Origin of the sequence: Lentzea sp. NPDC020367 (genome assembly GCF_044387305.1) — a bacterium.
In the GTDB taxonomy this organism is placed as follows: Bacteria; Actinomycetota; Actinomycetes; order Mycobacteriales; family Pseudonocardiaceae; genus Lentzea.
In genome coordinates this window covers 1-112,645 of the sequence record NZ_JBIRVV010000013.1, presented here as the reverse complement: position 1 = coordinate 112,645, position 112,645 = coordinate 1, and the positions used below count along the sequence as shown (strand labels likewise).

At 68.6% G+C, this 112,645-nt stretch carries 113 protein-coding genes (1 of these 113 cut by a window edge); 67 read left to right on the top strand and 46 right to left on the bottom strand.

Translation table 11 applies throughout. The features are described 5' to 3' along the window. A protein-coding gene (locus ACH413_RS38025; RefSeq protein WP_360044020.1) for a helix-turn-helix transcriptional regulator crosses the window boundary here: on the bottom strand, positions 1-346 show its 5' portion. 197 nt of this gene lie to the left of the window's left edge; 346 of the gene's 543 nt are visible here — the first part of the coding sequence; its start codon is at positions 344-346; its stop codon lies off the left edge, out of view. Positions 347-494: 148 nt separating this feature from the next. On the opposite strand from ACH413_RS38025, the gene ACH413_RS38020 reads away from it, so the two are divergent. The 3 genes from ACH413_RS38020 to ACH413_RS38010 are packed head-to-tail and all read left to right on the top strand — an operon-like array spanning position 495 to position 3,473. Next, the gene (locus tag ACH413_RS38020; RefSeq protein WP_360044023.1) at positions 495-671 is read left to right on the top strand and encodes a hypothetical protein; all 177 of its coding nucleotides are present in this window, start codon (positions 495-497) and stop codon (positions 669-671) included. 2 nt (positions 672-673) lie between these two features. Then, a complete protein-coding gene (locus ACH413_RS38015; RefSeq protein WP_360044026.1) occupies positions 674-2,017 on the top strand; it encodes a hypothetical protein in 1,344 nt (447 codons plus the stop codon). A 28-nt stretch (positions 2,018-2,045) separates the two neighbouring features. Continuing rightward, complete coding sequence (locus tag ACH413_RS38010) at positions 2,046-3,473, top strand: glycoside hydrolase family 19 protein (protein ID WP_360044029.1); 1,428 nt, start codon at positions 2,046-2,048, stop codon at positions 3,471-3,473. A gap of 58 nt (positions 3,474-3,531) precedes the next feature. Here the strand turns inward: ACH413_RS38010 and ACH413_RS38005 are convergent, their stop codons facing one another. Beyond that, positions 3,532-4,752 (bottom strand): hypothetical protein, encoded by a 1,221-nt coding sequence (locus tag ACH413_RS38005; RefSeq protein ID WP_360044032.1) that lies wholly within the window; start codon positions 4,750-4,752, stop codon positions 3,532-3,534. Between the two features lie 95 nt (positions 4,753-4,847). Between ACH413_RS38005 and ACH413_RS38000 the strand changes: the two genes are divergently transcribed. Continuing rightward, positions 4,848-7,709 (top strand): BTAD domain-containing putative transcriptional regulator, encoded by a 2,862-nt coding sequence (locus tag ACH413_RS38000; RefSeq protein WP_360044035.1) that lies wholly within the window; start codon positions 4,848-4,850, stop codon positions 7,707-7,709. A 61-nt stretch (positions 7,710-7,770) separates the two neighbouring features. On the opposite strand, the gene ACH413_RS37995 is transcribed toward ACH413_RS38000, so the two are convergent. Both ACH413_RS37995 and ACH413_RS37990 read right to left on the bottom strand, forming a co-directional pair. Then, positions 7,771-8,475, bottom strand: coding sequence for a DUF305 domain-containing protein (locus ACH413_RS37995; RefSeq protein WP_360044038.1), 705 nt, complete (start codon positions 8,473-8,475; stop codon positions 7,771-7,773). After that, a complete protein-coding gene (locus ACH413_RS37990; protein ID WP_360044058.1) occupies positions 8,475-9,299 on the bottom strand; it encodes a DUF3105 domain-containing protein in 825 nt (274 codons plus the stop codon). The genes ACH413_RS37995 and ACH413_RS37990 overlap by 1 nt, the downstream gene beginning before the upstream one ends. 169 nt (positions 9,300-9,468) lie before the next feature. Between ACH413_RS37990 and argS the strand changes: the two genes are divergently transcribed. From argS to rho, 6 genes are all read left to right on the top strand, one after another. Further along, positions 9,469-11,106, top strand: coding sequence for an arginine--tRNA ligase (gene argS / locus ACH413_RS37985; protein WP_360044040.1), 1,638 nt, complete (start codon positions 9,469-9,471; stop codon positions 11,104-11,106). After that, positions 11,107-12,525 carry a diaminopimelate decarboxylase gene (gene lysA / locus ACH413_RS37980; RefSeq protein ID WP_360044043.1) on the top strand — a complete coding sequence of 473 codons (1,419 nt, stop codon included), beginning with the start codon at positions 11,107-11,109 and terminating at the stop codon, positions 12,523-12,525. Between the two features lie 3 nt (positions 12,526-12,528). Then, positions 12,529-13,845, top strand: a complete 1,317-nt coding sequence (locus ACH413_RS37975; protein WP_360044046.1) for a homoserine dehydrogenase — start codon at positions 12,529-12,531, stop codon at positions 13,843-13,845. Positions 13,846-13,862: 17 nt separating this feature from the next. Continuing rightward, entirely contained in the window at positions 13,863-14,909 is a 1,047-nt protein-coding gene (thrC, locus tag ACH413_RS37970; RefSeq protein ID WP_396425512.1) for a threonine synthase, read from the top strand. Then, positions 14,906-15,760, top strand: coding sequence for a homoserine kinase (gene thrB, locus ACH413_RS37965; RefSeq protein ID WP_360044049.1), 855 nt, complete (start codon positions 14,906-14,908; stop codon positions 15,758-15,760). Before thrC ends, thrB begins: the two co-directional genes overlap by 4 nt. 321 nt (positions 15,761-16,081) lie before the next feature. Continuing rightward, a complete protein-coding gene (rho, locus tag ACH413_RS37960) occupies positions 16,082-18,124 on the top strand; it encodes a transcription termination factor Rho (RefSeq protein WP_360044052.1) in 2,043 nt (680 codons plus the stop codon). 669 nt (positions 18,125-18,793) lie between these two features. Here rho and ACH413_RS37955 read toward each other — a convergent pair. Next, complete coding sequence (locus ACH413_RS37955; RefSeq protein WP_360047880.1) at positions 18,794-19,180, bottom strand: hypothetical protein; 387 nt, start codon at positions 19,178-19,180, stop codon at positions 18,794-18,796. 243 nt (positions 19,181-19,423) lie between these two features. Here ACH413_RS37955 and rpmE point away from each other — a divergent pair, with 243 nt between their 5' ends. From rpmE to prmC, 5 genes are all read left to right on the top strand, one after another. Beyond that, a complete protein-coding gene (rpmE, locus tag ACH413_RS37950; RefSeq protein ID WP_191301393.1) occupies positions 19,424-19,636 on the top strand; it encodes a 50S ribosomal protein L31 in 213 nt (70 codons plus the stop codon). A gap of 85 nt (positions 19,637-19,721) precedes the next feature. Continuing rightward, a complete protein-coding gene (gene prfA, locus ACH413_RS37945; protein WP_360047878.1) occupies positions 19,722-20,786 on the top strand; it encodes a peptide chain release factor 1 in 1,065 nt (354 codons plus the stop codon). A gap of 22 nt (positions 20,787-20,808) precedes the next feature. Further along, entirely contained in the window at positions 20,809-22,017 is a 1,209-nt protein-coding gene (locus ACH413_RS37940; RefSeq protein ID WP_360047876.1) for an acyl-CoA thioesterase/bile acid-CoA:amino acid N-acyltransferase family protein, read from the top strand. A gap of 11 nt (positions 22,018-22,028) precedes the next feature. Beyond that, positions 22,029-23,414: a dihydrolipoyl dehydrogenase gene (gene lpdA / locus ACH413_RS37935; protein WP_319977829.1), complete on the top strand. Its 1,386-nt coding sequence runs from the start codon at positions 22,029-22,031 to the stop codon at positions 23,412-23,414. Positions 23,415-23,434: 20 nt separating this feature from the next. Next, positions 23,435-24,301, top strand: coding sequence for a peptide chain release factor N(5)-glutamine methyltransferase (gene prmC / locus ACH413_RS37930; RefSeq protein ID WP_360047874.1), 867 nt, complete (start codon positions 23,435-23,437; stop codon positions 24,299-24,301). Positions 24,302-24,306: 5 nt separating this feature from the next. Here prmC and ACH413_RS37925 read toward each other — a convergent pair whose 3' ends face one another. Beyond that, positions 24,307-24,630, bottom strand: coding sequence for a hypothetical protein (locus ACH413_RS37925; protein WP_319977827.1), 324 nt, complete (start codon positions 24,628-24,630; stop codon positions 24,307-24,309). Beyond that, the gene (locus tag ACH413_RS37920) at positions 24,627-26,180 is read right to left on the bottom strand and encodes a hypothetical protein (protein ID WP_360047872.1); all 1,554 of its coding nucleotides are present in this window, start codon (positions 26,178-26,180) and stop codon (positions 24,627-24,629) included. Before ACH413_RS37920 ends, ACH413_RS37925 begins: the two co-directional genes overlap by 4 nt. A gap of 338 nt (positions 26,181-26,518) precedes the next feature. On the opposite strand from ACH413_RS37920, the gene ACH413_RS37915 reads away from it, so the two are divergent. Continuing rightward, entirely contained in the window at positions 26,519-27,472 is a 954-nt protein-coding gene (locus tag ACH413_RS37915) for a TIR domain-containing protein (protein ID WP_360047870.1), read from the top strand. Positions 27,473-27,580: 108 nt separating this feature from the next. Here the strand turns inward: ACH413_RS37915 and ACH413_RS37910 are convergent, their stop codons facing one another. From ACH413_RS37910 to ACH413_RS37870, 9 genes are all read right to left on the bottom strand, one after another. Next, positions 27,581-28,174 (bottom strand): hypothetical protein, encoded by a 594-nt coding sequence (locus tag ACH413_RS37910; RefSeq protein WP_360047869.1) that lies wholly within the window; start codon positions 28,172-28,174, stop codon positions 27,581-27,583. Next, positions 28,171-29,391, bottom strand: coding sequence for a hypothetical protein (locus tag ACH413_RS37905; protein ID WP_360047867.1), 1,221 nt, complete (start codon positions 29,389-29,391; stop codon positions 28,171-28,173). Before ACH413_RS37905 ends, ACH413_RS37910 begins: the two co-directional genes overlap by 4 nt. Next, positions 29,388-29,690, bottom strand: coding sequence for a type VII secretion target (locus ACH413_RS37900; protein WP_360047866.1), 303 nt, complete (start codon positions 29,688-29,690; stop codon positions 29,388-29,390). Before ACH413_RS37900 ends, ACH413_RS37905 begins: the two co-directional genes overlap by 4 nt. After that, positions 29,687-30,166: a YbaB/EbfC family nucleoid-associated protein gene (locus ACH413_RS37895; protein WP_360047864.1), complete on the bottom strand. Its 480-nt coding sequence runs from the start codon at positions 30,164-30,166 to the stop codon at positions 29,687-29,689. Before ACH413_RS37895 ends, ACH413_RS37900 begins: the two co-directional genes overlap by 4 nt. Beyond that, positions 30,163-30,915, bottom strand: coding sequence for an ESX secretion-associated protein EspG (locus ACH413_RS37890; protein WP_360047863.1), 753 nt, complete (start codon positions 30,913-30,915; stop codon positions 30,163-30,165). Before ACH413_RS37890 ends, ACH413_RS37895 begins: the two co-directional genes overlap by 4 nt. Then, positions 30,912-32,189, bottom strand: a complete 1,278-nt coding sequence (locus tag ACH413_RS37885; protein ID WP_360047861.1) for a hypothetical protein — start codon at positions 32,187-32,189, stop codon at positions 30,912-30,914. The genes ACH413_RS37890 and ACH413_RS37885 overlap by 4 nt, the downstream gene beginning before the upstream one ends. 22 nt (positions 32,190-32,211) lie before the next feature. Then, positions 32,212-32,745, bottom strand: coding sequence for a DUF3558 family protein (locus tag ACH413_RS37880; protein WP_360047860.1), 534 nt, complete (start codon positions 32,743-32,745; stop codon positions 32,212-32,214). After that, positions 32,745-33,176 (bottom strand): hypothetical protein, encoded by a 432-nt coding sequence (locus ACH413_RS37875; protein ID WP_396425504.1) that lies wholly within the window; start codon positions 33,174-33,176, stop codon positions 32,745-32,747. The genes ACH413_RS37880 and ACH413_RS37875 overlap by 1 nt, the downstream gene beginning before the upstream one ends. A gap of 175 nt (positions 33,177-33,351) precedes the next feature. Then, on the bottom strand, positions 33,352-34,620 hold the full coding sequence (locus tag ACH413_RS37870; RefSeq protein WP_360047856.1) for a hypothetical protein: 1,269 nt from the start codon (positions 34,618-34,620) through the stop codon (positions 33,352-33,354). A 115-nt stretch (positions 34,621-34,735) separates the two neighbouring features. Here ACH413_RS37870 and ACH413_RS37865 point away from each other — a divergent pair, with 115 nt between their 5' ends. Both ACH413_RS37865 and ACH413_RS37860 read left to right on the top strand, forming a co-directional pair. Next, a complete protein-coding gene (locus ACH413_RS37865; RefSeq protein WP_319977819.1) occupies positions 34,736-35,386 on the top strand; it encodes an L-threonylcarbamoyladenylate synthase in 651 nt (216 codons plus the stop codon). A gap of 81 nt (positions 35,387-35,467) precedes the next feature. Beyond that, positions 35,468-36,610, top strand: a complete 1,143-nt coding sequence (locus ACH413_RS37860; protein ID WP_093592693.1) for a glycosyltransferase family 4 protein — start codon at positions 35,468-35,470, stop codon at positions 36,608-36,610. A 9-nt stretch (positions 36,611-36,619) separates the two neighbouring features. On the opposite strand, the gene ACH413_RS37855 is transcribed toward ACH413_RS37860, so the two are convergent. Then, positions 36,620-37,006, bottom strand: coding sequence for a hypothetical protein (locus ACH413_RS37855; RefSeq protein ID WP_360047854.1), 387 nt, complete (start codon positions 37,004-37,006; stop codon positions 36,620-36,622). Positions 37,007-37,124: 118 nt separating this feature from the next. Between ACH413_RS37855 and ACH413_RS37850 the strand changes: the two genes are divergently transcribed. From ACH413_RS37850 to ACH413_RS37795, 12 genes are all read left to right on the top strand, one after another. Continuing rightward, positions 37,125-37,892, top strand: coding sequence for an AfsR/SARP family transcriptional regulator (locus ACH413_RS37850; protein ID WP_360047852.1), 768 nt, complete (start codon positions 37,125-37,127; stop codon positions 37,890-37,892). A 49-nt stretch (positions 37,893-37,941) separates the two neighbouring features. Beyond that, complete coding sequence (locus ACH413_RS37845; RefSeq protein WP_093592702.1) at positions 37,942-38,388, top strand: hypothetical protein; 447 nt, start codon at positions 37,942-37,944, stop codon at positions 38,386-38,388. A 149-nt stretch (positions 38,389-38,537) separates the two neighbouring features. Beyond that, a complete protein-coding gene (gene atpB / locus ACH413_RS37840) occupies positions 38,538-39,314 on the top strand; it encodes a F0F1 ATP synthase subunit A (RefSeq protein ID WP_360047850.1) in 777 nt (258 codons plus the stop codon). Positions 39,315-39,373: 59 nt separating this feature from the next. Beyond that, a complete protein-coding gene (locus ACH413_RS37835; protein ID WP_319977816.1) occupies positions 39,374-39,631 on the top strand; it encodes an ATP F0F1 synthase subunit C in 258 nt (85 codons plus the stop codon). A 41-nt stretch (positions 39,632-39,672) separates the two neighbouring features. Continuing rightward, positions 39,673-40,215 (top strand): F0F1 ATP synthase subunit B, encoded by a 543-nt coding sequence (locus ACH413_RS37830; protein ID WP_396425559.1) that lies wholly within the window; start codon positions 39,673-39,675, stop codon positions 40,213-40,215. Between the two features lie 9 nt (positions 40,216-40,224). Then, positions 40,225-41,052 (top strand): F0F1 ATP synthase subunit delta, encoded by an 828-nt coding sequence (locus ACH413_RS37825; protein ID WP_360047847.1) that lies wholly within the window; start codon positions 40,225-40,227, stop codon positions 41,050-41,052. 46 nt (positions 41,053-41,098) lie between these two features. Further along, positions 41,099-42,745: a F0F1 ATP synthase subunit alpha gene (gene atpA / locus ACH413_RS37820; RefSeq protein ID WP_360047846.1), complete on the top strand. Its 1,647-nt coding sequence runs from the start codon at positions 41,099-41,101 to the stop codon at positions 42,743-42,745. Positions 42,746-42,753: 8 nt separating this feature from the next. Then, positions 42,754-43,668 (top strand): F0F1 ATP synthase subunit gamma, encoded by a 915-nt coding sequence (locus ACH413_RS37815; RefSeq protein WP_360047845.1) that lies wholly within the window; start codon positions 42,754-42,756, stop codon positions 43,666-43,668. Beyond that, positions 43,661-45,097, top strand: a complete 1,437-nt coding sequence (gene atpD, locus ACH413_RS37810) for a F0F1 ATP synthase subunit beta (protein WP_360047844.1) — start codon at positions 43,661-43,663, stop codon at positions 45,095-45,097. Before ACH413_RS37815 ends, atpD begins: the two co-directional genes overlap by 8 nt. Positions 45,098-45,262: 165 nt before the next feature. Further along, positions 45,263-46,429: an aromatic acid/H+ symport family MFS transporter gene (locus tag ACH413_RS37805; RefSeq protein ID WP_360047843.1), complete on the top strand. Its 1,167-nt coding sequence runs from the start codon at positions 45,263-45,265 to the stop codon at positions 46,427-46,429. Between the two features lie 16 nt (positions 46,430-46,445). After that, positions 46,446-47,951 carry an ABC transporter ATP-binding protein gene (locus ACH413_RS37800; RefSeq protein ID WP_360047841.1) on the top strand — a complete coding sequence of 502 codons (1,506 nt, stop codon included), beginning with the start codon at positions 46,446-46,448 and terminating at the stop codon, positions 47,949-47,951. Then, the gene (locus tag ACH413_RS37795; RefSeq protein WP_360047840.1) at positions 47,948-49,678 is read left to right on the top strand and encodes an ABC transporter ATP-binding protein; all 1,731 of its coding nucleotides are present in this window, start codon (positions 47,948-47,950) and stop codon (positions 49,676-49,678) included. The genes ACH413_RS37800 and ACH413_RS37795 overlap by 4 nt, the downstream gene beginning before the upstream one ends. On the opposite strand, the gene ACH413_RS37790 is transcribed toward ACH413_RS37795, so the two are convergent. Further along, the gene (locus ACH413_RS37790) at positions 49,675-50,901 is read right to left on the bottom strand and encodes a hypothetical protein (RefSeq protein ID WP_360047838.1); all 1,227 of its coding nucleotides are present in this window, start codon (positions 50,899-50,901) and stop codon (positions 49,675-49,677) included. The two genes, ACH413_RS37795 and ACH413_RS37790, sit on opposite strands and share 4 nt — an antisense overlap. Continuing rightward, positions 50,892-51,380, bottom strand: a complete 489-nt coding sequence (locus tag ACH413_RS37785) for a SigE family RNA polymerase sigma factor (RefSeq protein WP_360047836.1) — start codon at positions 51,378-51,380, stop codon at positions 50,892-50,894. The genes ACH413_RS37790 and ACH413_RS37785 overlap by 10 nt, the downstream gene beginning before the upstream one ends. Before the next feature lie 106 nt (positions 51,381-51,486). On the opposite strand from ACH413_RS37785, the gene ACH413_RS37780 reads away from it, so the two are divergent. Both ACH413_RS37780 and ACH413_RS37775 read left to right on the top strand, forming a co-directional pair. Beyond that, a complete protein-coding gene (locus tag ACH413_RS37780) occupies positions 51,487-51,852 on the top strand; it encodes a F0F1 ATP synthase subunit epsilon (RefSeq protein ID WP_089921576.1) in 366 nt (121 codons plus the stop codon). 22 nt (positions 51,853-51,874) lie between these two features. Further along, on the top strand, positions 51,875-52,306 hold the full coding sequence (locus tag ACH413_RS37775; protein ID WP_360047835.1) for a DUF2550 domain-containing protein: 432 nt from the start codon (positions 51,875-51,877) through the stop codon (positions 52,304-52,306). 478 nt (positions 52,307-52,784) lie between these two features. On the opposite strand, the gene ACH413_RS37770 is transcribed toward ACH413_RS37775, so the two are convergent. After that, positions 52,785-53,357 carry a cob(I)yrinic acid a,c-diamide adenosyltransferase gene (locus ACH413_RS37770; RefSeq protein ID WP_360047834.1) on the bottom strand — a complete coding sequence of 191 codons (573 nt, stop codon included), beginning with the start codon at positions 53,355-53,357 and terminating at the stop codon, positions 52,785-52,787. A 35-nt stretch (positions 53,358-53,392) separates the two neighbouring features. Here ACH413_RS37770 and murA point away from each other — a divergent pair, with 35 nt between their 5' ends. Then, the gene (gene murA, locus ACH413_RS37765) at positions 53,393-54,661 is read left to right on the top strand and encodes a UDP-N-acetylglucosamine 1-carboxyvinyltransferase (RefSeq protein WP_330272875.1); all 1,269 of its coding nucleotides are present in this window, start codon (positions 53,393-53,395) and stop codon (positions 54,659-54,661) included. Here the strand turns inward: murA and ACH413_RS37760 are convergent. Then, positions 54,651-54,938 (bottom strand): hypothetical protein, encoded by a 288-nt coding sequence (locus tag ACH413_RS37760; RefSeq protein WP_360047833.1) that lies wholly within the window; start codon positions 54,936-54,938, stop codon positions 54,651-54,653. The two genes, murA and ACH413_RS37760, sit on opposite strands and share 11 nt — an antisense overlap. A 103-nt stretch (positions 54,939-55,041) precedes the next feature. On the opposite strand from ACH413_RS37760, the gene ACH413_RS37755 reads away from it, so the two are divergent. Further along, positions 55,042-57,036 carry a protein meaA gene (locus ACH413_RS37755; protein ID WP_360047832.1) on the top strand — a complete coding sequence of 665 codons (1,995 nt, stop codon included), beginning with the start codon at positions 55,042-55,044 and terminating at the stop codon, positions 57,034-57,036. A 17-nt stretch (positions 57,037-57,053) separates the two neighbouring features. After that, positions 57,054-57,812, top strand: coding sequence for an enoyl-CoA hydratase-related protein (locus tag ACH413_RS37750; RefSeq protein WP_360047830.1), 759 nt, complete (start codon positions 57,054-57,056; stop codon positions 57,810-57,812). On the opposite strand, the gene ACH413_RS37745 is transcribed toward ACH413_RS37750, so the two are convergent. Next, positions 57,727-58,581, bottom strand: coding sequence for a helix-turn-helix transcriptional regulator (locus tag ACH413_RS37745; RefSeq protein WP_360047828.1), 855 nt, complete (start codon positions 58,579-58,581; stop codon positions 57,727-57,729). The two genes, ACH413_RS37750 and ACH413_RS37745, sit on opposite strands and share 86 nt — an antisense overlap. A gap of 102 nt (positions 58,582-58,683) precedes the next feature. Between ACH413_RS37745 and ACH413_RS37740 the strand changes: the two genes are divergently transcribed. Next, complete coding sequence (locus ACH413_RS37740; protein WP_360047826.1) at positions 58,684-59,382, top strand: SDR family oxidoreductase; 699 nt, start codon at positions 58,684-58,686, stop codon at positions 59,380-59,382. Here ACH413_RS37740 and ACH413_RS37735 read toward each other — a convergent pair. Continuing rightward, entirely contained in the window at positions 59,379-59,786 is a 408-nt protein-coding gene (locus ACH413_RS37735) for a hypothetical protein (protein ID WP_360047825.1), read from the bottom strand. The two genes, ACH413_RS37740 and ACH413_RS37735, sit on opposite strands and share 4 nt — an antisense overlap. Further along, the gene (locus ACH413_RS37730) at positions 59,783-60,361 is read right to left on the bottom strand and encodes a DJ-1/PfpI family protein (protein ID WP_360047823.1); all 579 of its coding nucleotides are present in this window, start codon (positions 60,359-60,361) and stop codon (positions 59,783-59,785) included. Before ACH413_RS37730 ends, ACH413_RS37735 begins: the two co-directional genes overlap by 4 nt. 109 nt (positions 60,362-60,470) lie before the next feature. Here ACH413_RS37730 and ACH413_RS37725 point away from each other — a divergent pair, with 109 nt between their 5' ends. Further along, entirely contained in the window at positions 60,471-61,388 is a 918-nt protein-coding gene (locus ACH413_RS37725) for a helix-turn-helix domain-containing protein (protein ID WP_360047822.1), read from the top strand. On the opposite strand, the gene ACH413_RS37720 is transcribed toward ACH413_RS37725, so the two are convergent. Further along, on the bottom strand, positions 61,379-61,915 hold the full coding sequence (locus ACH413_RS37720; RefSeq protein ID WP_360047820.1) for an NUDIX hydrolase: 537 nt from the start codon (positions 61,913-61,915) through the stop codon (positions 61,379-61,381). The genes ACH413_RS37725 and ACH413_RS37720 overlap by 10 nt on opposite strands. Before the next feature lie 54 nt (positions 61,916-61,969). On the opposite strand from ACH413_RS37720, the gene nucS reads away from it, so the two are divergent. After that, the gene (nucS, locus tag ACH413_RS37715; RefSeq protein WP_093592765.1) at positions 61,970-62,629 is read left to right on the top strand and encodes an endonuclease NucS; all 660 of its coding nucleotides are present in this window, start codon (positions 61,970-61,972) and stop codon (positions 62,627-62,629) included. On the opposite strand, the gene ACH413_RS37710 is transcribed toward nucS, so the two are convergent. Next, positions 62,626-62,835, bottom strand: a complete 210-nt coding sequence (locus ACH413_RS37710; RefSeq protein WP_360047818.1) for a hypothetical protein — start codon at positions 62,833-62,835, stop codon at positions 62,626-62,628. The genes nucS and ACH413_RS37710 overlap by 4 nt on opposite strands. Positions 62,836-63,026: 191 nt before the next feature. Here ACH413_RS37710 and ACH413_RS37705 point away from each other — a divergent pair, with 191 nt between their 5' ends. The 4 genes from ACH413_RS37705 to ACH413_RS37690 all read left to right on the top strand — a co-directional run bounded on the left by ACH413_RS37705 (position 63,027) and on the right by ACH413_RS37690 (position 67,798). After that, positions 63,027-64,718 carry a sodium:solute symporter family protein gene (locus ACH413_RS37705; protein WP_360047890.1) on the top strand — a complete coding sequence of 564 codons (1,692 nt, stop codon included), beginning with the start codon at positions 63,027-63,029 and terminating at the stop codon, positions 64,716-64,718. A gap of 11 nt (positions 64,719-64,729) precedes the next feature. Further along, on the top strand, positions 64,730-64,966 hold the full coding sequence (locus ACH413_RS37700) for a hypothetical protein (protein ID WP_360047816.1): 237 nt from the start codon (positions 64,730-64,732) through the stop codon (positions 64,964-64,966). Positions 64,967-65,193: 227 nt separating this feature from the next. Then, positions 65,194-66,204: a hypothetical protein gene (locus ACH413_RS37695; protein WP_360047814.1), complete on the top strand. Its 1,011-nt coding sequence runs from the start codon at positions 65,194-65,196 to the stop codon at positions 66,202-66,204. Between the two features lie 88 nt (positions 66,205-66,292). Next, positions 66,293-67,798 (top strand): aldehyde dehydrogenase family protein, encoded by a 1,506-nt coding sequence (locus ACH413_RS37690; RefSeq protein WP_360047813.1) that lies wholly within the window; start codon positions 66,293-66,295, stop codon positions 67,796-67,798. Between the two features lie 22 nt (positions 67,799-67,820). Here ACH413_RS37690 and ACH413_RS37685 read toward each other — a convergent pair whose 3' ends face one another. Then, positions 67,821-68,813 carry an iron-siderophore ABC transporter substrate-binding protein gene (locus ACH413_RS37685; protein ID WP_360047811.1) on the bottom strand — a complete coding sequence of 331 codons (993 nt, stop codon included), beginning with the start codon at positions 68,811-68,813 and terminating at the stop codon, positions 67,821-67,823. Positions 68,814-68,958: 145 nt separating this feature from the next. Between ACH413_RS37685 and dhaK the strand changes: the two genes are divergently transcribed. The 5 genes from dhaK to ACH413_RS37660 all read left to right on the top strand — a co-directional run bounded on the left by dhaK (position 68,959) and on the right by ACH413_RS37660 (position 74,668). Continuing rightward, positions 68,959-69,951: a dihydroxyacetone kinase subunit DhaK gene (gene dhaK / locus ACH413_RS37680; protein ID WP_360047810.1), complete on the top strand. Its 993-nt coding sequence runs from the start codon at positions 68,959-68,961 to the stop codon at positions 69,949-69,951. A gap of 1 nt (position 69,952) precedes the next feature. Beyond that, a complete protein-coding gene (gene dhaL, locus ACH413_RS37675) occupies positions 69,953-70,579 on the top strand; it encodes a dihydroxyacetone kinase subunit DhaL (RefSeq protein ID WP_360047808.1) in 627 nt (208 codons plus the stop codon). Then, on the top strand, positions 70,576-71,283 hold the full coding sequence (gene dhaM / locus ACH413_RS37670) for a dihydroxyacetone kinase phosphoryl donor subunit DhaM (protein WP_360047806.1): 708 nt from the start codon (positions 70,576-70,578) through the stop codon (positions 71,281-71,283). The genes dhaL and dhaM overlap by 4 nt, the downstream gene beginning before the upstream one ends. Before the next feature lie 972 nt (positions 71,284-72,255). Continuing rightward, entirely contained in the window at positions 72,256-74,031 is a 1,776-nt protein-coding gene (locus ACH413_RS37665) for a 3-hydroxybutyryl-CoA dehydrogenase (protein WP_360047805.1), read from the top strand. Between the two features lie 43 nt (positions 74,032-74,074). Beyond that, positions 74,075-74,668: a DUF3558 family protein gene (locus tag ACH413_RS37660; RefSeq protein WP_360047803.1), complete on the top strand. Its 594-nt coding sequence runs from the start codon at positions 74,075-74,077 to the stop codon at positions 74,666-74,668. On the opposite strand, the gene sigJ is transcribed toward ACH413_RS37660, so the two are convergent. Then, positions 74,665-75,561, bottom strand: coding sequence for an RNA polymerase sigma factor SigJ (gene sigJ, locus ACH413_RS37655; RefSeq protein WP_396425489.1), 897 nt, complete (start codon positions 75,559-75,561; stop codon positions 74,665-74,667). The genes ACH413_RS37660 and sigJ overlap by 4 nt on opposite strands. Positions 75,562-75,605: 44 nt before the next feature. Between sigJ and ACH413_RS37650 the strand changes: the two genes are divergently transcribed. Next, positions 75,606-75,977, top strand: coding sequence for a hypothetical protein (locus ACH413_RS37650; protein ID WP_360047802.1), 372 nt, complete (start codon positions 75,606-75,608; stop codon positions 75,975-75,977). Here the strand turns inward: ACH413_RS37650 and ACH413_RS37645 are convergent. Further along, positions 75,974-76,180, bottom strand: coding sequence for a zinc ribbon domain-containing protein (locus ACH413_RS37645; protein ID WP_360047801.1), 207 nt, complete (start codon positions 76,178-76,180; stop codon positions 75,974-75,976). The two genes, ACH413_RS37650 and ACH413_RS37645, sit on opposite strands and share 4 nt — an antisense overlap. Positions 76,181-76,212: 32 nt before the next feature. On the opposite strand from ACH413_RS37645, the gene ACH413_RS37640 reads away from it, so the two are divergent. After that, entirely contained in the window at positions 76,213-76,506 is a 294-nt protein-coding gene (locus tag ACH413_RS37640; RefSeq protein ID WP_319977781.1) for a hypothetical protein, read from the top strand. Between the two features lie 3 nt (positions 76,507-76,509). On the opposite strand, the gene ACH413_RS37635 is transcribed toward ACH413_RS37640, so the two are convergent. Beyond that, the gene (locus ACH413_RS37635; RefSeq protein WP_360047799.1) at positions 76,510-77,202 is read right to left on the bottom strand and encodes an alpha/beta fold hydrolase; all 693 of its coding nucleotides are present in this window, start codon (positions 77,200-77,202) and stop codon (positions 76,510-76,512) included. After that, positions 77,202-77,747 (bottom strand): GNAT family protein, encoded by a 546-nt coding sequence (locus ACH413_RS37630; RefSeq protein ID WP_360047798.1) that lies wholly within the window; start codon positions 77,745-77,747, stop codon positions 77,202-77,204. The genes ACH413_RS37635 and ACH413_RS37630 overlap by 1 nt, the downstream gene beginning before the upstream one ends. 24 nt (positions 77,748-77,771) lie before the next feature. Here ACH413_RS37630 and ACH413_RS37625 point away from each other — a divergent pair, with 24 nt between their 5' ends. Next, complete coding sequence (locus ACH413_RS37625) at positions 77,772-78,299, top strand: histidine phosphatase family protein (RefSeq protein WP_360047797.1); 528 nt, start codon at positions 77,772-77,774, stop codon at positions 78,297-78,299. 103 nt (positions 78,300-78,402) lie between these two features. Here ACH413_RS37625 and ACH413_RS37620 read toward each other — a convergent pair whose 3' ends face one another. Together ACH413_RS37620 and ccrA are read right to left on the bottom strand one after the other, a co-directional pair. After that, positions 78,403-79,791 (bottom strand): chromosome segregation protein, encoded by a 1,389-nt coding sequence (locus ACH413_RS37620; protein WP_360047795.1) that lies wholly within the window; start codon positions 79,789-79,791, stop codon positions 78,403-78,405. Positions 79,792-79,827: 36 nt separating this feature from the next. Continuing rightward, positions 79,828-81,141 carry a crotonyl-CoA carboxylase/reductase gene (gene ccrA / locus ACH413_RS37615; RefSeq protein WP_360047793.1) on the bottom strand — a complete coding sequence of 438 codons (1,314 nt, stop codon included), beginning with the start codon at positions 81,139-81,141 and terminating at the stop codon, positions 79,828-79,830. A gap of 161 nt (positions 81,142-81,302) precedes the next feature. Between ccrA and ACH413_RS37610 the strand changes: the two genes are divergently transcribed. Both ACH413_RS37610 and ACH413_RS37605 read left to right on the top strand, forming a co-directional pair. Then, positions 81,303-81,662, top strand: coding sequence for an SPW repeat protein (locus tag ACH413_RS37610; RefSeq protein ID WP_319977776.1), 360 nt, complete (start codon positions 81,303-81,305; stop codon positions 81,660-81,662). A gap of 61 nt (positions 81,663-81,723) precedes the next feature. Further along, the gene (locus ACH413_RS37605; protein ID WP_360047791.1) at positions 81,724-82,281 is read left to right on the top strand and encodes a helix-turn-helix domain-containing protein; all 558 of its coding nucleotides are present in this window, start codon (positions 81,724-81,726) and stop codon (positions 82,279-82,281) included. On the opposite strand, the gene mce is transcribed toward ACH413_RS37605, so the two are convergent. After that, positions 82,253-82,690 carry a methylmalonyl-CoA epimerase gene (mce, locus tag ACH413_RS37600; protein WP_360047789.1) on the bottom strand — a complete coding sequence of 146 codons (438 nt, stop codon included), beginning with the start codon at positions 82,688-82,690 and terminating at the stop codon, positions 82,253-82,255. The two genes, ACH413_RS37605 and mce, sit on opposite strands and share 29 nt — an antisense overlap. 125 nt (positions 82,691-82,815) lie before the next feature. Between mce and ACH413_RS37595 the strand changes: the two genes are divergently transcribed. From ACH413_RS37595 to ACH413_RS37575, 5 genes are all read left to right on the top strand, one after another. Beyond that, positions 82,816-84,006: an acetyl-CoA C-acetyltransferase gene (locus ACH413_RS37595; RefSeq protein WP_360047886.1), complete on the top strand. Its 1,191-nt coding sequence runs from the start codon at positions 82,816-82,818 to the stop codon at positions 84,004-84,006. An 11-nt stretch (positions 84,007-84,017) separates the two neighbouring features. Further along, a complete protein-coding gene (gene meaB / locus ACH413_RS37590; RefSeq protein ID WP_360047787.1) occupies positions 84,018-84,968 on the top strand; it encodes a methylmalonyl Co-A mutase-associated GTPase MeaB in 951 nt (316 codons plus the stop codon). After that, a complete protein-coding gene (locus tag ACH413_RS37585; RefSeq protein WP_360047786.1) occupies positions 84,965-85,573 on the top strand; it encodes a hypothetical protein in 609 nt (202 codons plus the stop codon). Before meaB ends, ACH413_RS37585 begins: the two co-directional genes overlap by 4 nt. A 151-nt stretch (positions 85,574-85,724) precedes the next feature. Further along, on the top strand, positions 85,725-87,233 hold the full coding sequence (locus ACH413_RS37580; protein WP_360047784.1) for a GAF domain-containing protein: 1,509 nt from the start codon (positions 85,725-85,727) through the stop codon (positions 87,231-87,233). After that, on the top strand, positions 87,224-87,877 hold the full coding sequence (locus ACH413_RS37575) for a response regulator transcription factor (RefSeq protein ID WP_360047783.1): 654 nt from the start codon (positions 87,224-87,226) through the stop codon (positions 87,875-87,877). Before ACH413_RS37580 ends, ACH413_RS37575 begins: the two co-directional genes overlap by 10 nt. A 4-nt stretch (positions 87,878-87,881) precedes the next feature. On the opposite strand, the gene ACH413_RS37570 is transcribed toward ACH413_RS37575, so the two are convergent. The 9 genes from ACH413_RS37570 to ACH413_RS37530 all read right to left on the bottom strand — a co-directional run bounded on the left by ACH413_RS37570 (position 87,882) and on the right by ACH413_RS37530 (position 98,316). Next, positions 87,882-89,399, bottom strand: coding sequence for an alpha/beta hydrolase (locus ACH413_RS37570; protein ID WP_360047781.1), 1,518 nt, complete (start codon positions 89,397-89,399; stop codon positions 87,882-87,884). A gap of 10 nt (positions 89,400-89,409) precedes the next feature. Continuing rightward, positions 89,410-90,927, bottom strand: a complete 1,518-nt coding sequence (locus ACH413_RS37565) for an alpha/beta hydrolase (RefSeq protein ID WP_360047779.1) — start codon at positions 90,925-90,927, stop codon at positions 89,410-89,412. 13 nt (positions 90,928-90,940) lie between these two features. Continuing rightward, positions 90,941-92,470 carry an alpha/beta hydrolase gene (locus tag ACH413_RS37560; protein ID WP_360047777.1) on the bottom strand — a complete coding sequence of 510 codons (1,530 nt, stop codon included), beginning with the start codon at positions 92,468-92,470 and terminating at the stop codon, positions 90,941-90,943. Between the two features lie 189 nt (positions 92,471-92,659). Continuing rightward, on the bottom strand, positions 92,660-93,634 hold the full coding sequence (locus ACH413_RS37555) for an ABC transporter substrate-binding protein (protein ID WP_360047775.1): 975 nt from the start codon (positions 93,632-93,634) through the stop codon (positions 92,660-92,662). A gap of 16 nt (positions 93,635-93,650) precedes the next feature. Continuing rightward, a complete protein-coding gene (locus tag ACH413_RS37550; protein ID WP_360047773.1) occupies positions 93,651-94,688 on the bottom strand; it encodes an ABC transporter permease in 1,038 nt (345 codons plus the stop codon). Continuing rightward, positions 94,688-95,452, bottom strand: coding sequence for an ATP-binding cassette domain-containing protein (locus tag ACH413_RS37545; RefSeq protein ID WP_360047772.1), 765 nt, complete (start codon positions 95,450-95,452; stop codon positions 94,688-94,690). Before ACH413_RS37545 ends, ACH413_RS37550 begins: the two co-directional genes overlap by 1 nt. Then, a complete protein-coding gene (locus tag ACH413_RS37540) occupies positions 95,449-96,447 on the bottom strand; it encodes a mannose-6-phosphate isomerase (RefSeq protein ID WP_360047770.1) in 999 nt (332 codons plus the stop codon). The genes ACH413_RS37545 and ACH413_RS37540 overlap by 4 nt, the downstream gene beginning before the upstream one ends. A gap of 29 nt (positions 96,448-96,476) precedes the next feature. After that, a complete protein-coding gene (locus tag ACH413_RS37535; RefSeq protein ID WP_330272916.1) occupies positions 96,477-97,460 on the bottom strand; it encodes a LacI family DNA-binding transcriptional regulator in 984 nt (327 codons plus the stop codon). Between the two features lie 145 nt (positions 97,461-97,605). Then, positions 97,606-98,316 (bottom strand): BTAD domain-containing putative transcriptional regulator, encoded by a 711-nt coding sequence (locus tag ACH413_RS37530; RefSeq protein WP_360047769.1) that lies wholly within the window; start codon positions 98,314-98,316, stop codon positions 97,606-97,608. A gap of 364 nt (positions 98,317-98,680) precedes the next feature. Here ACH413_RS37530 and ACH413_RS37525 point away from each other — a divergent pair, with 364 nt between their 5' ends. The 7 genes from ACH413_RS37525 to ACH413_RS37495 all read left to right on the top strand — a co-directional run bounded on the left by ACH413_RS37525 (position 98,681) and on the right by ACH413_RS37495 (position 107,636). Next, positions 98,681-99,619, top strand: coding sequence for a hypothetical protein (locus ACH413_RS37525; protein WP_360047768.1), 939 nt, complete (start codon positions 98,681-98,683; stop codon positions 99,617-99,619). A 240-nt stretch (positions 99,620-99,859) separates the two neighbouring features. Further along, entirely contained in the window at positions 99,860-102,067 is a 2,208-nt protein-coding gene (locus ACH413_RS37520; protein WP_360047767.1) for a GH92 family glycosyl hydrolase, read from the top strand. A 28-nt stretch (positions 102,068-102,095) separates the two neighbouring features. Then, a complete protein-coding gene (locus tag ACH413_RS37515) occupies positions 102,096-104,342 on the top strand; it encodes a LuxR C-terminal-related transcriptional regulator (protein WP_360047766.1) in 2,247 nt (748 codons plus the stop codon). Positions 104,343-104,437: 95 nt separating this feature from the next. Then, positions 104,438-105,232 carry a hypothetical protein gene (locus ACH413_RS37510; RefSeq protein WP_360047764.1) on the top strand — a complete coding sequence of 265 codons (795 nt, stop codon included), beginning with the start codon at positions 104,438-104,440 and terminating at the stop codon, positions 105,230-105,232. A gap of 78 nt (positions 105,233-105,310) precedes the next feature. Then, complete coding sequence (locus ACH413_RS37505) at positions 105,311-106,222, top strand: ABC transporter ATP-binding protein (protein ID WP_360047762.1); 912 nt, start codon at positions 105,311-105,313, stop codon at positions 106,220-106,222. After that, the gene (locus tag ACH413_RS37500; protein WP_360047760.1) at positions 106,219-107,262 is read left to right on the top strand and encodes an ABC transporter permease; all 1,044 of its coding nucleotides are present in this window, start codon (positions 106,219-106,221) and stop codon (positions 107,260-107,262) included. Before ACH413_RS37505 ends, ACH413_RS37500 begins: the two co-directional genes overlap by 4 nt. 50 nt (positions 107,263-107,312) lie before the next feature. Next, positions 107,313-107,636, top strand: a complete 324-nt coding sequence (locus tag ACH413_RS37495; RefSeq protein WP_093592884.1) for a DUF3817 domain-containing protein — start codon at positions 107,313-107,315, stop codon at positions 107,634-107,636. Here ACH413_RS37495 and ACH413_RS37490 read toward each other — a convergent pair. The 3 genes from ACH413_RS37490 to ACH413_RS37480 are packed head-to-tail and all read right to left on the bottom strand — an operon-like array spanning position 107,608 to position 110,243. Continuing rightward, complete coding sequence (locus tag ACH413_RS37490) at positions 107,608-108,648, bottom strand: phosphotransferase (RefSeq protein ID WP_360047758.1); 1,041 nt, start codon at positions 108,646-108,648, stop codon at positions 107,608-107,610. The genes ACH413_RS37495 and ACH413_RS37490 overlap by 29 nt on opposite strands. Beyond that, positions 108,645-109,700 (bottom strand): phosphotransferase, encoded by a 1,056-nt coding sequence (locus tag ACH413_RS37485; protein ID WP_360047756.1) that lies wholly within the window; start codon positions 109,698-109,700, stop codon positions 108,645-108,647. Before ACH413_RS37485 ends, ACH413_RS37490 begins: the two co-directional genes overlap by 4 nt. Before the next feature lie 45 nt (positions 109,701-109,745). Next, positions 109,746-110,243, bottom strand: coding sequence for a MarR family winged helix-turn-helix transcriptional regulator (locus ACH413_RS37480; RefSeq protein WP_093592887.1), 498 nt, complete (start codon positions 110,241-110,243; stop codon positions 109,746-109,748). Between the two features lie 51 nt (positions 110,244-110,294). Between ACH413_RS37480 and ACH413_RS37475 the strand changes: the two genes are divergently transcribed. The 3 genes from ACH413_RS37475 (at position 110,295) to ACH413_RS37465 (ending at position 112,494) form a co-directional block, all read left to right on the top strand. Next, entirely contained in the window at positions 110,295-110,600 is a 306-nt protein-coding gene (locus ACH413_RS37475; protein WP_360047884.1) for an MTH1187 family thiamine-binding protein, read from the top strand. Between the two features lie 101 nt (positions 110,601-110,701). Beyond that, positions 110,702-111,526, top strand: a complete 825-nt coding sequence (locus ACH413_RS37470; RefSeq protein ID WP_360047754.1) for a hypothetical protein — start codon at positions 110,702-110,704, stop codon at positions 111,524-111,526. Further along, complete coding sequence (locus tag ACH413_RS37465; protein WP_360047882.1) at positions 111,523-112,494, top strand: tetratricopeptide repeat protein; 972 nt, start codon at positions 111,523-111,525, stop codon at positions 112,492-112,494. The genes ACH413_RS37470 and ACH413_RS37465 overlap by 4 nt, the downstream gene beginning before the upstream one ends. Positions 112,495-112,645: the final 151 nt, after the last annotated feature.

The following is a 112,645-nucleotide window of genomic DNA, read 5'->3' as shown; positions in this document are numbered from 1 at the left end:
CCGGAACGTCGGCGGCCATCGCGCTCGCCCACAGGTGGTCGAACCACGCGGCCAGCAACGCGACCGTCTCCGGCGACGTGATGGTCACCGGAGACGCGCCCGGCACCACCGCGACGGCCGCGTCGCACAACACCAGTCCGGACGGCAGCCCCGCGTAGGTGCGCACCTGGTCGTGCCCCCGCAGGAAGGCGGGCACCGAGGTGCGGTCCACGTCGTCCGGGTACAGGACGCGCACCGGCGTCCCGCGGGGCAGCAATCGGACGTCCACCAGTTCGTCCGCGTCACCCGACATGCACAGGTCGATCCGGGCCTGTGCTCGCATCAGCACTTCCTGCACGTTGTCCATGTGGAAAGGCTATAAAGCCGCCCGGGACAAAACCTGCAGACGACCTGCACGGCACCTGCACGCGTTTGTCCTGATCCGGCCACGGCGTTTCCGGACGTGCGGAAACCCTTGTCCCGCAGCGGATTCGCCCGGCAAAGTTCACCCCACGATGTTCCTGATCGAACGAAATCTGAAGTGCGAAATCAATGCGGACGCGATCGAGCGGTCACAGCTTCTGAATCCTCGGATTCGCGTCGACGAAAAAGGTTCCCAGGTCGTGGCGATGGTGTCTGCCGCGACGAGGGAACAAGCCGAATCGATCGCCACGGAAATCTTGGGAGATTAGTCATGCGCGGAATCAAGCCGGTGCTCGCCGCCGTCGTCGCCAGCATCTCGCTCGCCCTCATGCCGATCGGGGCCGCCCAGGCCGCCCCGGCGACGCCGAGCTTCGGAGCCCAGATCGACCCGTACTCGCCGTACGACGGCCAGTCGACGTGCGAGGCCAGCGCCAAGGCCGGCCCGATCGGGGTGCGCGACCTGCTCAACGCCACCTACGGCACGCACACCGCGGGCATCAGCCGCAACTGCGACGGCAGCGTCAGCGAGCACCACGAGGGACGGGCCCTCGACTACCACTTCAACTACTTCGACGCCGCCGACCGCGCCAAGGCCGACGACTTCCTGAACTGGGTGCTCGCCTCCGACCAGCACGGCAACACGCACGCCATGGCCCGCCGCCTCGGCGTCATGTACATCATCTGGGACAACAAGATCTGGGAGGCCTACCGGCCGAACGCGGGCTGGCAGCCCTACTCCGGTGACAGCCCCCACCGCGACCACATCCACATCAGCTTCAGCTGGTCGGGCGCGCACAAGCAGACGTCGTGGTGGACGCAGGCCGCACCTCAGGTCGGCCGGATCGGCGCCGTCGTCAACGGCACGCTGAACGTCAAGGAGGGCAACCTCTTCTCCGCGTGGGTGCCGCAGATCGGCAACGTCGCGAAGTTCGAGATCGACGGCGACCGGATCGGCGTGCTCACCACCGGCGGCGAGGTGCTGGTCAAGGACGGCGACCTCTACTCGCCGTGGGTCTCGCAGGTGGGCGGTGCCAAGGACTTCCACCTCGCCGGTGACCGGATCGGTGTGCTGCGCAACGACAACACGCTCGCGGTGAAGGACGGCACGCTCTACGCCTCCTGGACCGAGCAGACCGGCAACGTCAAGGACTTCGACCTCACCCCGAACCGCCTCGGCGTCGTGTTCACCGACGGACTCGCGAGCGTCAAGGAGGGCGACCTGTACGCGGGCTGGGTCAACCAGCTCCCCGGCGCCAAGGACATCGAGCTGGCCGGCGGCCGCATCGGCGTGCTGCGCAACGACAACTCGCTGGCCGTGAAGGACGGCACGCTCTACGCCGCCTGGACCGAGCAGACCGGTGACGTCGCGAACTTCGAACTGACGGGCAACCGCATCGCCGTCGTCTTCGGCAACGGCATCGCGAGCGTCAAGGAAGGCGACCTGTACGCGGGCTGGGTCAACCAGCTCGGTGGCGCCAAGGACGTCGAACTGTCCGGTGACCGCATTGGCGTGTTGCGCAACGACAACACGTTCGCGGTCAAGGAAGGAACCCTCTACTCCTCCTGGACCGAGCAGGCGAGCCCCGTCACGCAGGCCGACCTCACCCACCGCTGACCACCACCTCGCAGAAAAGGACCAGGACATGAGCAAGAAGATCGCGGCCGCGCTCGTCGGAACGGCCATCGCCACCACCCTGCTGGCAGGCGCCGGCGCCACCGCGGCCCAGGCCGCCGAGGCCGGACCCAGGATCGGCGTCCTGATCAACGGCACGCTGAACGTCAAGGAGGGCAACCTCTTCACCTCCTGGGTGCCGCAGATCGGCAACGTCGCCAAGTTCGAGATCGACGGCAGCAGAGTCGGCGTCCTCACCACGGGAGGGGAGGTGCTCGTCAAGGACGGTGATCTCTACGCCCCGTGGACCACCCAGCTCGGCGGCGCCAAGGACTTCCACCTGGCGGGCAACCGGATCGGCGTGCTGCGCAACGACAACTCGCTGGCCGTGAAGGACGGCGACCTGTACGCGGGCTGGACCGAGCAGACCGGTGACGTCAAGGACTTCGACCTCACCCCGAACCGCATCGGCGTCGTCTTCACCGGTGGCCTCGCGAGCGTCAAGGAGGGCGACCTCTACTCGGGCTGGGTGAACCAGCTCGGTGGCGCCAAGGACATCGAGCTCGCCGGCAGCCGGATCGGTGTGCTCCGCAACGACAACACCCTCGCCGTGAAGGACGGCACGCTGTACGAGAGCTGGACCGAGCAGACCGGTGACGTCACGGACTTCGAGCTGACGCCGAACCGCATCGGCGTGGTGTCCGGCAACGGCACCGCGACCGTCAAGGAGGGCAACCTCTACGCGGGCTGGGTCAACCAGCTGGGCGGCGCCAAGGCGATCGAACTGGCGGGCGACCGGCTGGGCGTGCTGCGGGCCGACAACTCGTTCGCGGTGAAGGAGGGCTCGCTCTACGCCTCCTGGACCGAGCAGGCGAGCCCGGTCAGCCAGGCCGACCTGACGGCGCCGTCGAGCGCTCCCGGCCAGGTCGTCACGCTGCAGGACCTGCGCACCATCTACGGCGCGATCCCGAACGAGGCCACCGTGCAGCAGGGCCTGGAGTCGCTGAACGCCGAGATGATCCGGGGCGGCATCACCACTCCGGCACGCAAGGCGGCGTTCCTCGCGACGCTGCGCAACGAGAGCGGCTTCCGCTACAACGCGGTGGAGGGCGGCGTCTCGGCCACGTACAAGGGCCGCGGCTACATGCAGCTCACCTCCGAGGCGAACTACCGCGGCGCCGGCGCGCACCTCGGCGTCGACCTGCTCGGCAACCCGGAGGCCGCCGCCAGCCTGCAGTACAGCGCCTCGATCGCCCGCTGGTACTGGACGGTCGCCCGCTCCGACTCGAACAACGCCGCCGACCACTACGACATGGGCCTGATCTCCCGCTACGTCGGCTACGCGGCGAGCTCCGCCGAGGACGCCGAGCGGTGCGCCGACTTCAAGTCCGCGCTGCGCTACTTCAACGGCGGCTCGCTGCCGGTCGGGGAGGGCGCGATCACCTGCTACCGCCACTGACCCGAAACGACACGAGGCCACCTCACCGCGGTGAGGTGGCCTCGGCCTTCGTCCGGAACTACCTGCGGTGCGTCACATCTCCCCGCGAGACGGAGGGCGCCTGGGTCGTCCAGGACGCCCAGAGCGTGCCCTCCTTGACCTGGAACGCCCCGTGCGCCTGCCGCACCCCGACGCGGTTGCCGGACAGCTCCACCTCGGCGGCGTCGCGCAGCTGGTCGACCCAGTCCGCGAACAGGTCGCCGTCCTTGACCCGCAGCAGGCCGTCGGCGAGCACCACGCCGACGCGGGTGGGCGTGAGGTCGAAGTCCACGACGTCACCGGTCTGCTCGGTCCAGCCCGCGTAGAGCGTGCCGTCCTTCACCACGAGCGAGCCGTTCGTCCGCAGCACGCCGATGCGGTTGCCCGCCAGTTCGATGTCGCGGGTCCCGCCGAGCTGGTCGACCCAGCCCGCCGACAGGCCGCCGTCCTTGACCGTCGCGACGCCGTTGCCGAACACCACACCGATGCGGGACGGCGTGAGGTCGAAGTCGACGACGCCGTTGGTCTGCTCGGTCCAGCCGGCGTAGAGGTCGCCCTCCTTGACGGCGAGCGTGCCGTCCGTGCGCAGGACACCGATCCGGTTGCCAGCCAGGTGGAAGTCGCGGGCACCGCCCAGCTGCGGCACCCAGGCCGCGTAGAGCGTGCCCTCCTTGACGATCACGTCGCCCGAGGTGGTGAGCACGCCGATGCGGTTGCCGTCGATCTCGAACTTCACGACGTCGCCGCGCTGGGGCACCCACTGCTCCTGCAGCGTGCCCTCCTTCACGTGCAGCGTGGTCCCGGCCAGCACGCCGACGCGGCCGACGCGCGGCTCCAGGTAGGGCTCGGCGGCGGCCCGTGCCACAGGCAGCCAGTCCTGGTAGCGGGTGGTGCCGTAGGAGGCCTTCCACTTCGGCAGCCACGAGTCGCCCTGGGCCTTGTAGGCCTTCTGCGCCTCCTGGGCGTTGCAGGACGGCGTCAGGTAGCAGGAGTTGATCGTGCCGCCGGCCACGCCGAACTGGAAGAGACCCTGGTCGAGCTGGCCGTTCTCGTTCCTGTGCGTGGCGTCCGGGCGGCAGTGCGACTCGGTCATGCCGACGGCGATCGCCTGGACCAGCGCGTCGCCGGTGAAACCGGCCTGGTCGGCGTGGTAGGCGCACACTTCGGGGCCGCTGTCGGCGGCCAGCGCGGCGGTGGGCACGGCCGTGAGCGCGAGCGGCACAGCGGCTGCGGCGAGCAGGGCGCCCAGTCGTCGGGACATGGTGTTCCCCCAGTTGAGATGTGCTCCGGACGGTGTGGCGAGAACGCTAAACACCCACCCTGCACGAAACCTGTACGGCTATCGTCGTGACCGTCATGGAGATCGGAATCCTGGGGTCGGTCGAGATCTGGCACGGCGGCGAGCGCCTCGCCGCCGGGGCGCCGCAGCAGCGGTGCGTGCTCGCCGTGCTGGCGCTCAACGCGGGGCAGGGCGTGTCCGTCGACCGGCTGGCCGAGGCCGTCTGGGGCGAGGAACCGCCGGGGGACTGGCGCGGCGTCGTCCACGGTTACGTTTCGCGCCTGCGCAAGGTGCTCAAGCCCGCCGGACTGGAGATCGTCCGCCGCTCACCGGGCTACGCGCTCGACGCCGAGGTCGACCTCCACCTGTTCCGCAAGCTCGTCGCGGACGCCCGTGGATCGGCCGATCCCGCGTCCGGCCTGTTCAAGGCGCTGGCGTTGTGGCGCGGCACCCCGTTCGACGGTGCCGCGGGCTCGTTCGTGCTGGACCGGCTGCGGGACGGGCTCACGCAGGAACGGCTCGGCGTCGTCGAGGAGTGGGTCGAGCACGAGCTGCGGTTGGGCAGGCACCGCGAGGTGATCGGCGACCTGACCGTGCTCTGCGCCGAACACCCGTACCAGGAGAAGCTGGTCGGCCTGCTGATGCTCGCGCTGCACCGCAGCGGGCGGCAGGCCGAGGCGCTGCGCCGCTACGACGAGTGCCGGCGCCTGCTCGCCGACGACCTCGGCGTGGATCCCGGTGACGACCTGCGCGCGCTCTACGAACGCGTCCTGCGCGCGGACCCGGGGCTGAACCCGGCCCCCGCGGACGTTCCCGCCGCGCCGGTCGAGCCGGTGCGCGCCCCGGACTCACTGCCGTTCGACGTCCCCGACTTCACCGGTCGCGCGCTCGAGCTGGAGCGCCTGGTCGAACTCGTCGCCGGACGCGGTGGCGTGATCTCCGTCGACGGCATGGCGGGCGTCGGCAAGACCGCGTTCGCCGTTCGTGCCGGGCACGCGCTCGCGTCCCGCTTCCCCGACGGCCGGTTGTTCGTCGACCTGCACGGCTACACCCCGGACCGGCAGCCCGTGACCGCAGAGGCCGCGCTGGGCGTGCTGCTGAGGTCGCTGGGCCTGCCCGGCACGGAGATCCCGGCCGGGTTCGACGACCGCGTGGCCACCTGGCGCACCGCGATGGCCGGGCGGCGCGCGCTGGTCGTGCTGGACAACGCCTCGGACGCGGCGCAGATCCGTCCGCTCGTCCCCGGCTCACCGGGCTGCGCGGTGATCGTGACGAGCCGTCGCCGGCTGCCCACTTTGGACGGTGCGGTGCCGTTGTCGCTGGACGTTCTCCCTGCGACAGAAGCGGAAGAGCTTTTCCTGCGCGTGGTCGGCGAGGATCGCGGACCGGGCGCGGCCGAGCTGGTGTCGCTGTGCGGCTACCTGCCGCTGGCGGTCAGGGTGGCCGGTGCCCGGCTGCGGCACCGTCCACGATGGACGGTCGCGGACCTGGTCGAGCGGCTTCGCGTGGAGCAGCAACGATTATCGGAGCTCGCGGTGGACGACCGGGGCGTCGCCGCCGCGTTCACGCTGTCCTACGAGCACCTGGAACCCGCGCTGCGCCGCGTGTTCCGGTTGCTCGGCCTGCACCCCGGCGTGGACTTCGACGCGCACGCCGCCGCCGCGCTGACCGGTCTGCCGCGCCCGCGCGCCGAGGACGCGCTGGAGGACCTGCTCGACCACCACCTCCTCGAACAGCAGGTGCGCGACCGGTTCCGGTTCCACGACCTGTTGCGCGAACACGCCCTGGGGCTCGACGGTCCGAGAGAAGACGCGGACGTCCGCGTCCTCGACTACTACCTGGCCGTGGCGCACCGCGCGACGAACGTGCTGCAGCCCGGCCGCCGTCAGGTGGACCCGGAACTGGCGCACCCGCCGTCGTCCCTGCCCGTCGTGGCCGACCTGCCCGCGGCCTCCGCGTGGTTCGCGGCGGAGCACCCGAACCTGGTGGCGGCCGTCGCCCACGCCGAACGCCGTGGCGTCGAACGGCTGGTGCGCGACCTGCCCCGCAACACAGGGCACTACATGATCATCTCGCACCGCATCGACGACCTGATCGTGACGCAGGAGGCCGGCCTGGCCGCCGTGCGCAGGCTGGGCGACCCGCGCGAGGAGGCGCTGAGCCTGTCGCACCTCGCGCTGTCGTACTACATGGCCTGCCGCTATCGGCTGGGCGTGCGGCACGCGACGGCGAACCTCGAACTGGCGCGCTCGCTCGGGGACGAGGTGAACGAGGGGTACGCCCTGGCGATCCTGGGCCTGCTGCACCAGCGGCTCGGCGAGTTCGCCGCCGCCCGCGACTGCAACGCCCAGGCCGTCGAGCTGCGGTCGAACAGCACCGACTACCGGCTGGTCGCCATCTGCGTCGGGAACCTGGGCCGGATCGCCCTCGCGGCGGGTGACCTCGACGCCGCCTGGGCGTACCTGAGCAAGGCCCTGGTGCGCAGCCGGGAGATCTCCGAACGCAGCGAGGAGGCGTCCGTGCTGTCCGGGCTCGGCGCGACGCTGAGCAGGCAGGGCGACCACGAGTCGGCGTTGCGCCACCTCTACGAGGGCCTGGAGCTCGCACGGGAGGTCGGCAACACCGACTACGTGGTGCGGGGACGGATCAAGCTCGCGGAGGGGCATCGGCTGGCCGGGCACCTCGAACGGGCGCTGGCCGTGGCCACCGAGGTCGTCGACGACCTGCGCAAGGGCGTGCTGGTCGACCACCTCGCGAGCGCGTGGAACGTGCTCGGGCGGGTGCAGAGCGACCTCGGCGTGCCGGCGTCTGCTTCGTTCGAGAACGCGCTGGAGCTGGCCACCCGGATCGAGTACCGGATCGAGCTCGCCCACGCTCTGCGTGGCCTGGGACGCACGGACGAGGCCGCCGCGCACTACCGCGCGATGGGCGTGGCCTGACCAAGCGAAAGGGCCGCCCGGTGAACGGACGGCCCTCTCACAGCGAACGAGTGACACCGGGTTACGGCAGCGGTGCGGCTCCGCGCTTGGCCAGGTAGTCCTTCATCAGCTCGGTCTCGGCGGACTGCGACTTCAGCATGTTGTCGGACAGCGTCCGCACGAACGGCATACCGGCGGCGGTCGAGGCGTACTCGGCCATCGGCGCCCCGCCCATGTGGTGGCGGAGCATGAGCTGCAGCCAGTAGACGTCGAAATCGCGTCCGGCCGGCATGGTGCGCAGCTTGGTCAGTTCCTCGGTCGTGGCCATGCCGGGCATCAGCGGCTTGCCCGCTTCCGGCGTGCTGGCGCCGTGACCGTGGACTCCCGCGGCGTCCATCCACTTCATGTAGACGCCGGAGACGTTCTGCTCGTGCTCGTTCCACATCATCAGCCAGCCCTTCATCCGCCCCACCTGTTCGAGCTGGGTGGAGGCGATGTCGAACGCGAGCTGGCGGATGTCCGGTTCGGTCGAGCGGTCCCTGGCCACGTTCGCCATCTGGATGCCCTGCAGGTGGTGCATGGACATGTCCTGGCAGAAACCGACGTCCACGGAACCGGAGGCCGGGGCCGCGGCGGAGCTGGACGAGCCGGGGAGTTTCACGAGCAGGCCCACCGCCGCGCCCAGCAGGAGCACGGCGAGGACCGCGGCGCCGATCACGAGGGTCCGCGCCACCCCTGACGGGCGGTCGGACACCTCGGTCTCGTCGGTGTCGGTGGGGTCGGACATCAGCTCGACGGGGGCGTCGAGACGGTGCCCGACGCGGGCGGCGTGCTGGCGTTCGGCTGGCCCTCGGTCTTGGACTCGTCCTTGCCGCCGTCCATCGGCACGGCGTCGGCGCCCGGCTTCTCGGCCACGAACGGGGCCGGGTTCGACAGGAACTGCGGGTTCTCGCAGGACGCGCCGACCTCGGGGTAGGTGTTCGGGTTGCGCAGCAGCGACGAGATGAACTGGTCGACGCGCTCGTCCTCGACGTTGTCCAGCTTCAGCTGGTGGCCCCAGGACTGCAGCGAGACCGGCTTGTCGAGGCCGGGGAACGGCGAGAGCGCCATGTACGGGATGCCCTCGACCTTGACCTTGAGCTTGTTGAGGGCGTCGTCCTTGACCTGGTCCGGGTTGTACGCGATCCAGACCGCGCCGTGCTCCAGGCCGTGGACGATGTTCTCCGTGCGGATGGCCTTGTCGTAGACGACACCGGTGCAGTCGGCCCACGTGGCGTCGTGCGGTCCGCCGAAGGCAGGAGTCTGGTCGTAGGCGACGCGCTGGGTCGCCTCGACGTGGCGGGAGCCCTTGTACTCCTTGACCACGATGCCCGCGAGCTGCGTCGACGGGTCCTTGTTCGTGTCCGAGGGCTTCCACTTGGCCAGGGCGGCCTCTTTGACGTTGTTCGCGTGGATCTGCGAGTACGCATATCCGAAAACACCGCCCGCGAGGCCCAGCACTGCGATCACTGCGATGATCGTGCCCCACGGCTTAGGCTTGCTCGCCACCACCGAGGAACGGGCTGCGGCCACGCTGTTGCGTGTGGCCTTCGTCTTCTTGCCGCTGGTCATGTCCGCCTCAGATGTCGTCCTGGTCAACCGGCGCCAGTGTAGGGACATCGTGTCTGATCACTGTCAGCGCAGGGCGATACCACGTCCGCGTTAACACTTGCCGTCTCACCCTCCGAGACCCGGTAACCCGGTCGAGACCTGCGACAACGCTTCTCTAAACTGTTCCAGCGTGACCCCTGAAGCGCTCGCCGATCTGGTCCGGACCACGGTTGCCCAGTTGCTGGCCGACCGGCGTCTGGACGCCTCCGCTCTCCCGGAGCAGGTGACGGTCGAGCGACCCAGGAACCCCGAGCACGGCGACTACGCCACGAACATCGCGCTGCAACTCGCCAAGAAGGTCGGCGTCCCGCCGCGCGAGTTCGCGACGTGGCTCGCCGAGGCCCTGCTGGCCCAGCCCGCCATCGCGAAGGCCGACGTCGCCGGTCCCGGCTTCCTGAACCTCACGATCGCCACCGAGGCCCAGGGAGCGATCGTTCGTGCGGCGCTGGAGTCCTGGTACGGCACCGGCACCGAGCTCGCCGGCAAGCGGATCAACCTGGAGTTCGTCTCCGCGAACCCCACCGGCCCCATCCACCTCGGTGGCGCGCGCTGGGCGGCCGTCGGCAGCGCGCTCGGCGAGGTCCTGCGGGCCCGTGGCGCCGAGGTCGTCCGCGAGTACTACTTCAACGACGCCGGCGCGCAGATCGACAGGTTCGTCCGGTCGCTGATCGCCGCCGCGAAGGGCGAGCCGGCCCCCGAGGACGGCTACGCGGGCACGTACGTCAGCGACATCGCCGCCGAGGTCCTGCGCCGCGAACCGGGTGCGCTGAGCGACCCCGAGACGGTGCGCGCGGTCGGCGTCGGGCTCATGTTCGAGGAGATCAAGAGCAGCCTGCACGACTTCCGCACCGACTTCGACGTCTACTTCCACGAGGACTCGCTGCACCAGAGCGGCCGCGTGGACCAGGCGATCGCGAAGCTGAAGGCGAACGGCTCGCTGTACGAGAAGGACGGCGCCTGGTGGCTGCGGTCCACGGACTTCGGTGACGACAAGGACCGAGTCGTCATCAAGAGCGACGGCGACCCGGCGTACATCGCGGGCGACATCGCGTACCTCGTCGACAAGCGCGGCCGCGGCTTCGACCTGTGCATCTACATGCTCGGCGCGGACCACCACGGCTACATCGCGCGCCTCAAGGCCGCGGCGGCCGCCCTGGGCGACGACCCGGACAGCGTCGAGGTGCTGATCGGCCAGATGGTGAACCTCGTCAGCGACGGCCAGCCCGTCCGGATGAGCAAACGCGCCGGCACCGTCATCACGATGGAGGACCTGGTCGGCGCGGTCGGCGTGGACGCGGCCCGCTACGCCATGATCCGGTCGAGCGTCGACTCCAGCCTCGACATCGACCTCGACCTGTTGCAGAAGCACGACAGCGAGAACCCGGTCTACTACGTGCAGTACGCGCACGCCCGCATCTCGGGGGTGCTGCGCCACGCCGCCGATCTCGGCGTCACGCAGGGGGACGATCTCTCGCTGCTGGTGCACGAGCGCGAGGGCGACCTGATCCGCACCATCGGTGAGTTCCCCAGGGTGGTGGCGACCGCGGCCGAGCTGCGCGAACCCCACCGGGTGGCGAGGTACCTCGAAGAACTCGCCGGGTCCTTCCACCGCTTCTACGACCGTAGGAACGGCGTGCGCGTGCTTCCCCAGGGCGACGAGGAGACCACTCCGTTGCACCAGGCGAGGCTCACGCTCTGCGCCGCCACCAGGCATGTTTTCGGAGCGGGCCTCGGCCTGCTCGGCGTCACCGCACCGGAGCGAATGTAAATGCGAGCACATCCCGCTGGACCTCGGCACGCCGACGTCATGGCACCCGGCAACACCGCCGGAGACCGCCCCTCGACCGCCGACCAGCTCGACTACCTGCACCCGACCGTGTGGCCGCGCAACGCCTCCCGCAACGCTTCCGGCGTCGTGGAGCTGGCGGGCGTGGACGTGCGCGGGCTCGCGGAGCAGTACGGCACCCCGTTGTTCGTCATGGACGAACAGGACTTCCGCGCGCGTTGCCGCGAGCACGCCGAGGCGTTCGGCGACCCGACGCTCGTGCACTACGCCTCGAAGGCGTTCCTGAGCGTGCAGATCGCGAAGTGGGTGGCGGAAGAGGGCCTCTCGATCGACGTCTGCAGCGGCGGCGAGCTCGCCATCGCTCTGCGCGCGAACTTCCCGGCCGAGCGCATCGCGTTGCACGGCAACAACAAGAGCGTTCCCGAGCTCGTCGCGGCGGTGGAGGCCGGCGTCGGCGGGATCGTGCTCGACTCGTACCACGAGATCGCGCGCCTCGACCAGATCGCGCGCGACCGCGGTGTGGTGCAGCCGGTGCTGATCCGCGTGACGGTCGGCGTCGAGGCGCACACGCACGAGTTCATCGCGACCGCGCACGAGGACCAGAAGTTCGGCTTCTCGCTGTCCTCCGGCGACGCGGCCGAGGCGGTGCGCCGCGTGCTCAAGGCGAGCGGCCTCAAGCTCGTCGGCCTGCACAGCCACATCGGCTCGCAGATCTTCGACGCGTCCGGCTTCGAGGTCGCCGCGCGCCGCGTGATCGGCCTGTTCGCGGAGATCCGCAAGGAGCACGGCGACGTCCCGTCGTTGAACGTCGTCGACCTCGGCGGCGGTCTCGGCATCGCCTACACGCCGGACGACGACCCGCCCCCGCCCGCGGAGCTCGCGCGGCAGCTGCACAACATCGTGCAGAAGGAGTGCGAGCACAACGGCTTGGAGATGCCTCGAATCGCGGTCGAGCCCGGCCGCGCGATCGTCGGCCCCGGCACGGTCACCGTGTACGAGGTCGGGACGATCAAGGACATCGAGCTGGACGGTGGCGCGCGCCGCCGGTACGTCAGCGTCGACGGCGGCATGAGCGACAACATCCGCACTGCTCTGTACGACGCGGTCTACGACTGCAAGCTCGTTTCGCGTGCCGCCGAGCCCGAGTCGAGGGCCGTGCTGTGCCGTGTCGTCGGCAAGCACTGCGAGTCCGGTGACATCGTGGTGCGCGACTGCTGGCTGCCCGATGACCTCGCGCCGGGAGACTTGGTTGCGATCGCGGCCACAGGGGCCTACTGCTACTCGATGGCGAGCGGGTACAACCGACTTCCACGGCCCGCGCTCGCCGCGGTGACCGACGGAGAGGCGCGGCTGCTGCTGCGTCGCGAGACCGAGGACGACCTGTTCCGGCTGGAGGTGTAGGCAGTGTCAGTCAAAGAGGCGGGCCCCGTGAAACCTATTCGTGTCGCGTTGCTCGGGTGCGGCACGGTGGGCACGGAGGTAGTCCGGCTGCTGACGGACCAGGCCGAGGACCTCACCCAGCGCATCGGCGCGCCGGTTGAGCTCGCGGGCATCGCCGTGCGCAGGCCGAACAAGCACCGCGAGGTGCCGGAGCACCTGCTCACCACGGACGCCGCGGCGCTGGTGAAGTCGGACGACGTGGACGTCATCGTCGAGGTCATCGGCGGCATCGACCCGACGCGCGGCCTTCTGCTGGAGGCGCTGCGCAACGGCAAGTCCGTCGTCACGGCGAACAAGGCGCTGCTGGCCGAGCACGGCCCGGACCTGTTCGAGGCGGCCGATGCGTCCGGCGCGGACCTCTACTTCGAGGCCGCCGTCGCCGGCGCGATCCCGTTGCTGCGCCCGTTGCGGGAATCCCTTGCGGGAGACCGGATCACGCGCGTCATGGGCATCGTGAACGGCACGACGAACTTCATCCTGTCCGCGATGGACGCCACCGGCGCGGGCTACCACGAGACGCTCGAGGAGGCCTCGCGGCTCGGTTACGCCGAGGCCGACCCGACCGCCGACGTCGACGGGTTCGACGCCGCGTCGAAGGCCGCGATCCTTGCGTCCCTTGCGTTCCACACGCGCGTGACGGCGTCGGACGTCTACCGCGAGGGCATCCGCGCGGTGTCGGCGGCGGACATCGCGGCCGCCAAGGGCCTCGGCCGCACGGTGAAGCTGCTCGCGATCTGCGAGCGCGTCACCAGTCCGTCCGGTCAGGAATCAGTCGCCGTTCGAGTGCACCCGGCCATGATCCCCAGGACGCATCCGCTGGCCTCGGTCAACGGCGCGTTCAACGCGGTGTTCGTCGAGGCAGACGCGGCGGGGGAGATGATGTTCTACGGGCAGGGTGCCGGTGGCGCCCCCACGGCGAGCGCGGTCGTCGGCGACCTGGTCGCCGTGGCGCGCAACATGGTCGCGAGCGGACACGGTCCGCGCGAGTCGGCCTACGCCGCGCTTTCCGCGCAGCCCATGGGGAACACGCCGACCCGCTACCACATCAGCCTCGACGTGGCCGACAAGCCCGGTGTCCTCTCCCAGGTCGCCGCGGTGTTCGCCGAGCACGACGTGAGCATCGCCGCGGTGCGCCAGGAAGGCCGCATCGAGGACGCCAGTCTCGTGATCGTCACGCACGCGGCGACCGACGCCGCGCTGCGGTCCACTGTGGACAAAATCGGTGGCCTCCCCGTGGTGCGGGACGTCGTCAGCGTCATGAGGGTGGAGGGCGAAGAGTGAGCCCAGAAGGAATGCGCATGGCGAGAGCCGGCTGGCCCGGTCTCATCAACGCCTACCGGGACCGCATCGAGATCCCCGAGGGCGCCGAGGTCGTGACGCTGCACGAGGGCGGCACGCCGCTGGTGCAGGCGCGGCGCCTTTCCTCGCTCACCGGTTCGGACGTCTGGGTCAAGGTCGAGGGTGCGAACCCGACCGGCTCGTTCAAGGACCGCGGCATGACCGTGGCGATGACGTACGCGCTCGCCTCCGGCCTGAAGGCGGTCATCTGCGCCTCCACCGGCAACACGTCCGCCTCCGCCGCCGCCTACGCGGCCAAGGCGGGCCTGACGGCGGCCGTGCTCGTGCCCAGCGGCAAGATCGCGATGGGCAAGCTCGCTCAGGCCGTCATGCACGGCGCGAAGATCCTGCAGATCGACGGCAACTTCGACGACTGCCTGGAGCTCGCGTCCAAGACCGCCGCCGAGTACCCGGTGACGCTGGTGAACTCGGTCAACCCGGTGCGGCTCGTCGGCCAGCAGACCGCCGCGTGGGAGGTCTGCGACGTGCTCGGGCAGGCGCCGGACGTGCACTGCCTGCCGGTCGGCAACGCGGGCAACATCACCGCGTACTGGAAGGGCTACACGTCCTACGACCAGGGCCTCCCGAAGATGTTCGGGTTCCAGGCGGCCGGTGCGGCTCCGCTCGTGTCCGGTGAGCCGGTGCCGAACCCGGAGACCATCGCGACCGCGATCCGGATCGGTTCGCCGGCGTCGTGGACGGGTGCGATCAACGCCCGCGACTCCTCCGGTGGCCTGATCGACGCCGTCACCGACGAGCAGATCCTGGCCGCGTACCGCCTGCTGGCGTCGTCCGAGGGCATCTTCGTCGAGCCCGCGTCGGCGGCGTCCATCGCCGGTCTGCTGATGACCGCCGAGGACGGCAGGCTGCCGCGCGGGTCCACGGTGGTGTGCACGGTCACCGGCCACGGTCTGAAGGACCCCGACACGGCGTTGCTCGGCACCACCGAGGTCGAGCCGGTCCCGGTCGACCCCGGCGCCGTCGCGCACGCGCTGGAGCTGGCGTGAAGTTCCTCGTCTCCGTCCCCGCGTCGACCGCGAACCTCGGTTCGGGGTTCGACGCGCTGGGCATGGCGCTCGGCATGTACGACGACGTGGAGGTGGCCGGCGGCGAGGGCGTCGACGGCCTCTCGATCACGGTCGACGGTGCCGGTTCAGGCGACGTCCCGCTCGACGAGACCCATCTCGTCGTGCGGGCCGTCCGCGCCACCGGCTACACCGGTGGACTGGCGCTGAGGTGCCGCAACACCATTCCGCACGCACGGGGACTGGGCTCGTCGGCGGCCGCGATCGTGGCGGGTGTCGTAGCCGGATTCACCCTGCTGGGTCGCGAGTTGGACACGGACGCGTTGCAAATCGCCGCCGAGTTCGAGGGGCACGCGGACAACGCGGCTGCTTCTCTTTTCGGCGGCATTGTCGTTGCGTGGTCTGAGGGAGAGCGCTACCGCGCCGTGAGGATGGATGCCGACGCACGCGTGCGCCCGTTCGTCCTCATCCCGTCGCAGGAGTCGTCCACCAAGACCACTCGCGGCCTGCTTCCGGCCGAAGTGCCGCACGCGGACGCCGCGCACGCCGCCGGGCGCGCTGCCCTGGCAGTGCACGCGCTGACGTCGGATCCGACGGTTCTCCTTGCGGCTACTGAGGATCGACTCCACCAGAACTACCGCGAGCCCGCATGGCCGGACACCGTTCGGGTGATCAACGATCTTCGCAAGCTCGGAGTTCCCGCCTGCGTGAGCGGAGCGGGACCCACCGTGATCGCCTTCGGTGATCTTCCTCCCGAGGTCGACGTGCACGGCTTCGACGTGCGGAGACTCGACGTCGACGCCGCCGGCGTGCGCGTTCGTCCATTGGACTGACACGCCCGACCCCGGTTGTTGCATGGTGGGGGACCGGCGTCTACTCTCGGGGGCGATCAGTCACCGCGCGCACGGGCGCCGGTGTCGCGCTCGGACACTCGTTCCGAGTCGCAATCCTTTTGCGTTCCGGCTCTGTGCCGTGCGGGCGGGGCGAACGCAAAAGAGGCACCCGATCGCCGTGTGATCTGAGAAAAGTCCCGTGCTTGAGGGAAGCCGTCGTGCTTCCGTCTTCATCGGACTTGACCGCCGTTCCCCGCTGAGAGTGGGAAGGCGGGTCCGCTGGGCCGCGTAGGAGGCGGGGCCTGGTCAGGAAGGACATGTGTGACCAACACCGATTTGCTGAGCAGCGAAGTCGCAGCTGCCGCTGGTTCTGGAGCCGAGGAGAACGCTCTGTCCACCCCATCGAACGGCACGACGCCGCGCCGCCGCGCGGGTCTGTCCGGCATGGTGCTCGCTGAACTGCGCGAGCTCGCCGGCCAAATGGGCATCACCGGAACCGCAGGCCTGCGCAAGGGCGACCTGATCGCGGCCATCAAGGAGAAGCAAGGCTCCGGTGCGCCCGCCAAGGCTGAGAAGCCCGCGAAGGCCGAGAAGGTCGCCGCGAAGGCCGAGGCTCCTGCCGAGAAGCCCGTGAAGGCGGCCGAAAAGGTCGTCGAAAAGCCTGTTCAGCAGCAGCTCGAGGTAGCCGAGAAGCCGGCCGTCGCCGACTCCGGTGCCTCCGACGACGCTCGCTCGTCCGAGGACGGGGGGCGCCGTGGAAACCGTCGCCGCCGTTCCGGCCGTGGCGGTGGCAACGCCGAGGGCGAGAGCCAGCCGCAGCAGGAGCAGCGTTCCGAGCGTCCTGAGCGGGGCGACCGTCCCGAGCGTGCGGAGCGCCCCGAGCGTCAGGACCGCGCTGAGCGTTCCGACCGCGGCGACCGCGCTGAGCGTGGCGAGCGTCAGGACCGTGGCGAGCGTTCCGAGCGTTCCGACCGTGGCGAGCGCTCTGAGCGTTCCGACCGCGGTGACCGCAACGAGCGCGGCGGCCGTGACCGCAACCGCGACCGTGGCGAGCGCAACGACCGTGGTGACCGCGGAGGTGACCGCCAGGGTGGCGGCCAGCCCGACGGTGACGACGACGGTGGCCGCCGTGGCCGCTTCCGCGACCGCCGCCGTCGTGGTGGCCGTGGCGAGGAGCAGGGTGGCGGCGGTCGTGTCGACCGCGAGACCGAGGTGCGCGACGACGACGTCCTGCTCCCGGTCGCGGGCATCCTGGACGTGCTGGAGAACTACGCGTTCGTCCGCACGTCGGGCTACCTCGCCGGCTCGAACGACGTCTACGTCTCGCTCTCGCTCGTCCGCAAGTACGGCCTGCGCCGCGGCGACGCCCTCACCGGCGCCGTCCGCCAGCCGCGCGACGGCGAGCAGCAGCGCCAGAAGTTCAACCCGCTGGTCCGCGTCGACAAGATCAACGGCCTGGACCCGGAAGAGGCGCGCAACCGCCCGGACTTCACCAAGCTGACGCCGCTCTACCCGAACGAGCGTCTGCGCCTGGAGACCGAGCCGCACATCCTCACCACCCGCGTCATCGACCTGGTGATGCCGATCGGCAAGGGCCAGCGCGCCCTCGTCGTGTCGCCTCCGAAGGCCGGCAAGACCTCGGTGCTGCAGTCGATCGCGAACGCGATCACGACGAACAACCCCGAGTGCCACCTCATGGTCGTCCTGGTGGACGAGCGTCCCGAAGAGGTCACCGACATGCAGCGCTCGGTGAAGGGCGAGGTCATCGCCTCGACCTTCGACCGCCCGCCGTCGGACCACACGACCATCTCCGAGCTCGCGATCGAGCGGGCGAAGCGCCTGGTCGAGATGGGCCACGACGTGGTCGTGCTTTTGGACTCGATCACGCGTCTCGGGCGTGCGTACAACCTGGCGGCGCCGGCTTCCGGCCGCATCCTGTCCGGTGGTGTCGACTCGACTGCCCTATACCCGCCCAAGCGCTTCCTCGGTGCTGCTCGCAACATCGAGGGTGGCGGGTCGTTGACCGTCATCGCCACGGCGCTGGTCGAGACCGGTTCTGCCGGTGACTCGGTGATCTTCGAAGAGTTCAAGGGCACGGGTAACGCCGAGCTCAAGCTCGACCGGAAGATCGCGGACAAGCGGACGTTCCCGGCTGTCGACGTCGACTCTTCCGGTACTCGTAAGGAAGAGCTGCTGCTGTCGCCTGACGAGATGGCTGTCACGCACAAGCTGCGTCGGGTGCTGCATGCGTTGGACGGGCAGCAGGCGATCGATCTGCTGTTGGATCGGCTGCGGAAGTCTCGTACCAACATCGAGTTCTTGATGCAGGTTGCGAAGACGACGCCTGGGTCTGAGCAGGACTGAGTGTTGTTGGTTGGCGTGTGAGTTTCACGTGAAAAGGCCCCCGGTGCTGGTCACCGGGGGTCTTTTTGTTGGGGTTCACTCGAATGCCGAGGGGTGGGGTGCGCGCGGGTTGGGGTGGGGCGTCCCCCGGTTGCGTTGGCGGGCGGTGGTTTGTTGTCCGTAGGTGGGTCACCTTGCGGGCGTTCTGTGGCGGCTGATTCCTGGGGCTCCGCCCCAGACCCCGCCAATCTGATCAAAAGCCGGGGTCCACGCCATGCGCAGGTTGATGGCACGCCTGTTGCTTTGGGCGGAGTTGCGTTGCGTAGATGGGCGCGTTGGTGGGGTGGCTTCGTCACGAGCCGTACCAAGAGCGGGCCACACCAGGTCAGGGGTGTCAACTCGACGAAAAGCGTGTCGAGTTGACACCCCTGACCTGGTGCAGCAAGAGCTATGGCACGACTCGTGACGAAGCCACCCCACCCTTCCCGCACGGTAAAGACGGCTCGCCTTCGGCATCGCGGACGGTCAGACGCTGCCGTGACCGCGTGCTCTGACTGCTCGCCTTCGGCATCGCTGGAGTGTCAGACCCCGTCTGTAGGTTGGGTCGCGGGGGATCCAACTTTCAAGGGGACCCCTGCGTCAGCCTGTGTTTGTGCTGGTCAGCGCCCCTCGGTGGCAGCCTCAGCGGCCTCAGCGGCACTTTGTGGTCTGGCGGCTCTCGTCGTTCTGCACCAGCGCCTGGAACGCCAGGCCCAGCAGTACCGGCAGGCCCACCACCGTCGCGGCCATCGCGGGTACCTCCACCGCGCCCTCCACGACGCCCAGCACCAGTACTGCTGCCAGGTACGGCCACCGCAGCCACGTGCGTTGCCAGGTTCGCTTCCAGCGCACCCCGCCGGACACCGCCGCGGCCACTGCCACGCCGGCTCCTGACACGACCGGTGACAGCGGCACCGTGGTCCAGGATGCCGTGACCAGCCCTGCCGACCCCATCAGGCCGAACACGGCGGCGGAGAACAGGAACGGCACTGCCAGCCACATGTGCTGGTTCATCGGCCGCTCTGAGGTGCAGAACACGGCACACAGTCTGATGGAGACCCGCCAACAACACGGAGTTGTATTTGGCCGAACGGCCACACCTTGCGCCGAACGGCGTATCACGGAGGTTAAGCGGCTGTGACTTAAGCCACGGGGGAGCTTCGGGAACAACCGCGTTTTTGCACGTGTTGAACGGTCTGGCAAACTAAATGGTCGAGTCCGGCTCCGGTTCACCCGTTCACCAACAGGGACCCGGCGGCCATCCTTGAAAGGGACAAGATCTTGAAGACTGGCATCCACCCCGAGTACACGGTCACCGAAGTGACCTGCAGCTGCGGCAACGCGTTCACCACGCGCAGCACGACCTCGGCGTCCGAGGTTCGCGTCGAGATGTGCTCCAACTGCCACCCGTTCTACACGGGCAAGCAGCGCATCCTGGACACCGGCGGTCGCGTGGCGCGCTTCGAGGCGCGTTACGGCAAGCGCAGCAAGTAGCTGCTTTCACGGCGCCTGACCTCGGCCTTCTGGCCGGGGCGGGCGCCGTCGCCGTTTCCACGGAAACCCAACGAAAGCAGGAGACGTGTCGCAGTCGCTGGACAGCTTGCTCGCCGAGTACGACGAGTTGGAGAAGAAGCTCGCCGATCCCTCCGTGCACGCTGACCAGGCGGGAGCGCGCAAGCTCGGCAAGCGGTACGCCGCGCTCGGGCCGATCGTGCAGACGGCGCGGCAGATCGAGCAGGTCAAGAACGACCTGGAGGCGGCCAAGGAGCTCGCCGCCGAGGACCGGTCGTTCCAGGAGGAGGTCGAGCAGATCGAGGGGCAGCTTCCCAAGCTGGAGGAGAAGCTCAACGAACTGCTGCTGCCGCGTGACCCGCACGACGGCGACGACGTGTTGCTGGAGATCAAGTCCGGTGAAGGGGGCGAGGAGTCCGCGCTGTTCGCTGGGGACCTACTGCGTATGTATACGCGGTATGCGGAGCGGCACGGGTGGAAGGTCGAGATGCTCGACGGCACCGACTCCGACCTCGGCGGGTTCAAGGACGTCACCGTCTCCATCAAGACCAAGACCGCGGTGCCGGACGGCGTGTGGAGCCGGCTGAAGTGGGAGGGCGGCGTGCACCGCGTGCAGCGCGTGCCCGTCACCGAGTCGCAGGGGCGCATCCACACCTCCGCGGCCGGCGTTCTCGTGTTCCCGGAGACCGAGGAGACCGCCGCGGTCGAGATCGACGAGAAGGACCTGCGGATCGACGTCTACCGGTCGTCCGGCAAGGGTGGTCAGTCGGTCAACACCACCGACTCCGCCGTGCGCATCACGCACCTGCCCACCGGCATCGTCACGTCGTGCCAGAACGAGCGCAGCCAGTTGCAGAACAAGGCTCGCGCCATGCAGGTGCTGCAGAGCCGGCTAGTGGCCCTCGCCGAGGAGCAGAAGGCGCAGGAGCAGTCGGACGCGCGGCGCACCCAGATCCGCACCGTTGACCGCAGTGAACGGGTGAGGACCTACAACTTCCCCGAATCACGCATCTCCGATCACCGGGTTGGGTACAAAGCGCATAACCTGGACCAGGTGCTCGACGGAGACCTGGACGCGGTGGTGGACGCACTCGCCGCCGCTGACCGGGCAGAACGGCTCGCAGGCGGGTAATCCGACGTGGGAGGGGCGCGTTGTGGCCGAGATCCTGGTAGATCCACAGACAGCGCCTCTCGACCAACCGGTCGACGTGCTCGTGGTGGGGCTGAAGGCCGGTCAGACGGCCACCGTGCAGCTCTCCACGGGTGATCGCGCCTCTCATGCCGTGTTCGAGGCCGATGACCGTGGTGTCGTCGATCTGACGCGGCACGCACCGCTCGATGGCAGCTATCGCGGCGTTGACCCGATGGGGTTGTTCTGGTCGTTGGAACGCACCGGCGGCAAGGCCGGCCCCACCGTGCTGTCCGTCGAAGGCGTGGGAGACCGCGTTCTCGAACGGCTCGCGGTGCCCGAGGGCGTCGAACGGCTGGAGGTCCGGGAGAACGGGCTGGTCGGCACGCTGTTCGCCCCTGAGGACGACGGAGGCGAGCTGCCGGGCGTCATCGTGCTCAGCGGGTCAGAAGGCGGCATCCACGAGACTGACGCGGCGCTGCTGGCCGCGCACGGGTTCGTCACGTTCGCCCTCGGCTACTTCGGCATGAAGGGCCTGCCCGAGAACCTCGTCGACATCCCGCTCGAGTACTTCGGCAAGGCCATCGACTACCTCTCCGAACGCGCGGGCGAGATCGGTGTCGTCGGCGGCTCGCGCGGCGGCGAGCTGGCGTTGCTCATCGGGTCGACGTTCTCGCAGGTCAGCGCGGTTGTGAGCATCGTCGGCAGCGGCGTGGTGACGCAGTGCATCGGGCCGGGCGCCAACCTGCTGCAGAAGCTCTCGTACGAGGCGGCGTCGTGGACGTGGAAGGGCGAGCCGCTGCCGTACCTGCCCTACGACATCGGCGACGAGCTGCGGGCGCGGATCGTCAACGACGAACCGGTGCCGTTGCGGCTCGCGTTCAGCACCGAGGACGGCATCCCCGAGGACACCGAGATCCCCGTCGAACGGATCGTCGGGGGTGTGTTGCTCATCTCGTCCGGACAGGACGACGGGTGGCCGTCGGCCGACCTGAGCGAGGTCGCGATGCGGCGGCTCAAGGACCACGAGCACCCGTTCCCGTACGAGCACGTCGTGTATCCCGAGGCAGGACACCTGATCGCGGGCCCGCCGCACCGGCCGGCCACCGACGTGACCTATCCGGGGCCCGGTGTCACCTTCTCGGGTGGTGGTGTTCCGCGCGCCACCGCACATGCTCAGGCGAACGCCTGGAAACGGACGGTTGAGTTCTTGCGGGAGCAGCTCGGGAGCTAGGTTGTGTGCTTATGAGCGCACACTTTGATGTCGTGGTCGTGGGTGCGGGTCCCGGCGGGTACGTCGCCGCGATCCGTGCGGCTCAGCTCGGGCTGAAGACCGCGATCGTCGAGGAGAAGTACTGGGGCGGCGTCTGCCTGAACGTCGGCTGCATCCCTTCGAAGGCCCTGCTGCGCAACGCTGAGCTCGCGCACATCTTCACGCACGAGCAGAAGACGTTCGGCATCAAGGTCGACGGCACCGTGAGCTTCGACTACGGCCAGGCGTGGCAGCGCAGCCGCAAGGTCGCGGACGGGCGCGTCAAGGGCGTGCACTTCCTCATGAAGAAGAACGGCATCACCGAGTACAACGGGTGGGCCAACTTCACCGACGACCACTCGCTGACCGTCGGGGACGAGACGATCACGTTCGGCCACGCGATCATCGCCGTGGGCGCCACGACCCGGATGCTGCCGAACACGCAGAAGTCCGACCGCGTCGTGACCTACGAAGAGCAGATCATGACCGAGCAGCTGCCCGACTCGATCATCATCGCGGGCGCCGGCGCGATCGGCGTCGAGTTCGCCTACGTCATGCACAACTACGGCGTGAAGGTCACCATCGTCGAGTTCCTCGACCGGATGGTGCCGCTCGAGGACGCCGAGATCTCCGCCGAGCTGCTCAAGCGCTACAAGAAGCTGGGCGTCGACGTGCGCGTCGGCACGCGGGTCGAGTCGATCGACGAGTCGGGCGAGAAGGTGCGCGTCACGGTGTCGAAGGACGGCGCGCAGGAGGTCCTCGAGGCCGACAAGGTCATGCAGGCCATCGGTTTCGTGCCGCGTGTCGAGGGCTACGGCCTGGAGAACACCGGCGTGAAGCTGACCGAGCGCGGCGCGATCGACATCGACGGCCGCGGCCGCACGTCCGTGCCGCACATCTTCGCGATCGGCGACGTCACCGCGAAGCTGATGCTCGCGCACGCCGCCGAGTCCATGGGCATCATCGCCGCGGAGACCATCGCGGGCGCCGAGACCATGGAGCTCGACTTCGTGATGATCCCGCGGGCGACGTTCTGCCAGCCGCAGATCGCCTCCTTCGGCTACACCGAGGCGCAGGCCCGCGAGAAGGGCTTCGACGTCCAGGTCGCGAAGTTCCCGTTCACCGCGAACGGCAAGGCGCACGGCCTCGGCGACTTCGCCGGGTTCGTGAAGCTGATCAGCGACGGCAAGCACGGCGAGCTGCTCGGCGGCCACATCATCGGCCCCGAGGCGACCGAGCTGCTGCCCGAGCTCACGCTGGCGCAGCAGTGGGACCTCACCGTCAACGAGGTCGCGCGCAACGTCCACGCGCACCCGACGCTGTCGGAGGCCGTCAAGGAAGCGGTGCACGGCCTGGCCGGGCACATGATCAACTTCTGAGGTAGTTTTCGCATCTGATGATGAACCGGCAACCGCTCCGCCTCGCCGTCTCCGAGGCGGCCAAGATCCTCGCCGAGGCGGGTGTGGACAGTCCGCGCGTCGACGCGGAGTACCTGGCCGCGCACGTGCTCGGGGTCGAGCGCGGGCGGTTGCCGCTCATCCCGCTGGTCGATCCGTCGGTGATCGACCAGCTGCACAAGCTCGTTCTCGTTCGTGCCTCGCGCATTCCGCTGCAGCACATCCTCGGCTGGTCGCCGATGGGCACCATCACCGTCGAGGTCGGGCCGGGGGTGTTCGTGCCGCGGCCCGAGACCGAGCTGCTGATGGAGTGGGGCCTGAAGGCGCTGGCCGGCGTTTCGTCGCCGGTCGTCGTGGACCTGTGCACGGGAACGGGCGCGCTGGCGTTGTCCATCGCGGCCGCACGCCCGGACGCCGTGGTGCACGCGGTGGAGATCGATCCGCAGGCGATCTCATGGACGCGGCGGAACGCGAACGCGCGGGTGGCCGCCGGGGACACGCCGATCCGGCTGCATTCGGGGGACGCCACCGACCCGTCGCTGCTGTCCGATCTGGACGGTCTGGTGGATCTCGTGGTGTGCAATCCGCCTTACGTGCCAGAGGGAACGCCCGTGCAGCCCGAGGTCGGTGAGCACGACCCGCACCACGCGGTGTTCTCCGGTGCGGACGGGCTGGACGTGATCCGGCACGTCGTGCGGGCCGCGGCGCGCTGGCTCAAGCCCGGCGGGTCCGTCGGCATCGAGCACGACGACACGCAGGGGGAGTCCGTGCCGGCGCTGCTGGCCGCGCGCCGGGTGCTCGCGGACGTGACCGAGCACGCCGACCTGGCGGGGCGGCCCCGGTTCGCGACCGCCCGCAAAGTCGGTTAGATCTTCTAGAAGAGCGCGTCGAACGCTTTCGACAGGTCCTTCATCTGCTCGCCGAGGCCGCGGTCCGCCAGCTTGTCCATCAGGTGGTCCGCGACGTCCTTGCTGGGCTTGGGTTTGCGGGCTTCGGCGCGAAGATCGTCCACCGTCTCGATCGTGGACGTGGGGGCCTGCGTCTCGGTCAGGTCCTCGCGCAGTTCGTCGAGCAGCCGCAGCACGGCGCTGACGTCCTTGATGTGTCCGATGTGGACGTCCCCGGTTCTGGCGCGTCCACTGGTGCCGATGTTGCTGCCGATCACCGGCCCCTGGATCTCGAAGTTCCGCTCGTTCATGACTTACCCCTGGTCGTGCTCGCGTTGCCCGTGCGTGCCTTGCCGGCCGTGGCGATGTTGCTGGAGATCACCGGGCCCGTGATGTGCACGTTGTTGCTCGTCACCTGCATGGCCTGTTCCATGAACTCGGTGACCGAGATCCCCTTGCTCTCCAGGAACTCGCCCAGCGTGCGCAGCAGCCGTGACTCCAGCACCTTGATGTAGCGCTCGACGTCGGTGAGCTGGAAGTAGTTGTCGACCTGGCTCCTGCTCGCGAGCTCGCGCAGGCTGTTGCTGGCGCCGTAGCGTTCCGCGACGAACGTGCCTTCCGCCTGGTGGATCGGGTTCATCCAGCCGACGGCCGTGGCGAACCGCTTCGGCAGCGACGCCGGGAACTTCAGCAGGTCCACGACCGCTTCGAGGAACGGGCGCATCGACTGCTCCGGCAGCACGTCGATCTGCCGGTGGTGGGCGTGGATCGGGTGCAGGATGCAGGGAGTCCACTCGACGTAGAGCATTTCCTCGTCGAGTCCGAACGTCAGGTACGCGGAGACGACGACGTCGCGGTCCCACGTCTCGACCTGGAACGAGCGGAAGTAGCGCATCCACTCCATCGGCCTGGCGATCAGATCGTCCACAACGGACCTGCCGACCGCCGACTCCGGCGAATGATCCTTGTTGGGCAACACTATTCGCGCTTCGGCGTCGTCGATGTGGTCGATCAGCTCGACCGAGGAGATGACGACGCGGTCACCGGTCTTCAAGCCGCGCAACCGATGTCCCGGTGAGAGCGACGGCGAACGTCCCGTCTTGACCAGTTCGCTCGTGATGCGGTCGTACAGCTCCACGAGGGCGAATCCGGGCAATGGCGCGTCGGTCTTCTCCTTGGCGAGCCGGAGAGGCAGCGCCATGGACCAGGGTTCGAACATCGTGCCGGAGCCGACGAACGGGCGGTAGCCGTGGTAGACGATCACCTGCGCGTGGTCCGCGTCGTCAGGTTCGGCGTCGTCCTCGGTCGGATGGAGCGCGAGCGCTTCGGCGTAGTTCGAGTGCCCAAGCTCCCGGAACTTCCACTCGTTTCGCCACAGGTCCTCCTCGCCCCGGCTGGTGCGGAAACCGGCGCGCCGGAAGCTCTTCGTGACCAGCAGCCAGGTCACCACCCGATCGCTCAGCAGCAGCGCGAAGATCAGCACGATCGCGATGATCAAGGTCGCGAGCACGCCGTCGCTGCTCTCCTGCTCGCACACCTCGTACCTGGGCCTGCAGTACTCGCTGTCGGCGGCGAGCTCTGCCATGAACTTGTACAGCACGAAGAAGAGCGCGATCGCGCAGGCGATCGAGCCGAGCACGGCCGGCCCGCGCGTGTGCGGCGCGGGCTTCTTCGGACGTGTGAGCGTCAAACGCGCCCCGGTCCCGACTGCGATGATCGAGGCGACCACCAGCCACCCCACGAGCAGCGTCCCGTCCGCGGCGAACAGCACCACGACCGCCAGAGCCAGCAGCAGACCGTCGCGCACCTTGCGCCGCGTGCGCGCCGCCACCGCCTCCCGCAACACCGCGCCGGAGTTCACTCCTGGCGACCGCGGAATCGACCGAGTGGCCTCGACGAGGTACTCGCGAATGGCCGAGTCCGCGAACTCCTCGTCGCGGTGAGCGGCTCCGCAGAGGAAGCGGGTTGTGTCGTCGCGTAACTTCGGAGAATCGTTTCCCGTCGTTGCCGCGGGAGTTGACATTGTCCTGTCCACTTTCTGTCATTGAAATCGAGCACTCTGTGTTTGTGCTGGTCAGGGACATGGTGAGACAACGAACAACACGCAATTCGTACCGTTGCTGGCACAATAGTCGTTCCTGATCGGAATGGGATAGAGGTGGCCGAATTGCACATTGTCAATGCGCCGAACGAGGGCAAATGACGCGCTTCTCGGACGCGCCGCCGATCCGTTGCTTCCTGAGCTACGCGCGCCAGGACGACGTGGTGATGGACTTCGTCGGTCCATTCGCCACAGCGCTGCGCCACTACGCCTACGCGGACCGAGGCCGCTCGCTGGAGATCTTCCTCGACCGCGAGGCCATCGGCTGGGGAGACCTCGTCCAGCCGACCCTGCGTTCCGCCGTGCGCGGCACCACCGTGCTGATCCCGGTGCTGACCCGCCGCTACTTCGACCGCCCGTACTGCCGCGAGGAGCTGTTCCTCTTCTACAACCAGGCTTTCGTGGACGGCGTGCGCGGCCTCCTGCTCCCCGTGGTCCTGCTCGGCGCCGACCACCTGACCGAACACAACCCGGACCTGGCCGTGCAACTGGTGGTCGAACGCCAGCACCGCAGCGTCCGCGAGGCCTGGATCGAAGGCCCGTCGTCCCCCGCGTGGCGCCGCACGATGCTCGCGCTGGCGTCAGAACTCGTGGACAACGTGGAGGCCGCCGAACGCACGCTGCTCACCGGGTTCGCTCCGCCGGAGGTCGACGTTCCCGCGGTGCTGGCCCAGTTCTCCGGCGACGTCCAGACCGTGATCCACGCCTGCGGCAAGGTGATGGCGGACTTCCAGGCCCTGCTGGGCGTCGACTGGCCAGCACTGGCATCCGCCGCCGTGCGCCTGCGAGACGCCGGCCGCACGTTCGAACGCCAGGCCTTCGAAACGGACCGAGCCCTGCGCTCGGCCGACGTTCCTTCGTCCGCGCGCTTCGCGGTACTGGACGACCTGGTGCCGGGCGTGGAAGCCCTCCTGGCGTCAACACACCGCCTGGAGGCGTCCGACGTACCGATTCGCCGCACGATGGTGGTGTTCCGCGAGGGCCTCACCGCCCTGCGCAGCGGCCTGCGAGTCGTGGAGTCCTGGACGGAGTGGCCAAATCCTGGCCAATAACCCGTCGTTTGGGCCCGTTGGTGGCAAACGGTCGTATGTTCTCCGCGGGGAGGGCACGCGGTCACGCGCTATGAGGATCCGCCGCCTCGCGCGTGACCGCGTGTACGCCTACCGGTCTGTGGGCGCGGGTTCGCGCACCGGGAGCCAGGCGACGAGGAAGACGAACACGCCGTTCATGAGCACGGCCAGCAGGAGCATGAGGCTGTGCCCCAGGCCCACCTTGTCAGGCTCGAGGTTGGGCACGAACCCCGTCCTGTCGACGACGATGTCCATCTCGGCGCCGGGGTCCTTAGCCGAGTGTGACGACGTCGGGGTGTAGTGCACCTGCCGATCACCGCACCGCAGTTCGTTGCTGTAGGTCGTGGGGCCGCGCCGGCCCAGGTGCTCCTGGACGCTGATGACCTCGCAGTGCAAGGTCTCTCCGAACGCGGTGAGCCACAACGAATGGCTGCCGATGTTCGAGGGGAAGAGGGTGACGATGCCGATCACCATCGCGGGAAGACCGGCCCACCTCGACGGCTTGGGCCGGTAGCCCCCGACCGCGAGGACGTAGAAGATCAAGCAGGCGAGCGTCGCGAGCGCCACGACGATGAAGGCCTTGCCGACCGCCATGAACAGGAAGGCGCCCGCGATGATCCCCGAGGCGAGCAGGCTGATGCGGACGAGCTCCTTCGGCCGGAGCTCGGGTCTGGTGCCGCTCACTCGTCCAACGACCCTTGCTGCCTCGGGAACGTGCGGCCCTGATTCTCCAATTCGTCGTACTTCGCCCACTCGCGGAGATGGTCGGCCGTCGCTTTCGCGACCCAGCCTCCGTCCTCGATGTTGGGCATCGAGTGCGGCGTGACCGTGCCGTCCGGACGCGTGCGCGGTTTGTAGGGCGTGTAGGCCCCGACCGCGTCTTGGGCGTGTTCGGACACCCTCTTGACGTTCTCCCTGTTGCTCCAGGGTTCTTCGTACTTGTTCTTCCAGACGTTGCCCGCGTCCGTGTAGCCGTCCTTGAACTCGCGACCAGCCTGCTTGAGCTTGTCGCCGGCGTCGCTGAGCGACGGACGGGTGTTGCCCCAGTCCTCCAGGTGCTTGCCCGCGTCCGCGAGACCGTCACCCCGAGTCGAGGGGGTCCGTGGTGCGCTCGTGCCGCCACCCTTGCCGAACCTGCCGAGGCGCTTCAGAGCGTTGCCCAGTTGTCCGAAGAGCCCCTTCACCCGGCTCATGATCCGCATGACGATCTTCACCAGTTTGGCCAGCTGCTGCGTGATCTTGCCGAGCACCACCGCCCCGCGCCCGACGGCCCACGCCGAGAACGCCGCGATCGAGCTGCCCAGCGACACCACCGAGGACGCGAGCGCGATGACCGCGTTGCGGATCACTTCCCAGATGAACAGCGCGATGAGATCGCGGATCATGCCGCGGATCGCCGCCGTGATGGTGCCCGCGGTGGCAACCTCGGACGCGACGTAGGTGCTCATCTTCGACACCATCGCGATCTCGGCGGCCAGTTCGCCCTGGCTCTGCCGGAACCTCTCGGCCGAAGTGCCCTGCTCCCAGCACGCAAGCTCGCTCTTGACGGCCTTGTCCTGCTGCTCGCCGATGTCGTGGAGATCGGCAGCGACCTGGTTCCACGTGATGACAGCGGCCTTGATCTTGTCGCCGTTGCCGGCCAGCCAGTCGAGCGGTTCGCGCAGGAAGCTGAGGTGTTCGATCAGCCAGCCGATGCCGGCGGTGGCGAGCGCGCCCACCGGATCCATGACGGCGCCCAGCACGTCGAGGCCTAGCGCGGCCGCGTTCATGCCGAACTCGGCAACGTCTCCTTCTCCGAGGCGCATCGCCGAGTCGATGGTCTGAGCCAACGACTCGACAGGACCCGCGCCCGCGTAGTTGTCGGGATGCAGGGCTCCATCGCCGAAGCCGGTCCAGCTCATCGTGGGCCTCCGAACCGGTCGCGGTTGGCGTCCTCGTGCGAGGCGTAAGTCTCCGCTGTGGCAACGGTGTCTTCGGAGGCTTTGCCGGCTGCGGTGGCCAGCTCCTTGATCGCCGCGGTCGTGCCCTGCGCCCACTCCTGGGCGTTCGCGGCGAAGAAGGACAGCAACTGGCCGAACGTGTCGCCACCGAGGTCGACGGCAGCCGCTTTGTTGGCGGCGGCGTCCAGCGCGTCCTCTCGCGTCCGCTGGCCCTTCGCGAACTTGAGCAGTTCCGTCGGGTCGACTCCGAAGCCCGTCACCGGAGCACGCTCCCGAAGCCGTCCTCGTCGTCATCCGCCGGACGTTGTGGCCGTGGCGCCGGCTTCTGGGCCGGGTCGTTCCACGAGACCTCGCGCATCACCTGGCCGTCCTCGGGCGGTGGCGGCGCTTCCTCTTCCTCCGGCTGCGGGATGAAGCTGCGCAGGAAGTCCATCGCCTCGGTGCCGCCGAACTCGGGCTCCACAATGGACGCCACCTGTTCGGCGGACTGGATCTGGGCCTTCTGCACGGTCTGCATCACGAGCTGGCTCAGCTGCACGTGCGTCAGGCGCATCGCGGCGGGCGAGAACTCGATGTGCTGCAACGCGCCGTTCGGTGCGACCTGAACGGTCACCGCCTCGTTGGGGGAGGCGACGGTGCTGCTGGCCTGCTGGATCTGGTCCTGCATCTGCTGGGAGCGTTGCTGGAGCTGCTGAGCCCTGGACTCCAGGTCCGCGATCATCTGTTCCGGGTTCATCGTTCGCTCGTCATCGCCAGGACCTGCCCGAGGTGCCGTGCCAGACCCATGTTGTCGGCGGGGCCGATCGTGAACCAGCCGGTGCGGGCGGGCACGTTGGCGTAGCGGCCCGCCTTGGTGTCCACCCACGTGACCGGCGGGAAGTCGCGCTTGGTGCGGCCCTGTCCCATCTGCACGAGGAAGTGACCGTTGCCGATGGCCGGGCCCGTCAGCATCTGCTTGGCGAGGCGGACGTCGTCGTTCTCCGTCGTCCGCACCGCCTGCCGGAAGCCCTCCTGTTGCTGGGGCTGGGCCTCGAACGCCTGGGCCGGCACCGTCACCGGCTTGCCGGGACCGGGGCGCCCCGGCGGCATGGCGTTCGCGAGGCTCGTGGCGATCTCGTTGGGCTGCACCAGGTTCAGCGTGACGGTGGTGTCCTCCTGCGTCACCAGCACCGCGTACCCACCGCGCGCCACCACGCTCGCGCGAACCAGCTTCTGCTGGTTCATGTCAGGGATGCAGAGGGCGATCACGCGGAGTTCGGGGCGCGCCAACAGGTTCAGCGCGTCCTCAAGATCCGGCTCGGGCCGACCGCGCCGCGCCAGCTTGCGGCGTTCGAGGTCGGCGTGCACGGCGGACTTGATGCGCGCGCGTTCGTCGTGCGTCTCGCCGTGCTGACTGACGTCGAAGGGATAGGGAACGCTCCCCGCCCGCAGGTCCTCCCAGAGAACCTCGAACGCGGGCAGGGAGAGCTGCGCGATCTGCCTCATCCGCCGATCACCGGCGGCGCGACCATGCGTTCGTCGTCGAAGAAGTCGTCGGTGGGCACGAGGTAGTTGGACTTGTGCTCCTTGTCCTCCTCGCCACCGCCCTTGCCCGCACCGGCGCCACCCCCGGCACCCATGCCACCGGCAGCGCCACCACGACCGGCCGCACCGGCACCCGCAGCACCGGCACCCACGCCACCGCCGGGACCGCCCGCGACTCCGGCGCTGCCACCGGGCGTCGCGGGACCGAAACTGCCCATGCCCCGGCCGGAGCCGCCGACGCCGGCCATGCCGCCGGGGCCGGTGCCACGACCGCCACCTGCGCCACCGCCAGACCCACCACGTCCGGAGCCTGGACCACCAGCGCCGGGTCCACCGCGTCCCATACCGGGACCGCCGCCCGGAGGCCTGCCCTGCGTGCCTCCGCCGGGCGGTCGCACACCGGGAGGCAGCATGCCGGGCGGGGTGAACGGGGGCCGGTTCTGGCCGCCGGGGTTGTTCTGGTTGTTGTTCCCCGGCTGCAGCGACGGGTCCTTGACCTGAGGCGCGGCCCACGCGGTGTTGGTGGTGCCGTTGCTGGAACCCGGAGGCGTGGAGGGCATGCCCGTGTTGTTGCTGCTGTTGCTGAACTGCTGATTGGCGTTGACGTTGCTCAGGCTGTGCGAGCTGTTGGTGCTGCTCGTCTGCGTGACGCCCTGGTCCTGCGTGACCTGCGGGGTGGATTCCATGGCGGGCATGGACATCGCCGCCGACATCATCGTGTTGTCACGCGTCTGCATGACCCGCACGGCTTCTTCCTTCGCACCCTGCTGCTCGTTGTGCGTCGAGATCATTTCGACGGGTGCGCCCACCATGGCGACCGGATTCATGGGACCGCCTGCCAACGCCCACTTGCCCGCGATCTTCAACGGGTTGAACTCGACGGGAGCGGGCATGCTCTTGTTGGCCTGGACCGCCGCTTCCCGCTGTTGTTCGATGGCGCCGGCCGTGCGGGTGAAGCCTTCACCGGTCTGATCCGCGAACGTACCGATCTTGCCCAGCGCCGCCCGGACCCCTTCGGCGGCACGACCTGTCCACGCGCTCTGCGAGCCGTTGATCAGGATGTTGAAGTCGGTCGCCAGTTCCTTGAACGTCCCGCCGAACGTTCTCCACACATCAGCTGCCGCTGTCGCGGTTTCAGGGGCGTAGTTCTGGGTGACCAGGCCCTTCATGTGTTCGTGCTGCTGGCCTGGATAGTTGTCGTTCGGTGTCGGAACAGCGGCTTTGATGGGCGCCATGAGAATCCCCCCTCGGGCGTCGTTACGGCAGCTTCGGTGCGATCAGGTCGGCGGCCTTCGATGCACGCGCGCACGCAGCCGCGGTGTCGCCAGACGCAACTTTGACGACTGAGATGATTACAACGGACGATGTTTCGCTGGCGCCGACGGCGATGGCGCAGGTGTCCTTGGACCCGTCCTGGGCCTCCGCCTTGGTCGCGGTGAACTTGCCCACCTTGATGTCGTAGACCTTGTCGCCCTGAATGTTCAGGTCCTTCACGCCCTTGTTGGCGTAGATCCCCGCGTTGATGCCACCGTTGCCGGGGATCGTCCAGTCGCAGGTGTCGGCAGAGCCGATCTTTCCAGCCTCGCCAGGTAGCTTGAACCCGAAATCGGCTGCCTCAGAATCGGTGAAAAGTTCGCACGGCTTGAGCGACTGCAGGCCGGATGAGGCGCTGCTGCTCGTCGGAGTGTCAGCACCCGTAGTCGGGGCTGGCGTGGCCTGACCCGTCGTGCCAGTGCAACCGGAAGTGAGTCCGGCGAGCCCGATCAGCGTGGCGATGAGGATGCGCTTCATTACTTCCCGTCGAGTTTCGTTAGAGAGTCGGAACCGGCCTGGTCGACGTTCTGGTAGGAGGCACGGCTCTTCTCGATCTGCGTCTTCAGCGACTCGATGGCGCGAGCGACGTCCTCGATCTGCTTGATCGCCGCCGTGCCGAAGTCTGTGTTGGATGCGGCGATGTGCTCGGCGTATCCGCCGCCGAGTTTCATCTGGACGCTGAGCTGTCCTCGCTTCTGAAGGATCTTTGCGAGTTCGTCCTGCATCTCGGTGAGCTTCTTGATCATCGCGTCGACCAGGTGCGGGTCGACGGACAGCTGCTGGGTCTCCACTGCGACGGCCACAGCCTTGCCCGCGTCCATGATCGCGCTCAGCCCGCTGCCGAAGATGCCGTCCCAAGTGCCCCCAGCGGCCCTGTCGGCGAAACTGCCTGCCTTGCCGCTTGTCACTGCTTCCCCAGACACAGAACCTCGACCCTCCCCCGTTGCGCTCTGTGGTCGACCCATGACCTTACAGTTGTGCGGCCGTTTGGGGGATGAGTTGAACTACTCAACCTGTTTGGGTTAAAACTTCACGCTGGTCAGCAGGGTTTTGAACGCGCTAAGTGAGAACGCAGGCACGGCTTCAGTGGACCAGCCCGGCCTCCGCGATCGCCTGTGCCGCGGGCACGAGCAACTCGCGGCGCTCGTCCTGCGTGGGTTTCTCGGCGAGGGGGCCCCTGATGCTGACGCCGACGTGACCGACCTGGAACTGGAGCGTCCAGTCGGACCCGATCCTCAGCATGCAGCTTCGGCCGGTGCCGACGGACGGGGTCACGGTGACCACCTCGGCGATGTCGGGCCTGGACGTCAGGCCGCACAGCAGGGTGTTGTGCTCGGTCGCGATCTGCTCGTTCTCCCGGACGGACAGCGAGACGTGCAACTCGCGGTACTCGGCCTCGTTGAGGTTCCCGTCCGGCACGATGTTGTGGCGCTCGCAGGAGATCTGGCCCTCCCAGTCAGGGCCTCGGCTCGGCGCGGCCGGGTAGAACATGGCCTCCGTCATCGCCGCCTCACCTGAGTGCGCCGGGAAGGACTTCCGGAACGCCGTCCTGCTCATGGCCTCGCACGGGTTCTTCACCTTGCCGAGCAGTCCTGAGTAGACGTGGCGCATCGGGGCGGTGGGGCCTTTGGAGATCGCGGACTTCACCAGTGGTTCGAGTGCGGTCGCGAGCGTCTGGGCGTCCATCGTGCCGTACGGCCCGGGGTGGTACGTGTCGATGTAAATGTTGATCAGCAGATCGGGCTTCCACACGTCGATGTGGTGCGTCGTGGATTCGGCGTCGTTCCACTGGATCAGCGACAGGCCGTCCTCGGAGCGCGGGGTGCCAGGTCGTCGTGTTCCGCCGGCCTGCCGGAAGGCGAGGTCTGCCGCGGTGTTGAACGGCGTCTGGCGCACGCTCACGCTGAGCGTGTTCCCGTTCGACAGCACGTAGGCGCAGTAGCTGGCGGAGTCCGCGGAGTTCTGGGCGACCGCGGCATCGGGTGGTACGTCGCCGTCGAGGTGTTCGTGGGTGATGCTGTTCTTCGGGTCGAGCGAGACTCCGAGTCCTGCCAGCTGGTCGATCGTGATCACGGAGCAGGCGTCGTACAGGGCGGTGCCGCCGAACTTCAGCGGCTGGCCTTCGCCGGGCGCCTGTTTCAGCGTGATCTCCTCCACCTGTTGCGCCTGTGCCGGTTGCGGGTGCCGGCTGGTGAGGTACTTGATGCCGAACACGCCGGCCGTCGCGACGAGCAGTGCCGCCAGGCCGATCGAGATTCCGACGATCAGGATCGTGCGCGGCTTTGGCGGCGTAGGTGGTGGTGCGCCCACGGGCGCCCACGGGTTCGGTGGCTCTGCGTGCTGCTGGTCCATGATCTCCCCCAGATCTGAGCAAACCGCTCAAAACTAGCTCCTCCGGGCGCTGCCCCGCAGGCAGTTAGCTGGGCCTTGCGTCACGCCGTCGGGGCGGCTGACTAGGCTCACCGAGGTGAGCACGGTCTACGACTGCAGCGAACCGGGCAATCGCGCGGCGGGTCTTGCCGCTGCCGCCGGCGCGGTGCGGAGCGGGCGCCTTGTCGTCCTGCCCACCGACACCGTCTACGGGATCGGCTGCGACGCGTTCGACGCGGAAGCCGTCCGGAGTCTTCTCGACGCCAAGGGGCGCGGGCCCGACATGCCCGTGCCCGTGCTGGTCGGGTCCTGGACCACCATCGACGGGCTGGTTCTCAGCGTGCCGAGGCAGGCGCGTGCGCTCATCGAGGCCTTCTGGCCCGGTGGGTTGAGCATCGTGCTGCCGCACGCGCCCAGTCTGGCGTGGGACCTGGGGCAGACGCGCGGCACGGTGATGCTGCGCATGCCGTTGCACCCCGTTGCCCTGGAGTTGTTGCGCGACGTCGGTCCGATGGCCGTGTCCAGCGCGAACAGGACCGGGCACGCCCCGGCTTCCAGTGCGCAGGAGGCTCGGGACCAGCTCGGCGACGCCGTGCCCGTGTACCTCGATGGTGGACTTAGTGGCGAGAACGTCGCCTCGACCATCGTCGACCTCACCGGGCCTGACGCGCTGATCCTGCGCGAGGGCGCGGTCACCAAAGAAGAGGTCAACGAGGTGCTCGGCATCGAGGTCGAGGTCGCGCGGTAGCGAGCGGCTGCCACAATTGATCATGGTCGCCGCGAGTACCGTGGCGAGCACCCCGAACACCCCCGATTGATTGGTAGGCCCGTGGGGCCCGCATCCTCGTTCGTCCTTCCCGTGCGCGAGTACCTGCTCGTCGCGTTGATTGCTGCCGTGGTGACGTTTCTGCTCGTGGGCCTGGTGCGCGCCATGGCGTTCCGGCTCGGGGCAGTGGCCTACCCGCGGCAACGCGACGTGCACGTGCAGCCGATGCCGCGCATGGGTGGTGTCGCCATCTACGGCGGCGTGCTGTGCGGCATGTTCGTGGCGCACCAACTGCCGGTGCTGCGGGCGGCGTTCGACTTCTCCAACGACCCGTGGGGCGTCATCGTCGCGGGCGGCGTCATCGTGCTCGTGGGCGCGATCGACGACAGGTTCGAGCTCGACTCGCTCACCAAGCTCGCCGGACAGGTCACCGCCGCGGGCATCCTCGTGTTGTTCGGCCTGCAGTGGATGATCGCGTGGGTGCCGTGGGACGGCGGCGCGACCATCTCGCTCGACCAGAACCAGGGCGCGCTGCTGACGGTGTTGCTGGCCGTCACCATGATCAACGCGATGAACTTCGTCGACGGCCTCGACGGACTGGCGGCGGGCATCGGCCTCATCGCCGCCGCGGCCACCGCCGTGTTCTCGATCGGTCTGCTCGTGGAACGCCAGGGCGCCGTCGAGGCCTACCCGCCCGCCCTGATCGCCGCCGTGCTGGCGGGCGCGTGCCTCGGCTTCCTGCCGCACAACTTCAACCCGGCCCGCATCTTCATGGGCGACTCGGGCTCGATGCTCATCGGCCTCATGCTCGCCGCCGCCACCACCAGCGCGTCCGGCAAGATCAACCAGGCCACCGGCAGCGCGGCCGACCTGCTCGGTCTGCTCTCGCCGCTGATCGTGGTCGCCGCTGTGCTGTTCGTGCCGCTGCTCGACCTGCTGATGGCGATCATCCGCCGCACCCGGCGCGGCGAGAGCCCGTTCTCACCGGACAAGATGCACCTGCACCACCGGCTCCTGGAGATCGGGCACTCGCAGCGTCGCGCTGTGCTGCTCATCTACTTGTGGGCCGGCGTCTTGGCGTTCGGCGCGGTGGCGCTCACGCTGTTCGACCCGATCATCGTGGCCACGTGCTTCGTCATCGGGCTGATCGTGACGTTCGTGGTCTCGGTGATCCCGCGGCTCAGGGACGCCCGCAGCAAGTCCTGACGAGACAGGTCAGATCGGGTTCTCCACGCACGGGCGGCCGAGCAGCTTGAACGTGCCGTCGTCCTGCAACGACCAGCCCTCGGAACAGTGCTTCTGCCCGTTCGCGTAGTCGCGGTCGAGGTTGTGGTAGTACAGGCTGCTCTGGCCCCACTTGCGGGTTTCCGAGGTCACGCTGTAGTCCGGCCCGAAGATGCGGAAGTAGCCGTAGAAGGCCAGGAAGGGGCCGACCGAGGTGACCTTGGTCCGCACCTGTGTCACATGTCCGCCACTGCCTGCGGCCGTCACCGCGATGCTGCCGTTGATGCCGCTCGCGTCCGCGTGTGCGGTGGGCGCGACCATCAGCGATACGGCCGCCGCGGCGGCCAGTGCGATCGACGTCGTTCGAACCTTGCTCATCGGATCCCCCAGAGGTGGTTGGCAACGGGGCCGACGCTAACCATGCGTTGCGCCAATTCACCTACATGAGGTGTAGGCGAATGGACTAGCGTCGATGGCGGTTGACTTGTCTGGGGGGATGACAGCCATGGAGAGCTGCACGTTCGGCCTGCTCGGAGAACTGTCGATAGACGACGGCGCGGTGGACCTGAAGGCGCGCAAGCTGCGAGGCCTGCTGGCAGCACTGCTGCTCAGTCCAGGCAGTCCCGTCCCGGAGACCGAGCTCATCGACTGGATCTGGGACGCACCGCCGTCCCGTGCGAACTCGACGCTGCAGGTCTACGTCGTGCGGCTGAGACGAGCGTTGGGGCGCTTGGGGTCGTTGGTGTCACGCAGCAGCACGGGTTATCGGATCGACGTCGGCATCGATCAGGTCGACCTGCACAGATTCCGTCGTCTGGCGATGAGCCGCGACGCCGATGCGCGCACCGAACTCGGCGATCTCCGCGAAGCTCTGTCGCTCTGGCGCGGGCCGGCGCTGGCGGATGCGACGTCGGAGGCGATGCGGTTCGAGGCCGACCGGCTCGACGAGGAACGACTCGTCGCGGTCGAGCGCAGGATCGAGCTGGAGATCGAACTGGGTGCGCACCGCGAGCTCGTCCCCGAACTGCGCGCGCTGACCCGGCGGCACCCGCTGCGGGAACGGTTCGCGGAGTTCCTGATGGTGGCCTTGCACCGCGGCGGGCGTTCGGCGGACGCGCTGGCGATCTACCGGGATGTTCACCGGATGTTCGCGGACGAACTGGGAGTACGCCCCGGACGGCGGCTGGCCGAGCTCCACGATCAGATCCTGTGCGGCCGGGAAATTGGTGCGCCATCTTGTTTGGGGCCGCTTAACCGTCGTTAATCGGGGGCTGCCCGCAGGCGCTGCAATGCGAGTTCCTAGACTTCGGGACATGAGCGACGCGGACAAGGCCGTCACGCACGAGCTGACCGTCCAGCGGCTCGCCGGGGAAATGTTCCGCGAGGCCGCGTGGGCCGCGCTCGGCACGTTTGTCCTCGGCGTCGTCGTGTCAACTGTGATCTGGGGGACCGCTGGTCTCTTCGGATCATTGATCGGTGGTGCGATCGCCATCGGTTCGAGCCTTGCCACGTTGTTGTTGATGCGCAAGACGGCGGCGCTTGATCCGATGTTCGTCATGGTCGCCGCACTCGGCGGATTCATGGGCAAGCTGATCGTGTTGCTACTGGCGGTGATCCTGCTGCGCAACCAGCAGTGGCTTGAACCCAAGGCACTCGGAATCACCCTGGTGGCGACGGTGCTCGTGACGTCGTTCCTGGAGGCAAGAGCCTCCAAGCGCAGCCGTAGTCAGATGGTGGTCCCCGCCTCCGAAGGCGCCTAGACCTGCTGATATGGTCCGCGCAGACCAGGGACACCCGATAGCAGGGGTGCCTCTGGTAGTCGCTTGCGAACCGTAAGGTACGTTAAGTCCAGATCGTGACGATTCCCCCGGCGGAGTGAACGCCGGCCGGGAGAACCGGAAGGAACACAGTGACCAAGTTGCTGGCTTCGGGGAGTGAGTTCGTCGCTCCAGGCGTGAAGGACTTCTTCCTCCCGCCGATCTTCGGCTCGGTCACGAAGCCGATGGTCCTGCTGGTGCTGTCGATCGTGATCATCGGGGTCTTCTTCATTGTGGCGACCCGCAACCTCAAGGTCGTTCCCGGCAAGTTCCAGTTCGCCGCCGAGTCGGTTTACGACTTCGGGCGCAACAACATCGCCCGGGAGCAGATCGGCGCGAAGGACTTCAAGCCCTTCGTTCCGCTGATCCTCACCATCTTCTGCTTCGTCCTGGTGAACAACCTGTTCGGGCTCATCCCGATCGTGCAGTTCCCCACGATGTCGCACATCGGCTTCCCGCTCGCCGTTTCGTTGCTCGTCGTTTACCCGGTGTACCACTTCGTCGGGTTCAAGCGGCACGGCTTCGTGGGCTACTTGAAGCACCAGACGATGCCGCCGGGCGCGCCGTGGTTCGTTCTCCCGCTGCTGATTCCGATCGAGTTCATCCAGAAGTTCATCCTGAACCCGATCACGCTGGCGGTCCGAGTTTTCGCGGCCATGTTCGCGGGACACCTCCTGCTGCTGGTTTTCACCCTGGCCGGTGAGTTCCTGCTGCTCAATGGCGGGCTGACCGTCATCGTGGCGCCGGTGTCCTTCGCCTTCGCCATCGCGCTGACCTTCCTGGAGGCGCTGATCATGTGCCTGCAGGCCTACATCTTCGCGCTGCTGTCTGCCAGCTACATCGGCATGGCGCTGGCAGAAGAGCACTGAGAAACACAAGCCTCCGATCCGCGAACTCTCGCGGACCGAAGTGAAAGGGAACAGCAACAGTGAGCGCTTCCGTCGTTCTTGCCCAGGCCGGTGACATCAACCCGGGTCTCGCTGCTATCGGCTACGGCCTCGCCGCGATTGGCCCCGGCATCGGTGTCGGCCTGATCTTCTCCTCGGTCATCAGCGGCACCGCCCGCCAGCCCGAGGCCCGCGGCGTGCTGCTCGGCCTCGCGTGGACCACCTTCGCCATCGTCGAGGTCCTCGCGCTGATCGGCTTCGTCGTGTACTTCATCGCGACCGCCGCGACCGGCGCCTGACCTAACCCTTCAACGCGTTAGGAGACGTCGTGTTCCACGCCTTGATCTTGGCTGCGGAGGACCCCGCGAAGGTCAACCCGGTCATCCCGCACCCGGCGGAGATCATCCTCGGGCTCGTCGCCTTCCTGCTCCTGCTCTTCGTCGTCAAGAAGTTCGTGTCGCCTCGCTTCGAAGCGCTGTACGCCGAGCGGACGGCCAAGATCGAGGGTGGCATCGAGAAGGCGGAGCAGGCTCAGGCCGAGGCTCAGCGCACTCTTGAGCAGTACAAGGAGCAGCTGGCCGAGGCTCGCGCCGAGGCCGCGCGCATCCGCGACGACGCTCGGGCCGAAGGCCTGCAGATCGTCGAGGAACTGCGTGAGCAGGCGCAGGCCGAGTCCTCGCGCATCATCGCGCAGGGCCAGCACCAGCTGGACGCTCAGCGCGCTCAGATCGTCGCGGAGCTGCGTGCCGACCTCGGCCGCACCGCTGTCGAGCTGGCGAGCAAGGTCGTGGGCGAGTCCCTCGAGGACGACACCCGCCGCCGTGGCACCGTCGACCGCTTCCTCAACGAGCTGGACGCCGTCGCGGCGCCCGCGAGCAAGTAGAGGCAGCCGATGACGTTGCATGCCGCAAGTCGTGAAGCTCTGGCAGCCGCGGAACTGCGGCTGCTGGAGCTGGCCGACGCCACCACGTCGACGGATGACCTCGCCAAGCTCGGCGAGGAGCTCTTCGCCGTGCTCGGCCTGCTGGTCGGACAGCGGTCGCTGCGCGGCGCGCTCGCCGACGCCTCGTCCGAGGCCGCTGGTCGTGAGCAGCTGCTCAACGGCCTGTTCGCGGGCAAGGTGAGCGACGCGACGCTGCAGGTGCTGGTCGCTGTCGTGACCGCGCGCTGGTCCAGCCCGCGCGAGCTCGTCGACGGTGTCGAGTCGCTCGCCCGCACCGCGCTGCTGGTGCGTGCCGAGCGCGACGGTCAGCTCGACTCGACCGAGGACGAGCTGTTCCGGCTCGGCCGCATCGTTGCTGGTTCGAACGAGCTCGAGCTGCTGCTGGCGGATCCCGCCGGTGACGCCTCCGGCAAGGTCGTGCTGGTCGACTCCCTGATCGAGGGAAAGGTCAGCCCGGTCACCAAGACGCTGGTGGACCAGCTGGTCCGCAACCCGCGTGGGGTGCGTGTGGCGGACGGGCTCTCCGAGCTCGCCGACCTGGCGGCCAAGCGCCGTCAGCGTTCCGTCGCGCACGTCCGGTCCGCGGTGGCGCTGACCGCCGAGCAGGTCGACCGCTTGACCGCGACGCTGACCACGATCTACTCGCGCCCGATCGCTCTGCACGTGGAGGTCGACCCCGCACTGGGCGGCGGCCTCACGATCAAGATCGGCGACGAGATCATCGACGGAAGCATCGCCGGCCGGTTGGCGGCACTGCGCCGCAATCTCGCCAGCTAGCCCCCGAGCCCTTTCCCAAGAACGAAGAAGTGAGAGCAGGAACGACATGGCGGAGCTGACGATCTCGTCGGACGAGATCCGCAGTGCGATCGAGAAGTACGTCTCGAGCTACTCCCCGGAGGTCTCCCGGGAAGAGGTCGGTACCGTCTCCGAGACCTACGACGGCATCGCCATCGTCGAGGGCCTTCCGGGCACGATGACCAACGAGTTGCTCGAGTTCCCCGGCGGCGTCCTCGGCGTCGCGCTGAACCTCGAGGTCCGCAACATCGGTGCGGTCATCCTCGGTGACTTCGACAAGATCGAAGAGGGCCAGGAGGTCCGCCGGACGGGCAAGGTCCTGTCCGTGCCGGTCGGCGACGGCTTCCTCGGTCGCGTCGTCAACCCGCTGGGCACGCCGATCGACGGCCTCGGTGACATCGTCGCGGACGACACCCGCGCCCTGGAGCTGCAGGCGGCGTCCGTGCTGCAGCGTCAGCCGGTGTCGGAGCCGATGCAGACCGGCATCAAGGCCATCGACGCGATGACCCCGATCGGCCGCGGTCAGCGTCAGCTGATCATCGGCGACCGCAAGACCGGCAAGACCGCGGTCTGCATCGACACGATCATCAACCAGAAGAAGGCCTGGGAGTCGGGCGACCCGAAGCAGCAGGTCCGCTGCGTCTACGTCGCCATCGGCCAGAAGGGCTCCACCATCGCGGGCGTCAAGGCCGCGCTGGAGGAGGCGGGCGCACTCGAGTACACGACGATCGTCGCCGCCCCCGCTTCTGACTCGGCCGGCTTCAAGTGGCTGGCGCCGTACACCGGCTCCGCCATCGGCCAGCACTGGATGTACCAGGGCAAGCACGTCCTGATCATCTTCGACGACCTGACCAAGCAGGCGGAGGCGTACCGCGCCATCTCGCTGCTGCTGCGCCGCCCGCCGGGCCGTGAGGCCTACCCCGGCGACGTCTTCTACTTGCACTCGCGTCTCCTCGAGCGTTGCGCGAAGCTGTCGGACGAGCTCGGCGGCGGTTCGATGACGGGTCTCCCGATCATCGAGACCAAGGCGAACGACGTGTCGGCGTACATCCCGACCAACGTCATCTCGATCACCGACGGTCAGTGCTTCCTCGAGTCCGACCTGTTCAACGCCGGTGTGCGTCCGGCCGTCAACGTGGGTATCTCCGTTTCCCGCGTCGGTGGTGCCGCGCAGATCAAGGCGATGAAGGACGTCGCGGGTTCGCTGCGTCTCGACCTGTCGCAGTTCCGCGAGCTGGAGGCCTTCTCCGCGTTCGCGTCCGACCTCGACGCCGCGTCGCGCGCCCAGCTGGACCGCGGTGCCCGTCTGGTCGAGCTGCTCAAGCAGGGCCAGTACTCCCCGGTGCCCGTCGAGGAGCAGGTCGTCGAGATCTTCGCCGCGACCAAGGGTCACCTGGACGACGTCCCCGTCGCCGACATCCGTCGCTTCGTGGCCGACTTCAAGGACTCGCTGCGCCGCAACCACGCGGACCTGCTGAGCTCCATCGTGGAGACCAAGAAGTTCCCCGAGGACTCGCAGAAGCGCGTTGTCGCCGCCGTGGCCGAGTTCAAGAAGCAGTTCACCGCTTCGGACGGCACGACGATCGTCAACGAGGCGCCCGAGAAGGCGATGGACGCCGACAAGGTCGCCCAGGAGTCGGTGAAGGTCCACAAGCCCGAGCCCACCAAGAAGTGATCTGAGCCATGGGCGCACAGATTCGGGAGCTCCGCCAGCGGATCCGAACGGTCAACTCGACCAAGAAGATCACGAAGGCGTACGAGCTCATCGCCACGTCTCGCCTCGCCAAGGCGCAGACCAGGGTCGCGGCCTCGCGCCCCTACGCGGACGAGATCACTAACGTGCTCTCCGCGTTGGCCGAGGCCTCGGCGAACCTCGACCACCCGTTGCTGACGGAACGCAAGAACCCGAAGCGCGCCGCTGTCCTCGTCGTCACCAGCGACAAGGGCATGTGCGGTGGTTACAACTCCAACGTTCTCAAGGCCGCCGAGCAGCTGATCGAGCTGCTCAAGTCCGAGGGCAAGGAGCCGGTCCTGTACGCGACCGGCCGCAAGGCCATCGGGTTCTACAACTTCCGCCGCCGCGCGGTCACCGCGTCGTGGAGCGGGTTCTCCCAGACCCCGCACTACGTCAACGCCGTCGAGGCGGGTGACGCGCTGGTGGAGGCGTTCCTGGAGGGCACGGAGAACGGTGCACAGGGCGTGGACGAGATCCACGTCGTGTACACGGAGTTCAAGTCCATGCTGAGCCAGACGCCGACCGCCAGGCGGATCGCGCCGATGGACGTCGAGTACACCGGTGAGACCCCCAAGGGCCCGCGCGCGGTGTACGACTTCGAGCCCAGTGCGGAAGCGCTGCTCGGAGCGATGCTGCCCAAGTACGTGAAGACGCGGCTGTTCTCCGCCATGCTGGAGGCGGCGGCTTCGGAGTCGGCAGCTCGTCGTACGGCCATGAAGGCGGCGACGGACAACGCGACGGAGCTCGTGCGCAACCTCAGCCGGGCGGCGAACTCGGCCCGTCAGGCCCAGATCACCCAGGAGATCAGCGAGATCGTCGGTGGCGCCTCCGCGCTTACCGGTGGCGCAGGAAGTGATGAGTGACATGAGTGCTACTGCCACCACCACCCGCACCGGCCGTGTGGTCCGGGTGATCGGTGCGGTCGTCGACGTGGAGTTCCCGCGCGACGCCGTGCCGGAGCTGTTCAACGCTTGCCACGCCGAGATCACCTTCGAGGCGGTCGCCAAGACGCTGACCCTCGAGGTCGCGCAGCACCTCGGCGACAACCTGGTCCGCACCATCTCGATGCAGCCGACCGACGGTCTGGTGCGCGGTGCGACCGTGACCGACACCGGCAAGGCCATCTCGGTTCCCGTCGGCGACGTCGTCAAGGGCCACGTCTTCAACGCCCTCGGTGACTGCCTCGACGTCCCCGGCCTCGGCCGTGACGGCGAGCAGTGGGGCATCCACCGCAAGGCGCCCGCCTTCGACCAGCTCGAGGGCAAGACCGAGATCCTCGAGACCGGCATCAAGGTCATCGACCTGCTCACCCCGTACGTCAAGGGCGGCAAGATCGGCCTGTTCGGCGGCGCGGGTGTCGGCAAGACGGTGCTCATCCAGGAGATGATCACCCGTATCGCGCGTGAGTTCTCCGGTACGTCGGTGTTCGCCGGCGTCGGTGAGCGCACCCGTGAGGGCACCGACCTGCTGCTCGAGATGGAAGAGATGGGTGTTCTCGCGGACACCGCTCTCGTCTTCGGTCAGATGGACGAGCCGCCCGGCACGCGTATGCGCGTCGCGCTGTCCGCTCTCACGATGGCGGAGTACTTCCGCGACGTGCAGAACCAGGACGTGCTGCTCTTCATCGACAACATCTTCCGGTTCACCCAGGCCGGTTCCGAGGTGTCGACCCTGCTGGGCCGCATGCCTTCGGCCGTGGGTTACCAGCCGACGCTGGCCGACGAGATGGGTGAGCTCCAGGAGCGCATCACCTCGACGCGCGGCCGGTCGATCACGTCGCTGCAGGCCATCTACGTGCCCGCGGACGACTACACCGACCCCGCCCCGGCGACGACCTTCGCCCACCTGGACGCGACGACGGAGCTTTCCCGTCCGATCTCCCAGAAGGGCATCTACCCGGCCGTCGACCCGCTGTCGTCGTCGTCTCGAATCCTCGAGCCGTCGATCGTCGGCGAGGAGCACTACCGGGTCGCCCAGGAGGTGAAGCGAATCCTGCAGAAGTACAAGGAGCTGCAGGACATCATCGCCATCCTCGGTATGGACGAGCTCTCCGAGGAGGACAAGGTCCTCGTCGGTCGCGCCCGTCGTCTCGAGCGCTTCCTCGGCCAGAACTTCATCGTGGCCGAGAAGTTCACCGGTCAGCCCGGCTCCTTCGTGCCCATCAAGGACACGATCGAGGCGTTCGACCGCGTGTGCAAGGGCGAGTTCGACCACTACCCGGAGCAGGCGTTCTTCTCCTGCGGCGGGCTGGACGACGTCGAGGCCAACGCCAAGAAGCTTGCCGGTAACTGAGGCTCGCTGACTTCCGAAGGGCCGTCCCTCCAATGTGGAGGGGCGGCTCTTCGTCATGTCCGGACTACATGACGTTTCCGGTGAATGGAAATCGCACTCCCGGCGCAGGGCCCTGACGTCGCACGATGCTCGGCATCACCAGGCCTCAGCGAGGAGGAAGTGCGCGTGAACAAATGGGTGTTGCCGCTGTGCTGGACCGCTGTCCTGCTCGACGGCTTTGACCTCGTGGTGCTCGGCACGGTGATTCCCTCGCTGTTGCAGGAGAAGCTGCTCACGACGGCGAGCGCCAGCGCGGTGTCCACCGCCGGGCTGGTCGGGATGATGCTGGGCGCGCTGATCATCGGGACCATCACCGACGTCATCGGGCGGCGCAAGGTGATGATCTACGCCGTGGCCGGGTTCTCCGTGTTCACGCTGGCCTGTGCGTTCGCGCCGGACGCGACGACGTTCGGGATCCTGCGGTTCCTCGCAGGGCTGGGGCTCGGCGGGTGTCTGCCCACGGCCATCGCGCTGGTCAACGAGGCTCGCCCGCAACAGGGTGGGCGGGCCACCACGCTGATCATGACCGGCTATCACGTCGGTGCGGTCATCACGGCGCTGCTGGGCATCGTGCTGATCCCGCAGCTCGGCTGGCGGTCCCTGTTCGTCGTGGGGGCGCTGCCCGCGTTGGTGCTGATTCCGTTGATGGTCAGGAACCTGCCGGAGACGGTGGCGCGCAGGGCTCCCGCGCTGGAGGCGGTCGGGTCGCTGTTCAAGCCGGGCCTGCGGAAGGCCACGATCGCGTTCTGGGTGGCCTCGTTCATGGGGCTGTTGCTCGTGTACGGGCTCAACACCTGGCTGCCGCAGATCATGCGCAGCGCCGGGTACGAACTCGGAACGGCGCTCGCGCTGTTGCTCACGCTCAACATCGGTGCGGTGATCGGACTTCTGGTCGCCGGCGCGGTGGCGGACCGGATCGGGATCAGGCCCGCGGCCATCGGGTGGTTCGCGGCGGCGGTGGTGTTCCTGGCGTTGCTGAGCATCAAGTTGCCCGGCTTCGGGGTGTACGTCGCGGTGCTTCTCGCCGGGTTCTTCGTGTTCAGCGCGCAGGTGCTCGTTTATGCCTACGCGGGGCGGGTTTACGAGGAGAACCGGGCCACCGGCATCGGGTGGGCCGCAGGCGTTGGGCGCTTGGGCGCCATTAGTGGGCCGCTATTGGGCGGTGCGTTGCTCACGGCTGGTTTGGCGCACCCGTGGGGCTTCTACGCGTTCGCGTTCGTTGCTGCGTTGGGCGCAACGGCCGTTGGTGCGATTGGGCTGAAGGCGAAATCGGTCGTGGCGCAGCCCGGCTGATGGCAAGGTCGGAGGCATGGCCCGACATGCCCCGTACGACGATCCGGGAGACCCGGATCTGCGCTCGCCCTGGCGGTACCTGTGGTGGCTGGTGCTCGCTCAGCGCGGGCGGGTGCTCGCCGGGGCGTGGTGGGGCACGTTGTCGATGTGCGGGCTGATCCTGCCGCCTTACCTGATCTCTCAGGCCATTGAGGACGGTCTGCGAGGTGGAGATCGCATCGCGCTGGTGTGGTGGTGCGCCGCCCTGCTCGCGGTAGCGGCCGCGCTGGCCCTGATCTTCATCGGCCGGCATCGCACGATGACGCTGGTGCGGACCGACGCCTCGTTGCGCACGGCGCAGCTCGTCGTCCGGCACGTGACGCGCCTCGGTGGTGTGGTGCGGCGCAAGCTGTCCACCGGGGAGCTGACGTACCTGCAGAACGGGGACACGGCACGGATCGCACACGCCCTGACCAGTACCGGGCCCGGAGTGGGGGCGGTGGTCGCGTACGTCGCCACGGCCGTGTTGCTGGTGCGGATCTCACCGCTGGTCGCGGTCGTCGTCCTGCTCGGCGTGCCGGTGCTCGCCGTGATCACCGGGCCCGTCCTGCAGCGGCTGCACGCCGTGGAGGCCGGGTATCGGCAGCGGCAGGGGGAGCTGAGCTCACAGGCGGGCGACATCGTGGGCGGCCTGCGGGTGCTGTCGGGGATCGGTGGGAAGCCGGCGTTCGAGGCGCGGTTCCGGGCCATGTCCACAGAGGTCCTCCGCGACGGATACCGGGTGTCGGCGTGGCTGAGCTGGGTGCAGGCGCTGACGTGGGGGCTGCCGGCGTTGTTCCTCGCCGTGGTCACGTGGATCGTGGCGCGGATGGTGGTGAGTGGAGCCATCTCGGTCGAGGAGATGGTCGCGGTGTACCTGTACGTCACCACGCTCACCGTGCCGGTCAGCTTCTTCCTGGAGGGGGCGGACGCGATTCCCCGAGCGCTGGTATCGGCGGGGAGGGTCGTGGACGTGCTCCGGTTGAGGCCGGAGGAGAAGGACGACGGTGCTGAGCAGCTGGACGTGAAGACCGGTGCGTTGACCGTGGTCGTCTCGGCGAACGCGACGCTGGCCAGGGAAGCTGTCGAACGGCTGCCCGCGGTGGTGGCGGACAACGACGACTACCTGTTCGCGGGAACGGTGCGCGAGGCGGTGTCAGTGGGGGAGCACGGTGATCACGAGCTCGACGTGGCGCTGCACGCGGCGGCCGCGATGGACGTCGTGGAGGCGCTGCCGGACGGGCTCGACTCGCACCTGGAGTCGCAGGGGCGCAACGTGTCCGGCGGCCAGCGGCAACGCCTGCGGCTCGTGCGGGCGTTGCTGAGCGAACCGGACCTGCTCGTGCTGGTGGAGCCGACGTCCGCGCTCGACGCCGTGACCGAGGCCGTGGTGGCGAAGAGGGTGCGGGAGAGGCGCTCGGGACGGACCACGGTCGTCGTGTCGTCGTCACCGTTGTGGGCGGGGCAGGCGGATCAGGTCGTGAACCTGGAGGAGAGCCGATGACGAGGCTGCCCATCGCGGACCGTCGTGAGGTGCGGCGGGCGGCCGTGCGGTTGCTGCGGGGCGAACGGCCCGCGCTGGCCGTGGTGCTGGTGCTCACCGCGCTCTCGGCGCTCGCGGGGCTCGTCGGGCCGTACCTGCTCGGCAAGATCGTCGGCGGGGTGGAGGAAGGGGCCCTGACCCCGTCCACTGTGGACCGCCTCGCGCTGGGGGTGCTCGGCGCGGCCGTGGTGCACCTTTTGCTGGTGCGGTACAGCGCTTTGCTGACGGCCAGGCTCGGTGAGCGGTTCCTGGCCTCGTTGCGCGAGGAGGCGGTGACGCGCACGCTGGCGTTGCCCGCGCGGGTGGTGGATCGGCTGAGCACCGGTGATCTGCTCACGCGCGTGACGAGTGACGTCGGCACGGTCGGGCAGGCGTTGCGGGACAGCGTGCCCGAGGTGCTCGCGGGCGCGACGCACCTCCTGGTCGTGTTCGTCGCGGTGTTCTGGCTGGACCCGGTGCTCGGCCTCGTCTCGCTGGCAGGAATGCCGTTCGTGGTGTGGGTGGTGCGCTGGTACCTGGTCCGTGCGCGCGACGCGTACCTCGCGGAGAGCGAGGCCAACGGGGACGTCGCGGAGATGTCCGCGGCGGTCGGCGAGGGCAGCCGGACGATCGAGACGTACGGGCTGCGTGATCGGATGGTGGCGGCCGCGGACGGCACCGTCGCGCGCTCGTACCGGGCACGGCTGAGGACTCTCCGGCTGAGGAACGTGCTGTTCCCGGTGACCACCTTCGTGAACATGCTGCCGACCGCGCTGGTGCTTGTCGCCGGGGGTTTCCTCTACGCGGCCGACGGAATGCGGATCGAGGTCGTCGTCACGGCGGTGCTGTGGGTGTGGCGGCTGGTCGAGCCGATGGACCGCATTCTGTTCTGGGTGGAGTTCCTGCAGCGCGGTGGCGCGTCGTTCGCACGCATCGAGGGGATCGGGGCTCACGTCGAATCGCCTGCGCCCGTCAGGGAACCGGACGGCGATCGCATCGAGGTGAGCGGCGTCCGTTATTCCTATGTGGACGGCCACGAGGTGCTGCACGGCGTCGATCTCGTGGTGCAGCCGGGAGAACGGCTGGCGATCGTCGGCGTCTCCGGTGCGGGCAAGTCGACGCTGGGCAGGTTGATCGCGGGGGTGGACCGGCCGGCCGAGGGCTCGGTGCTCGTCGGCGGAGTGCCCGTCGCGGATCTCGCGGCGGCCGGTGAGCAGCGGATCGTGCTGGTGACGCAGGAACATCACGTGTTCATCGGCACGGTCAGGGAGAACCTCGCGATGGCGGCTCCGGACGCGCCGGACGAACGGCTGCTCGAAGCGTTGCGCACCGTGGACGCGCGTTGGTTCGAGGAGTTGCCGGAAGGCCTCGACACGGTTCTGGGCGCGGGCGGAGTGGAACTGGATCCGGCGCAGGCACAACAACTCGCGCTCGCACGGGTCGAGGTCGCCGATCCGCACACGCTCGTGCTGGACGAGGCGACGTCCTCGCTCGACCCGGCCACGGCCCGGCACGCGGAGCGCGCGATCGCGGCCGTGCGGGAGAGCCGCACGGTGATCGCGATCGCGCACCGCCTGCAGACCGCGCGCGACGCCGACCGGATCGCGGTCGTCGACGCGGGTCGGGTCGTGGAGTTGGGGTCGCACGACGATCTGGTCGCCAGAGACGGCACCTACGCGACGCTCTGGCGTTCGTGGCACGGCACCTAGGGGAGTTGGACCACCTTGGGAACGCCCTGCCGGCGCACGGTGACCTCCTTGGTGCCGCTGGGCGCCAGCCAGGCGTGGTCGCGTTCCTGCGGACCGATGACGGCGTTGAAGTCGGCGACGATCGTGCCCTGGCCGTCGGGGAGAGGCAGCACCGCCGGCTCGCCCTTGACCGCCTTGCCGCCGAGCACGGGCGCGCTGAACGTGCCGTCCGGCTGGTAGAGCGCGCCGTACAGGTCGCCGTACGACTCGAACATCAGGGCGTAGCGACCGTCCGGCAGCCACGCGCAGACGCTCCAGTCACTGGTCGCCTCCCAGCTGACGACGTAGTCGAGCAGCGCGCGCTTCTGCAGTTCTCGCTGTGCCGTGGTCGCGTCCATGCCCGGCCACGTGCCCTTCTGCTCCGGGAAGTCCGTGGCGCAGAACCGCCCGTTCCAGCCGAGGCCGGGATGGGGCACGAACTGCTGGTCCGGCTTCAGGTCGCCGGTGATGATCGCGGCCTGGGTGAAGTCGTCGGGCTGGGGCACGGAGTCGCCGCGCACGAACACAGGCCGTTCGCCGATCGGGGCGACGGTGAAGACCACGCCGTCCTCGTCGTGGGGCGCGGAGGCCCAGGTGCGGGTCAGGCGGTGGTCGGGGCCGCGCTTCGGGTTCTGCGACCAGGACACCGTCTTGCCGAGGGTCAGCACCACGTACTGGTCGCCGACGGGGCCGAAGCGGTAGAGCCCGGCCTCGCGGTCCCTCGCCTCCGAGAGCACGACCTCGCGGTCCACCACTTTGCCGTCGGCCACGAGGCCGACGAGCGTTGCGGGGTGCTCGGAGGTCCGCACCCGCACCTCCTGCGCGACCAGGGCCGCGGGGCCGGTCGGCGTCTGCCCCGTCCAGAACACGTTCGGCTTCGATGAGACTTCGGTCACGGGCTCATCCCGCTTCCACGGCTCGTCCTTCTGCGCCTCACTCCACAGGTGCGACGCGGTCGCGATGAACTCGGAGTCGCCGGCGAGCGGCCCGGTCGTCGCCGCGGTCAGCCGCGGATCTGCCGGTAGTTCTGTCGACCGCGTCAGAACGACTCCCGTCGTCACGCCCGCGAGCAGCGCCACCGCCGCGGTCACCGTCACGAGCTTGCGCGTGTGCCTTCGTCGTCCCCCGGCCATCACGTCCCCCACGAATCCCGGCCGCACGTCCAGTTCCGAGGTCGCGGCCTCCATTGCCTGCTTCAGTTCCACGTCAGCACCTGCTCACCCATCAGTTCCCGCATGCGGGCGAGGCCGCGCGAGGTCTGGCTCTTGACCGTGCCGAGGCCGCAGCCGAGCGCGCGGGCGGTCTCGGCCTCACTGAGGTCGTCGAAGAACCTCAGCACCAGAACGGCGCGCATCTTCTTCGGCAGTTGCGCCAGCGCGCGCACCACGCTGTCCGCGTCCACGACCTGCTGCTCGTGGCCGTGAGCCGTGGGTACCGCCCCCAGTTCCAGAGGTGCCTCCGGCTTGCGCGAACGCCGTCGCCAGCGGTTCGCGGCCGCGTTGGCCAGCGCGGCGCGTGCGTAGGCTTCGGGAGAGGTCCTGATCCGGCGCCACTTGCCGTACATGCTCATGAGGACGTCCTGCAGAATGTCCTCAGCGGCGCCTTTGTCTCCGCCACACAGCAGGTAGGCGGTGCGCAACAGTGCCTGCGAGCGCAACGCCACGAAGTCCTCGAAGTCCTGCATGTCCCCCCTTCGGCGGTCGTCGAAGGTACTGACACCGGGCGGGGCGGCAAGGTTGTCAGGCGACCGTTTAGACTCAGTTCGACTCCAGACGACGAGGGAGATACGCGTGGCCGAGATGACCGTTGAACTGGTCGCCGTTGAACGCCGTTTGTGGTCCGGTAAGGCCACCTCTGTTTCGGCGCAGACCACCGAGGGCGAGATCGGCATCCTGCCCGGTCACGAGCCCGTGCTCGGCCAGTTGGTCGAGGGAGGCGTGGTGCGCGTGCGCACGACCGACGGTGGCCTGGTCACCGCGGCCGTGCACGGTGGCTTCCTGTCCGTGACCGGCACCGGCGTATCGATTCTCGCCGAGGACGCCGAACTGGCGGGCGAGATCGACGTGGACGCGGCGCGCACAGCGCTGCAGGACGCGGACGACGCAGAGCGCGCACGTGCGGCAGCGCGCGTGCGGGCCGTGGAACAGTCGGCCTGAGACCGGGCACGAGGCCGCAGCCGTGGGGATCACCGAGATTGCCGGCCTGATCCTTCTTGGGGTGGCGATCGTCATCGCCTACTTCGCCTGGCGCCGCATCCGGCTGCTGCGTGAGGGTGGCGTGCACGTCGCGCTGCGCAGTCAGTTCGATGATCGCGGGCGTGGCTGGCACCTGGGCGTCGGGCACTACCGGGGCGACAAGTTCGCCTGGTTCCGGGTGTTGTCGCTCGGGTCCGGGCCGAATCAGCTGATCACTCGTGATGGGCTGGAGATCGATGCTCGGCGGGAACCTACTGGGCCTGAGGCTTATGCCATGCCTGTTGGGGCGACTGTGCTGAGGTGTCGGTCGGTTTCTGGTGAGGTTGAGATCGCCATGGGGCCGGATGCGTTGACCGGGTTCTTGTCCTGGCTTGAGTCTGCGCCGCCTGGGCGGTCTATTCCTTGGGCTTCTTGATTTCGCATGACTGAGGGCGCGTTCCTGTGGGGGCGCGCCCTTTTTGTTTGCGCGGTGCGGGTTGCGTGCGGGCCGTTGCTGTTCCAGCGGGGTTGGTCGCGTTCCGGGCGAGAGGTCACCTTGCGAGGGTGCTTGCGCAGGTCGTGACGAAGAGCGGGGTTGCGATTGGGGCTTGACCTTGAGCCTCTAGCTGGGCGCGTAGTCGGCCTCAAAAGCCGGGGTTGAAAGCGCCCCGGCCGAGCCCAGACAGGGTGGCACCCAGCCCCTCAAGGTCAAGCCCCAATCGCCATGAGCGGGGTCCACCGCTACCCGGCGCTCTAGGTTCAGACGGCTCGCCTTCGGCATTGCGCCGCCAGGCTTCGTACGTGGTTGCCTTGCGAGGGGCCGCGCCTGTTGGCACCGCGCGCCGGGCGTGCGTCGTGGTCGCCTTGCGTTGGCGAGTGCGGGTGGCAGCGTGCGCGTGGTCGCCTTGCGTGCGTTAGGCGTTTTCGCCTGGCTGCCAGAGCACGTCGCCGTCTGGATTGGCTACCCGCGCCAGGATGAACAGCAGGTCCGAGAGCCGGTTCAGGTATTTGGCGGTCAGGATGTTCGTGTGTTCCGGGTCGGCCTCGATCAGGGACCACGCTCGGCGTTCTGCTCGGCGGGAGATCGTGCGGGCCTGGTGCAGGAGGGCTGCTCCTGGGGTGCCGCCGTTCAGGATGAACGAGTCGAGTTTGCCCAGGCGTTCGTTGAACGTGTCGCAGTAGCTCTCCAGGCGGTCCACGTAGGCCTGAGTTACGCGGAGTGGGGGGTACTTCGGGTCGGGGACGATTGGGGTGCAGAGGTCCGCTCCGACGTCGAAGAGGTCGTTCTGGACTTTGCGCACCACTTCGAAGACGTCTGGGGCCAGTTGACCCAGGGCCAGGGCTACGCCCAGGGACGCGTTCGTTTCGTCCACGTCCGCGTAGGCCTCGATGCGTGGTGAGGTCTTCGGGACGCGGGAGAAGTCGCCCAGGCCGGTCGTGCCGTCGTCGCCGACCCTCGTGTAGATCTTGGTGAGATGTACCGCCATGACCGGCACTCTATGGGCGTACGTAGGATTGCCGCGTGAGCGAGCATTTCCGGGTACACGGTGGCGCAAGGCTGGTCGGCGAAGTTGATGTCGTCGGCGCCAAGAACAGCGTGCTCAAGCTGATGGCCGCTGCCCTGCTGGCTGAGGGTACGACGACCATCACCAACTGCCCGGACATCCTCGACGTGCCGCTGATGGCGGACGCGTTGCGCAGTCTTGGGTGCGAGGTCGAGCTCGAAGGTGACGTGGCGAGGATCACGACTCCGCAGGAGCTCAGTCATCGCGCTGATTCCGAGGCGATGGGCAAGCTGCGGGCGTCGATCTGCGTGCTGGGGCCGCTCGTCGGGCGGTGCAAGCGTGCCGTTGTGGCGTTGCCCGGTGGGGACGCGATCGGGTCCCGGCCGTTGGACATGCACCAGAGCGGTCTCGAGAAGCTCGGTGCGCGGACCTGGATCGAGCACGGCTGCATCGTCGCCGAGGCCGAGGGGCTGCACGGCACGCAGATCTGGCTCGACTTCCCGAGCATGGGTGCCACCGAGAACATCCTGATGGCGGCGGTGCTGGCCACCGGGACGACGGTCATCGACAACGCCGCGCGCGAGCCCGAGATCGTCGACCTCTGCCTGATGCTCGTGCAGATGGGCGCGAAGATCGAGGGCGCCGGCACGTCCACGCTCACCGTGCACGGCGTGACCGAGCTCAAGCCGACCGAGCACCGCGTCATCGGCGACCGGATCGTCGGCGCCACGTGGGGGTTCGCCGCCGTCATGACGCGCGGTGACGTGCGAGTGCGTGGCGTGAACCCGCACCACCTCGACCTGGTGCTCGAGAAGCTCCGCATGGCGGGCGCCGAGGTCACCGTCTACGAGGGTGGCGAGGACGAGGGGTTCCGCGTCGTCATGGAGGGGCGGCCCAAGGCCGTCGACTTCGTGACGCTGCCGTACCCCGGCTTCGCCACGGACAACCAGCCGTTCGCGATCGCGCTGTCCACGGTCTCCGAGGGCACCGCGATGATCACCGAGAACCTGTTCGAGTCCCGGTTCCGGTTCATCGACGAGATGATCAGGCTCGGGGCCGACGCGCGCACGGACGGTCACCACGCCGTGATCCGCGGCATCGAGAAACTGTCCAGCGCACCGGTGTGGGCTTCGGACATTCGCGCTGGTGCGGGGCTCGTTCTCGCCGGTCTGTGCGCGGACGGGGCCACCGAGGTCTACGAGATCTTCCACATCGAGCGCGGTTACCCTGGGTTCGTGGAAAACCTCCGCAAGCTCGGCGCCGACGTGGAACGCGTCAGCTCCTGAGCACCAGCCGCGCGTTCGCGACGTCCGCCGGGAACACCATCACCCGGTAAGGCGCGTTTCGCGAGCGCGTGGCACGCACCCCGTTCCTCTTCAGCTTCTGCACCAGCACGATCGCGGCCTCCTCCGTGGGCACGACCGCCACCTCGTTCAGCAACCCGAAGTCCGTGCCGTCCAGATCCGGCACGGGCCGCTTGTCGTTGCCCGCGAAGTACCGCAGCACCAAGGCCAGCAAGGCGAGAACCCCGAAGACGATCCCGGTCTGGTAGAAGCCCGTCACCCCTTCATCATGCTCCCAGCGGTCACGATTCAGTGAGCAATCGCACGCGCAGCAATGGTTACCGGCCAGTACGCTCCGATGAACGACGATGTGGGAGGTTGCTGTGCCGTACCCCGCTGACCGGGAGCGCGACCGCCCCTGGGTGATGCGCACGTACGCGGGCCACTCCTCGGCCGCGGCTTCCAACGCGCTCTACCGCCGGAACCTCTCCAAGGGGCAGACGGGCCTGTCCGTGGCGTTCGACCTGCCGACGCAGACCGGCTACGACCCCGACGACGAGCTCGCGAAGGGCGAGGTCGGCAAGGTCGGCGTGCCCATCAGCCACATCGGCGACATGCGGCAGCTCTTCGACCAGATCCCGCTCGCCGGCGCCAACACGTCGATGACGATCAACGCGACGGCCATGTGGCTGCTCGCCATGTACGTCACCGTGGCCGAGGAGCAGGGCGCGGACCCGTCGGCGCTCGCCGGCACGACGCAGAACGACATCATCAAGGAGTACCTGTCCCGCGGCACGTACGTGTTCCCGCCGGGGCCGTCGCTGCGGCTGATCACCGACATGGTCGCGTGGACCGTGTCGAACGTGCCGAAGTGGAACCCGATCAACATCTGCAGCTACCACCTCCAGGAGGTCGGCGCGACGCCGGCGCAGGAGGTCGCGTACGCGATGTGCACGGCGATCGCCGTCCTGGACTCGGTGCGCGACTCCGGTCAGGTGCCGCAGGAGAAGTTCGGTGAGGTCGTCGCCCGCATCTCCTTCTTCGTGAACGCCGGTGTGCGGTTCATCGAGGAGATGTGCAAGATGCGCGCGTTCGCCCAGCTGTGGGACGAGATCACGCTGGAGCGCTACGGCGTCGAGAACCCGAAGCACCGCCGGTTCCGCTACGGCGTGCAGGTGAACTCGCTGGGGTTGACCGAAGCCCAGCCCGAGAACAACGTCCAGCGCATCGTGCTGGAGATGCTCGCGGTCTCGTTGTCCCGCAACGCCCGTGCGCGTGCGATCCAGCTCCCTGCGTGGAACGAGGCCCTCGGCCTGCCGCGCCCGTGGGACCAGCAGTGGGCGTTGCGCATGCAGCAGGTGCTCGCCTACGAGACGGATCTGCTGGAGTACGACGACATCTTCGACGGCTCACCGGTCATCGAGGCGAAGGTCAACGAGATCCTCGCCGGTGCCCGCGAGGAGATCGACCGCGTGCAGGCGATGGGCGGTGCCGTCGCGGCCGTCGAGTCCGGCTACATGAAGTCGAACCTGGTGTCCTCACTGGCTGATCGCCGCCGTCGCGTCGAGGCGGGCGAGGACATCGTGGTCGGCGTCAACAAGTTCGACACGACCGAGCCGTCGCCGCTGCAGGCCGAGGGCGCGAACTCGATCGAGACCATCGACCCGATCGTCGAACTGCACGCCGTCGAGGCGATCCAGCAGTGGCGGGCGAACCGCGACAACGCTGCGGTAGAAGCATCTTTGGACGCTCTGCGCGAAGCCGCGAAGACCGACCGGAACCTCGTCGAGGTGACGTTGGCCTGTGCGCGCGCCGGAGTCACGACGGGCGAATGGTCGCAGGCATTGCGTGAGACGTTCGGCGAATACCGTGCCCCCACAGGCGTTTCCGGCGCCTCGGCGTCCGGCGAGGCGGGCTCGGAGATCGCCCGCGTGCGCGACCGGGTGCGTTCCACCGGCGAGGAGATCGGCGAGCGCCTGCGCATGCTCGTCGGCAAGCCGGGCCTCGACGGCCACTCCAACGGCGCCGAGCAGGTCGCCGTGCGTGCCCGCGACGTCGGCTTCGAGGTCGTCTACCAGGGCATCCGCCTCACGCCGTCGCAGATCGTCGCCGCGGCCGTGCAGGAGGACGTGCACGTCGTCGGCCTCTCGATCCTGTCCGGCTCGCACCTCGAAGTGGTGCCCGCGGTGGTCGACGGCCTGCGCGCGGCCGGCGCCGGGGACATCCCGGTGATCGTCGGCGGCATCATCCCGCCGGACGACGCCGCCAAGCTGCGCGATCGTGGTGTGGCGCGGGTGTTCACGCCCAAGGACTACGAGCTGACCGAGATCATGGACGAGATCGTCACCGTGATCCGAGAGGTGCGTTCTCTCTCGTAGGGCCTTAGTGTCGCGGAATGGTTGACGTTTCGCGGGACGGGTCCGTCGTCCGGATCACGATGAACCGCGCGGCCAAGCGCAACGCGCTGTCCGCCGAGCACCTCACGGAGCTGCTGGACGCGTTCCGCGAGGTGCGCGCGTCGGATGCCGCCGGGATCGTGCTCGCCGCCGAGGGGCCGGTGTTCTCCGCCGGGCACGACTTCGCGGACGTGCACGCGCGGGACGAGGAAGGCGTGCGGCTGCTGCTGGAGCTGTGCACCGTGCTGATGAAGACCATCCAGTCCGCGCCGCAGGTGGTGATCGCGCGCGTGCAGGGGCTGGCGACGGCCGCGGGGTGTCAGCTGGTGGCCTCGTGCGACCTCGCGGTGGCGGCGGACACGGCCGGGTTCTCGTTGCCCGGTGGCAAGGCCGGGTGGTTCTGCCACACGCCCGCGGTGCCGGTGGCGCGGTCGATCGGGCGCAAGCGGTTGATGGAGCTCGTGCTCACCGGTGACGTGATCGACGCGGCGACGGCCGTCGAGTGGGGGCTGATCAACCGCGCTGTGCCGGCGGAGGAGTTGGACGCCGCCACGGACGAACTGCTGGCACGCGCCACGCGGGGGAGCCGGGCGTCGAAGGCCATCGGCAAGCGGACCGTCTACGCGCAGCTCGACCGGCCCGAGATCGACGGGTACGAGATCGCGCTGTCCGTCATGGCCGAGACCTCGCAGTCCCCGTCAGCCAAAGAGGGACGGGCGTCGTTCCTGGAGAAGCGGCCGCCCGTGTGGCCCGACTAGTCGCGAGGAGCCGCAGCGCGTCGGCGTTCGGGCCCGGCTCCGCCTGGTAGACCACCAGGAACTGGCCGGGCGCCTCGCGCACGTCGAACGAGTGGTAGCTCAGGTGCAGCGGGCCGACGGCCGGGTGCAGGAACTCCTTGGCGTCCTGGGTCTTCCCGCGCACCTCGTGCTGTTCCCACAGTTCCCTGAACACCGGGTTCTGGTTCAGTTCCGCGACCATCCGCCGCAGGCGCGGGGACTTCGGGTCCGCGGTGTGCCGCAGATGCCCGACGGTGCTCTGCGCGACCCAGTTCCAGCGCGGGTAGAAGCTCGCGGCGGCGGGGTCGAGGAACGTCATCCTGGCCGCGTTGTCGGCAGGCGTGAACGGCTCGTACAGGGCTTCGGCCAGCGCGTTCATCGCGAGGATGTCCAGCAGTGAGTTCATCACGAACGCCGGCATGTCGTGCATGCCGCTCATGAGCTGCAGCAGTTCCGGGCTGACCTTGTCCGTGGCGTGGCCTTCGTCGGCGACGACCCCGGCCAGGCGGTGCAGGTGCGCGCGGGCGTCCGTGTCGAGGCGGAGCGCGCGGCTCAGCGCGTCGAGGACCTGCGCGGACGGGTTGGTCTCGCGGCCCTGCTCCAGGCGCGCGTAGTAGTCCGCGCTCACGCCGGCCAGGACGGCGACCTCTTCGCGTCTGAGGCCTTTGACCTTGCGCTGGGTGTGCGACGGGAGGCCCGCGTCCTCCGGGTTGACGCGGGCGCGGTGGGCTTTCAGAAACTCGCCGAGCACGTCTCCGAGGTTATTCGCTCGGCCTGCGCTCTGCCTGGGTGTGGCACACCTAGGGAGAAGGTGTCCTGGTTGAGGCCGTTCTTCGGCGCGAGTGTTGTGGCCATGAGCAAAGTTGTGTTGATCAGTGGAGCTTCCAGCGGCATCGGCGAGGCCACGGCCCGAGTGCTGGCGGCGGCAGGACATCAGGTGTTCCTCGGAGCACGGCGGGAGGACCGGCTGGCGGCGCTGGCGGACGAGGTCGGCGGTGCCCACGCGCCGCTGGACGTGACGTCCCGTGCGTCGTTCCAGTCCTTTGTGGACGCCGCGGTGGAGCGGTACGGGCGCGTCGACGTGCTGGTGAACAACGCCGGCGTGATGCCGTTGTCCCTCATGGACTCGTTGAAGGTCGACGAGTGGGACCGCATGGTGGACGTGAACATCAAGGGCGTGCTGAACGGCATCGCCGCCGTGCTGCCACGGTTCGCAGGCGGCGGGCACGTCGTGAACGTCGCCTCGGTCGGCGCGCACATGGTCATGCCGACCGCCGCCGTGTACTGCGCGACGAAGTACGCGGTGTGGGCGCTGTCCGAGGGACTGCGTCAGGAGCGCGACGACCTGCGCGTCACCGTGATCTCGCCCGGTGTCACGGAGTCCGAGCTGGCGGACACCATCACCGAGGACTTCGCGGCGTCGTTGATGGAGGACTTCCGCAAGCTCGCGCTGCCGGCGTCCGCCATCGGTGACGCCATCGCGTACGCGATCTCGCAGCCGGCGGAGGTCGACGTCAACGAGATCGTCGTGCGGCCGGTTTCGCAGCGTTAGGCGCCGGTGGTCGATCCCGGCCGGAGGATCATCAGCACGGTCACGGTGGCCCACAGCAGGTTGAAGATCCCCGTGTACATGGCCAGGTGCTTGATGTCCTTGGTCTTCAACGCCTTCTCCTGGCCGGGAAGGATCTTCAGGGCCAGCACGAACGCGGCGGCGGTGGTGAGCGCGATCGACACGATCACCCAGGGGTGGCCGGTCACGCCCATCACGCCGGCCGTCGCGAACCCGAAGACCGGCACCGAGATGCCGATCAGGGCGTAGACGCGGCAGATCCGGTGCAGCAGTTCGGGATTGCCGGCCGTGGTCACCGCCTTCGGGAACATGCTGGCGGCGACGGTGACGGGGCCGATGGCGATGATGGCGGCGAGGACGTGCAGCGAGAGGAAGAACTTGCTCACGCGGCCCTCCACGCGGTGCCGCGGCGCTCGTGGGCGAACAGCTCCTCGACCTCCAGGGCCTGCTGGGCGCCGAGTTCGCGGTCGATCAGGTGGATGCCGAGGTCGACGCCCGAACTGACGCCGGCGGCGGTGACCAGGTCGCCGTCGTCGACGATGCGCGCACGGATGGCGTTCACGCCCATGGACTCCAGCGCGTGCAGCCCGAGGTGGTTGGTGGTGGCGTTGCGGCCCTTGATCAGACCGGCGATGGCCAGCAGCAACGACCCTCCGCACACGGTGGCGATGATCGCCTTCGCGTCCTTCAGTGCGGGTCCGAGCGTCGCGGCGCCCGCGCTGAGCAGGGCGAAGATCTCGTCCTCCTGGAGTGCTGCCGCTCCGGGGACGACGATGACGTCGGTGCCGGGGTCGAGCCGGGCGGTTGCCTTCAGGGACAACAGGCCGAGGCCGGCGGGGACCTCGCGCGCACCCTCGACCGTCACCAGTTCGGTCCGGACCCCGCCCGCGGTCAGCGTCTCGTACGGGCCGATCGCGTCCAACGGGTCGAAGCCGTCGAACAACACCACTTGAGCTTTCACTTCGTTCACTCCTCGCTTCGGTGATCAAAACGGTAGGAGCGGGAGGCCGTGGCGAGAACTGGCTGGAATGCCATGTTCCAACGGATTCTCGCCAGCTACGGTGGTGGACGTGCACGAGGTGGCAGTGGTAGCGATGGACAGCGTGGTCCCGTTCGACTTCGCGACGCCGGTCGACGCGTTCAACTGGGTCGGGCGGTACCGGGTGCGCGTCTGCGGTCCGAAGAGGACTGTCGACGCGGGCTGTTTCGAGATCAAAGTCCCGCACGGCTTGGAGTTGCTGTCCGAAGTGGACACAATTGTTCTTCCCGGCCACGACCCGCGCATGGTCGTGCCGAAGCCGTTGATCGACGCGCTGCGGCAGGCGGCGGCGAGGGGCGCGCGGATCGCGTCGATCTGCACCGGGGCGTTCGTGTTCGCGGAGACCGGCCTGCTCGACGGGATGCGGGTGACCACGCACTGGCTGGGCGCCGAGGAGCTGGCCGAGCGGTTTCCGGCGCTGGAGGTCGACCCGGACGTGCTCTACGTCGACAACGGGCAGTTCCTCACGTCCGCGGGCGCCGCGGCGGGGCTGGACCTGTGCCTGCACATGATCCGGCGCGACCACGGGTCGGCGGTGGCGGCCGACGCGGCGCGGTTCGCCGTGATGCCCCTGGAACGGGAAGGCGGGCAGGCGCAGTTCATCGTGACACCGCCCGTGACGCCTCAGGGCGCGGAACTGGAGCCCGTGCTGCGGTGGATGGAGGCCAACGCGTCGCTCGAACTGACGCTGGAGGACCTGGCGAAGCAGGCGGGCATGAGCACGCGGACGTTGAACCGGCGCTTCCGCGAGCAGACCGGCACGACGCCGCTCCAGTGGCTGCACCGCGCGCGAGTTCGCCAGGCGCAGCACCTGCTGGAGACGACCAGGGACCCGGTGGAGCTGATCGCGAGCCGCGTGGGCTTCGGCTCGGCCACGGCGTTCCGCGACAGGTTCAAGCGGATCGCCGGGACCTCACCGCAGAGCTACCGGGCGGCTTTTCAGGGCTGAGAGTGCTCGTGCAGCAGGAGGAGCGTGTACGCGGCGATCGACTGGGCGTCGGTGATCTCGCCCTTCGCGATCATCGACTCGAAGTCGGCACGCGGGAACCACGCCGAGCGCATGTCCTGTTCCTCGTGCTCCCGCTCGTGGAAGCCCTCGGTGAGCTGGGTCGCGAGGAACACGCGCCCGCGCTGCGACGACATGCCGGGCGCGACGTCGAGCAGCCCGAGCTCGATCATTTTCCCGGCGCGCAGCCCGGTCTCCTCGCGCAGCTCACGAGTCGCGAGCTGCAGCGGGTTGGAGTCGGCGCGGTCCGGCGCGGTGCCCTGGGGGAACTCCCAGCGGCGCAGGCCGATCGGATACCGGAACTGCTCGACGAGCCGCACGCGCTCGCCGTCGAGCGGGATGATCAACGCGAAGTCGGGCTTGTCGACCACGCCGTAGATACCGCTCGAACCGTCCGCACGCTGGATCTCGTCCTCGCGAACGGTCATCCACGGGTTTACGTACACCTGACGGGTGCCGAGGCTTTCCACGCCACGGACCGTACCTAACGTCGGCATTCTGGACACACCCCGTAGCCTGTCGCGGTGCGTCTCGTCATCGCTCGCTGCAAGGTCGACTACGTAGGCCGGCTCACCGCCCATCTGCCCATGGCTCAGCGACTGCTGCTGATCAAGGCTGACGGCTCTGTGTCGATCCACTCCGACGACCGCGCGTACAAGCCGTTGAACTGGATGAGCCCGCCCTGCTGGCTGATCGAGGACCCGGACATCTGGACCGTGCAGAACAAGGCGGGGGAGAAGCTGATCATCACCCTCGAAGAGGTCCTGCACGACTCCAAGCACGAGCTCGGCCCAGAGCCAGGCCTGCAGAAGGACGGCGTCGAAGCCGACCTGCAGAAGCTGCTCGCCGAGCACGTCACCACCCTGGGCGACGGCTGGTCGCTGGTGCGCCGCGAGTTCCCGACCCCGATCGGCCCGGTCGACCTGATGTGCCGCGACTCCGCGGGCAAGTCGGTCGCCGTGGAGATCAAGCGGCGCGGCGAGATCGACGGCGTCGAGCAGCTGACCCGGTACCTGGAGCTGCTCAACCGCGACCCGCTGCTGGCGCCGGTGCAGGGTGTGTTCGCGGCGCAGCAGATCAAGCCGCAGGCGCGGGTGCTGGCCGAGGACCGCGGGATCCGGTGCGTGGTGCTGGACTACGACGCGTTGCGCGGGATCGAGCCGGACGAGTTCCGGCTGTTCTAGCCGCCTTCGAACATGCCGATGGCCTGGATCGCCGCCGAGAGCGAGTGGTCCGGGCCTGACGTCTCGTGCGCGAGTTTGACCGCTCGCATCGGTCTGCCCGCGATGACCAGTTCCATGAGTTCCGCGAGCGTTTCGTCAGCCAACGACTCCAGCAGCGCGAGTGCGGCGGTGTCGCGCGCGACGGCGTGCGTTTCGAACTCGGTCACGACGTGAGTTTCCGCGAACGGGCTTCCGCCCGCACGCGGGTTTTCGCGCGCCCGGACTTCAGTGAGCGCCCCAGATCAGCTCGTGGTTTGGTGATCAACCACACGGGGTAGGAACTCGCTCACCTGGAGTACTGTCCTCTCCTGGTCGGTTATGTTCGACTTTGTTGAATTCTTGGAGGTGGGCAGTGTCGATGTCGGTGCTGGCCGAGGCGGACCTGCGGCTTGACGCGGGACCGATCGACTACGCGTTGCTAGTCATCTACTTCGGAGTGGTTCTCGGCATCGGCGTGATGGCACGACGATCCGTCTCCTCCAGCCTGGACTTCCTGCTGTCGGGGCGGTCGTTGCCCGCGTGGGTGACCGGGCTCGCGTTCATCTCCGCGAACCTCGGCGCGCTCGAGCTGATGGGCATGACCGCGAACGGCGCGCAGTACGGCATGGCGACCGTGCACTACTACTGGATCGGCGCCATCCCCGCGATGGTGTTCCTCGGTCTGGTGATGATGCCGTTCTACTACGGCTCGAAAGTGCGCAGCGTTCCCGAGTTCATGCGCCGCCGCTTCGGCAAGCCGGCTCACCTGGTCAACGCCATCAGCTTCGCCGTCGCGCAGATCCTGATCGCGGGCATCAACCTGTTCGCGCTCGCGGTGATCATCGACGCGCTGCTCGGGTGGCCGTTGCCGGTGTCCATCGTCGTCGCGGCACTGGTGGTGCTCGCGTACACGACGCTCGGTGGTCTGTCGGCTGCCATCTACAACGAGGTGCTGCAGTTCTTCGTCATCGTGGCCGCGTTGGCGCCGTTGACGATCATCGGCCTGATCAAGGTCGGTGGCTGGCAGGGCATCGTCGAGAAGATCAGCGACCAGGAGCAGCTGTCCGCGTGGCCCGCGACAGAACTCACCGGCATCAACAGCCCGGTGTGGAGTGTCGTCGGGTTGGTGTTCGGTCTCGGCTTCGTGCTGTCGTTCGGTTACTGGACGACGAACTTCGCCGAGGTGCAGCGCGCGATGAGCGCCAAGTCGATGTCCGCGGCCAAGCGCACGCCGATCATCGGCGCGTACCCGAAGGCGCTCATCCCGGCGATCATCATCATCCCCGGCATCATCGCCGCGATCATCGTGCCGGAGATGGCGCAGCTCAAGGCCGGCGACACGAGCAGCGGCGTCGTCTACAACAACGTGCTGCCGTTGCTGATGCGCGATCTGCTGCCCAACGGCATCCTCGGCATCGCGATCACGGGTCTGCTGGCGAGCTTCATGGCCGGTGTGGCGGCGAACGTCAGCTCGTTCAACACCGTCTTCACGTACGACCTGTGGCAGGACTACATCAAGAAGGACCGGCCGGACGAGTACTACCTGCGCGTCGGGCGGTTGGCCACGGTCGGCGCGTGCGTGCTCGCGATCGGCACGGCGTTCATCGCCGCGGCGCTCGGCGGGTCCAACATCATGGACTACATCCAGGCGCTGTTCTCGTTCTTCAACGCGCCGCTGTTCGCGACGTTCATCCTCGGCATGTTCTGGAAGCGGATGACGCCGACCGCCGGTTGGGTCGGTCTGCTCGCGGGCACGTTCACCGCGATCTTCATCTACGTGATCTCGGAGCCCTCGTTCGGCATCGAGCTGCTGGAGCTGCCCGGCCAGGGCGCGAGCTTCCTCGGCGCGGGTCTCGCGTTCGTGGTCGACATCGTCGTGAGCTTCGCGGTCAGTCTCGTCACGCGGCCGAAGCCGGACAGCGAGCTCGGCGGGCTGGTCTACAGCCTGACGCCCAAGGAAGACAGGGCGCATTCCACCACCGGTGAGGACGCCGGCTGGTACCGCTCGCCGGCCCTGCTCGGCGGCGGAGTGCTGGTCCTGACCACTGCTCTCTACTTCATCTTCGGCTGAGGGAGGTTGCCATGAGGTTGTTCGACCTGCGACTGATCATCGCTTTCCTCTTCGGCCTGTACGGCGTTGTACTGGTCGTCATCGGTCTCGCGTTCACGACCGACGAGGACCTGAAGAAGGCCGAAGGGGTCAACATCAACCTGTGGGCGGGCATCGCCATGGCGGTGCTGGCGGCGGTGTTCGCCGCGTGGGCGATGCTGCGGCCTCAGTTCGCGGAAGCGGACAAGCAGCCGCTCAAGGAGCTATGACTGGGGACGACCAGGGTAAACAGGGTTGAAGGCCTCGATCGTCCACGCGTCGAGCCAGTTGAATGCGCGGCGAATTCGGTTTCGCACGTCTCTCCTTCTGTCGGGGTCTTCACCCTGTACATCGCGTCGATCTTCTGAATCGTTCCCGTAGCGCTGGGTGACATGTGCCACGGGACAACTCGGGGTACCGCCCACGAACGCACGCAAAGGGCACTACCGTGCACGTCGTGCCTCGTTTTCGTGCCACCGCTGTGGTCGCCGCCGCCGCGCTGCTGATGGCCGGCTGCGCGACCGGGCCGGGTCTTGCCAAGACCAACTCGCCGCGCCGGACCGTGCAGGCGGGTGCGGACGCGAACACGACCGATCCGTCGACCAAGCCGTCGGCGCAGGCGGGCAAGCCCGTCGACCCGGCGTTCGCGGCGGAACGGCTGCGGCTGATCAACCCGTGCGCGTTGATCGACAAGGACGTGTTGCAGACGGTCGGCACGCCGTCGAAGTACACGAGCAGCTCGTACACGCGCTGCTCCAACTACATGAAGGACAAGGGCGGCAAGACGCTCAACTTCACGCTGGACATCGGGTACTCGCTGACGTCCACCGAGGTGAAGAACGCGACCAAGCAGATCGCGAGCCTCAAGAGCGGCGAGCAGAAGCTGAGCGGCACGTCGTGCTTCATCTGGGTCTTGACGCAGGAGAACCCGGCGCAGGCCGTACGGATCCAGGTGAGCACCAGCAGTGACGGCAGCGAGGCGTGCGAGCCGGGACGCAAGGTGCTCGAAGGCGTGGTGCGCAAGCTCAAGGGCAACCCGCAGAAGTACAGCCCGCCGAAGGGCTCGCCGGTCGAGGTCGACCCGTGCACGATCGTCGACAAGGCGACGCTCTCGCCCGTGCTCGGTGCCTCGCCGCGTGCGCTGCCGTTCGGTCTGCACCAGTGCTCGTGGACGGGGCAGAGCGCGCAGATGCAGATCGAGTTCAAGACGGCGCGCATCCCGAAGGACGGCAAGTTCGACACCAGGTCGGTCGAGACCGATCTCGGCGGCGGGCTGAAGGGTTACCAGGCGTTCAAGGACGGTCCGTTCCCGACGTGCGAGCTGGTGGTGGTCCGGACGAAGGACCAGAGCGACGCGGGTGAGATCGTGGAGTTCATCGTCGCGGCCTCGAAGGAGAAGGAAATGGATCGCTGCCAGGCGGCGCAAGCGTTCGCCAAGGCGGTTCTTCCTGCCCTGCCCCAGGCCTGACGGCTCCCTCCACGGGACCAGGCGGGGGCTGAAAGTTCTTCGAGTACGCGTTAGTGTCGAGGTTACTGGCGAGTACCGGAGGAGTCCTATGACGCAGACCGCTTCGAACAGCGCGCTGTCGGCCGATGGCGAGCAGCGGCGGTTCGCATCACTGGACCCGCGCACGGGCGAAGTCGTCGCGCATCACCCGATCCACACGGCCGCCGAGGTCGAGGACGCGGTGTCGTCGGCGCGCGACGCCGCCGCGTGGTGGGCGGGCCTCGGGTTCGAGGGGCGCAAGACCAAGCTCGACGCGTGGCGCAAGATCCTCTCGCAGCGCGCGGACGAGTTCATCTCGTTGATCAGCTCGGAGACGGGCAAACCCGCCGACGACTCCCGCGTCGAGGTCGCGCTGGTGATGGACCACCTGCACTGGGCCTCGCGACATGCCGGCCGTGTGTTGGGCAAGCGCCGGGTGTCCTCGGGCATGCTGATGTTCAACCACGGCGCGACGCTGGAGTACCGGCCGTTGGGCGTCATCGGCGTCATCGGGCCGTGGAACTACCCCGCGCACACGCCGATGGGTTCGATCTCCTACGCCCTGTCCGCGGGCAACGCCGTCGTGTTCAAGCCGTCGGAGTTCACGCCGGGCGTCGGTACGTTCCTCGCGTCGACCTTCACCGAGGCGGTGCCGGAGTACCCGGTGTTCCAGGTGGTCACGGGCTTCGGTGAGACGGGCGCGGCGCTGGTCGGCGCGGGCGTCGACAAGATCGCGTTCACCGGTTCCACCCGGACCGGCAAGAAGGTCATGGCCGCGGCCGCCTCGTCGCTGACGCCGGTGCTGGTCGAGTGCGGGGGCAAGGACGCGTTGATCGTCGACTCGGACGCCGACCTGACCGCCGCCGCCGAGGCCGCGATCTGGGGCGCGGTGTCCAACGCCGGCCAGACGTGCGCGGGCGTGGAGCGGATCTACGTGGCCGAGGACGTCGCCGACGAGTTCACCGAGATCGTCGTGAAGCGCGCGAAGAAGCTCAAGCCGGGTGGCGAGCCGAACGCGAACCTCGGGCCGATCACGATGCCGTCGCAGGTGGAGATCATCCGCGAGCACGTGCAGGACGCGCTGGACCGCGGCGGCAAGGCGCTCGTGGGCGGGCCGGACTCGATCAGGCCCCCGTACGTCGAGCCGGTGGTGCTGGTGGACGTGCCGGAGGACTCGCTGGCGGTCACCGAGGAGACCTTCGGGCCGACCGTGGTGATCAACCGGGTGCCGAACGCGCTGGAGGGCGTGCGGCTGGCGAACCAGTCGAAGTACGGGCTGGGTGCCGCCGTGTTCTCGAAGGCGCGTGGCGAGGAACTGGCGTCGGAGCTGCGGGTCGGGATGGTGTCGATCAACTCGGTGCTGACCTACGCGGCGATTCCCGGGCTGCCGTTCGGCGGTGTCGGCGACTCCGGGTTCGGGCGCATCCACGGCGAGGACGGGCTACGCGAGTTCTCCTACGCCAAGGCCGTGACGAAGCTGAAGTTCAAGTCGCTGATCAACATGGCGACGTTCGACAGGTCCTCCATGGCGGGCAAGCAGATGCTGCGCCTCGCCCGGACGCTCTTCGGTCGCTGAAGAGCGTCCGGGGCGTGAGCTCTCAGACGCCGAGCTGCGTCTTCATGTCGTCCAGGACCACGTTCGCGGCGAGCACGCCGAGGCCGAGGAAGTAGGTCTCGTCGAGGACCGGCTTGGCCTTGCCCGCCTTGACGGCGTTCAGGCCGGTCCACAGTGGACCGCCGAGCACCGAGGGCTGCGCGGTCTTGGCCGGGTCGCCGTAGGTGGAGTAGAGGATGAAGTCGCCGTCGGCCTTGCTGATCTGCTCCGCGCTGACCTCGGCGGCCAGGTCGTCCACCTGGGACGAGGTCGGCTGCCCGATCTTGGCGTCGATCAGGATCGTGCCGATGAACGACTTCTTGGCGTACAAGCGGATGCGACCCGGCATGAAGCGCAGCGCCGTGACGGTCGGGCGCACACCGAGCTTCTTCTCGATGGCGTTGCCGGTCTCGGTGGCCTTGTTCGTGTACTCCTCGAGCATCTTCGCGGCGTCGGCCTGGCGGTCGAGCGCGGCGGCGTTCAGCAGGAAGTTCTCCTTCCACACGTAGCCGGGACGCACGCTGAACACTGTCGGGGCGATCGCGGAGAGCTTCGGGTAGAGGGCCTCCGCGCGCAGCTGCGAGCCCAGGATCAGGTCCGGGTTCAGCTTGGTGATCGCTTCGAGGTTGAGGTTGTTGGTCGTGCCGACGTTCTCCGGCGTGCCGCCCTTGTCGCCGATGTAGGACGGCATGGTCGGTGAGCCGTCGGTGTAGGCGATGCCGACGGGCTTGATGCCGAGCGCCACGACGTTGTCGAGTTCGCCCGTGTCGAGCACGATCACTCGTTCGGGTTTCTTCTCGAGCTTGGTCTCGCCCATCGCGTGCTTGATGGTGCGGGGGAACTCGCCGGGCTTCTGCGTCGTGCCGAAACCGTTGCTCAGTTCGTACGCCTTGCCGAAGTCCTCGCCACCTTGGGCGACGGTCGGCTTGTCCGGCGTGCTGGAGCAGGCGGTCAGGGTCAGGGCGACTGCTACGAGCAGCGCTGCTCTCTTCGACACGACGTTGTTCCTCCACTACGGAACGTGATGTTGACCTGCATTTGTTAGGGCGGCCTAACGGTAGCGGGGTCCTTTGCCTGTTCCGAGTGTCAGACCCCCGGAGTAAGAAGGAACACGGTCACCGACTTCTCGGGAGGGCTGTTCTATGAAGAAGATCATCAACGATCCGGAAACCGTGGTGCAGGACGCGCTGCGGGGGATGCAGGCCGCCCATCCCGATCTGCTGGCCGTGCACCAGGACCCGGCGGTCATCGTGCGGGCCGGTGGGCCGGTGCAGGGCAAGGTCGCGATCATCTCGGGTGGAGGGTCGGGCCACGAACCGTTGCACGGCGGGTTCGTCGGGCGGGGCATGCTCGACGCGGCCTGTCCTGGCCCCGTGTTCACGTCGCCGACGGCGGACCAGGTGGTCGACGCCGTGGCGCGGACGGACGGCGGCGCGGGCGCGTTGCTGATCGTGAAGAACTACACCGGCGACGTGCTGAACTTCGAGATGGCCGGCGAGCTGGCGGAGACCGAGGTCAGGTCGGTCGTGATCGACGACGACGTGGCGGTGAAGGACTCGCTGTACACGGCCGGCCGCCGGGGCGTCGGTGGCACGGTGCTGCTGGAGAAGATCGTCGGCGCGGCGGCGGAGCGCGGTGATGATCTGGCGGCGTGCGAGGCGCTGTCCCAGAGGGTGATCGCGTCGGTGCGTTCGATGGGCCTGGCTCTGACGTCGTGCACGGTGCCGCACGTGGGCTCGCCGTCGTTCGAACTGGCCGACGACGAGATGGAGATCGGCATCGGCATCCACGGCGAGCCGGGCCGGCAGAAGGTTCCCGTGGGCACGGCGTCCGAGATGGTGTCGGCGTTGCTGGAGCCGATCCTGTCGGACCTGCCGTTCTCGTCGGGGGACCGGGTGCTGCTGTTCACGAACTCGATGGGCGGTACTCCGCTGATCGAGCTGTACTTGGCGCACGGCATCGCGGAACAGCTGCTGGCCGATCGGGGGATCGTCGTGGAACGCAGGCTGGTCGGCCCGTACATCACGAGCCTGGAGATGCAGGGCATGAGCCTGACACTGCTTCGGCTGGACGACGAGATGATCTCCCTGTGGGACGCGCCGGTCCACACGCCCGCGCTGCGCTGGGGAGTCTGAAGTGGGCTGCACGGCAGCGGACGTCGTGACGGCACTGCGAGCCGCCGCGGCTGTGGTCCAGGAGCACCGCGACGAGCTGGTGCGCCTGGACCAGGCGATCGGCGACGCCGACCACGGCGAGAACATGAGGCGCGGCTTCACCGCGCTGCTGTCGCGTTTGGACGCCGAACCGCCGGACACCCCGGGCAAGGTCCTGAAGCTGGTGGCCACCACGCTGATCTCCACGGTGGGCGGAGCGGCGGGCCCGTTGTACGGCACCGCTTTCCTGCGCGCGTCGGCCGCCGTGGGCGACGCGCCCGAACTCGACGGCGCTCTGATCGCCCGCGCCTTGCAGGGCGCACTGGACGGCGTGTTCGCGCGCGGCAAGGCCGTCGTGGGCGACAAGACGATGGTCGACGCCCTCACACCGGCCGTGACAGCAGCGGCGTCCGCCGAAGGCTCGGTGTCCGCCGCCCTGTCGGCAGCGGCCGACGCGGCAGCGGAAGGGGCGGAGTCGACGGTCCCGATGGTGGCGCGCAAGGGCCGAGCCTCCTACCTGGGCGAGCGCAGCGCCGGCCACATGGATCCGGGCGCCAGGTCGACGGCGCTACTGCTCCGTGCCTTCGCGGACGCGGCGGCCAAGGCATGACGGCGGCCGCGGACACCGGCCGCGTGGGCCTGGTAGTCGTCTCGCACAGCGACATGCTGGCCAACGGCGTGGCGGAGTTGGCCACCCAAATGGCCCCCGACGTCTCCGTGCTGCCCGTGGGCGGCACGGACGAGGGTGGCCTGGGCACCGACTACGCCTCAGTCGTCGAGGCCCTGGCGGACGCAGACTCCGGCGCGGGCGTCGTCGTGCTCTACGACCTGGGCAGCGCCAAGATGACGGCCGAGATGGCGGTGGAATCGGCAGACGACCCGTCCCGCTACCTGGTGGTAGACGCACCCCTGGTCGAAGGCGCGGTAGCCGCGGCAGTCGCCGCCCAGGGAGCCGCTTCCCTGGCCGACGTGGCCGCCGCGGCAGAGGGCGCGTCCGGCGAGGCCCCGGTAGCCGCACCAAGCCGCCCCGCCCTGCACCTGGTGCCGGACGCGGTGTCGGCGGAAGTGCTGCTGACCAACGAGGTAGGCCTGCACGCCCGCCCAGCGGCCTTGCTGGCCCGCACCGTCGCCGAACTCGACGCCGACGTGGTCGTCCGCTACGGCAACGAGGAGGCGAACGCGGCCAGCGTGCTGGCGCTGATGGGCCTGAGCGCGCCCGGCGGCAAGTCCATCACCGTGGTGGCCACGGGCAAGGACGCCGGCGAGGCGGTGCGCCGCATCGAGGAGCTGGCGGAGAGGGGGTTCGACGACTAACGCACGGCCACCGCGGCCGCGCTGCGCGCCGTGAGGTGCGGGTGGGCTGGTGCAAGCTGACCGTGAGGTGTGGGCGGGCTGGTCGAAGCTGGCCGCAAGGAGCGCGCGGGCTGTCGGAAGCGGGCTGCGAGGTGTGAGTGGCGTTGGTAGTAGGCGGAAGGTCGTAGGTGCGGACGCCCACGCCGTCCACCCAGAACCGCGCCGCCGTGGCGTCGTAGAAGCGGGCGATGAGTTTGTCGAGGGCGACTGACCGAGAGCGGGGGCCGCGGTGCGTGGGCGGCTGGCCGCGAGCTGTAGCGGCTGGTCGAGAGTGGGCTGCGAGGTGTGAGCGGCTGGTCGAGGGTGGTGTCGCGCGGTGTCCGATGGCGTCGCGTGGAGGTGGCCGCGTGGTGACGCCCTACCCGGACCTGAGGGCGTTGCCCCGAACCAACCTGGCTCGTCCGGCGCTGCCGGGTTCTGTCTCAACGTGGGTCGCCGCGGCAACTGTCCCGACCGCGCTGAGTTCGAGCGACCCGCATGCCCCTGGGCGGTCCCCGTCCTGCCGAGTTCGATGGCACTCGCGCGTCCGCAGCGCTTCCTGGACGTGCTGGCTCCATCCAGCCCGTGGTCCCCACGGCGTCGACCCCTGACCGCGCCGGCTCCGGCGCGACGCGCGCCCCCACCGCGATTCCTGGCCGCACCGACTCCCATCCGACCCGCGTCCCCACCGCAGTTCCCAGCCCCGCCTGCTCCGCTGCCGCCCGCAAGACCCAAGGCCGTCCCCGACCGAGCCGCCCCGACTCGGATGGCGCAACTCCGCGTTCACCCACCTGGGTTCATCAGGCAAAAGGCCGGGTCTAGGCGTTTGCTGGACCGATAACTGTTTCGATCCTGATGGCGAAGCTCACGGCTCCCGCCAGCGCGAGGAGTGGCATAGTCGCCCGCAAGTTACTCCTTGGTAGCCCACGCTTTACCCCGCTTGGGAGGTCTGCAGTGGCGCGCGAAATCAACACCGTCGGAGTCGTCGGCTTCGGAACCATGGGCGCGGGCATCGTGGAGGTACTCGCGCGCACCGGGCTCTCGGTCAAGGTGGTGGAAGTCGACGCGGCCGGTGTCGAGCGCGGGCTCGGGCACCTGGAGCACTCGACGAAGCGGGCCGTCACGCGGGAGAAGCTGACCGCGGACGAGAGCGCCGCGCTGCACGGCCGGGTCACCACGAGCCTCGACCTGCAGAGCCTGAAAGACTGCGATCTCGTCATCGAGGCGGTGCCGGAGAGCGTCGAGCTCAAGGCGCGGATCTTCCGGGAGCTGGACGAGATCCTCGCGCCCGAGGCGATCATCGCGTCCAACACGTCGTCGCTCTCGATCACCGAGATCAGCGTGGTGACGAAGCGGCCAGGCAAGGTCGTGGGGCTGCACTTCTTCAACCCGACGCAGGTCCTCAGGCTGGTCGAGGTCGTGCGCACGGTCGTCACGGAGCCGGACGTGATCACCGACGTGGTCGCGTTCACCGAACGGCTGGGCAAGTCGCCGGTCGTGATCGGGGACAGGGCCGGCTTCATCGCGAACGCCCTTCTCTTCCCGTATCTCAACCACGCGGTCAAGATGCTGGAGTCCCGGTACGCGACGCGCGAGGACCTCGACGCGGCCATGCGGTACGGCTGCGGTTATCCGATGGGACCGTTGGCGTTGCTGGACCTCATCGGTCTGGACACGGCGTACGAGATCCTCGACACGATGTACCACCAGTCGCGCAACCGGTTGCACTCGCCGGCGCCGCTGCTCAAGCAGATGATCACGGCGGGGCTTCTCGGCAGGAAGACCGGCCGCGGTTTCTACACCTACGACGGGCCCGACTCGCCGGTCGTCGTCAAGGACGTGCAGACACCGTCCGAAGTGGACAGCGCCACGCAGACCCGTGAGGTTCAACGGGTCGGTGTCATCGGCACGGGCACGATGGCGACGGGCATCGCCGAGGTGTTCGCCAAGCGCGGGTACGACGTCGTGCTGCGGGCGCGCGGTCTCGACAAGGCGGAGAAGGCGATCGGCGCGGTGCGCAAGTCGCTCGACCGCGCGGTCGGCAAGGGCAAGCTGTCGGAGCAGGACCGCGACGCGACGCTCGCCCGCATCTCGCCCGCCGTGGAGTTCGTGGAACTGGCGGACTGCGACCTGGTCGTCGAGGCGGTGGCCGAGGAGATCGGGATCAAGAAGGAGGTCTTCGCGGCGCTCGACGAGGTGTGCAAGCCCGGCGCGGTGCTCGCGACGACCACGTCCTCGCTGCCCGTCATCGAGGTCGCGGCCGCCACGAGCAGGCCGGCGGACGTCGTGGGCCTGCACTTCTTCAACCCCGCGCAGGTCATGAAGCTGGTCGAGATCGTGGAGACGATCTCCACGGGCGCCGACGTGGTCGCGACGGCCCGCAAGATCTGCCTCGACCTCGGCAAGCACCCCGTGCACTGCGGTGACGTGGCCGGTTTCATCGTGAACGCGCTGCTCTTCCCGTACCTCAACGACGCGGTGAAGATGCTGGAGGCCCACTACGCCGAGGGCGACGACATCGACAACGCCATGAAGGTCGGCTGCGGCCTGCCGATGGGACCGTTCGCGCTGCTCGACGTCGTCGGCCTGGACGTGTCGCTCGCGATCCAGCGCACGCTCTACAACGAGTTCCGCGAGCCCGGCTTCGCGCCGGCGCCGCTGCTGGAACACCTGGTCACGGCCGGTCGCCTCGGCCGCAAGACGGGCAAGGGATTCCGCGACTACTCGTGAGCCGCTAACAGGGGCACCATGTCGCGTCTGGCATGGTGGTGGCATGCGGCGACTGGTGCTCCTGTTGGCTGTCCTCGTGCTCGCGTCCGGCTGTGCCCGTGCGATCGTCGAGGGCAGTCCGGTCGCGCAGGCGCCGCTCGACGTCACCTCCCCGTTCGACCAGGAGGGCTCCACGGATCCGAGCACGGACCCGAGCGAGTCGCAGGACCCGGAGAGCTCGCCGATCGACGGCGAGATCACGCCCACCTGCGCCAAGCTGAAGTGGACCGACCTGCCCTACCCCGGCGCCAAGGCCGAGACGCCGCCCACGCAGATCAACTACGACTCGACGTTCGAGGAGTCGTGCCGGTGGACGACGAAGATCGACGACGTCGAGGTCGGCGTCTCCCTGCGCTACCGCGAGGGCAAGCAGATCACGATCGAGCGCACCACCGGTGACTGGGACGTGAAGGGTCACAAGGTCATGTACCTGGACCGTTCCGACGAGCAGGACGTCGATCCGTCGTGCGTGCTGGCCCTGCCCTACAACGGCGGCGGGCTCGGAATCATCATCATCGACCCGTCCGGCAAGTTCGGCAGCGTCTGCGACCAGGGCCGCAAGATCGCCGAGGTGCTGATCGACCGCGAGACGGCCTAGTCCTGCACCGCGGTTCGCCAGGGCTTCAGCTTCTCCGGGTTCCGCACCGCCCAGATCCTGGTGATCCGGTCGTTCTCCACCTCGATCGCCGCCACCGTCACGGCGACACCGTCGAACGTCGCCACCAGGCCCGGCCTGCCGTTGACCGTCCTGGCGAGGATCGTCAGTTCCGGCGCCACCTTCCCGATGCCGACGAGGTAGCGGGCGATCTGCTCACGGCCTTCCACCGGCCTCAGCACCGTGGCGACCTGGCCGCCGCCGTCGGCGATCATGACGGCCGCCGGGTCCAGCAACGCGATCAGGGCCTGGATGTCCTGCGCCTCCCACGCCTGCTTGAAATCCCGCACCACGTCCGCCTGCCGCGTGGCCGGGATCTCGTCGCGCCGCGACGCGCGAATCCGCCGCCGTGCGGACGTGGCCAGTTGCCGGCACGCCGCAGGGCTCCTGCCGACGATGTCCGCGATCTCCGCGAACGGGAACCGGAAGACGTCGTGCAGCACGAAGCTGACCCGTTCCGCCGGGGTCATCTGCTCCAGCACCACGAGGAACGCCATGGTGACCGACTCGTCCAGGGTGACGCGGTCCGCCGGGTCGAGCCCACCGCCCCATTCCTCCCGGTCCGGGAGCGGCTCCGGGATCCACTCGCCGACGTAGCGTTCCCGCCTGGCCCTGGCCGACCCCAGCAGGTCCAGGCAGATGCGACCGGCCACCCTGGTCAGCCACGCTCCGGGGGACTCGATGGCGTCCCGCTGGTCCGGTGACAGGGCGTACCACCGCGCGTAGGTCTCCTGCAGCACGTCCTCGGCGTCGGCCAGCGAACCCAGCAGGCGGTAGGCGAGGTTCAGCAGCTGCCGCTGTTCGCTCACGATCGCGTGCACACCAGGATCAGCCAACGTCCCCCGCCTCACATTTCCGGCCGCTGCGTCGTCGGACCGTCATGGTCACGCAAACCACCGCAAAACCCGCCAACCTCAAGGTCCTGCACGCCACCGTCGCTCTGCAGACCGCGGCCGTCTTCGTTCAGTCCATCACCGCGGGGCTGATGATGACCCTCCCGTACGGACACGTCCTGCACAGCGCGGGCTCGTACACGTTGTGGGTCGTAACGGTCGTCCACGTCGTCGTCGCGGTTCTCGCGTGGCGGCCGGGCGGCGGGTCAGCCCGGCCCATCTGGTACGCCGTGGGCTTTCTGGCGCTGATCACCGCTCAGGTGTACATCGGCGTGTTCCACCTCACGGCCCTGCACGTTCCCCTCGCCGCGGCGCTGCTCGTCGCGAGCGTGCTCTACCTGCTCCGGATCAGGCGCTAGCCGCAGCAGCCTCCACCGCAACAACCGCCGCCGCCACCACCGGCCGCGGCCTGCTGCGTGCCGCCGATACCGGCCATGGACAGCAGTTTCACCGTGTCGGGATGACCCTCGGGGCAGTTCGCCGGCGAGGACGACTCGCTCATCGGACGCTGCACGTCGAAGGTGTCGTCACAGGTTCGGCAACGGAACTCGTAGGTCGGCACGGACCGATTCTACGAGCGGTTAACGTGTTGTCGTGCCACGTCGTAACAGCCCCAAGCCAGAAGAATCCCGTCCCCTTGGAGGGGGCGTCGGCTGGGCGCGCGCCGAGTCAGGCCCGGACGGTGACTGGCTGGTCCGCGCCATCTCGGGCGCGCAGGCCCAGAAGACCTACCGGTGTCCCGGCTGCGACCACGAGATCCGCCCCGGCGTCGCGCACGTCGTGGCGTGGCCGGCGGAGGACACGGGTTCGGTCGAGGAACGCCGCCACTGGCACCAGACGTGCTGGGACTCGCGCGGCCGGCGAGGCCCGACCGCGCGCCGCTGGTAGTGGCTAGAGCCCGACCTGCTCGCGCCACCGCTCCAGCCTGGCCAGGAACTCCTCCGGCTGCTCGACGGGCGGCAGATGCCCCGCGTCCTCGATGCGTTCGCTCGTCGCGTGCGGCAACGTCACGGCGAGCTTCGCGGCCACGTCGGGCGGCGTGAGCTTGTCGTGCTCGCCCACGAGCACGAGCGACGGGACGTCCAGCGACTCCAGCACTTCCGTGGAGTCCGGCCGCTTCGCCATCGCGCGCTGCCACCACGCCACGTCCTCGGCGCGCTGCTCCAGGATCATGGTGCGCACGGACGCCCGTGCGGTGTCCGAGGCGTTGGGGCCGAGCAGGTTCGGCAGCATCGCGTCCGCGAGCCAGTCGCCGACGCCCTCGCGTTCGACGCGGTCCGCCATCGCGTGCCGGTTCGCGATCGCTTCCGGCGCGTCCGCGGTGTGCTTGGTGTCGACGAAGATCAGGCCTCGCACGCGTTCTGGTGCACGCCTGAGCAACGCCATCGCCACGTAGCCGCCCATCGAGCAGCCGCCGAGCACGACGCTGTCGAGCTTCCGTTCGTCGAGCACGCCGAGAACCTGCGCCGCGACGGTGTCGAGGTCGGGTTCGCCGTGGCCGCGCAACGACGGCGTCAGCGCGCCCGGCACGTCCCACATCCGCGCGTCGAGCGGAAAGGCGTGCAGCAGCACCAGATCGTCCATCAGCTCTCCCACTCCGACGCCAGCACCGACCACACCTCGAGGTCCTGACGAACCCCGCGGTACAGGAAGTACGAGCGCAGCACCCCGTCCCTGCTCATCCCGAGCCGCCGCGCGACCGCGATGCTGGACGCGTTCTCCGACGACACCTGCCACTCAACCCGATGCACGCCGCGCTCGCAGATCGCCCAGTCGATCAGGATCCGCGCCGCCCGCGTGATCAGCCCCTTGCCCGTCGCGGCCGGCTCGAGCCAGCACCCGACCTCGGCGCGCCCCTGCGGGATCTCCATCACGCGGAACAACACGCCGCCGACCAGCTTGCCGTCGAGCCAGATCCCGAAGATCCGCCCGGTGTCGGCCGCCGCCTTGTCCGCGTAGCTCTGCAGGAGCTCCCGCGCGCTCTCCAGGTCCTTGGCCTTGTCCGCGAACCCGATGTGCTGCCCGATGAACTCCCGGCCGCGCTCCATGTGCGCGAAGAACTCCTCGGCCTGCCACGGGTCCAACGGCCTGAGCTCGGCGCCGTCGACGCCCAGCGGTTTCGCGAACATCCTGTTCCCCCAAGATGGTGTGTTGTGTCCACACGAATCGTATTGGTGCGTCATGCGGAGTCCGTCCGGCCGCTGCCGGGCGAGCCCGACTACGACGAGCGCCCGCTCACCGACAACGGCTTGGTGGCGGCGGAGTCGCTGGTTCCACGCCTCGCCGCATACTCACCGGCGGCGGTGCTGTCGAGTCCGCAGCGCAGGGCCGTTCAGACGGTCACGCCCGCCGCTGACGCGCTCGGGCTCGCCGTGACGACCTGGGCCGAGCTGCGGGAGTGGGAGTCGGGGCTGGTGCCGAGCGCGGACTGGGAGACGCCGTACACCTACAGCTGGGCTCATCCCGGCTTCGCCCACGGGGAGGGGGAGAGCCTCGACGCGCTCACCGTGCGGGCGGGGAAAGCGTTGGCGCGCATGGGTGAGGAGTATCCGGACGTGACAGTGCTCGTCGGGTCGCACGGGACGTTCCTGACACGTGCGCTGATCGCGTCGGGGCTGTCCGCGGACTGGGATTTCTGCCGCACCATGCCGATGCCCGCGATCTACGAGATCACCGTCTGACCTGCGCGGACCCGAAATTGTCGGTGTCGGCTGGGATAATTGAAATCAGGGGTCCCCCTGGGCGGGGGACCCCTGCGTGAGCTTGCGGTGCGAGCTTGCCGAGTCAGGACTTCTTGGCCGTCTGCGGGCGTGCGAGCTTGGCCGTGGGGCCGTCGACCTGGGGCGTCTGGGCCTGTGACGCCTGAGCCTGGGGAGCCTGAGCCTGCGATGCCTGGGGCTGAGGCGTCTGGGCCTGGGAGCCCTGCGCCGGCTTGTTCTGTGCCGAGGGCGTGGCCTGCTGAGCCGGGGCGGCCTGCGTGGGCGCCTGAGGCTGAGCGGGCTTGTTCGGCGTGGCAGGAGCGGCCTGAGGCGCCTGAGTCTGGGCGGGCGCTTGCGGCTGAGCCTGAGGTGACGCGGGCCGTGCCGGAGACTGACCCGCCTGCGGTGCCTGGGCGGGCTGGGCCGGCACCGGAGCGCCACCCTGTCCTTGTGCAGGAGCCGGTGCCGCCGGCTTCTCCTCGTCCACCGGGTCGAGCAGCGGCACGACCTCCTGCAGCGCCGTCCGCACGTTGTGGAGCTGGTGCGAGAGGCGGTTGCGGAGGTTGCGGAGCTGGTCGACGCGCTGCGTGGCGGCGGTGGTGCGGCGGTTGGCTTCCTCGGTGGCCTCGCGGACGCGGCGGTTCGACTCGTCGGTCGCTTCCTGGATGCGCGCGGTGGCCTCGGAGATCGAGTCGTGGCGGCGGCGGTTCGCCTCTTCGGTGGCCTCGCGGACTCGGCGTTCGGCGTCGGCCTTCGACGTGGTCTGCTCGGTGGTGATCGCGGCGCGGACTCGGGCGGCCTCCTCGGCTGCCTCGCGCAGGCGGCGGTCGGCCTCGCCCTTGGAGTTGGCCTCCTGGGACGCCAGCGTGGCCATGGCCTCGGAGCGGCGGGCGGCCATCGCGATCTCGAAGTCCTCTTCGACGGTCACACGGCGCTGCTCGGACTCGTCGGCGATCTTGCGGGCGGCGGACTCCGCCTCGGAGACGATCTTCTCCGCCTCGTTGCGCGCGGTCTCGAGGACGCCCTTGTGCTCGGACTCCATGGCGCCGCGGCGCTCGTCGAGTTCGGCGATGAGCTTCTCGTAGCGCTGGCGCAGCACACCCGCGTCGGCCTCGGCCTTGGCGCGGATGTGCCCGCCCTCCGCTTCGGCACGGGCCTTGATCTCGTTGGCCTCGTCCTGCGCCAGCCGCAGCATGCGCTGGAGGCGCTCGGAAAGCCCCTCCAGCGTCGTCGGCGGCAGCGACAGGCGCTCCACCTGGTTGCGCATCTCGGTGATCTCCGAGCGTGCGGCTTCCAGCTGGCGCGCCAGATCTGACGTCTGGGAGACGGCGGCATCGCGGTCCGCGGCGAGCAGCCGCAGGTCCGAGTCGAGGCGTTCGAGATGATCCTCGACCTGAGCGCGGTCGTAACCGCGCTTGACGATGTCGAAGCCGGATCCCAGTGGGACGAGGTCACGGTCGTCGGCGAGGCCCATGCCCCTCACGCTACCCGTTCGGGTAGCCCCAGAAGGTCACACACCCCGGAATCGATTGATAGCTGTGAGGTGTTGCGCGCGTAGTTCGTGATCCAGCACACCAAGACCTTCTTCGGGCGCAAGGCAGAGCACGCCGACCTTGCCCTGGTGTGCGTTGCGGTGCACGTCGTGTGCTGCCTGGCCCGTTTCGTCCATTGAGTACACCTTGGACACTGTCGGGTGGATCTTCCCCTTGGCCACCAAGCGGTTCGCCTCCCACGCCTCGCGGTAGTTCGCGAAGTGCGAGGAGATGATGCTCTTGAGGTTCATCCAGAGGTAGCGGTTGTCGTACTGGTGCATGTAGCCGGACGTCGACGCGCACGTGACGATCTTGCCGCCCTTGCGCGCCACGAACACCGACGCGCCGAACGTCTCGCGGCCGGGGTGCTCGAACACGATGTCCGGGTCCTCGCCACCGGTCAGCTCACGGATGCGCGCACCGAACCGCTTCCACTCGCGCGGGTCCTGCTCGTGCTCGTTCTTCCAGAACTTGTAGCCCTCCGCCGAACGATCGATGATCAGTTCGGCACCCATGGAACGAACGATCTCCGCCTTCTCCGGCGAGGACACGACGCAGATCGGCGTGGCGCCACCGTTCAACGCGAACTGCGTGGCGTACGAACCCAGACCGCCGGACGCGCCCCAGATCAGGACGGTGTCGCCCTGCTTCATGTTGCCGCCGTTGGTCGACACCAGCTGGCGGTACGCGGTGGAGTTCACCAGGCCCGGCGACGCGGCCTCTTCCCACGTGAGGTGCTTCGGCATCGGCATCAGCTGGTTCGACTTCACCAGCGCGAGGTCGGCGAGGCCACCGAAGTTCGTCTCGAAGCCCCAGATCCGCTGCTGCGGGTCGAGCATCGTGTCGTTGTGCCCGTCCGGCGCCTCCAGCGGCACGTCCAGACAGTGCGCCACGACACGGTCGCCCGGCTTCCACGCGGTGACGCCGGGACCGACGCGCACGACGACGCCGGCCAGGTCCGATCCCACGACGTGGTACGGCAGGTCGTGGCGGCCGCCCAGCTTCTTCAGGAAGCCGAACGTGGACACCGGCTCGAAGATCGAGGTCCACACGGTGTTGTAGTTGATCGCGGAGGCCATGACGGCGACCAGCGCCTCGCCCGGCCCGAGCTCGGGCGTGGCCACCTCGTCGACGTGCAGCGACTTGCGAGGGTCCTTGTCCCTCGTCTCCAGGCCCGAGAACATGTCGGCCTCGTCCGCGCGCACTGTCACGCCCCGATAGCTCTCCGGAACGTCCAACGAACCGATGGCGTCCAGCTCGTCGGCCAGGATCGCGTCAAGGATCTTCTGCACGGCGGCATTCCTTCCCTAGTGAGGGATAGTCGCAGGTTGCCGGAGGTTACTCAGGAGTAACCGATTCAGAATCCCGCTTGTGAGGGATTCCACTCGGAAGAGTTGACCGGGCGGCCAACCAAGGAGGACCATCGAAGGTGTCCGAGAAGGAGGTGGTGGAGATGACCAAGGCGTGGACCAGGTGGCAGGACTGGACCGAGGTGGCGATCGGTGTTCTGGTGCTGCTGTCTCCGCTCGTCGTGGACACCTCGAACGCGGCCATGTGGACGATGATCGTGCTCGGCGCGCTCATCGCGATCGACGGACTCGTCGACCTCGCCATGCCCGCGATGATCTACGGGGAGTACGTGCAGATGGTGCTCGGAGCACTGCTGTTCATCTCTCCGTGGGTGATGAGCTACAGCGACCTGATGGCGGCCTCGTGGGTCTCCTGGGTCGGTGGCGTGCTCACCGTTGCTGCTGGAGCGCTGGCGATGCCGTCGGCGAACGCGGCACACTCGGCCGCGGCCCAGCCGCACTGATCAGCTGGAAACCTGTGGGCCCGAGAACGTTCTTGGGCCCACGCACTCGTGGAGGAGACGCGTGGAGGATTCGGCCAAGGAACGCATCCTGGCCGCGGCCGAGGAACTCTTCGCCGACGGAGGCTTCGACGCCACCCCGACCTCGCGGATCGCCGAACGCGCCGGCGTGCCCAAAGGCCTGGTGCACTACTACTTCAACCGCAAGAAGGACCTGCTCGCCGCACTCGTCACGAGGCTGCCGGACAGCACGGTCGACCACCGCAGGATCGTCGTCGCGGGGGACATCGCGGAGTCGCTCAGACGACTCGTCGCCGCACTCGACGCCCGCTTGAACGCCTCACCGCTGCTGTCGCACCTGTTGTGGCGTGAAGCGGATACGCATTCGGCTGTCAGAGACGCCATGCAGGCGCGCTACGAGAACGTCGCGGCGCAGATCAAGCAGGTCATCCTGGCCGCGGGAGGCGCGGCGGTGGCGATCAAGGACGTCGAGGCGGCCGCGGCACTCCTCGCGCTGGCCGTCAGCTACCGGCATTCGGTGGCGCGGCACAGCGACGAGGAGGACCCGATCGACCGGGAACTGAGCTTCGTGGCTAACGCGCTGGCTCGACCAGCTCGATGAGCACGCCGCCCGCGTCCTTGGGGTGCACGAAGTTGACCCTGCTGTCCGACGTGCCGCGCCGCGCCTGTTCGTAGAGCAGGCGCAGGCCCTTGGCCCGCAGCGCGTCCGCCGCGACGTCCACATCGGACACCCGGTAGGCGAGCTGCTGCAGGCCCGGCCCGGAGCGGCCGATGAACTTGGCGATCGTCGAGTCCTCGTTGAGCGGCGCCAGCAGCTGGATGGCGGTGCCGTCGTGGTCGCCGGGCGCGTGCAGCATCGCCTCGCGCACGCCCTGCTCCTCGTTGACCTCCTCGTGCGCCACTTCGAGGCCGAAGTTGTCGCGGTAGAACGCGATGGCGACGTCGAGGTCGGGCACCGCGATGCCCACGTGGTCGATCGCGGTCACGAATCGAGCGATGTCTGCGTTCATAGCGGGGAAGGGTAACTACCTGATCGGTGCAGGTGCCGCTGTGCGGGGTCTCACACGATTACCGCCCAGTAGCCCCAGGTATGGTGCCTAGTTAACGACCGTTCGCTCTTCCAATGGAGGCAGTTGTGTCCGGTTCCGTGATCGTCGCCGGGGCGCGTACCCCGATGGGCCGACTGCTGGGATCGCTCAAGGACTTCTCGGGCGCCCAGCTGGGTGGCGTCGCGATCAAGGCGGCACTGGAACGCGCGGGCGTGGCCCCCGAGCAGGTGCAGTACGTGATCATGGGTCAGGTGCTCACCGCCGGCGCGGGCCAGATTCCCGCCCGCCAGGCCGCGGTCGCCGCCGGCATCCCGATGAGCGTGCCCGCGCTGACCATCAACAAGGTGTGCCTGTCCGGCATCGACGCGATCGCGCTGGCCGACCAGCTGATCCGCGCCGGCGAGTTCGACGTCGTCGTGGCCGGTGGCCAGGAGTCGATGACGCAGGCGCCGCACCTGCTGCCGAAGTCGCGCGGCGGGTTCAAGTACGGCGACGTGACGATGCAGGACCACATGGCGCTCGACGGCCTGTTCTGCGCGTTCGACCAGGTCGCGATGGGCGTCTCGACGGAGAAGTACAACGGCCGCTACGGCGTCACGCGCGAGGAGCAGGACGCGTTCTCCGCGCGGTCGCACCAGCTCGCCGCGAAGGCCGCGGAGAACGGTGTCTTCGAGGCCGAGATCGCGCCGGTCTCGATCCCGCAGCGCAAGGGCGACCCCGTCCTGTTCAGCACGGACGAGGGCGTGCGCGCCGACACCACCGCCGACTCGCTCGGCAAGCTGCGCCCGGCGTTCGCCGCGGACGGCACCATCACCGCGGGTTCGGCGTCGCAGATCTCCGACGGCGCGGCCGCTGTGATCGTGATGAGCAAGGCGAAGGCCGAGGAACTGGGCCTGGAGTGGATCGCGGAGATCGGCGCCCACGGCGTCGTCGCGGGCCCGGACGCCTCGCTGCACGAGCAGCCGTCCAACGCCATCAAGGCCGCGTGCGCCAAGGAGGGCATCGACCCCGCCGACCTCGACCTGATCGAGATCAACGAGGCGTTCGCGGCGGTCGGCATCGTGTCCTCCCGTCAGCTCGGAATCTCCGAGGACAAGGTCAACGTCAACGGCGGCGCCATCGCGCTGGGCCACCCGATCGGCATGTCCGGCGCCCGCATCGCCCTGCACCTCGCACTGGAGCTGCAGCGGCGTGGTGGCGGCGTGGGTGCGGCGGCGCTGTGCGGTGGTGGTGGTCAGGGCGACGCTCTGATCATCCGCGTGCCCTCCAAGGCCTAGTGTCCTTGGCTGTGGCCACAGCTGTTGACGTAGCAGGACTGGTCGACCGCGCGCGTGACGGCGAACCGCGCGCGGTCGCCAGGCTGATCTCCCTGGTGGAACAGGGGAGTGCGCAGCTGCCGCTGGTGGCGGCGGCCCTCGCCCCGCACACCGGGCACGCCCAGGTCATCGGCATCACCGGTGCTCCCGGCGTCGGCAAGTCGACCTCCACGAACGCGCTGGTGCGTGCTTTTCGCGAGCAGGACAAGCGCGTCGCGGTGATCGCCGTCGACCCGTCCAGCCCGTTCTCCGGCGGCGCGCTGCTGGGCGACCGCGTGCGGATGGGCGACCACGCGACGGATCCCGGCGTCTTCATCCGTTCCATGGCGACCCGCGGCCACCTCGGTGGCCTGTCCTGGGCGACCCCGCAGGCGCTGCGGGTGCTGGACGCCGCCGGGTTCGACGTGATCATCGTGGAAACGGTCGGCGTCGGTCAGTCCGAGGTCGAGATCGTGGCACTGGCCGACACGACGCTCGTGCTCCTCGCGCCGGGCATGGGCGACGGCATCCAGGCAGCCAAGGCGGGCATCCTGGAGATCGCGGACGTCTTCGTGGTCAACAAAGCCGACCGCGACGGCGCCGACCAGACCGCGCGCGACCTCAAGTACATGATCTCGCTGGGCCGCAGGGACCGCGAAGGCCCGTCGTGGCGCGTCCCCGTGGTGAAGACGGTGGCAGCGCGCATGGAGGGTCTCGACCGCGTGGTCGAGGCGATCACCGAACACCAGTCGTGGATGGCCGAGCACGGCGAACTGACCGAACGCCGCCTGCGCCGCGCGGGCGCCGAGATCGAGGCGATCGCCGTCGAACGCGTCCGCACCCGCTTCGGCCCCGTCGACCAGCTGGCCAAGCGCGTGGTCGAGGGTGAACTGGACCCGTTCGCCGCCGCGGAGCTGTTGATCAGCGGTAACCTGCGGCCATGACCGCTTGGGGAGCGCCTCCGCCTGTCGTCATCGACCTCGGCAAGAGCGACACCCGCAAAGTCCTGATCGGCGGCTCGGTCGCCGGGATCCTGGGCATCCTCGCCCTGGTCGGCGCCGTGACCGCCTTCATGGACGGCGAACCGGTGGGCGGCAGCATCGCGGCCGTCATCGGCATCGCGTTCACCTTCATCGGCGTGATGGCCGTGGTGAAGTGGAAGACCATCTCCCGGCCGCGCAAGCTGATCATCGAGCAGCAGGGCATCCGCCTGGACGACCCGCAGGGCATGCCGTGGGCCGTCGGTTGGCAGGAGCTGGGCGCGATCTCGATCTCCCGGACCCAGGAGCGCGCGGTTCAGCTCGCGGACGCCCTGGTGCGCAGGACCCTGGTGCGCGTCGACCTGCATCCGCGCGATCCGCAGCAGTTCCGGCCCGCGCACCCGACGATGGAGCCGTTGTGGGAGTTCCACCGGGTGCAGAACGGGTACCGGCTGCCGCTCGGTGACTCGGCGGGGTTCATCGCGCCGCTCGACCACGGGTTGCGGACCTTCGCCCCGCAGATCTACCGCGGCGTCATCGACGAGGGCTTCACGGTCGGCCTGCACTGAGCCGCCTGGCCCCTCCAAACAAGACGCACCTCTACTCTCAGTAGTCCCAAAGTTCACTGTTTGCAGTGATGGTCTCCCCCTTGACTACGGTGTGGAGTTACCCTCAGTCGTTCGTACGGTGTCACTTCTATCCCCCCAAGGGGTGAAGGCCGTGGGCGGCAACGTGAGCACGGAACAGCGAGTGCTGGACGTCGTGCTGTCGTTCGCCGAAGTCGACACCCTCCCCGATCTGCTCCGCCACACCGTCGAGTCGGCCTGTGAGCTGATCGGTGCCTCCTACGGCGCGCTGGCCGTGATCAACACCCACAGGGAGCTCACGGAGTTCACCGCCCACCACGACGGGCAGGTGCAGATCACGTCCGGTGATCCGCGCTCGATCGGCCTGGCGGACTTCCTGGGGGCACCGATCAAGGTGCACGACGAGACGTTCGGCAACCTCTTCCTGAGCGGCAAGGCGGCGTTCAGCAACCAGGACCGCGACATCCTCACCGCGCTGGCCACGGCGGCGGGCAGCGCCGTGGAGCACCTCGACCGCTACGAGCAGACGCGCAAGCGTGAGGTGTGGCTGCGCGCCGCCGCCGAGGTGACCACCAACCTGCTGACGGGCACGGACGGCCGTGACGCTCTCTACCTCGTGGCGAAGACAGCGCGCACAACGGCCAACGCCGACTTCGCGGCCGTGGTGCTGCCCGACCACACCGGTGACCTCGTCATCGAGGTGACCGACGGCGGCAGCTACGACGCCGAGGGCATGCGGGTGCCCAAGGAAGGCACGGTCACCTACCGGGTCTACGAGTCCGGCCAGGGCGAGTGCCACGCCGAGGGCAAGGTGTCCGCGGTGCCGGGGCCGTGCGCGGTCGTGCCGCTCAAGATCGGGAAGCGGACGATCGGCGTGCTGATCCTGTCCAAGTCCGAGGGCGAGCCCGGCTTCGACGACCCCGACCTCATCGAGGCCTTCGCCGCGCAGGCCGCGCTGGTGCTGGAGTTCACGCGGGCGCGGGGCGACACCGAACGGCTGGCGGTGCTGGAGGATCGCGACCGCATCGCCAGGGACCTGCACGACCTGGTCATCCAGCGGTTGTTCGGCCTCGGCCTCGGGTTGCAGGGGCTGACCGGGACGAGCAGGCCCCAGGTCGCCGAACGGATCACCGGGTTCGTGGAGGAGGTCGACCGCACGATCCGCGAGATCCGCCGCACCATCTTCTCCCTGCAGGAACCGCCGGCCGGGGGCACCAGCCTGCGCGGGCAGCTGCTCAACGTCGTGCACGAGTCCGCACGGCTGCTGGGGTTCGAACCGGACGTGTCGCTCGAAGGCCCGTTGGACACCGTGGTGCCGGACCAGGTCAGACCCGATCTGCTGGCCACGCTCCGAGAGGCGCTCACGAACGTTGTGCGGCACGCGAGAGCGCAGCACGTTGCTGTCGCCGTGAGCGTCGATCGCACCGTGACGAGTCTTGAGCTCATGGTCAAGGACGACGGCCGAGGCTTGCCGTTGGCTGACGATTCCGGCGGGGCGCCCCAGCACGCGGGCGGGCTCGCGAACATGGCGGCTCGGGCGCGGCGCCACCACGGCGACTGCGCGGTCGACTCGATCCCCGGAGCCGGGGTGAGCGTCACCTGGTTCGTTCCACTGGTGCTGCAGGAGGCGAGATGGCGATAGCGGTGCTGGTGGTGGACGACCACGAGATCGTGCGGCGCGGGCTGGTGCAGTTGCTGGCGCAGGCGGAGGACGTCCAGGTCGTGGGCCAGGCGGACAGCGCCGCGGCCGCGATCGCGCAGGCCCCGCGGCTCAAACCCGACGTGGCGATCATCGACGTGCGGCTGCCCGACGGTGACGGCGTCACGGTGTGCCGGGAGATCAGGAGCCTGGTGCAGCCGCCGCCCGCGTGCCTGATGCTCACGTCCTATTCGGACGATGAGGCGTTGTTCGGCGCGATCATGGCGGGCGCGTCGGGGTACATGCTGAAAGAGGTGTCCGGCAACGATCTCGTCGCCGCCGTCCGCACGCTCGCCTCCGGCGGCTCGCTCCTGCACGCCGGGGTGACGGCCACCGTCCTGCAACGGCTCCGCGGCGGCCCCGAGGAAGATCCGCGCTACGCCGCGCTGAGCCCGCAGGAACGCCGCATCCTCGACCTCATCGCCGAGGGCATGACAAACCGGCAGATCGCGAACCGCCTGTTCCTGGCGGAGAAGACGGTCAAGAACTACGTGTCGTCGCTCCTGCACAAGCTCGGCTTCGACCGCCGCACCGAGGCGGGCGTCTACGCGGCGCGACGCAGACGTACCCACCCCGGCGCTTTCTAGACGGTCACCAACCGGCCTGAGCGGCCAGCTGCTGTGCCTTGGCGAGCGGGTTTCCCTTGCTCTCACCGGGTGCCGGCAACGGCACGCCGGGGCAGCTCAGGTCCTTCGCCGGCACCACGCCGTCGACGAGGTAGCTCTCCACCACGTCGCTGACGCAGTCGTTGCCGAACCCGTAGATGCCGTGGTCACCCTCGTCCTTCACGGTCAGCATCCGCGAATTGGCGAACCCGGCGTGAGCCCGTTGCGCGCCTGCGAGAGGCGTCGCGGGGTCACGCACCGACTGCACCATCAGCGCGGAGTCGACGCCCCTTCCGTTGGGACGCTTGAGTTGCACGTCCGGGCGGTCCCACCACGCGCATGGGCCGGTGATCTGGTACCCGCCGACGAGCGAGTACTGCCGGACGCTCTTGTTCCCCTCGCGCTCCAACGACTTCCGGTCCCCGCGGAACGGGGTGTCGTTGCACAGGATCGACATCTGCGTTCCCATCAGCGAGTCCGGGTACTGCTGGGGCGCTGCGAGCGTCATGGGCAGCGTGCCCGCGATCAGCGCGACCAACTGGGCCGTGCCCTCGAACGAGTCCTTGCTGTAGAGGCCCGCGAAGATCACGGCGTCCAGCAGAACCGGTGTGACGACGGTGCCGTCCGGCAACGTGGCGGGCTGCTCGACCAGCCGTGCGCGCGTGGTCTCGTAGCTCTGCCGCACCTCCTCAGCGGTCTTGCCGAGGTGGAACACGTTGTCGTACTTCGCCACCCACGGCAGGAAGTCCACGCGGAACCGGAGTTCCGACCCGGCCGGGAGGTTGTCGAAGACCTTCTGCCACGACTGCGTGAACTCGGTGTTGGAGTCGAGGACGATCTTGTCGAGGGTCTTCGGGAAGTAGGTGGCGTAGTAGGCGCCCATCCAGCTGCCCGCGGAGTAGCCGAGCCAGCTGACCTTCTTGCGGCCGAGCACCTGGCGCAGCAGGTCGAGGTCGCGCACGGTCTGCTCGGTGGTGATGAACTTGCCGAGTTCGCCGGACTTGGTCTGGCAGAACTTGGCCTGTAGCTCCATGCCGCCGTAGAGCAGGTCGAGGTTGGCCTTGCTCCGGTCGCGCCAGTCGGTGGCGAGCCGGTGCTGGTAGGAGCCGCACGTGACGTTGTCGCTGCCGCCGGTGCCGCGCACGTCGATGCCGACGATCTCGGCGTTCTCACTGAGCTTCGGCCGGTTCAGGTAGACCAGCGGCAACGTGCGACCGGCGCCGCCGGGGCCGCCGGGGTTGGTGAAGACCGTGCTCTTCGCCTTGCCGTTCAACGGAACCGTGCGGCTGACCGCGATGGTGATGGTCTTGCCGTTGCGCGGGTTGTGCCAGTCCATCGGTGCGGTGAAACTGCCGCACTGCAGCCGTTCGAATCCCGGCTCGTCGGTGCACTGCTGCCACTTGATCTCCTGGCGCGCGAACTCCGTGCTCGCCGAAGCCTGTGGTGTGGCCAAAAGCGTCGTCGCCACGGTCACGGCGGCCGCGGCCGCCCACTGCTTTCTCATCGGAACCTCCTCACCAGCCGAGCCGGGTTGCCAGGGTGCGCGCCTGCTCCAGCGTTCCGGCCTGCTGCTGACCCGGCTCGGGCAGCGGCACGCCGGGACAGGACAGGTCGCCGGACGGCGTCACGCGGTCGACGAGGTAGCGCTCGACCACGTCGTTGACGCAGTTGTTGTCGAACCCGTAGATGCCGTGGTCACCCTCGTCCTTCACGGTCAGCAGCCGCGATCCGGCGAACCCGGCGTGCGCCTTGCGCGCACCCTCGATCGGCGTCGGCGCGTCGCGTTCCGACTGCACCATCAACGTCGGCGTGACGCCGATTCCGGTGGGCTGCTTGAGCTTCACGTTCGGCCGGTCCCAGAACGCGCAGGGGCCCATGATCTGGTAGTAGCCCAGCAGCGGCCACTTGGCGCCGTCCCGCACCGCGTCGCGTTCCAGGTACCCGCGGTCACCGCGGAACTCGTTGTCGTTGCAGATGATCGAGTTCATCGTGCCGGTCGCCGCGTCCGGATAGGACGCCTGCGCGCTCATCGGCGCCGGCACCGTGCCGGCCAGTTCGGCGAACTTGCGCGCGGTGCTGTCGAACGCGTACTTGCTGTACTGGCCCTGGACGAGCACCAGGTCCAGCGTGACCGCGTAGTACGTGCCTTCTGGCAGGGTGACGGGCTGCTGGGCGAGCTTCGCGCGCGTCCGTTCGTAGCTCTGCCGCACCTCTTCGCCGGTCTTGCCGAGGTGGTAGATGTCGTCGTACTTGGCGACCCACGGCGCGAAGTCGACGCGAAATCGCCGCTCGAACCCCATGCCGAAGTCGCCGAACACCGAGTTCCACGTGCCGGTGAACTCCGTGTTGGAGTCGAGCACGACCTTGTCGAGCGTCTTGGGGAAGTACGTGGCGTAGTAGGCGCCCATCCAGCTGCCGCCGGAGTAGCCGAGCCAGTCGACCTTCTTGCGGCCGAGCACCTGGCGCAGCAGGTCCAGGTCCTTCACGGTCTGCTCGGTGGTGACGAACCTGCCGAGCTCACCGGACTTGGTCTGGCAGAACTTGGCCTGCAGTTCCATGCCGCCGTAGATGAGATCGAGGTTGGCCTTGCTGCGGTCCCGTGGATCCGTGGAGCCGAGCGTGTCGAACCCGCCGCAGGTGACGTTGCTGCTGGCACCCGTGCCGCGCACGTCGATGCCGTAGATCTCGGCGTTCTCGCTGAGCTTCGGCCGGTCGAGGTAGACCAACGGCAGCGTGCGTCCCTCACCGCCCGGTCCGCCGGGGTTGGTGAAGACCGTGGTCTTCGCCTTGCCGTTCAACGGAACCGTGCGGCTGACCGCGATGGTGATGGTCTTGCCGTTGCGCGGGTTGTTCCAGTCCATCGGTGCGGTGAACTCGCCGCACTGCAGCCGTTCGAAGCCAGGCTCGTCGGTGCACTGCCGCCAGGTGATCTTCTGATCGGCCAGGCCGGTCGCCGCCTGAGCCTGTGGGGCGATGAAGAGCGATGTCGCTGTGACGACGGTGAGTGCCGCCGCGATCTTCTTGCGGTACATGCGTTTCCCCCTCCTACCAGCCGAGCTGAGTGGCGAGCTGCCGTGCTTTCGCGAGCGAGTTCTGCCCGCTCTGCGCGTCGGGAGCGGGCAGCGGGACGCCGGGGCACTTCAGGTCCGCCGCGGGAGTCACGCCGTCGACGAGGTAGCGCTCGACGACGTCGTTCACACACGGGTTGCCGAAGCCGTAGATGCCGTGGTCGCCCTCGTCCTCGACGGTCAGCAGCACGGAGTTCTTGAAGTTCCGGTGTGCCCGCTGCGCCTGCTCGATCGGCGTCGCCGGGTCGCGCACCGACTGCACCATCAACGTCGGTGCGACGCCGATTCCGGTGGGCTGCTTGAGCTTCACGTTCGGCCGGTCCCAGAACGCGCACGGGCCGGCGACCTGGGTGTAGCCGACGAGCGGCCACTTGGCGCCGTCCTGCGCGCCGTCGCGCTCCAGGTACTTCCTGTCGCCGTGGAACGGCGTGTCGTTGCAGAGGATCGAGTAGGCGGTGCCCGCCTGGGCGTCCGGATAGCTGGCCAGCGTCTTCGCCTGCGGGGACACCGAACCGGCCAGTTCCGCGAGCCTCTGCGCGCCGTCGGCGAAGCTGTCCTTGGTGTAGAGCGTGGTTCGCAGCGCGAGGTCGAGCGTGACGCCGTTGTACACGCCGTCCGGTCGCGTGACGGGCTGCGCGTTGAGCTTGGCGCGGGTGCGTTCGTAGGACTGGCGAACCTCCTCGCCGGTCTTGCCCAGGTGGTAGACGCTGTCGTACTTCGCCACCCACGGCAGGAAGTCGACGCGGAACCGGCGTTCGAAGCCCATGCCCCAGTCGTCGAAGATCGGCTGCCACGGCAGGGTGAAGTCGACGTTGGAGTCGAGCACGATCCTGTCGAGCGTCTTGGGGAAGTAGGTGGCGTAGTAGGCGCCCATCCAGCTGCCGCCGGAGTAGCCGAGCCAGCTGACCTTCTTCTTGCCGAGCACCTGGCGCAGCAGGTCGAGGTCCTTCACCGTCTGGTCGGTGGAGACGTACCTGCCGAACTCGCCAGACTTGGCCTGGCAGAACTTCGCCTGCAGTTCCATGGCGCCGTAGAGCAGGTCGAGGTTGGCCTTGCTGCGATCACGCGGATCGATCTGCCCGTCGGTGTTGAAGCTCCCGCACGTGACGTTGCTGCTGGCGCCGGTGCCGCGCACGTCGATTCCGATGATCTCGGCGTTCTCGCTCAGCTTGGGCCGGTCGAGGTAGAGCAGCGGGACCGTGCGGCCGGGGCCACCGGGACCGCCGGGGTTGGTGAAGACCGTGGACTTCGCCGTGCCGCTCTTCGGCGTCAGGCGGCTGACCGCGATGGTGATCGTCTTGCCGTTGTGCGGGTTGTTCCAGTCCATCGGCGCGGTGAAGCTGCCGCACTCCAGTCGTTCGCCGCCCGGCGGAAGCCCCGGCGTTCCCGGGTCGAAGCACTGCTGCCACTGGATCTGTTGTGCTGGTGCTGCCAGCGCCTGTGGTGCGATGAGCAGGGATGTTGCCGTAACGACGGCAAGTGCCGCTGCGATTTTCCTTCGTAGCATTCGAGCCCCCTCCAATGTGCCTACAGCTCATCGGTTTTCGGGACTCCGAACATCCGCTGAAGGATGACTGGCTCGTACGACTTGGGTCTTAGCCCAACGCGGCCAAACGGCCATGACATGCGTCATCAAGGCCCCGAAAGGCCGAAGGGCCGTCCCCTAGGTGGGAACGGCCCTTCGCAACGGGAAAACTCAGCAGGATTCCTTGTAGAAGTACTTCGAGTTGGCCGACGCGTCGTCCTTCGTGATGGCGACGAGGTCCGTCTCGATGTTGCGCTTGTTCTCCTTGCCGTCGATCGCGGCCAGGGCCTGCTCGACGCCCTGCTTGCCGATCGTGGCGGGGTCCTGGGCGATCAGGGCCTGCACGGTGCCCGCCTGGAGGTCCAGCACCTGCTTCGGCGACGCGTCGAAGCCGACCAGGTTCACCGCGCCGGTCTTGCCCGCGTTGCGCAGGCCGGTCGCGGCGCCCTCACCGCTGTTGAGGTTGGTCGCGAACACGCCGATCAGGTCCGGGTTCGCCGCCAGCGTCGCGGTCACCTTCGAGGCCGCGGTGGCGGGCTCGTTGTCGGTGTACTGCTGGCCGATGTACTTGAGGTTCGGGTACGCCTTGATGGCGTCCTCGAAGCCCTTGGCGCGGGCGTCCGTCGTCGACGTGCCGGCCTTGGTGTTGAGCACCAGCACCGAACCGGTCTTGCCGGCCGCGAGCTTGTTCAGGGTCTCGGCGGCGAGCTTGCCGCCCTGCTCGTTGTTGGACGAGATGGAGGAGACGCCGATCGAGGTGTCCTGGAGCTTGGTGTCGACCTCGACGACCTTGATGCCCGCGTCCTTGAGCTGCTTCATCGGGCCGGCCATGGCCTTGTCGTCGGTCGGCGCGATCAGCACGGCGGCGGGCTTCGACGCGAGGATGCCCGTGACGATCGGGGTCTGCTGGGCCGCGTCGAACTTGGCGGGGGCCTGCGTGTCGAACTCGTAGCCCGCGGCCTTGGCCGCGCCCTCGAAACCGCACTGCATCGAGATGTAGAACGGTTCCGCCGAGATGCCGGGGATCAGCACCAGTTTCTTGTTCGCGGCCGAGTTGCCCGAGTTCGAGTCACCAATCTGCCCACCCCCGCCACACGCGGCGAGCAGGAAAGCGGCTGAGACAGCCACTGCGGAGCGGATCTTCATTGGTCCAGCACCTTTCCTAACGTTGGTTGCGCGCCCGCCGCCGTGTCTGGTCCAGCCACACGGCGGCCACCAGCACGATCGCCACGGCGATCGGCTGCCAGAACTCCTTGACCCCGATGATCACGAGGCCCTTCTCCAACACGGCCGGGATGAACACGCCGAAGACCGTGCCCAGCACCGAACCCATGCCGCCGAAGATGCTCGTCCCACCCAGGACGACGGCGGCGATCGCGTTCAGGTTGTCCGTCTCGTGGCCGGTGACGACCGCGACGCGGAAGAACGCGTTGCCCATGAACCCCGCGAGACCCGCCAGGGTGCCCGCGAGCAGGTACACCTTCGTCAGGTGGCCGCGCACCGAGATGCCGACGCGCCTGGCCGCCTCCTCGTTCGAGCCGACCGCGTAGGTGTACCGGCCGAAACGCGTGGTGGACAACAACAACGCGCCGAGAGCGGTGACGATCGCCGCGACGATCACGATGTTCGGGATGCCGAAGTACGTGCCGGAGCCGAACGTCGTGTTCAGCTTGTCCGGGATGCCGGACACGTTGGAACCGTTGTTCAGCAACAGGGCCGCGCCCTGCGCCGCACCGAACGAGCCCAGGGTCACGATCAGCGGCGGGATCTTCGCCCGCGAGATCAGCAGACCGTTGAGCAGGCCCCAGACCGCGCCGCTGACCACGGCGACCAGCAGGCCGAACGCGATCACGCCCCAGCCGGCGTTCGTCGCGTCGCCACCGGACACCGAGTTCATCGCCAGCGCGCTCGACACGGACGCGAACACCAGCACCGAGCCCACGGACAGGTCGATGCCGGACGTGATGATCACGAACGTCATGCCGACCGAGAGCACCAGCAGCACGGCGGTCTCGGCGAGCAGGAACTGCAGCGTGGTCACCTGGAAGATCGCGTCCGGGCGGATCGCGCCGAACGTGGCGACCAGGACCAGCAGCACCAGGCCGATCCACAGCGTGTTCGCGCCGGTCAGGCGCTTGAGCAACGGCGTGCGCTGCTCGTCCGGCAGAGTTGACAACGTTGTCTTCTCGTCGGTGCTCATTACGCCGCGTCCTCCTGAGTGAGCGCGCCGGTCATCGCGCCGACGAGCTCTTCCACGCTGGTGTCCGAGGCCTTGAAACGGGCCACGCGCCGGCCGAGGCGCAGCACCTCGACGCGGTCGGACACCGACAGCACCTCGGGCATGTTGTGCGAGATCAGCACCACGGCGACGCCCTCGTCGCGCACGCGCTTGATCACTTCCAGCACGCGTTCCCGTTGCACCACACCGAGTGCGGCCGTCGGCTCGTCCATGAACACGAGCTTCGACGCCCACGCCACCGACCGCGCGACCGCGACGGACTGGCGCTGGCCACCGGACAGCGCCGCGATCGGCACGTCGATGCTCTGCAGCGTCGCGCCGAACCGGGAGAAGTGCTCGGCGGCCTGCCTGCGCATCGCCTTCTTGTCCAGCACGCCCAGGAGGCCGAGGACGCCGGGCTTGAGGATCTCCCTGCCCAGGAACATGTTCGCGGCCGGGTCGAGGTCCGGCGCGACCGCGAGGTCCTGGAACACCGTCTCGATTCCCAGGTCGCGGGCGCTGTTGGGGGAGTCGAGCACGAGCGGATCGCCGTCGAACAGCAGCGTGCCGCCGGTCGGCTGCTCCACCCCGGACAGGCACTTCACCAGGGTGGACTTGCCCGCGCCGTTGTCGCCGATCAGCGACACGACCTCACCGGGGTAAGCGGTGAACGAGGCACCGCGGAGAGCTTCCACGGTGCCGTAGTTCTTCGTGAGATCACGAGCCTCCAGCAGTGGCTGGCTCATGCGGTCACATCCTCCACAGTGGATAGAACGGGTGGGCGGCAGCGGATCGCCACCAGGTCACCGGTCAGACCGAGCTCGCCGGCCGCGTGCGGCACGACGACGGTGCTGCCCTTGTGCACCTCCAGCTCACCGAGCTGGCCGGCACCCTCCAGCACGACCACCACGGCGAACGACGGCTCCAGTGCGAAGGAGCCCTCCACGTGCAGGCGGTCGGCCTGGAAGAACGGGTCCGCGTCGCGGCCGAGCAGATCGACCGACGGCGCCCACTTCTCGGACGTCTGCCGCACCAGCTCGTCGAGCTTGCCGCTCCAGCCCTGCCGGTCCACGCAGTCCAGTGCGACGTCGTAGCCGAGGCCGAGGTGGCCGATGTCGCCGTTGGCGAGGAAGCCCTGCCACTCCAGCGTCACCGAGAAGTCCGTGGGCTGCTGCAGTTCGACGATGAACACGCCCTCACCGATCGCGTGCGGCACACCGGCGGGCACGAAGACCGTGTCACCGGGCCGGACGCAGACGGGGTTGAGCGCGTCGAGCATCGCCGTCGTGTCCTGCGTGGCGACCCAACCGGCGACCACGTCGGCAGGCACGTCGTCGCGGAATCCGATGTAGACGGTCGGGGTCGACCCCGTCGTGCCCACGACGATCCACGCTTCCGTCTTGCCGTGGCGGCAGTTCAGGTGCGAGGACGCGAAGGCGTTCGACGGGTGGCAGTGCACGGGCAGGCGCTGGCCCGCGTCGAGCAGCTTCACCAGCAACGCCGTGTCGCCGCCGAACTTGGCCGCGTGGTCCGCGCCGAGCCATCCCGTCGGGTCGGCTTTCACCGCGTCGCGCAGGAGCACGCCGTTTGGCAACGTTGTCAACCCGGCATCGTCGCGCCCGTAGAGCGTCGTCGTGGACGCCACCCAGTCCTCGGGGCCGAAGTCGCCACTGGTTCCGCCGCGCAACGCGGCGATCGCCTCACCGCCGCGGTAGAACTGCTTCGGCTGGTTGGCGGGCAAGTTGACAGGCTGGTGGAGAACACCAGAACTCACGCGTGGACCTCCCCGGATCCTCGTGGCACCAAGCGCACCGGCAGCACGACGCGGCGCGGTGGTGAGTTGTCGCCGTCCAGTCGGGCGAACAACAAATCGGTGGCCGCCTTGCCGAGCGCGCTCGCGTCGTGCGCGATCACGGTCACCGGCGGCGACAACAGGTCGGCGAGTTCGAAGTCGTCGAAGCCCACGAGAGCGGGCCTTTCCGCGACGCCCGCGAGCGCGCGCAGGATGTACACGGTGATGCGGTTGTTGCCCGCCACGATCGCCGTCGCGGGCTCCCGCATGCTGTGCAGGCGCTGCAACGTGGTCCTGACGCTGCTTTCGTCGTGCGGCCCCATCGCCACGAGTTCCTCGTGGTAGCCGATGCCCGCGCGCACGCAGCCCTCGCGGTAGCCGCGCAGGCGCTCGTTGGCGGTGAAGATGTCCGGCGCGTCCCCGAGGAACGCGATGCGGCGGTGCCCGTGCGAGGCCAGGTGCGTGACCGCCTCGACGGTGCCGCCGATGTTGTCCACCAGCACGGTGTCGGCCACGACGTCGCCCGCGGGCCGGTCCAGGAACACCACGGGCGTGCCCGCGCGCATCTCCGGCACCAGGTAGCTGTGCTGCAGCCCGGCGGGCACGATCAGCAGCCCGTCGACCCTGCGCGAGCAGAACTCCAGCGCCAGCTCGCGCTCGCGGCTCGGATCCTCGTCCGACGACCCCGAGATCACCTGTCTGCCGCGCAAACGGGCGATCTCCTCGACAGCGCGCGTCACGCCGGAGTAGAACGGGTTGCCGACGTCTTCCAGCACCAGCCCGATCGTGCCGGTGGACGAGCCTCGGCGCAGGTTGCGGGCACTCAGGTTCCGCCGGAACCCGAGCTGGTCGATGGCCGCCAGCACGCGCTCGGCGGTGGACGGGTGCACGCCTGGCTCGTCGTTGACCACGCGCGAGACGGTCTTGATGCTCACGCCCGCGAGCCGCGCGACGTCGTTCATCGTCGCGCGACGTACCTTGCGCTGACCGGCTACGGGCCCGCTGGGGGACAACGTTGTCATAGTGGGCGTATCTCACCCCGGCCTTACGCCCTTGTCAACCGTTTCCTTACCGGTCAAGGGCGCTGCCCGCGTCAACGCCCATGGCTCACAGCGCCGCTTGAGACGCGACGAGCCGGGTCATGTGCGAGGACGGCGTGACGCCCAGTTCGCGGTGCAGGAGCGCGCGGTACTGCTGGTAGTGCCGCAGCGCCGACCCGTAGTTGCCCTGGGCGAGGTGCGCGGCGATCACGGTCCGGTGCGCGGTCTCCCTGACCGGGTCGATGGAGATCGCGGTGAAGGCGGCTTCCAGTGCGGCGAGGTGCGCGCCGGCCGAGATGAGGTGCTGGGCGACCGCCTCCAGCGCGTGCAGCCGGACCTGCTCCCACCGGCGCCGTTCGGGGGCCAGCCAGTCGTCGGTCCAGTAGGGCAGCAGGTCTCGGGACAGGGCACCGACCAGGTCCTCCGCTCCGGGTGTGGCGGAGCTGACGACGAGGTGCGCGGCCTCGACTGCCCGGCAGAAATCGACGGTCAGCGCGGGCGACAGCCTCAGCCGGTCCACCGAGGGCTCGACGACCGGCCGTTCCGTCGCCCGGCGCAGGTGCCACAGCGCCTGCCTCACGTTGGCGGTAGCCCGCTGCCTGCGGCACTCGGGCCACAGCTGCTCGGCGGCGGCCTGCCGGCTCACCGCGTCGCCGTGGTGGATCGCGAGGTAGGCCAGCAGCCGCTGCGCGCCCTTGGGCAGCACGACGTCACCGCATCCGGCGAGCAGCTCGAACCGGCCCAGCAACACCAGATGCGCGTCATCGGCTTCTCTCATCGCGGTCCCTCCCTCGGCCGTCCCGAGCATCACCCGGCGCCGTCTCCAGGGCATCTCTCACCTACCTGCCGCGGTGTCCCGCCGACTGCCGGTCGGCGGTGGGCACTCAGTCGTGCGGACTTGACCACCACCCGGTCGGGAACGGGCGGCGACGGCGCGTCGCCGGTTCCCCTGCCGTTCGCCCGGCACCCGTAACGCCAATGGCCCAACGGAACCCGCTCGGCCCAGTCCAGCCCATCGAGTGACGCCGACGGCGCGGTGACAGCGGTGCGCGCGTCGCGAAGACCTGCCGGAGACGGCCGCTCCGGAGCGTGTGCAGCGGGCCGCCCCAGGCCCGGACGACATCCAGCACAGGAGCGCGACCATGACGGACGGACAGATCAAGAGCGTCGACATCCGGATCGCCCCGGAGGACCTCAAGACCCTGAAGGACAGCGGCTACAAGCTCTGCTTCGCGAAGAAGGTCAACGAGACCTACAACGTCGTCTGGCAGTCGGCGGACAGCTACCTCCACGAGAACACGTTCTCCTGGCAGCCGCTCTACCACCTCTTCGGCAGCAACACGTTCCAGGGCAACGTGAGCGTGCGCGTCGCCACCAACGAGGTGGCCGTCGGCCTCGGCGACCAGTCGACGCTGGACAAGGAGGGCATCCTCGGCGACGCGGTCACCGGCGGCCCGAAGACCGGCATCACGCTGGTCAACGAATTCGGCAAGATCCACCCCGGCCTGTCGGCGTACTCGACCGACATCAACGGCAACAGCACGACGACCCCCATCTACGTCGCCGAGAACCCGATCGTCTCGGGCAGCGACCTGCTCACACCGGTGGAGGCCGTGCAGGTGTGGTTCGAACAGGACGTCGCCACGGGCACGATGTTCAGCGCGGCCAGGTCCAACGCCGTCGACATCGACCTGACCACGGCCAACTCGGCGATCCGGCTCTACAGCGGTGGCGCGTGGACGACACCGAAGTCCAGCGCGCTCTACGTGGACCCGGTGACGATCCTGACGATCGTGGCCGGCCTGACCGCGGCCGTCATCGTCCACGACCTCGCGACGAAGATCGCCTCGAAGCTGACCGGCGTCTACAAGGACATCAAGGTCGACGTGACGGCGGCGGACGGCAAGAGCGTCAAGATCGTGTACAGCGAGCTGCCGCGCCTCACCGGGGCACGGCAGGCCCAGACCCGGCTGTTGCTCCAGAACCCGACCATGCTCGACCAGCTCTCGGAGTTCACCCTGGAGGCGTTCGCGCAGCTCGGCGTGGGGTACACGACGCTGAACGCGATGTCGGCCCGCTGACGGCGCCGATGTCCGGAACCGGACAAGTGATCGTCAAGGGCTTGACCTGGACCGTGTGCGCTCAGCGATGATCTGGTGACGGACAGCGTTCTCAGCCCGCGCGAGTCCGGCGAGTAGGCCCCCGGGCCGGGGTGCGCATGCGGCGGCGGTCGCACCCCGGCCCGGTCCCTCCCGCCAACCACCCGACCGGACCACAGCGCCACCCCACACCACCCCAAGATCCCAACTAGGGTGAAAGTCGTGGACGCACTGGATCCCGTTGAGTCGGTCAACACCTTCATCGGCACAAAGGACGAGGGCAACACGTTCCCCGGCGCGTCCATGCCGTTCGGCAAGGCGCATTCCAGTCCGGTCGGCTCCCACTACGCCGGCTACCGCTACGACGACCAGCAGATCCGGGGCTTCGGGCACTTCTTCCTGTCCGGCGCGGGCTGCTGGGAGCAGGGCGGGCTGGTGCCGATCCTGCCGGTCACGCAGCTGCCGCAGATCTTCGACCACAAGCGGTACGCCAGCGGCTACACGCACGACGGTGAGATCGGCAAACCCGGTTACTACAAGGTCAAGCTGGACCGGGACATCACCGTCGAATGCACGGCGACCACGCGCGCGGGTGTGGAGCGGTACACGTTCCCCGCCGGCGTCCAGGGCACGCTGCTCGTCAACGTGGGCCAGGCCAACGACAAGGAGCCGGTCAGCGCCAGTTCCGTCAGGGTCGTCGGCGACCGGACGATCGTCGGAACCGTGGAGACGCAGGCGTTCTGCGGCGGTCGCCCGTACCTCACGCACTTCGCCACCAGGTTCGACCGCCCGTTCACGCAGTTCGGCACGTGGGGTCCGACGGGATCCAAGCCGGGCCAACGGGATTCCGCCGGCGGTGCCGGGCTCAGGGGTGCCTGGGTGACGTTCGGCCCCGGCCCGGTCACGGCGACCACCGCACTGTCCCAAGTGGACGAACAGGGTGCGGCGAACAACCTGGAGACCGAGACCGCAGGCAGGACGTTCGACGACATCCGCAACGAGGCGCAGGAAGCCTGGCGCGCGGAGCTCGGGTGCATCGAGATCGAGACCGACGACTGGGACGAGCGCGCGGTCTTCTACACCGCGCTCTACCACGTGCTGCTCCAGCCGCTGACCGGCAGCGACGCGGACGGCCGGTACCGGGGCTTCGACAACCAGGTCCACCAGGCCGACGGCTGGACCTACTACGAGTACTACTCGCTGTGGGACACCTACCGCGCGCACAACCAGCTTCTGGCGCTGCTGCGCACGAAACGCTCGCAGGACATCGCACGGAGCATCCTGGCCATCCACGACCAGGGCGGCTGGCTCCCGCGCTGGGCGTACGCGAACCAGGAGACGAACTGCATGACCGGCGACCCGGTCACACCGTTCCTGGTCGACCTCTGGCGCTTCGGCCACCTCAAGGGCTTCGAAGAGCAGGCGTACCAGGCGTTGCTGCAGAACGCCGACGGCGTCCCGCCGCAGAGTTCCCGTTTCCAGGGCAGGTCCGGCAACCCGAACTACCTCGCGAACGGATTCGTCCAGTACGACAAGCGCTTCCCGAAGAAGGGCCAGGACACCGATCCGCACCACGGCGCGTCGGCGACCCTGGAGTACGCGCTGGCCGACGCCACGCTCGCAATCATGGCCGCGGAACTGGGCCACGCCGAGGACGCGGAACGGCTCCGCAAGCGCGGCCTCAACCACCGCGCCCTCTGGGACAACAGCGTCACGGACCGAGGGTTCACCGGGTTCCCGCGGCCGAAGTTGCAGGGCGGCGCGTGGCTCACCCCGTTCACACCACAGGGCCCGGAAGGGTTTCACGAAGGCACGGCGTGGCAGTACCAGTGGCTCTGCCAGCACGACATCGCCGGCCTGATCACGGCGCTCGGCGGCAAGGCCGCGGCCGAGGCGCGGCTGGACGACTTCTTCGCGTACCCCGATCTGCTGGTGGACCCCGCGCGGACCGTCCGCGAGAAGTGGGTCGTGGGGCCGTACGACTACTACAACCAGTTCAGGTACAACCCGAACAACGAGCCCGATCTGCACGCGCCGTGGATGTACGCGCTGATCGGCAAACCGGAGAAGACGTCGGTGGTCGTGCGGGCCGCACAGACGTTGTTCGTCAACGGGCCGGCGGGTGTCACGGGCAACGACGACCTCGGCACGATGTCGGCCTGGTACGTGTTCAGCGCGCTCGGGATGTATCCGGCCGTGCCGGGGACCGGCGAGTTCGTGCCGCACGCTCCCAAGTTCACGAAGGCCGTGGTCCATCTGGAGAACGGCAAGGACATCGTGATCGAAGCGGAGGCGGCCGACGTCACGAAGACGCAGGTGGTGCGGCGAATTCGCAGCGGCTGGCGCTCCAGGACGAAGGATCGGATCGAGCTCGCGGAACTGCGTTCGGGGACCACGCTGGAGGTCGACCTCCACACACTTTCCAACTGAGACGTCAGAACGGTCGTAGTCTCGTGCGATGGGCATCTGCGCGAGCTGCGGCACGGGCTTCGCGCCGCTGCCCTCGCGGGCGCGCTATTGCTCGAACGCGTGCCGTCAGCGCGCCTATCGTCAGCGTTCCGCCGGAACGTCCACTGTGGTCACGGAGCTGCCCCGCTACGACGACGCGTTCGTCGGCAGGGAGAGCGAGCTCGCGGAGCTGCTTTCGTTGCTGCGCAAGCACAGGATGCTCACGCTGGTCGGGCCGGCCGGGGTCGGCAAGACGAGGCTCGCGGCCGAGCTCGCCGGACGTGCCAGACGCACCGAGGTCCGCACCGTCGAACTGGGCAGGCTGAGCCGGCCTGAGCAGGTGGTGCAGGCCGTCGCGGAAGCCGTTGGGGTGTACCAGCACGCGGGTGTCGCGCTGCGGACCACGTTGCTCCAGGAACTGACCGGCCGCCGAATCTTGCTGCTCGTCGACAACTGCGAGCACCTCGTCGAAGAATGTTGTGCCGTCGTGGACGCGCTCCTGTCGCGGTGCCCGCACGTTCAGGTTCTCGCGACCAGCCGGGAAGCGCTGAGATCCGTCGGCGAGGTCGTCTATCCGCTGCACGGCATGGAAGCCGACGCGGCGAAGTTGTTCATCGAACGCGCCGGGGCCGGCGGTGACCGCGATGCCATCGCGGCGATCTGCGCCCGCCTGGACGGCCTGCCGCTGGCCGTGGAACTGGCCGCGAAACTGTCCGGATCGGTGCCGCTGACCGAACTCGCGGACCGCCTCGACCACCGCCTCGACCTGCTGAGCGACGCCGGTGAGCAGGTGCGGCACCAGAGCCTGCGTGCCGCCATCGCGTGGAGCCACGACCTGCTGACCGCGCCCGAGAAGGAGCTGTTCCGGCGGCTCGCGCTGCTGCCCGGCGGGTTCGGGCTGGAGATCGCCCAGGTCGTGCACGGCGGCGCGGTGATCGGCCTGCTCACGGCGTTGCAGGCGAAGTCGTTGGTGGTGCGGGAGAACGACGGCCGGTTCCGGATGCTCGAATCGGTTCGCCTGTACGCCGCTGAACGGCTCGAAGAGCACGGCGAGCACGAGGTGACGGCCGAACGGATCGTCGAGTGGCTGTGCGAGAAGGGCGAACCCGCCGTCTCGTCGTCGATCCTGACGCCGGAGCAGGTGAAGGCGCAGCACCAGGAGTACGACAACGTGGCGTACGCGTTCGCCCATCTGGTGGCATCGGAGGACGACCGGCGGCTGATGCTCGCCACGATGCTGCTGCGGGTGTGCTTCGACCGCGGCTACTTCGCCGAGGCCGGCGCGGTGCTGATGCAGGTGCTGGACCAGTCGCCCGCCGACGCCCGCTACCGGATCCTCGCGCTGGAGTACGCGTCCCTGCTGGCGGGCCACGACCAGCGGCACGACGAGGCGGTGAAGTACGCCATCGAGGCGGTCGAGACCGCGGAGGCCGGCGGGCAGGACCTGATCAGGTGCCGCCTGTTCCGGACGTTAGCGAGCGCTTACGACGGCATGGGCGACGTGGCGAACACCGCGTGGGCGTTGCGCCAATCGATCCAGCACGGCGTGCGCAACGGCAACGACGTGAGTGTGGCTGTGTCCAGCCAGAACCTCGGCTGGCGGCTGCTCGTCCAGGGTGACGTGGACGCCGCCGCGGTGCTGATCGACGGCGCGTTGCCGGTGCTCAGACTCCATGCACGGCAGGACGTCGTGGCCATCGCGGTGCACACGTCGGGCTGCATCGCGTTGGAACGAGGGGATTTGGCGGCGGCCGGCGCCCGGTTCGCCGAGAGCGCGCGCATGACGGCGACCACGCCGCGGGCCGTGCTGGAGTCGGTCGAGGGACGCGGCCTGGTCGCGATGCTGTCCGGACGTCACGAGCTCGGCGTGCGACTTCTGGCAGCCTGTCAGCAGATGCGCACGTCGTGGGTTGTTCCGTCCGAAACGTGGTGGCGGCGGAAGATGGACGCCGCGCTGGACCTCGCGCGGGAATCCTTGTCTCCGGCGGCTTTCGGGCGGGCGCTCGGCGCGGGCCGGGCGATGGACGTGCGGCACGCCCTGGAAACCGCGCTGGACAAGGAGATCGTGCAGCACCCTGTGCTCAGCGACCGGCAGCGGATGGTCGTCGAACTGGTCGCACGGGGTTTGACGAACGCGCAGGTAGCGGCCAAACTCGGCATCTCGCACCGCACCGTGGAATCCCACGTGCACAACGTGAAAACGGCGTTGAATCTTTCGTCTCGCGCGCAGCTCGCGGCCTGGGCCCAGTCGCACTGACGCGTCCAACTGAGACGTAACGCTGCGGTTCATCCGGATGACTTCCCGCCCCCTGCCGTTCATTGTGAGGACGACTACGGAAGGGGAGGGGTGACGTGGAACCGTTCCGCCTGCTGCACCCCGACCTCGTGCCCCAGCAGCGCGAGTCGCTGCAGCACGCCGCGTCCACGCTCGTCCAGATGGGCTTGGACGACACCGTGCTCTCGGCGTCGCCCGTGCACCAGCGCCTCGCGCGCGTGGTGCTGGCGAGCAGCGGCGTCATCGAGTGGACGCCCGGCTACTGGGTCCAGGACGACACCCTCGACGAGCGCTTCGGCGTCGTCCGGGTCGGCGGCGACCGCGGCGGGATCTTCCTCTCCGGTGTCCTGATCGCCTACCTCGACGTGCTCGAGAACGCGGCCAGGATGGGCACCTCGATCACCGAGGACTCCTGGCGCACCCTGCTCTGGGCCCCGACCGCGCTCTTCGACCACGTGCTGCGGCGTCCCCAGGTCGGCATGACCGTCGTGACGCCCGGCTGCGGCGCCGAGGACCTGCCGTTCGAACGCACCCAGGCCGGCCAGCGCCTCTACCTCGCGCTGATGCAGGCCGCCCGGTTCGCCGTCACCGGCGTGCTGCGCGCCCAGGACGACCGCACGCTCGTCGAGGACTGCGTGACGCTCGCGACCGCGTGCCTGCGCGCCGCGGCGGTGGCGCTCGCGTTCGCCTGCGACGTCCCCGGCGGCCTGGCGGTCCCGGTCGTGGAGACCGCCGAGCACCGCTACCTGTGGCAGGTGATCGGCGAGGTCCGCGCCGCGGTTCCGCGTGCTCGCTTCGAGCAGTTCGCGGCGGCCCTGCGCAGGTTGAACGACGCGTACACCGCCTGTCCCCTCCTCGTTGCAGGCGGCTGACCCACTTCGTCTCGACTTGGCGCCGACTTTCGTCGTTTCGCCACGCGAACCGATCAGCGCTGACCTACCGTCACGCCCATGACGGAGGAACGGTCGGCGGTCGTGGTGCGGGACATCCGCAAGAGCTACGGCGAGCTGAAGGCGGTGGACGGGGTCTCGTTCACCGTGGCCGAAGGCGAGTTCTTCGGCATCCTGGGGCCCAACGGCGCCGGGAAGACCACCACGCTGGAGATCGTCGAGGGGCTGCGCAAGCCCGACAGCGGTGAGGTGCGGTTGCTCGGCGAGAGCCCGTGGCCGCGCAACGTGAAGTTGTTGCCGCGCATCGGTGTTCAGCTGCAGGCGACGTCGTTCTTCGACAAGCTGACGGCCAAGGAGCAGCTGCAGACGTTCGGCGCGCTCTACGGCGTGAGTCACGGCACGGCCGCTGACATGCTGGAGCTGGTCGGCCTCGCGGACAAGGCGAACGAGCAGGAGAACAAGCTCTCCGGCGGTCAGCGCCAACGCCTTTCGATCGCGTGCGCGCTGGTGCACGACCCGGACATCGTGTTCCTCGACGAACCGACCGCCGCCCTCGACCCGCAGGCCCGCCGCAACCTCTGGGACGTCCTGCGCGCGATCCAGGAACGCGGCAAGACCATCGTCTACACCACGCACTACCTGGACGAGGCCGAGATCCTCTGCGACCGCGTGGCCATCATGGACACCGGCAGGATCCTCGCGCTCGACCCGCCGGCCGTGCTGGTGCGCGGCCTCGACGCGCCGACCCACGTGACGCTGCAGAAGGGTGTTCTGTCCGTTGTGGACGCTTCCGCGCTCGACGGCGTCGACGAGGCGCAGGAGGACGAGGTGTCGCTGACGCTCTCCACGCGCCGCCCCGCTCCCGTGCTGTCCGCATTGGCCGAACGGGGCGCGCTCGACGGACTTCAGGTCCGCACGGCCACCCTCGAAGACGTTTTCCTCAACCTGACCGGTCGGGAGTACCGCGCATGACCGCGTTCAAGACGCTCTCGGTGGCGATGCTCAAGGGATTCCTGCGGGACAAGGTGACGTTGTTCTTCACCTTCCTGTTCCCGTTGATGTTCCTCGTCATCTTCGGCCTGATCCTGCGCGACGCCGGCGCGGACAAGACGAGGATCGCGGTCGTCGGCGACGGCCCGATCGTGTCCGCGTTGCGCGACAGCGGTGCGCTGGAACTGGAGTCGTACAACGACGAGAACTCCGCCGTGCAGAAGGTGAAGGACGGCGACCTGCCCGCCGCGCTGATCATCCGCGGGCAGCAGCTCGACGTGCGGTTCGCGCAGAGCGACCAGGTCAAGTCCGCGACCGTGCTCGGGATCATCAACGGGTTCGTGGACAAGGCGAACCTCGCCGCGACCGGTCAGCCGCCGACCTTCACGTTCGCCGCGGAGAAGGTCGAGGACGCCTCGCTCAAGCCGATCCAGTACCTGACGCCGGGCATCCTGTCGTGGGGTGTGGCGGTATCGGCGGTGTTCGGCGCGGCGCTGACTCTCGTGTCGTGGCGCCGCAAGCAGGTGCTGCGGCGGATCCGGCTGGCACCCGTCTCGGCGGGTTCCGTGCTGTCGTCGCGGATCCTGGTCAGCGCCGGCGTCGCGCTGGTGCAGGGCGCGACGTTCATCGGCATCGCGTCGCTGCCGGTGTTCGGGCTGAAGCTGTCCGGGCAGTGGTGGCTGGCGATTCCGTTGCTGCTGCTGGGAACCATCGCGTTCTTCGCGCTCGGCATGCTCGTCGGCGCGTTCGCCAAGACCGAGGAGGCGGCGTCGGCGGCCGCGAACATCGTGGTGCTGCCGATGGCGTTCCTGTCCGGCACGTTCTTCCCCGTCGACCAGGCGCCCGCGTGGCTGCAGACCGTGTCGAAGATCTTCCCGTTGCGGCACATGAACGACGGCATGCTCGACGTGCTGGTGCGGGGCAAGGGGATCGAGGCACTGGCGATGCCGGCGGCGATCCTGGTCGGGTTCTCGCTGGTGGTCGGTTTCATAGCCTCCCGCGTCTTCAAATGGGAGGAATAGGACAGGGGTGGGTGCCGTGTGCCGCCCGTCACGGTTCATGATGGGGAACCATGACGTTCTCCAGCGTGGTCGGACGGTTCCGCATCCTCGCCCTGGCCGAGGCCATCTCCTGGGCGGGCCTGCTGCTCGGGATGTTCTTCAAGTACGTCGTCGTGCAGAACGAGATCGGCGTCAAGGTCTTCGGCCCGATCCACGGCCTGATCTTCGTCGGCTACGTGCTGGTGACGCTGATGGCCGTCGCGCCGCTGAAGTGGGACGCGCGCACGACGGTCCTCGCGCTGTTCGCGAGCATCCCGCCGTTCGGCACGGTGATCTTCGAGCGCTGGGCCTCGAAGACCGGCCGCCTCAGCGAACCGGCAGCCGAACAGCTCTGAGCTCCGCTTCGGGGTAGCCCGTGTGGTAGATCCGCTCGGACTGCTCGACGTTGTCCAGGAACTGCTGCGCCTTCACCGCGTTGTGCAGGTGTGACGCGGCGCGGGCGACGTCGAGCGCTTCGAGCGGCCTGCTGTCCGGTCTGAGCGCGAGCCACGCCTCGCTCCACACGCGGCGGACGTGGTCGTGGATCTCCGGCCGGGTGAACTCGATGATCCGGCACGCGTCGAGCGCCGGGTGACCCCAGACCGCGTCGGCCCAGTCGATGATCGCGCCCGTCCTGTGCCAGTTGCCGGGGTGGAAGTCGCCGTGGGTGAGGGTGTCCGGCAGGCCGAAGCCCGGCATCGGCACCGCGGTGGAGCGGATCCGCGGCTCTCCTGCCAGCGCGTGCTGCACCGCCACCCAGCGCGGCACGATCGTCTCGACGTCCTCGGGCGTGACGTCCCAGCAGTTGCCGCCCGGTTCGTCGCCGAGCAGAACCCGTTGCGGCGCCGAGGCGATGAGCTTCGGGACCAGCGTGGGGTCGACGTCCGCGACCATCTCGATCACCGCGCCCTCGTCGCTGAAGAACGGCGGCACGGCCTTGAGCCACACCGGTCCGTCCGCGGTGGGCAGGCGGTGCACGACCGACATGGCCCAGGTGCGGACCTGGACGGCGGGCCCGGTGCGGCCGACCTGGGTGTCGGCCCACGCGACCAGTTCCGACGGGCCGCCGCGACGTGCCCACGGCATCCGGTGCTCCGCGTCCTGTTCCGGCTCTTCCGCCGCGTGGAGCTTCGCTCCGCCGGGTTCGCCCAGCGCCTCGACGTGATAGGTCACGAAGCCGCCGCACGGCCTGTCGCCGCCCTCGGCCGAGATCAGTCGCAGTACGTGCGTTGGGACGCCGAGCAGGCGTTCGAGGGCGTCGTTGACCGGTTCCACGTGGTACCAGTCGAGCGTCGGGACCTCGAACGCGTCCAGGCGGCCCGCGAACCCGCCGGGCGCGCTGACCAGTGCGGTGACCGTCCTGCTCATCCGGCGACGAGCCTCAGCACCTCGCGGAGTTCGACCTGCGGATCGCCCTCGTGGTAGATCCGCTCGGACTCCTCGATGTTGTCGAGGAACTGCTGGTACTTCACCGCGTTGTGCAGCCGGGACGCGCGGGGTGCGATGGCCAGGGCTTCGAGCGGCCTGCTGTCCGGTCTGAGCGCGAGCCATGCCTCGCTCCACACGCGCCGGATGTGGTCGTGCAGCTCGGGCTTCGCGTACTCCATGAGCCGGCACGCGTCGAGCGCCGGGTGTCCCCAGACGGCGTCGGACCAGTCGATGACCACGCCGCTGCTTCGCCAGTTGCCGGGGTGGAAGTCGCCGTGCGTGAGGGTTTCGGGCAGACCGAAGTCCGGCATCGGCACTGCGGACCGCTGGAGCAGTGGCTCGCCCGCGAGCGCGTGCTGGACGGCGACCCAGCGCGGCACGACGTCGTCGACCTGCTCGGCGGTCAGCTGCCAGCAGTTCGCGCCGTCGGCCTGGCTGAGCAGCACGCGTCCCGGTGCGCCGGCCAGCACCTCGGGCACCAGCGTGGGGTCGTGGGCGGCGACCGTCTTGATCACCGCGCCCTCGTCGGCGAAGAACGGTGGCACGGCCTTGAGCCACACCGGTCCGTCCGCGGTGGGCAGGCGGTGCACGCTCGACAGGTTCCAGGTCCGCACCTGGACCGCGGGGCCGGTGCGGGTGATCACCGAGTCGGCCCACTCGACCAGTTCGGACGGACCGCCCGGACGTGCCCACGGCAGGCGGTGCTCGGCATCGGGTTCGGGTGCGTCGACAGGTTCCAGAAGGCTGTGATCAGGCTCTTCGTGCGCTTCGACGTGGTAGGTGACGATGCCGCCGAACGGCACCTTGCCGCCCTCGGCCGAGAGCAGCCGCAGAACGCTCGTCTCCACACCGATCAACTCCCGCAGAGCGGTGTTGATCGGCTCCACGTGGTTCCAGTTCGGTGTCTCGACCGGGATCGCTTTCGTGCGCCCGTTGAATCCGCCGGGGGTGCTGACGAGCGCGATGATGGAGCGGTCCGGTCGATCCCACATGGGCCCATCAGGCCACAGATCGGCCTGCGCTCCCAAACGGTTTTCTCAGTCCTCGAAGTCGCCGCTCGCCCGGCGGACCTTGGCGAGCAGGTCCGTGAGCTGCTCGGTCTGCCGGTCGGTGAGGCCCTTGAGGCCGAGGTTGACGTCGACGACGGCCGCGGTCGCGCTCTCCCGGCGCTGCAGCCCCGCGTCGGTGATCTCGACCAGCGTCGTGCGGCGGTCGGTCGGGTGCGGCGTGCGGCGGACGAGGCCGTCGCTCTCCAGCCGGTCGACGATGTTGGTCACGCTCGTCGGGTGCAGCTGCAGGCGCTCGCCCATGACCCGCATCGGCAGCGCGCCCTTGCGGGAGAAGTAGAGCAGTACCAACGCCTCGTAGCGCGCGAACGTGAGTCCGTGCGGCTTGAGGGCTGCGTCCACGGCGGACTGGATGATTTGCTGGACACGCATGACGCTCGTGACGGCGGCCATCGACGTGGAGGAACCCACCCGGTCGTCCCACAGCTCGGCCGCGCGGGCGATCGGATCGAACGGCAGCGGTGTCATGGGCAACGAAGCTACCAGTCAGTACTACCCGTGGATCATCAGGAGGCACGTGTGCTCGTCGCGTTCAGCGTCGCTCCGTCCGGTTCGGACGAGACAGGAGGCGTCGCGAAGGCCGTCGCCGAGGCGATCCGGGTCGTGCGGGAGTCCGGCCTGCCCAACGAGACGAACGCGATGTTCACTCTGATCGAGGGGGAGTGGGACGAGGTGATGGACGTGGTCAAGCGCGCGACGGAAGCCGTGCAGGCCAGTGCCTCGCGCGTGTCTCTCGTGCTCAAGGCGGACATCCGGCCCGGCTACACCGGTCAGCTCAAGGCCAAGGTCGACCGGATCGAGGAGCACCTCTCCGACACGCCCTGATCCGATCCGGTTCCGGCACGTCTCCTCGGATGGCCGAACGCTCTACGCCGGCCCGGTGAGTGCACCCGTGCAGCGGCGTTCGCTGGGTTAGCGTGTCGGGCGTGGACGCGAGACAACTGTGGTTGAGGTTCGAGCCCTACCACGACGTCACGTACTTCACGCCCGAATCCCGCGCGGCGACCGACGCGCTGGGCTGCAAGGGCGGCTGGATGGGCTACTTCGGCATGCGCGCCGCACCGCTGGGCGCAGCGTCGCCGGAACTGGTGACGGCGGTCTTCTACAACTTCGCGCCGCGCATGGTCTCCCGTGCGCTGCCGGACGCGTGGGCGGTCGCCTCGCCGTCCGAGTACCTGCGTGTTCGGCTGGCGGGTGCGGACGGCGCGTTGCGTCGTCTGCTGGGTTCGGTGGACACGCCCGAAATCGCCGAGGCTGCTGCTTTGGCTCGTGTGGCCGCTATGGCGGCGCCTCTCGCCGGGCGTCCGCTGGCTGCCGCGAACCGTGCGTTGCCGTGGCCTGCCGAGCCCCACCTGGAGTTGTGGCACGCGTGCACGATCCTGCGCGAGGCCCGCGGCGATGGTCATGTCGCCGCTTTGGTCGCTGCCGGCGTGGGACCGTGCCAAGCGCTTGCGCTCTATACGCGTGAGCATTCCCTCGATCCGGCATACATGCGCACCGCGCGTGGTTGGACTGTCGAAGAATGGGAAGCAGTGGAAGGACTGCCCGGTGACCTTCCATCGGTGGAACGAGCCACGGACTTGGCCGCTCTAAGTCCGTGGGAAGCACTGGGTGAAGTTGGTACGACGCGGTTCATCGACCTGATGACACCGCTGGCTCTACGCATCGCCTCAGCCAACGAGGCGATGCGCGTCAACCCGATGGCCCTGGACCCGGTCCGGGAACTAGCCGTGCCAGGATGGAACACGTGACAAGGCCTGATCCTCGCAAGACCGCCGCACTGTCCGCCGCGCTCTCGGGCGCCGTCGATCTCGGCGCCCTGAAGGCCCGCGCCGACGCTGCCCGCACGGCCGCCGCCACACCGGCCGCCGCCGGCGCCTCCGCTCCCGACAACGGCTCCGTGCCGTGGATCGTGGATGTCACCGAAGCCTCGTTCCAGGCTGTGGTCGAGCAGTCCCTGCAGGTGCCCGTCGTGGTGCTGCTCGGGGCCTCCTACAGTCCTGAGTCGCAGCAGCTGGCTTCGTCTTTGACCCGGTTCGCGTCCGCTTCCGGCGGGGCGTGGATTCTTGCCCGCGTCGATCTGGAGGCCTCGCCTCGGATCGGGCAGGCGTTCGGGGTGCAGTCGGTGCCCACTACCGTGGCCGTTGCTGCTGGTCAGCCCATTGATGCTTTTGCCGGGCCCATTGACGACGGTGAGTTGTCGCAGTGGATTGCCCGGTTGCTGGATGCTTTGCGGGAGCGGTTGCCTGGGATTCGGGCCGGGGAAGCTCGGGCCGGGGCTCCTGTGGTGGCTGAGGACGAGGTTGTCGAGGACCCTCGGATCGTTGCTGCTGAGGAGGCCTTTGAGCGTGGGGATTATGTTGCCGCTCAGGGGTTCTACTCGGAGATTCTGGCTTCTGAGCCTGGGCATGAGTTGGCCAAGGAAGGGCTTGCGCAGGCTCGGTTTGCTGAGCGGGCTGAGGCTGTTGATCCTGCTGTGATCGCCAAGGCTGATTCCTCGCCTGAGGATGTTGATGCTCAGTTGGCTGCGGCTGATGCTGAGGTTGCCGGGCAGTTGGTCGACGAGGCGTTTGCTCGGCTTGTCGGGACTGTTCGGCGGGTTTTTGGGGATGATCGGGATCGGGTTCGGGTGCATTTGGTGGGGTTGTTCGAGTTGTTCCCCGCTGATGATGCTCGGGTTGCTGCTGCTCGGCGGAGTTTGGCTTCTGCGTTGTACTAGCGTTCCCCGGCTTGCGGGCGGCGACCTTGCGGGTGGTCACCTTGCGGGCGGCCTGGTTGCGTTGGGTGCTTCCCCTGGGGGCTCTGCCCCCAGACCCCCGGCAATCTGATCGGGGGGTGGCGCCGCCTGCGGGTAGATGGCACGCCTGTTG

What these genes read in the sequence shown, in the direction of transcription:
- ACH413_RS38020 (WP_360044023.1), top strand. Translation starts at nt 495, where the DNA reads ATGTTCCTGATCGAACGAAATCTGAAGTGCGAAATCAATGCGGACGCG.
- ACH413_RS38015 (WP_360044026.1), top strand. Translation starts at nt 674, where the DNA reads ATGCGCGGAATCAAGCCGGTGCTCGCCGCCGTCGTCGCCAGCATCTCG.
- ACH413_RS38010 (WP_360044029.1), top strand. Translation starts at nt 2,046, where the DNA reads ATGAGCAAGAAGATCGCGGCCGCGCTCGTCGGAACGGCCATCGCCACC.
- ACH413_RS38005 (WP_360044032.1), bottom strand. Translation starts at nt 4,752, where the DNA reads ATGTCCCGACGACTGGGCGCCCTGCTCGCCGCAGCCGCTGTGCCGCTC.
- ACH413_RS38000 (WP_360044035.1), top strand. Translation starts at nt 4,848, where the DNA reads ATGGAGATCGGAATCCTGGGGTCGGTCGAGATCTGGCACGGCGGCGAG.
- ACH413_RS37995 (WP_360044038.1), bottom strand. Translation starts at nt 8,475, where the DNA reads ATGTCCGACCCCACCGACACCGACGAGACCGAGGTGTCCGACCGCCCG.
- ACH413_RS37990 (WP_360044058.1), bottom strand. Translation starts at nt 9,299, where the DNA reads ATGACCAGCGGCAAGAAGACGAAGGCCACACGCAACAGCGTGGCCGCA.
- lysA (WP_360044043.1), top strand. Translation starts at nt 11,107, where the DNA reads ATGCGAGCACATCCCGCTGGACCTCGGCACGCCGACGTCATGGCACCC.
- thrC (WP_396425512.1), top strand. Translation starts at nt 13,863, where the DNA reads ATGGCGAGAGCCGGCTGGCCCGGTCTCATCAACGCCTACCGGGACCGC.
- lpdA (WP_319977829.1), top strand. Translation starts at nt 22,029, where the DNA reads ATGAGCGCACACTTTGATGTCGTGGTCGTGGGTGCGGGTCCCGGCGGG.
- prmC (WP_360047874.1), top strand. Translation starts at nt 23,435, where the DNA reads ATGAACCGGCAACCGCTCCGCCTCGCCGTCTCCGAGGCGGCCAAGATC.
- ACH413_RS37925 (WP_319977827.1), bottom strand. Translation starts at nt 24,630, where the DNA reads ATGAACGAGCGGAACTTCGAGATCCAGGGGCCGGTGATCGGCAGCAAC.
- ACH413_RS37915 (WP_360047870.1), top strand. Translation starts at nt 26,519, where the DNA reads ATGACGCGCTTCTCGGACGCGCCGCCGATCCGTTGCTTCCTGAGCTAC.
- ACH413_RS37905 (WP_360047867.1), bottom strand. Translation starts at nt 29,391, where the DNA reads ATGAGCTGGACCGGCTTCGGCGATGGAGCCCTGCATCCCGACAACTAC.
- ACH413_RS37895 (WP_360047864.1), bottom strand. Translation starts at nt 30,166, where the DNA reads ATGAACCCGGAACAGATGATCGCGGACCTGGAGTCCAGGGCTCAGCAG.
- ACH413_RS37890 (WP_360047863.1), bottom strand. Translation starts at nt 30,915, where the DNA reads ATGAGGCAGATCGCGCAGCTCTCCCTGCCCGCGTTCGAGGTTCTCTGG.
- ACH413_RS37885 (WP_360047861.1), bottom strand. Translation starts at nt 32,189, where the DNA reads ATGGCGCCCATCAAAGCCGCTGTTCCGACACCGAACGACAACTATCCA.
- ACH413_RS37880 (WP_360047860.1), bottom strand. Translation starts at nt 32,745, where the DNA reads ATGAAGCGCATCCTCATCGCCACGCTGATCGGGCTCGCCGGACTCACT.
- ACH413_RS37870 (WP_360047856.1), bottom strand. Translation starts at nt 34,620, where the DNA reads ATGGACCAGCAGCACGCAGAGCCACCGAACCCGTGGGCGCCCGTGGGC.
- ACH413_RS37855 (WP_360047854.1), bottom strand. Translation starts at nt 37,006, where the DNA reads ATGAGCAAGGTTCGAACGACGTCGATCGCACTGGCCGCCGCGGCGGCC.
- ACH413_RS37850 (WP_360047852.1), top strand. Translation starts at nt 37,125, where the DNA reads ATGACAGCCATGGAGAGCTGCACGTTCGGCCTGCTCGGAGAACTGTCG.
- ACH413_RS37845 (WP_093592702.1), top strand. Translation starts at nt 37,942, where the DNA reads ATGAGCGACGCGGACAAGGCCGTCACGCACGAGCTGACCGTCCAGCGG.
- ACH413_RS37825 (WP_360047847.1), top strand. Translation starts at nt 40,225, where the DNA reads ATGACGTTGCATGCCGCAAGTCGTGAAGCTCTGGCAGCCGCGGAACTG.
- atpA (WP_360047846.1), top strand. Translation starts at nt 41,099, where the DNA reads ATGGCGGAGCTGACGATCTCGTCGGACGAGATCCGCAGTGCGATCGAG.
- ACH413_RS37815 (WP_360047845.1), top strand. Translation starts at nt 42,754, where the DNA reads ATGGGCGCACAGATTCGGGAGCTCCGCCAGCGGATCCGAACGGTCAAC.
- atpD (WP_360047844.1), top strand. Translation starts at nt 43,661, where the DNA reads ATGAGTGACATGAGTGCTACTGCCACCACCACCCGCACCGGCCGTGTG.
- ACH413_RS37800 (WP_360047841.1), top strand. Translation starts at nt 46,446, where the DNA reads ATGGCCCGACATGCCCCGTACGACGATCCGGGAGACCCGGATCTGCGC.
- ACH413_RS37795 (WP_360047840.1), top strand. Translation starts at nt 47,948, where the DNA reads ATGACGAGGCTGCCCATCGCGGACCGTCGTGAGGTGCGGCGGGCGGCC.
- ACH413_RS37785 (WP_360047836.1), bottom strand. Translation starts at nt 51,380, where the DNA reads ATGCAGGACTTCGAGGACTTCGTGGCGTTGCGCTCGCAGGCACTGTTG.
- ACH413_RS37770 (WP_360047834.1), bottom strand. Translation starts at nt 53,357, where the DNA reads ATGGCGGTACATCTCACCAAGATCTACACGAGGGTCGGCGACGACGGC.
- ACH413_RS37750 (WP_360047830.1), top strand. Translation starts at nt 57,054, where the DNA reads ATGGTTGACGTTTCGCGGGACGGGTCCGTCGTCCGGATCACGATGAAC.
- ACH413_RS37740 (WP_360047826.1), top strand. Translation starts at nt 58,684, where the DNA reads ATGAGCAAAGTTGTGTTGATCAGTGGAGCTTCCAGCGGCATCGGCGAG.
- ACH413_RS37705 (WP_360047890.1), top strand. Translation starts at nt 63,027, where the DNA reads ATGTCGGTGCTGGCCGAGGCGGACCTGCGGCTTGACGCGGGACCGATC.
- ACH413_RS37700 (WP_360047816.1), top strand. Translation starts at nt 64,730, where the DNA reads ATGAGGTTGTTCGACCTGCGACTGATCATCGCTTTCCTCTTCGGCCTG.
- ACH413_RS37690 (WP_360047813.1), top strand. Translation starts at nt 66,293, where the DNA reads ATGACGCAGACCGCTTCGAACAGCGCGCTGTCGGCCGATGGCGAGCAG.
- dhaK (WP_360047810.1), top strand. Translation starts at nt 68,959, where the DNA reads ATGAAGAAGATCATCAACGATCCGGAAACCGTGGTGCAGGACGCGCTG.
- dhaM (WP_360047806.1), top strand. Translation starts at nt 70,576, where the DNA reads ATGACGGCGGCCGCGGACACCGGCCGCGTGGGCCTGGTAGTCGTCTCG.
- ACH413_RS37660 (WP_360047803.1), top strand. Translation starts at nt 74,075, where the DNA reads ATGCGGCGACTGGTGCTCCTGTTGGCTGTCCTCGTGCTCGCGTCCGGC.
- ACH413_RS37650 (WP_360047802.1), top strand. Translation starts at nt 75,606, where the DNA reads ATGGTCACGCAAACCACCGCAAAACCCGCCAACCTCAAGGTCCTGCAC.
- ACH413_RS37635 (WP_360047799.1), bottom strand. Translation starts at nt 77,202, where the DNA reads ATGGACGATCTGGTGCTGCTGCACGCCTTTCCGCTCGACGCGCGGATG.
- ACH413_RS37630 (WP_360047798.1), bottom strand. Translation starts at nt 77,747, where the DNA reads ATGTTCGCGAAACCGCTGGGCGTCGACGGCGCCGAGCTCAGGCCGTTG.
- ACH413_RS37620 (WP_360047795.1), bottom strand. Translation starts at nt 79,791, where the DNA reads ATGGGCCTCGCCGACGACCGTGACCTCGTCCCACTGGGATCCGGCTTC.
- ACH413_RS37610 (WP_319977776.1), top strand. Translation starts at nt 81,303, where the DNA reads ATGACCAAGGCGTGGACCAGGTGGCAGGACTGGACCGAGGTGGCGATC.
- mce (WP_360047789.1), bottom strand. Translation starts at nt 82,690, where the DNA reads ATGAACGCAGACATCGCTCGATTCGTGACCGCGATCGACCACGTGGGC.
- ACH413_RS37585 (WP_360047786.1), top strand. Translation starts at nt 84,965, where the DNA reads ATGACCGCTTGGGGAGCGCCTCCGCCTGTCGTCATCGACCTCGGCAAG.
- ACH413_RS37575 (WP_360047783.1), top strand. Translation starts at nt 87,224, where the DNA reads ATGGCGATAGCGGTGCTGGTGGTGGACGACCACGAGATCGTGCGGCGC.
- ACH413_RS37570 (WP_360047781.1), bottom strand. Translation starts at nt 89,399, where the DNA reads ATGAGAAAGCAGTGGGCGGCCGCGGCCGCCGTGACCGTGGCGACGACG.
- ACH413_RS37565 (WP_360047779.1), bottom strand. Translation starts at nt 90,927, where the DNA reads ATGTACCGCAAGAAGATCGCGGCGGCACTCACCGTCGTCACAGCGACA.
- ACH413_RS37560 (WP_360047777.1), bottom strand. Translation starts at nt 92,470, where the DNA reads ATGCTACGAAGGAAAATCGCAGCGGCACTTGCCGTCGTTACGGCAACA.
- ACH413_RS37555 (WP_360047775.1), bottom strand. Translation starts at nt 93,634, where the DNA reads ATGAAGATCCGCTCCGCAGTGGCTGTCTCAGCCGCTTTCCTGCTCGCC.
- ACH413_RS37550 (WP_360047773.1), bottom strand. Translation starts at nt 94,688, where the DNA reads ATGAGCACCGACGAGAAGACAACGTTGTCAACTCTGCCGGACGAGCAG.
- ACH413_RS37545 (WP_360047772.1), bottom strand. Translation starts at nt 95,452, where the DNA reads ATGAGCCAGCCACTGCTGGAGGCTCGTGATCTCACGAAGAACTACGGC.
- ACH413_RS37535 (WP_330272916.1), bottom strand. Translation starts at nt 97,460, where the DNA reads ATGAACGACGTCGCGCGGCTCGCGGGCGTGAGCATCAAGACCGTCTCG.
- ACH413_RS37530 (WP_360047769.1), bottom strand. Translation starts at nt 98,316, where the DNA reads ATGAGAGAAGCCGATGACGCGCATCTGGTGTTGCTGGGCCGGTTCGAG.
- ACH413_RS37525 (WP_360047768.1), top strand. Translation starts at nt 98,681, where the DNA reads ATGACGGACGGACAGATCAAGAGCGTCGACATCCGGATCGCCCCGGAG.
- ACH413_RS37515 (WP_360047766.1), top strand. Translation starts at nt 102,096, where the DNA reads ATGGGCATCTGCGCGAGCTGCGGCACGGGCTTCGCGCCGCTGCCCTCG.
- ACH413_RS37505 (WP_360047762.1), top strand. Translation starts at nt 105,311, where the DNA reads ATGACGGAGGAACGGTCGGCGGTCGTGGTGCGGGACATCCGCAAGAGC.
- ACH413_RS37500 (WP_360047760.1), top strand. Translation starts at nt 106,219, where the DNA reads ATGACCGCGTTCAAGACGCTCTCGGTGGCGATGCTCAAGGGATTCCTG.
- ACH413_RS37495 (WP_093592884.1), top strand. Translation starts at nt 107,313, where the DNA reads ATGACGTTCTCCAGCGTGGTCGGACGGTTCCGCATCCTCGCCCTGGCC.
- ACH413_RS37490 (WP_360047758.1), bottom strand. Translation starts at nt 108,648, where the DNA reads ATGAGCAGGACGGTCACCGCACTGGTCAGCGCGCCCGGCGGGTTCGCG.
- ACH413_RS37485 (WP_360047756.1), bottom strand. Translation starts at nt 109,700, where the DNA reads ATGTGGGATCGACCGGACCGCTCCATCATCGCGCTCGTCAGCACCCCC.
- ACH413_RS37480 (WP_093592887.1), bottom strand. Translation starts at nt 110,243, where the DNA reads ATGACACCGCTGCCGTTCGATCCGATCGCCCGCGCGGCCGAGCTGTGG.